The following is a 100,185-nucleotide window of genomic DNA, read 5'->3' as shown; positions in this document are numbered from 1 at the left end:
GCCCCGGCGTCGGCCGCCACGAGCTGCGGCTGCCGGGGCGCCGGGGGCAGCAGCGCCGGGTCGATGCCCGCCGCCGCCAGGCCCGCCGGGGCGGTCTCCGCCAGCGGGACGCCGTACCTCGCCAGCCTCAGCGGCATCAGCGACTCCACCGGGGCCTTGCGGCGCCAGGCCCGGCCGAAGCGGCTCTGCAGCCTCGCCTGGTAGACGAGACGTTCCTGCTCCATCTTGATGACCTGCTCGTAGGAGCGCAGCTCCCACAGCTTCATACGGCGCCACAGCAGGAACGTGGGGACCGGCGAGAGGAGCCAGCGGGTGAGGCGGACCCCCTCCATGTGCTTGTCGGCCGTGATGTCGGCTATCCGGCCGATCGCGTGGCGGGCCGCCTCCACCGCCACGACGAAGAGCACCGGGATCACCGCGTGCATGCCCACGCCCAGCGGGTCCGGCCAGGCGGCGGCGCCGTTGAAGGCGATCGTCGCCGCCGTCAGCAGCCACGCCGTCTGGCGCAGGAGCGGGAAGGGGATGCGGATCCAGGTCAGCAGCAGATCAAGTGCGAGAAGGACACAGATACCGGCGTCGATACCCACCGGGAACACATACGAGAAGTTCCCGAAGCCCTTCTTGATGGCCAGCTCTCGGACAGCCGCGTACGAACCGGCGAAGCCGATGCCGGCGATGATCAGCGCGCCGGACACGACCACGCCGATGAGCACGCGGTGCATCCGTGTCAGCTGCAGTGGCGCGGCCACTCGTACTCCCCTCCCATTGCGTGTTGTTGCGCGCAACAGGGTGGCACACGTGTGCGGCGAACGCGCTGCCGGTCAGCCGCACGGCCTTCCGGTCAGCTCTTGCGCACGGCCGACTTGGCCGGAGATGCGCCGGAGGAGCCCGACTTGGCCGGTGCCTTGGCGGCCGTCTTCGTCGCCGGCGTCGACGCCGGCCCGGAGGGCGACTTCGACGAGGACTTCGACGGGGACTTCGACGCGGAAGGGGAACCCTGCGACGGCGAAGTACCTCCGCCGTCCTGGCCGTTGGCCGACGAGACCGCCGCCACGGCCTCCTTCAGCGCCTTCTGCGCGTCCTTCGCCATGTCGTCGGCGTCGGGCGTCTCCTCGCCCGCGAGACCGGCGCCGTTGTAGTCCACGGTGACCACGACGTTCTCCACCCGGGCCACGACCGTCTGCTGCTTGAAGAGCCCTTCCTTCTTCTTCAGGTCGTAGCGCACCGTCGTCGCCTCCGAGCCCGTCCCGGACAGCGGCACGACCCTGGCGTTCTTGGCGCCCTCCACCGACTGGGCGTCCTTGACCTGCTGGGAGTAGTACGTGTGCGCCTGATCGTCGCCGGCGCCCCGGGCGGTGTCCGAGTCGAAGCGGAGCAGCGAGACGTTCAGCCAGCGGAACTGCGAACCCTTGACACCGTTGTTGTCCAGGCTGTTCCAGGCGCAGGAGGCGCGTGCCGACGGATCGTCCGAGCTGCCCTTCTTGCCCGACTTCGAACCCTCCGGGACCAGATCGTCCAGGGTCTTCTTCGTCAGTGCCGAGCACGGCTCGGGAAGCTTCCGGTAGGCGGCGGGCCGCACGGTCGGGGACGCGCTCGCCGAGGGCTGCGAAGTGCCGCTCGCGGACTGCTGCGTGCTCTCCTCGCCGGACGGGGCCTTGGAGTCGCCGGAGTCCGAGGAGCAGGCGGCGGTGATCAGGACGGCGGGAACGGCTGCCGCGCAGACAAGGGCGCGGCGCAGGCGCTTGACTCGCTGGGCATGGGCACGGTCGTCTCGCTGGGCTGCTCGCTGCATGGTTCCTTCACTCGTGACGCTCGGTGTTCGTGCGGGTTCCTGCGGGGCCACCGTACGCGGTGAAGGAGCTGTGCGGCTTCGGTTCGGGCGCTTCGCGGGCGGGGGCCGGCGCGGGCGGCGAGGCCGTCAGCCGCCCAGTGCGTCGGCCAGTTGAGAGGCCAGTTTGCGGGCCCTGTCCTGCATTTCCTCGCTGTCCGGGACCGTTCCGGTGGCCGTCGGCTGCTCCTCGTACTGGAGGGTGACGACGACGTTGGACGTGCGGAACACCACAGTCACCGTCCGCTGTTCGGCCGTCGAACCGGACGTGTCCAGCTGGTCGTCCAGGTACGCCTCGTCGCCGAGGTCGGCGAGCGTGCGGGGCTGGAGTTCGGCGGACGGCGCGCCGGAGCCGGTGTCGGCGGAGCCTGAGGCCCCCGAGGGCGCGCTGGATCCGGAAGGCGCCGAGGATCCGGAGGGCGACCCCGAAGGGTCCGCGGGAGCGGACGACTTCGACGACGGAGCCGACGCGGACGAGGCGGCGGCCCCGCCGCCGGAGCCCTTAGCGGACGACGTCGGCGTCGGGGACGGGGGCGGTGCCGAGGAGCCGCTCGGCGCCGGCAGGTCGGCGGCCGTCTGCTTCTCCAGGTACAGCTTCTGCGCCTGGTCGTCGTCGCTGACCGTGTTGTCGTACGACACCACGCGCTCGAAGTCGACGGACAGGTGGTCCGTGGCGTCCGCCGACTCGACCTTCCAGTGGCAGCCGACCTTGCGGTCCGTGTCGTAGGTGAGCGTGGCCTCGCCCTGGTAGGCGTGGTCCCGCTGGGCCGGGTCGGCGATCTGCTGGATGCCGGGCAGCAGCGAGTCCAGGGCGTTGTGGCCGACGGCGCCGCAGGGCTCGGGGAGTGTGCGGTACTTGCCGGGCTGGGCGGCGACCGTGGCCGTGCCGGCGCCGCCGGGGCCCGAGTCGTCCGGGTTGGCGCCGTCGTCCTGGGTGCCGCTCGTGCAGCCGGCCAGCAGCGCCGCGAGGAGGGCGGCGGTGCCGGTTACGTACGCCTTCCGCTGCACGGTCGGGCTCCTCTCGACGGTCTGTGCTCGCTCGGTGCTCCAGTGTCCCCGCCGGTTAATCGCTTGCCGCGGCGGGGCGCCCCCTGGAGACAATGTGTATCGCACGCACTGCCGTGGACGCCGGTCCCCTGTCCTTTTTCATCGACCTTGGCGTGGCTTTTGCGTTTTGCTGCCTATAAGCCTTTTGTTGTTGCTTTCGGGGGAACGAGGAAGACATGTCGTACGTGGAGATGCCGGGCGCCAAGGTCCCGATCCGTATGTGGGCGGACCCGGCGACGGTCGAGGACGTGGCTCTGCGCCAGCTCCAGAACGTGGCGACCCTGCCGTGGATCAAGGGTCTGGCCGTGATGCCGGACGTGCACTACGGCAAGGGCGCGACGGTCGGTTCGGTCATCGCCATGCAGGGCGCCGTGTGCCCGGCCGCGGTGGGCGTGGACATCGGCTGCGGAATGTCGGCGGTCAGGACGTCGCTGACCGCGAACGACCTCCCGGGGGACCTGTCCCGCCTGCGCTCGAAGATCGAGCAGGCCATTCCGGTGGGGCGGGGGATGCATGACGACCCCGTCGATCCGGGCGGCTTCCACGGGCTGGCCACCGCGGGGTGGGAGGACTTCCGGGGGCGGTTCGACGGCATCGCCGACGCGGTCAAGTTCCGTCAGGAACGCGCCTGGAAGCAGATGGGGACGCTCGGCAGCGGTAACCACTTCGTGGAGGTGTGCACCGACACGGACGGTTCCGTCTGGCTGATGCTCCACTCCGGTAGCCGGAACATCGGCAAGGAACTCGCCGAGCACCACATCGGTGTGGCGCAGAAGCTCCCGCACAACCAGGGACTGGTCGACCGCGACCTCGCCGTCTTCGTGTCGGACACCCCGCAGATGGCGGCGTACCGCAACGACCTGTTCTGGGCGCAGGAGTACGCCAGGTACAACCGCACGCTCATGATGGCGCTCCTGAAGGACGTGGTCCGTAAGGAGTTCAAGAAGGCGAAGCCCGTCTTCGAGCCGGAGATCTCCTGCCACCACAACTACGTGGCGGAGGAGCGGTACGAGGGGATGGACCTGCTCGTGACCCGCAAGGGCGCGATCCGGGCCGGCTCCGGGGACTACGGGATCATCCCGGGCTCGATGGGCACGGGTTCGTACATCGTGAAGGGCCTCGGCAACGAGCGGTCCTTCAACTCGGCCTCGCACGGCGCGGGCCGGCGGATGAGCCGGAACGCGGCCAAGCGGCGCTTCACGACCAAGGACCTGGAGGAGCAGACGCGGGGCGTGGAGTGCCGTAAGGACTCCGGCGTCGTGGACGAGATCCCGGGCGCCTACAAGTCGATCGACCAGGTCATCGACCAGCAGCGGGACCTGGTGCAGGTCGTGGCGAAGCTCAGGCAGGTCGTCTGCGTCAAGGGCTAGGCGCCGCCCGCTCCGGCTTCGCGGTCACCCGTCCGCGGGCTGGAGCGAGTCCAGCCAGTGCAGCAGGCGGGCGCCCTCACGGCTCATGACGTCCGGGTCGCGCAGGGCGTTGGCCAGCAGGGACATGCCCTGGTAGGCGGAGACCAGGGTGAGGGCGAGATCGTCGGGGGCGGGCAGGCGCAGCGCGCGGAACTGCTCGGCCGCCCAGTCCAGCAGGTGGCGGATCACCGCCCCCGCCTCCCCCTCCAGCGTGCCGTCCGCGCGCTTGCCGAGTTCGACGGCCAGGGTGCCGGTGGGGCAGCCGTGGCGGGCGGCGGTCTCACGCTGGGCGATCCATTCCTCGACCAGGCCCTTGAGGCGGGCACGCGGGCCGGGCAGCCGGTCGAGACGGCCGGTGAGCCCGTCCAGGTGGGCGCGGTGCTCCGTCAGCGCGGCCCGGACCAGCTCGTCCTTCGTCCTGAAGTGGTAGTAGACGTTCCCGACCGGGACGTCCGCCTCCCGCGCGATGTCGGCGAGCGTGGTCCGTTCCGTCCCCTGCGCGTGCAGGACCCGGGCCGCCGCGGCGGTGAGCCGGCGGCGCTTCTGGGACGCCCGCGCCCGCCGGTCCCCTGAGTTCGTCACCTGGCCGACTATAGAAGCGGCGCGGGGGCCGCCCGCTCCCCGGCCCGTGCGGTGATGCGCCCCCCGCAGCGCCGGCGCCGCCGCACCGGGACGCTACTTCGCGTGCCGTACCGCGTAGATCATGACGAACGCCAGGAAGTGGATGCCGAAGAGGAAGTAGGCGAGGAAGTACCAGACCTGCCGTTCGTCCTTCGTCTCCTGGGCCAGGCGGCGCTTCTCCCGGGAGCCCTCGTCGGCCGTCACGACTCGCGGTGCACCTTGGTGTTGGATGCCTGGGCGCGCGGGCGCAGGACCAGGAGGTCGACGTTGACGTGACTGGGGCGGGTCACCGCCCAGGTGATGGTCTCGGCGACGTCGTCCGCGGTGAGGGGCTCGGCGACGCCCTGGTACACCTTCTCGGCCTTCTCCGCGTCCCCGCCGAAGCGGTTCAGCGCGAACCCCTCGGTCTTGACCATGCCGGGGGCGATCTCGACGACCCGGACCGGCCGGCCCACGATCTCCAGGCGGAGGGTCTCGGCGAGGACGTGGGCGCCGTGCTTGGCGGCCACGTAGCCGGCGCCGCCCTCGTAGGTGGCGAGGCCGGCGGTGGAGGAGACGACCACGACCACGCCGTCACCGCTCGCCTCCAGCTTCGGGAGCAGGGCCTGCGTGAGGTTCAGGGTGCCGATGACGTTCGTCTCGTACATCGCGCGCCAGTCCGCCGGGTCGCCGGTGGCCACCGGGTCCGCGCCGAGGGCACCGCCCGCGTTGTTGACCAGGACACCGATCGTCTTGAAGGCCGAGGCGAACTCGTCGACGGCCGCGCGGTCGGTCACGTCCAGCTGGTAGGCGACCGCCGAGTGGCCGGCCTTGGTCAGCTCCTCGGCCAGGGCCTCGATGCGGTCCTTGCGGCGGGCGGTGAGGACGACGCGGTGACCGGCCGCGGCGAGCTGCCGGGCCGTGGCGGCGCCGATGCCGCTGCTCGCGCCGGTGACGACGGCGATGCGGGCGGCGGCGGACGGGACGGCGGTGGCCATGGCTGCTCCTGGGACTGCGACGGGACCGTTTCGTCCAGCGTAAGTGAGCCTCAGCCGCCGTTCCGTGGCGCCCACATGATCACGGCCATCCCGGCGAGGCAGATCAGCGCCCCGGTGATGTCCCAGCGGTCGGGCCGGTAGCCGTCGGCGACCGCGCCCCACAGGATCGAGCCGGCGACGAAGATCCCGCCGTAGGCGGCGAGGATGCGGCCGAAGTGGGCGTCCGGCTGGAAGGTGGCGACGAAGCCGTACGCCCCGAGGGCGAGGACGCCCCCGGTGATCCACAGCCAGCCCCGGTGGTCCCTGACGCCCTGCCACACCAGCCAGGCGCCGCCGATCTCGAACAGCGCGGCGACGACGAACAGGGCGGCGGAACGGAGGATCGGCATGGGGGCAGCTTCGCACGCGGCCGCGGGTCCGCCGGGCGGCGGCCGGCCCCGCGCTCTGTCACCTGTTGGAGGGCGCCTGCCGGGCGGCGCGCGTGGCATACATCGGTACGGCAGCGGGAGCGCGAGCGGGAAGTGGTGAGGGCCGTGCGGATGCGGACGTGGGTGTTGTCCGGGGTGTGTGCCGGTGCCGTGCTGGCGCCGGGGTCCGCGGTGGCCGTGCCGGCTCCGGAGGCCGACGTGACCCTGCACGGGACCGCCGTGCTGGACGGGGACCGGGTGCAGGTGCGGCTGACCCCGCGCAACGAGGGGCCCGCGGCCGTCGCGGACGCCACGGTCCGGCTGCGCTGGTCGGTGCCGCTGGCCGACGGGCAGGAGCTGCCCGCCCGGTGCGTCCGGGAGGACGAGCGGGCGGTGCTGTGCGGGACCGGGGCGCTGGCCGTGGACGCGGTGGGGGAGCAGCTGCGGCTGCCGGTACGGCTGCGGGAGCGGGCGCCGGAGGTGACGCTGGAGATCGACACGGTGTGGAGCGCGGGCGTGCTGGACAAGGACCGGTCGAACGACCGGATGGCGGTGCTCGTCCTGGCCACGGGCGACCCGTACGCCTTCTGACCGCGACCGCGGTGACCTGGGGCAGGGCGCGGCCCTCGGACGGCACACGGCTTCCGGGCGGGGCGTGACTGCGGGCGGGGCGCGGCTCCCGGGCAGGGCGGGACTCCGGGCAGGGTGGGGCGTGACTGCGGGCGGGGCGCGGCTCCCGGGCGGGGCGGGGCTCCGAAAAGGGCGTGACCCCGGGCGGGGTGCGGCCCCCGTGCGGGGTGCGGCGTCCGGGTACGGCGGGAGGCGTCAGTCGGTGGGGTGCGTGTCGTAGCGTTCGCGGGCCGCCCGGACCTCGTCGAAGTGCGTCTCCGCCCAGGTCTTCACGGCGGTGAGCTGGAGGGCGGGCTGCGGGGGCGGCTTGTGCCGCTGCCGTAGCCGGCCGGTGGGAGTGGCAGGGGCCGCCGTCGCGGGTGGCCGGGGGCGGCGGCGTGGGCGGCCGGAGTCGCTGCCGCAAGGGGCGGGAGGCGCTGTCACAAGGGGCGGGAAGCGGTGCTGCAAGGGGCGGGAAGCGGTGCTGCCAGGGGGTGGGAAGCCGTGCTGCCAGGGGGTGGGAAGCCGTGCTGCGGGGGTCGGGGCCGCTGCCGTGAGGGGCCGGAATACCTGAGGTGGGGTGACCGTTGGAGGGGTATAGTTGAACGGTCAACAACCTGGAGGGTGAGCGACCATGCAGTTCGGGATCTTCACGGTCGGCGACGTCACGCCGGACCCCACCACGGGGCGTACTCCGACCGAGCGCGAGCGGATCAAGGCCATGGTCGCCATCGCGCTCAAGGCCGAGGAGGTCGGCCTGGACGTCTTCGCGACCGGCGAGCACCACAACCCGCCGTTCGTGCCGTCGTCCCCGACCACCATGCTCGGCTACATAGCGGCGCGTACGGAGAACCTGGTCCTCTCCACCTCCACCACCCTGATCACCACCAACGACCCGGTGAAGATCGCGGAGGACTACGCGATGCTCCAGCACCTGGCCGACGGGCGCGTGGACCTGATGATGGGCCGCGGCAACACCGGGCCGGTCTACCCCTGGTTCGGCAAGGACATCCGGGACGGGATCGACCTCGCCATCGAGAACTACGCCCTGCTGCGCCGCCTGTGGCGCGAGGACGTCGTCGACTGGGAGGGCAAGTTCCGCACACCGCTGCAGGGGTTCACCTCGACGCCCCGCCCGCTGGACGGCGTAGCGCCGTTCGTCTGGCACGGCTCCATCCGCTCGCCGGAGATCGCCGAGCAGGCCGCCTACTACGGCGACGGGTTCTTCCACAACAACATCTTCTGGCCCGCCGACCACACCAGGCGGATGGTGGAGTTCTACCGGAAGCGGTACGCCCACTACGGGCACGGCACACCCGAGCAGGCGATCGTCGGACTCGGCGGCCAGGTGTTCATGCGGAAGAACTCGCAGGACGCGGTACGGGAGTTCCGGCCGTACTTCGACAACGCGCCGGTCTACGGCCACGGGCCCTCGCTGGAGGACTTCACCGAGCAGACCCCGCTGACCGTGGGATCCCCGCAGCAGGTGATCGAGCGGACGCTGTCCTTCCGTGAGTACGCCGGCGACTACCAGCGCCAGCTGTTCCTGATGGACCACGCGGGCCTGCCGCTGAAGACCGTGCTGGAGCAGCTCGACATGCTCGGCGAGGAGGTCGTGCCGGTGCTGCGCGAGGAGTTCGCGAAGGGGCGCCCGGCCGGGGTGCCGGAGGCGCCGACCCACCGGACGCTGCTCACCGCCGCAGAGAAGGAGACCGTCGCATGAAGCTCGTCGTCGTCTCGGCGGGACTGAGCGTCCCGTCCTCCACCCGGCTGCTGGCCGACCGGCTGGCCGCCGCCGTGGACCGGCACACGCCGGTGGCCGTGCAGGTGGTCGAGCTGCGCGACCTCGCCGTGGAGATCGCGCACACCTTCACCAACGGCTTCCCGGGCAAGGCCCTGGCCGCCGCGCAGGACGCGGTGGCGGGGGCCGACGGGCTGATCGTCGTCACGCCGGTGTTCAGTGCCTCGTACAGCGGGCTGTTCAAGTCCTTCTTCGACGTGCTGGACCGGGAGGCACTCGCGGGCAAGCCGGTGCTGATCGCCGCGACCGGCGGTACGGCGCGCCACTCGCTGGTGCTGGAGCACGCCCTGCGCCCGCTGTTCGCCCATCTCCGGGCCGTGGTCGTACCGACGGGCGTGTACGCGGCCTCCGAGGACTGGGGCGCCGAGGGGCTGCCCGAGCGGATCGAGCGGGCGGCGGGGGAACTGGCCCGGCTGATGACCGGGGTGTCCGCGGCGAAGGCGGACACCCCGGACGGCTTCCAGGTCGTACCGTTCGGGCGCCGGCTGGCGGAACTCAGCCCGTCCGGCGCCTGAGGCCGGGGCCCGGCGTCAGCCCGTCCGGCGCCTGAGGCCGGGGCCCCGGCGGACGGTGAGAGCCCGGTAAAAAGGGTGATCGCGGGGCCATCGGCCCGGCCGGACCGCCGGTGGCCTTGGCAGACTGGAGGCGTGCCCCAGACTGTGCTGCTCGCCGAAGACGACCGTGCCATCCGCCATGCCCTGGAGCGTGCCCTGTCGCTGGAGGGGTACGAGGTGACGGCGGTCGCGGACGGCGTGGAAGCACTGGCGCAGGCCCACCGCAACCCGCCGGACGTCCTCGTCCTGGACGTGATGATGCCGGGCATCGACGGCCTGCAGGTCTGCCGGGTCCTGCGCGCCGAGGGCGACCGCACCCCCATCCTCATGCTCACCGCCCTGGTGGAGACCGCCGACCGCATCGCGGGCCTGGACGCCGGTGCCGACGACTACGTGGTCAAGCCGTTCGACGTGGAGGAGGTCTTCGCCCGGCTGCGCGCGCTGCTGCGCCGCACCGGCACGGCCCCCCTCACCGGCGGCCCCGAGGAGCCCGTCCGGGAGGCGCAGGTCTCCGACCGGCAGCTGGAGGCCGCCGGCATCCGCATGGACCTCCAGGCCCGCCGGGCCTGGCGCCGCCGGCGCGAGCTGGAACTGACCCGTACCGAGTTCGAGCTGCTGGAACTGCTGGTGCGCAACGCGGGCATCGTGCTCGACCACTCCACCATCTACGACCGCATCTGGGGCTACGACTTCGGACCGGGCTCCAAGAACCTCGCCGTCTACGTCGGCTACCTGCGCCGCAAACTGGTCGAACCCGGCGCCCCGCAGCTGATCCACACCGTGCGGGGCGTGGGTTACGTGCTGCGGGAGGACTGAGTGGCCCGCCGCTGGTGGCTGCCGGACGGGCCCCGGCCGAAGCTGGTCTCCCTGCGCACCACCTTCGCGGTCTCGTTCGCCGCCGTCACCGCGGCCGTCACGATCCTCGTCGGCATCCTGTCGTACAACTCCGCCGCGCGGCTCGTCCGCGTCGACCAGCAGTCGGTGTTCACCCAGGTCGTGCAGGACGTACGGGACGAGGTACGGCAGCACGCCATGGGACCCGAGGACTTCTCCTCCTCCCGCCCCGGGCACGACCTGGTCCGCCCGGCCCGCACCGACGTCCAGGTGCTCGGCGCCCACGGCCAGATCGTGGACCACGGCAGCCCGGTGCTGCCCGTGACCGCCCAGGACAAGGGCGTGGCGGTCGCCCGCCCGGCCGGGCAGGTCGTCCAGCACAAGGACGTCCGGGTGGACGAGGACCTGTTCCGCATCGCCACCGTCTCGCTCGGCGAGGGGCGGGGCGCGGTCCAGGTGGCGCAGGAGTTCAGCGACACCGAGGACCTGCTGCGGGCGCTCCAGCAGCGGACACTGATCCTGATGGCGGCGGTCGTGGTGGCGGCCGGGCTGTTCGGCTGGTGGCTGGCCCGGCGGATCACCCGGCGCCTGGTGGTCCTCACCTCCGCCGCCGAGGACGTCGCCCGTACCCGGCGGCTGGGCATCCAGGTCCCGGTGGCCGGCCTCGACGAGGTGGGACGGCTCGGGCGCGCCTTCGACCGGATGCTGGGGCGGCTCGCGCAGTCGGAGGAGGACCAGCGCAGGCTGGTGCAGGACGCCGGCCATGAACTGCGCACACCGCTGACGTCCCTGCGCACCAACATCTCCCTGCTGCGCCGGATCGACGAACTGCCGCCCGCCACCCGGGAGGAACTGGTCGCCGACCTCTCCCAGGAAGCCCGGGAACTGACGGACCTGGTCAACGAGCTGGTCGACCTCGCCGCCGGGCAGTCCGACGCCGAGCCGCCGCAGCGGGTGGACCTCGCCGACCTCGCCGAGGACGTCGTCGGGCTGGCCCGGCGCCGTACCGGCCGGGACGTGGTGTTGCGCGCGAGCGGTGACACGACGACCGACGGACGGCCCGGGATGCTCCAGCGGGCCATCTCCAACCTGGTGGAGAACGCGGCCAAGTTCGACCCGGGCGGCACGGCGCCGATCGAGATCGACGTCACCGGGCCGGCCCGGCCGGGCGCGGTGCGGGTGGAGGTGCTGGACCGGGGGCCGGGGATCGCCGAGGGCGACCTCGTCCGTATCTTCGACCGCTTCTACCGCGCCGCCGACGCCCGCTCCCAGCCCGGCTCGGGCCTCGGGCTGTCCATCGTGCGCGAGGTCGCGATGGCCCACGGCGGAGCACCGTTCGCCTTCCGGCGCGAGGGCGGCGGGGCGGTCATCGGGTTCACGGTCGGGGGCGGTATGGCCGGAGCCGACACCTCCGGCTGACGGGTCGTACGGCGTGGGGGGCGGGAGGAGTGCGTCCTCCCGCCCGGGGCGCTGGGCGCGTTCGTCCGCCCGGCCCGCCGACCGCTCCCGGACCCCGGGACCTACGAGCGGCCGGGCAGCGTGAGGAAGCCCTCCGCGCGGGCGCTCGCCAGACCGATCCTCGGGATGTCGCTGCTCTTGGCGAACAGCAGGAACCGCGGCTCCCACACCGGGCGGTACTTGGCGTTGGCCCGGTACAGCGACTCGATCTGCCACCAGCGGGAGAAGAAGGTGAGGGTCGAGCGCCACACGCGCAGGACGGGCCCGGCGCCGAGACGGGCACCGCGTTCGAAGACCGAGCGGAACATCGCGAAGTTGAGGGAGACCCGCTCGATGCCCAGCCCCTCGGCCCGGAGCAGGAGTTCGACCACCATGTACTCCATCAGGCCGTTCTCGCAGGAGCGGTCGCGGCGCATCAGGTCCAGGGAGAGGCCGCGCTCGCCCCAGGGCACGAAGCTGAGCAGGGCGCGCGGCTCACCGTCGGCGTCCCGGCACTCCAGCATCACGCAGCGGCCGTCGGCGGGGTCGCCGAGGCGGCCGAGCGCCATGGAGAAACCGCGTTCGGCGGCGCCGTCGCGCCAGTGCTCCGCGCGGTCCACCAGGACGGCCATCTCCTCGGCGGGGATGTCCTCGTGGCGGCGGATGCGGACGGTGTAGCCGGCCCGCCGGACCCGGTTGTGGGCCTGGCGGACCACGCGCATGGCGCGGCCGTCGAGGGTGAAGTCGGCGAGGTCCACGATCGCCTCGTCACCGAGTTCGAGCGCGTCCAGGCCGTGCCGGGCGTAGACCGTGCCGGCTTCCTCGCCCGCCCCCATGACGGCCGGCGTCCAGGCGTGCCGGCGGGCCTCGGCGAGCCAGGCGTCGATGGCGCCGGGCCAGGCCTCGAGGTCGCCGAGCGGGTCACCGGAGGCGAGGCTGACCCCGCCGACGACCCGGTAGGCGATGGCCGCCTTGCCGCTCGGGGAGAAGATGACGGACTTGTCGCGGCGCAGGGCGAAGTAGCCGAGGGAGTCGCGTTCGCCGTGGCGGTCCAGCAGGGCCCGCAGCCGGGTCTCGTCCTCCGGCGCCAGCAGGCGCGCACCGCGCGGGGCGCGGAAGCAGGCGTACAGGACGAGCAGGAACGTGGCGGCCATCAGGACGTTGATGACCATGTCGGTCCAGCGGGGCGCCCGCACGGCGGCGACGTGGTCGGCGAGCGGGCCGACGCTGATGCCGCGCAGCAGGGTGTACGCGATCTCGTCCTTCAGGGCGGCGCCGGCCACCTGGTTCGTCGCGTGCGCCAGCAGGGTGCCGAGGCCGCCGCTGACGAGGGTGCCGCCCACACCGACGGCGAGCGCCAGGCGGGGGTTGGAGCGGTCGCCGATGGCGTCGAACTCGCGCCGGCCGATCAGCAGGGCGGCGACGAACAGTCCGGTCAGGGCGGCGGAGACCCAGTTGGAGGCGTGCCCGCGGTAGGCGGCGTGGGTCAGGGCGACGGCGTACAGGCCGAGGAGGGAACCGGCGAGGAGCAGGTTGAACAGCCAGGCGGCCCGCTTGCGGCGGCGCATCACCACCGCGAGGAACAGGGCGAGGGCCGCCGAGCCGAGGCCTGCGGTCGCCAGGTACGGGGTGAAGTACTCGCCCGCGTTGTGCTCGTGCACCTCCTCACGGAAGGGGAGGGACATGACCGCCGCGATGTTCAGCACGGCCAGCAGGCGCAGGTACCAGACGGTCGCCGTGGCGGCGCGGGCGCGCAGCCGGTCGCCGCCGGGGGAGCTGCGGAACGGGGCGGGAAGGAAGCGGACGGCACGGCGGGGACCGCGGGGAGCGGGGACCCGCGGCGAGGTCAGGGTCGTCTGTGGTGCGGGCATGAGGAGTGGTCACCCTCGGGGACGGGGACGGGGCAGCGCGGACCCTACGGTCTGTAGGGGAGCGGATGCGCGGGCGTACGGGGATTCGTACAGCCGGCGCACAGGGTCTCATTGTCGACGATCAGCGAAGTACCGGCCGCCACCTCCCGCCGTTCACACACCGCGGCAGCCACATCACGCCGTTCACACACACCACGGCCGCCACCGCCCGCCGCTCGCTGCACCGCGGCCGCCACCGCGCACCGCTCGCTGCACTGCGGCCGGTCGCCGTCGCCTCTCGCGCGCCGCGGCCGGTCGCCGTCGGCTCACGCGCGCCGCGGCCGGTCGCCGTCGCCTCTCGCGCGCCGTGCCCGGTCGCCGTCGCCCGTGCTCAGCCGCCTCCGGCGCCGGTGCGCCGGGCCGCCGCGAGCATCCAGGCCAGGTTGCCCAGGGCCGCTCCCGCGGCCACCGTGGCGACGATCACCCCGCCGGTCGCCAGGCCGTCGCTGAACAGGTGCGGGCGCCGGTCGAGGCTGTGCAGCCCGAAGCCGCACAGCTCGTACACGCCGACGGCGGCGATGACCGTGCTGACGACCAGGACGGTCAGCGTCGGCGCGAGACTGCGCGCACAGACCTCCATGCCCGGTTCCGTCTCCGTGATGTCCTGCATGCGTCCCCCGTTGAACAGGCTTGTGAACAGCCCGGTAGGGGCTGGCGGTTGGGAACCTACAATACGTAGGGTCGGCCGGGTTCCACGCCGTACGCGGCGCACCGGCGGCCGGTGTGGCCGGTGCGGCGGGCATCCCGGCCTCCTCGGGGCGCCCGTCATGGCCCTCACGGGTGACGACGTGGTGCGGGCGTTCGAGGAGGCGCGGCCGGCTCTCCCGCGGCGGGACCGGCCGGCCGGTCACCGGGTCCTTTCCCGCAGGAACACCGCGCCGCCCAGGGTGCCCAGGAGCACGAGGGCCGCGTTCAGCGCTATCGCGGTCTTCAGGCCGCCGAGGACGGCCAGGGTGCCCGTACCGCTCATGGCGGCGGTGGCGACGGCGCTCATCACCGGCGTGCCCAGGGTGATGCCGATCTGCTGGGTCATGGTCGCGAGACCGGTGGCCAGACCCTGTTCGCCGTCGGCGAGACCGGACGTGGCGGTCACCATGAAGCCGACGATGACCAGCATGTTGCCCACACCGCCCGCGAAGGTCGCGGCCAGCAGCAGCCAGAGCGAGGAACGGTCGGCGCCGAGCCCGAGCAGGGCCGCCGTGAACGCCGCCTGGACGAGCCCGCCCGCCGTCAGCGCCCGGGTGGCGCCGACCCGGCCGATCAGCCGCGGGGCGAGGGTGCCGCCGACGACGGTCCCCGCGCCCAGGACGCCGAACGACAGACCGGCGGCCAGCGGGGAGAAGCCGAGCACCTCCTGGAGGTAGAGGGTCAGCACGAAGACCAGGGACGTCTCGGTGAGGAACGCGATCAGACCGGCGGCGTTGCCCCAGGCCACCGACCGCCTGCCGAGCACGCTCGGCGGCACCAGCGGGGCGGCCGCCCGGCGCTCGACGGCCGCGAACAGCAGCAGCAGCGCCGCGCCGGCCGCCAGCGGCACCAGCGTGGCCGGCGCCCCCCAGCCGCGCTCACCCGCCCGGGTCAGGCCGAGGACGACGGCGAGCAGCCCGAGGGTGACGGTGACGGCTCCCGGCACGTCCGGCTTCGGCCGCTCCGCGGGGCGGGACTCGGCGATGACCGCCGGTGCGACGAGCAGCACGGCGAGTGCCACCGGGACGTTGACGAAGAAGGCCCAGCGCCAGGACAGCAGGTCCGTCAGCAGGCCGCCGAGGACCGCGCCCGTGGTGAAACCGGCCGACATCAGCGCCCCGTTGAGGCCGAGCGCCCGCTCCCGCGACGGGCCCTCCGGGAAGGACGTCGTCAGCAGTGACAGTCCGGCCGGGGTCACCGCGGCGGTGGCCAGCCCCTGGAACACCCGGGCCGCGACGAGCACCTCCGGACTCTGCGCCAGCCCGCCCGCGAGCGACGCCGCCCCGAGGACGGCGAGACCGCCGAGGAACAGCCGGCGGCGGCCGAAGAGATCGGCGATCCGCCCGAACAGCAGGGTGAAACCGGCCGCGCACAGGGCGAACGCCGTGCCGATCCACTGCAGACGGCCGAGCGGGAAGCCCAGCCCCGTGCCGATCACCGGCAGGGCCACGTTCAGGATGGAGAAGTCCACGGCCAGCATGAACTGGGCCGCGAGCAGCAGCACCAGTACCAGGCGCAGCCGGGGGGTCAGGGCGGCGGACGTGCCGGCCGGTTGTGACGCTACGACGGACATGACGAGGCGGTCCCCTCTGGGTGGACGGAGCGTGAGCGGCGAAGTCGCCGGTCACGACACTGGTCCGGCCGCGCCGCCCCGGCCAGCACCCCCGTGCGACCGGCCGGCGCGAGGGTGGTCATCGCACGACCACCTTCGGGGATCCCCTTCCCACGGCCCGGCGGGCAGGATGGACCACGACCGCGCTACCACCCGGAGGCAGACATGGACGCCCCGTCCGAGCTGGGACAGTTCCTGAAGTCCCGCCGTGCCGCGGTACGGCCGCAGGACGTCGGCCTCACGACCGCGCCGGAGCGTCGCCGGGTGGCCGGGCTGCGCCGGGAGGAACTGGCCCTGCTCGCGGGCGTCAGCATCACCCACTACACCCGTCTCGAACAGGGCCGCGCGGCCGGAGTCTCCGACTCCGTGCTGGACGCCGTCGCCCGGACCCTGCGGCTCACCGAGGACGAGACCGCACACCTCAAGGACCTGGCCCGCCCCGCCCTCCGGCGCCGCCCGGCCGCACCCCGCGCCGAGCACGCGAGCGCGTCGGCCCGTCAGCTGCTCGCGGCCATGACGGACGTGCCCGCGCTCATCCTCGACCGGCGGGGCGACGTCCTCGCCTGGAACCGGCTCGGCCACGCGCTGCTCGCCGGGCACCTGCCCCTGGAGGGGCCGCAGTCGCCCGCGGCGCGGCCCAACCTGGTCCGGATGCTGTTCCTGGACGAGCGGTACCGGGAGCGGTACGCCGACCGGGAGGAGGAGGCGCACCTCGCGGTCGCCTCGCTGCGGCTGGTCGCCGGCCGGCATCCGGAGGACCGGGCGCTGGCCGAGCTGATCGGCCTGCTGTGCATGCGGAGCGAGGAGTTCACCGCGCTCTGGGCCCGGCACCCTGTCCGCACCTGCGTATCGGGGCGCAAGTCCCTGCACCATCCGGCGGTCGGACCACTGGAGCTGAGCTTCGAGAACCTCACCCTGCCGGGTTCCGCGGGCCAGCGCCTCATCACCTACACGGCCGAGCCCGGCAGCCCGTCGGACGCGGCCCTGCGTCTGCTGGCGAGCACGGCCGCGCCCACCCTCCCGGACCGCCTGCCGCTCCCGCGTGGCTGACCTGACGGGTGGGGCCGTATGAGTCTTCCTCGGACGGCCTGCCGCTTCCGCGGCTGACCTGATCGGTGCGCCCGCATCGGCCTTCCCCGGACCGCCTGCCGCTCCCGCGTGGCCCTGTGGGGGAGGCATACCGGCTCGTCGGCGGGCGGCTACTCCCGCGGCCGTACCCCGAGGACGTCGAGCATGGCCCGGGTGGCGGGGCTGGGGTTGAAGCGGCTCCACGCCAGGTGTTCGACGCGGTGCGGGCCGTCCACCACCGGGACCAGCGCCAGCCCGGGATCCCCGGCGGCCAGCGGCCGGATGAACGCGCTGGGCAGCAGGGCGATGCCGAGGCCGCGGCCGACCAGCCGGGTGATCAGCTCGACCACTCCGGCCTCGTAGGCGACGTCACGGGCCAGCCCCGCCGCGGCGAACGCCTGGTCCGACTGGGCCCGGGCAGGCGTCCCGGCCACGAAGTCGACGAACGTCTCCCCGGCGATCTCCCGCAGCGTCACCCGGGAGGCTCCGGCCAGCCGGTGCCCGGCCGGCACGGCCAGCACATGCTCGTCGTGGTCGAGCGCCACACTTTCCACGCCGGAGGGCCGCTCGCCCTCCGGCAGCCCCAGGAAGGCGATGTCCAGGTCGCCGTCACGGATCGCCGCCGTCAGTTCGTCGCTGCGCCCGGACCGGAGCATCACGCGGACCTCCGGATGCCGGGCGTGGTACCGCTGCAACACCTCCGGCACGTCCACGGCCGCGGCGGTCACGATCACACCGACGGCGAGCCGGCCGCGCACCACCCCGGCCGCCGCGGACGCGTCGGCCACCGCACGGTCGGCGGCGGCCAGACACTCGCGCGCGGCCGCCACGAACGCCTCCCCGGCGCTGGTCGGTTCGACCCGACGGCTGGACCGCGCGAACAACCGCACCCCCAACTCCCGCTCCAGGGGCGCGATCCGATGACTGAGCGAGGACTGCACCACCGAACAGCGCTCGGCGGCACGGGTGAAGTTACGGGTCTCGGCGACGGCGACGACGTACCGCATCTGCTGAAGATCCACATATGCATGTTCTCTGTTCATAGCTGCGATGACAACCATGCTTTGGCTTCATGGCTTGCGCGGCCCGAGACTTCCCACATGCCTCCCGACGTCCCTCCCCTCCGGACCCGTCACGCACCGGCCCCGCCGCGGACCCCGTCCGCACGGCGGGCCGCCACGGTCGCGCTCACCGCGCTCGCCCCGGCCGCGTGGGGCACGACGTACGCCGTCACCACGGAACTCCTCCCGCCCGGCCACCCGCTGTTCGCCGCCCTCGTGCGCGCCCTGCCCGCCGGGCTGCTCGGCCTGGCGCTCACCCGCGTACTCCCGCACGGGCACTGGTGGTGGAAGACCGCGGTCCTCGGCGCGCTCAACATCGGCGCTCTGTTCCCGCTGCTGTTCCTGGCGGCCGAGCGGCTCCCCGGCGGTGTCGCGGCCACCCTGGGCGCCACCCAGCCGCTGCTGGTCGCGGCCCTGGCCATCCCGGTACTGCGGGACAAGCCGACCGCTCGGCGGTGGACGTGGGGTGTGCTCGGCGTGGCAGGCGTCGGTCTGGTCGTGCTCGGCCCGAGGGCCCGCCTGGACGCGGTCGGCGTCCTGGCCGGCCTCGGCGGTACGGCGGCCATGGCCGCCGGTGTCGTCCTCACCAAGCGCTGGGGCCGCCCGGCGGGCGCGGGCCCCCTGACCCTGGCCGCCTGGCAGCTCACGGCCGGCGGACTGCTGCTGCTCCCGACGGCCCTGGCCGTCGAGGGGCCGCCGCACCGGATCGACGCCGGCGCGGCGGGCGGGTACCTGTGGCTCGGCAGCATGGGCGGTCTGATCGCCTACACGCTCTGGTTCCGCGGCATCGCCGACCTACCGGTCGGCGCCTCGGCCCCCCTCGTACTCCTCTCCCCGCTGGTCGCCACCGTCATCGGCACGGCGATGGGCGAATCCCTCACCCTGCCCCAGGCGCTCGGCTTCGTCCTGGCGCTGGCGGCGATGCTGGCGGCGCAGGTGCAACCACCGAAGACCACGAAGAAGGAACGGACATGACACAGGCGAACGCGACACGGACACACCCGACCCAGCCGACCCCGCCCCAGCCGGACCCGCCCCAGCCGGACCCGGCACCCGCCGACGGGACGCGGACGGGCATGAACGGGTCGGGCGAGCAGGGGACGCGGACGGGAATGAACCGGTCGGGCCGGCAGGAGGCAGGCATGAGGATCGCGGTGCTCGGCGCCACCGGAATGGTCGGCAGCCGGGTGGTCACCGAGGCCGCGGCACGCGGACACCGGGTCGTGGCCATGTCCCGCAGGGCGCCGGGCGGGAACCCGGGCGTGACCGCGGTCCCGGTGGACGCGAGCGATTCCGAGGCCGTGCGCGAGGCGTTGTCGGCGGCCGCGGCGGAGGCGGTCGTACTCGCCGTGCGGACCGAGCCGGTGGACGAGGACTTCCTGCTCGGCGTCACCCGGGCCGTCCTGGACACCGCCGCCGGCCTCGGCATCCGCGTCCTGGTGGTGGGCGGGGCCGGTGCCCTGCGCAGCCCGGGCACGCCCGGCCTGCTGGTGGCGGACGACCCCGCCCACGTCCCCTCGTGGCTGCGGCCGGTCGCCGCGGCGGGAGTGGCACAGCTGCGGACCTGCCGGGACCATCCCCACCCCGACTGGGTCTACCTGAGCCCCCCGGCCCACCTCGAACCCGGCCCGCGCACCGCCCGCTACCGCCGCGGCACGGACACCCTGCTCACGGCGGCCGACGGCCGCTCATGGGTCAGCGCGGAGGACCTGGCGGTCGCGGCCCTGGACGAACTGGAGAACCCGGGCGACGACCGGCACATCACGGTGGTCCACACCGAAGGGGAGTGACCCGCGGCCCCGGCCACCCGCCCGACACACACACGGGCGGCCGGGCCGGCCATCGGCGGACACGGGGGTGGTGAGGTGGCGGTGAACCAGGCCGACACGGGGAACGCCGACGGGTCCCCCCTCAGAACCCCTGCCTCAGGGCCACACCAGGCAGTACGGCTGATGCCCCGCCTCATGCAGCCGGTGGCTGAAGTCCTGCCACTCGTGCGGCGAATGGGAGCGGCGGGGCGCTGACCTGGGCTTTCTTGGCTAAATGTGGTTCGGTGAAGTCGATACCGGGCAGTGAGGTCTCGCCACAGACCGCGCACTTCATCGCGCACGTGGTGGGCTCGGCGTCGGGCTCCCGGTCGGGCTGGAGGGTCCGCTCCTTGTGACAGCTGATCGCGCGGCTGGTCATCGAACCGTCTCCAGGGCGGTGGTGACGTATGGGTGCTGGAGTGCGGCACGGAGGGCGTGGGCGTCGGTAAGGGTGTCGTCGTCGGGCAGCTCGCACCAGCCGCCGAACCAGTCGTCGATCCGTTCCATTCCTGGCGCGACGAGCCATGAGTTGGTGGTGAGATGCCGGACTGGTAAGTCGCTCCAACTTCCGGCGGTACCGGTGTCGATGGCGTAGTAGAGGCGTTCGTTGGGCCCGTCGTACAGCACCGGGCCGATTGTCGTGCCCGTGGCCCGCAGGTGGGCCAGGGCCAGGAAGCCGACCGCTGCGGGGGTACGTACGAGGTCCCAGCCGTCACCGACCTGGAGCAGGCGGAGTCCGGGCACGTCGTTGACCATGGGTGCGCTGCGCAGCGCTTCACGGACGGACATCACGTATCTCCTTGGCGCCGGAGGCCGGGGCTCACACCGAACCGAGGCGCACGTTCCGGCGTCGGCCTGTCGGGGCGAATCATGATCAGACGGGTGTTTGTTGCTGTTATCTGACGCTGCCGCTCGGATACGACGCGCTTTGGGCCGAGGTGGCTGAGGGCAGGGACTACGGCGCCATACGTATCGGGCAATCCGAGCGCGTCCAGGAGGCCGGCGAAGGCGGGAGAGCGGACGGCCACGGTCGCCTCGCGGTCGGTGAACACGCCGCACAGAGTCAGCTCATGCAGTCGGCAGTACTCGGTGAGGCAGTCGACGAGCGCCGAGTGGCGGGCCGGCCCGCCGGTGACATGACGCAGGTAGCCGAAGACCTGGGGGCAGGCGACGGAGCGGCGTTCGGTGATGAGGTCGTCGTCCATGCCCACAGCGTCGGCCGTCGTGAACGGCTCCGAAATGACCTGCTGTTGTACTTCCGTTGCACTTCCCACCCCACGTCGTCACCGACAGTGCTTCCATACGTGACGGAGGGAGGTCATCCGTGGTCAGCGTGCAGCAATGGACAGGCCGGGAGGCGAGCGCCCTGCGCGCCGCGCTGCGTATGAGCACGCGCGCCTTCGCCGAGCACCTCGGTGTCGCGCTGCGCACGGTCGCCAAGTGGGAGAGCCTCGGCATCGCAACCCAGCCCCGCCCGGATACCCAGGCCATCCTCGACACGGCACTGGCCCGCGCGAACCCCGCTGCTCAGGCCAGGTTCGAGGCACTGGTCTCCCCCGACAGGAAGAGCGCGCGGCCGGCGGACCACGAGACCTGGACCGAGGACATCGAGCGGGCTGTGGTCTGTGTCAACCGCCAGAACTTCCCCTTCGCCACCTCGCTGTTGAACCGCTGGCTGACGCGACACGACCCGTATGACCTCGATGACAAGGGTCTCTATCTCTACGGCCGTTCTCTCGTGCTTCTCGGCGACCTGCAACGGGACCAGGGTGCGATCCTGGGCCCGCTCGCCGCCCGGCACTCCTACGTGACTGCTCGCGGCATGTTCACCGAGCTCGCCATCCCGCGCCGAGTGGCCCAGATCGAGCTCTCTCTCGCTGTTGTCCAGGAGATGTCCGGCGAGCTGGAAGCCTCCGCCCGCCAGTACGACCTCCTCGCCGGGGACGAGCGCTTGAGCCTCCGCGACCGAGCCAGGGCTCGGCTCTGGGTGGGCACGGCCCTGAGCAAGGAGGGCAACAACGAGTACGCCACCAATGTGATGACGGCTGCCACTCGTGCGTTCGAGGACCTGGGCGAGCCGGAGGACTGGTCGGTCGCCCACCAGAAGCTGGCCCTGGCCCATCGCGGCGCAGGCGACCTCAAGCAGGCCCTGCACTACATCGACATCGCGCGCACCACCGGCACGGTCGACTCCCCGATGCAGCGGGTGCGGCAGGACACCGCCTACGGGCACATCCTTCTGTCGGACGCGGCGACCCGGAATGATGGGCTGTTCGTCCTCGATCAGGCGGCGCAGGTGGCCCAGCAGTACGGGCTGAGCCACCAGCTGCGCAGCATCGAGGGCATCCGAAGAGGCCAGCAGGGATGAGTCAGGGAGTGCAAGTGCCGCAGCGCGAGCAGCGCCAGATCACCGACGAGCAGTTCCACGACGCGACGCTGATCTGGAACTACCACCAGATGGGCCACGAGCAGCGGCCCTGCTCGGCGGCGATCGGCCTGGGCAGCCACGACCTGGGCGTGGCCGCCACAGCCGCCGACCTCTACCGTGCGGGCCTCTTCCCGGTCGTGGTCTTCAGCGGCGGCAACAGCCCCACCACCCGCGCCCGCTTCCCGCGCGGCGAGGCCGTCCACTATCGCGAGCACGCCCTGAGCCTGGGTGTTCCGGACGAAGCGATCCTGGTCGAGTCGAAGGCGGCCAACACCGGCCAGAACATCACCTTCTCCCGTGAGCTGCTGGCCGAGGCCCGCATCGCGGTCGAGTCGCTGCTGCTGATCTCCAAGCCGTACATGGAGCGCCGTTCGTACGCGACCTGCCGCAAGCTGTGGCCCGAGACAGAGGTCGTCTGTGCCTCAGAGCCGCTGGAACTGGACGACTACATCAAGTCCATCGGCGACGAGAAGCTCGTCGTCGACATGCTTGTCGGCGACCTGCAACGGGTGATCGAGTACCCGAAGCTCGGTTTCGCCGTCGAGCAGCACGTACCGGGGGATGTGTATGACGCGTACGAGCGCCTCCTGGGTGCCGGCTTCGACAGCCGCCTCATCAGCGCCTGAGCCACCCCATGTCAGCTCGTCGGGCGGGGGTGTGTGCGATCCACCAGCCGAATCCGTCCCCACGGCTGTCCACGTTGGCGAGACTCTTCGCCGCCGACCGGGGGATCGTCCTGACCGACGTGCAGTTCGCCCGGCGCGATTTCCAGCACCGCGCCCGATTGGCCAGGCGTCGCGAAAACATCGACGATCGCCCTGCTCACTTTCCACACCCCTGTGGATGCGGATGACCCGCTCTGGCAGTGGAGCCGATGGACCAGCAGCCTCTGGGCCCTGAGCAAGATCGGGCCCGGGACGCTGGTGAACCGACTGGCCGCCCGACCAGGAGCCGCGTTTCCTTGAGTCGGCAGGAGGAGTCCAGGGCACGTCACCACCCCCAGCAAAACCAATGTGCCCTGGCCGCCTGACGGCCCCTCCCCGGCACGCAAAAGGGCGAGGCCCGAAGACCCCGCCCGCCCCTCACGAAACCCCAGCTCAGGGCCAAACCAAGCAATAAGGCTGGTGCCCCGCCTCATGCAGCCGGTGGCTGAAGTCCTGCCACTCGTGCAGCAGCTGGTACACGTTGAACGCGTCGCGTGGGCCGCCCCGGTCCGGGACCGTCGACCAGATGAACGCCGCCGCGCCGACCGCTTCCTCGCCGATGCCGCGCAGGGGGTCGACCACCGTCATGGGGAGCTTGACGACCGCGTAGTCGGGATGCAGGACGACCAGTTCGAGGGGCGGCACCTTGTGCAGGGGGACACCCTCGATGCCGGTCAGCACCATCGCGGCCATCGTCTCCGGCTTGATCTTGGTGAACATGCCGTTCATGCCCAGCTCGTCACCGCCGAGTTCCTCGGGGCGCATCGAGATGGGAACACGGGCCGCGGTCGCGCCGTCCGGCGCGCCGAAGTACTTGTACGTCACCCCCACCCGACCACCGTTCCCGCTCCCCGCCCGGAGGCGGTCGGCGCGCAGCCCCTGTGCCTCGCGTGCGTCAGCCTGATGCGTGTCTCTCTGCCGTGCTTCGGTCGTCTCCTCCGCGTCGCGCCGGTGCCTTCCCCGCCGGGCACGACGAGGACCCAGGTCATCGGTCCCCTCGCCCAGTCCGCCACCGCGATGCATATCTCCACCCGACTGCTTTTCTAGGACGCGTGGCCCCCGCCGCGCAACCCGATCATCGTGTCAGTGACCTCCCCCACGGCCGCCCGCCGAAACGTGCGGTGGAACAACAGTCCACGAGGATCTTCCGGCCCCTGATCATCCGGTCCTGATGATTACGTGCGTATGGGCTCTGTGTATCAGCTCTCAGTCTCGCAGATGCCCGGCGGATGCCGACGCTTCGATCTCGAGGTGGTCCGCGGTCCGCCCCGGGCGCGGCCTACCCTGAGGAGGTCACCCCGCAACCGGAGTCCGAGAAGCCGGAGAAGCCGCACGTCATGAGTGCCACGAGCGAAACGCCCTATCCCTACGACGCGCCCGTCTCACAGGCGCTCTTCGACCGCGCCTCCGTCGTCACGCCGGGCGGAGTGAACTCCCCGGTGCGCGCCTTCCGCGCCGTCGGCGGCACCCCCCGGTTCATGGTGTCCGGCAAGGGGGCCTACCTCACCGACGCCGACGGGCGCGAGTACGTCGACCTGGTCTGCTCCTGGGGGCCCATGATCCTCGGGCACTCCCACCCCGAGGTCATCGCCGCCGTCCAGGAGGCCGTCGCCCGCGGCACGTCCTTCGGCACGCCCGGCGAGGGCGAGGTGGAACTCGCCGAGGAGATCGTCGCCCGGTCGGGCCCGTGGAGCAGGTGCGGCTCGTCAGCAGCGGCACCGAGGCCACCATGTCCGCCATCCGCCTCGCCCGCGGGTTCACCCGGCGCTCCAAGGTGATCAAGTTCGCCGGGTGCTACCACGGCCATGTCGACTCGCTGCTCGCCTCGGCGGGCTCGGGCGTGGCCACGTTCGCGCTGCCCGACACCCCCGGTGTCACCGGCGCCCAGGCCGGCGACACCATCGTGCTGCCGTACAACGACCTCGAGGCGGTGCACGAGGCGTTCCACCGGCACCCCGGTGAGATCGCCTGCGTGATCACCGAGGCGTCGCCCGGCAACATGGGCGTCGTACCGCCGGACCCGGGGTTCAACCAGGGCCTGAAGGACGCCTGCGGCAAGAACGGCGCCCTCTTCATCTCCGACGAGGTCATGACCGGCTTCCGCACCAGCCGCGCCGGCTGGTACGGCGTGGACGGTGTCAGGCCCGACCTCATGACCTTCGGCAAGGTCATGGGCGGCGGCTTCCCCGCCGCCGCGTTCGGCGGGCGGGCCGACGTCATGGCCCACCTCGCCCCCGCCGGGCCGGTGTACCAGGCCGGCACCCTCTCCGGTAACCCGGTCGCCACCGCCGCGGGCCTCGCCCAGCTGCGCCTGCTCGACGACGCCGCCTACGACAAGGTCGACGCCGTCTCGGAGCAGATCCGGACGCTGGTCGGCGAGGCGCTGTCCAAGGAGGGCGTCGCGCACCGGCTGCAGACGGCGTCCAACATGTTCTCCGTGTTCTTCACGGACCGGCAGGTGCGCGACTACGAGGACGCCAAGCGGCAGGAGTCGTACCGCTTCACCGCGTTCTTCCACTCGCTGCTGGCGAACGGCGTCTACCTGCCGCCGTCGTCCTTCGAGTCCTGGTTCGTGTCCACGGCCCATGACGAACGGGCCATCCAGAAGATCGCCGACGCCCTTCCGGCGGCGGCCCGGGCGGCTGCGGAGGCCACTGCCTGATGAGCGACACCAAGGACATCACCGTCGTCCACCTCATGCGGCACGGCGAGGTCGAGAACCCGGACGGAGTGCTGTACGGGCGGCTGCCCGGCTACCACCTGTCGGACCTGGGCCGGCAGATGGCGGAGCGGGTCGCCGAGCACCTCGCCCCGCGGGACGTGACCTACGTCTGCGCCTCCCCGCTGGAGCGGGCACAGGAGACGGCCACCCCGATCGCCAAGGCGCACGGGCTGGACCTCGACACCGACGAGCGGCTGATCGAGGCCGAGAACGTCTTCCAGGGCAAGACGTTCGGCGTCGGGGACGGCGCGCTGCGCAACCCGGACAACTGGAAGCACCTCGTCAACCCGTTCCGGCCGTCCTGGGGCGAGCCGTACGTGGACCAGGTGGTGCGGATGATGGGCGCGCTGAACGCGGCCCGGGACCGGGCGCGCGGGCACGAGGCGGTGCTGGTCAGCCACCAGCTGCCGGTCTGGATCGTGCGGTCGTACGTCGAGCGGCGCCGGCTGTGGCACGACCCGCGCAAGCGGCAGTGCACCCTCGCCTCCCTGACGACTTTCACGTACCAGGGCGACAAGATCGTGTCCGTGGGCTACAGCGAGCCCGCCATCGACCTCGTCCCGGCCCATCTGCGCGCCGGTGCCAAGCCCCAGAAGGGCAAGGGCACGGCCCAGGGGAAGGCGTTCGGGGCCTGACCGGTCACCGGCGGTCCGTTTGAGGTGCTTGGCGCACTTCAACAGCATCCATCACGAAAATCACACAAATAAACGGAACCTCCCCGATCATCACACCCTCTGACTGGATGACCCAGCAGGCAGTGACGATCGGGGATTTCCATGCGCACCTTCTCCCGGAACCTCTCCCGGAGGGGAGTACTCGGCCTCGGCGCGGGCGCGGCGGCCGCCGCCTCGCTCGCCGGCTGCGGTGGTTCCACGTCCTCGGACGGCGCCGGGCACCCGGACGGTTCCGGCAAGGGGACCGAGCAGGGGAGCAAGGCGGGCACCCGTCCGGCGCGGCCCATCGGCGACGGCTCCACCTCCTTCACCGGCAAGCAGCCGCACCAGCCGGCCAGGCCCGAGCCGCTGGAGCCGGGACAGACCCCGCCCCAGTTCGTGGTCTTCTCCTGGGACGGCGCGGGTGAGGTCGGCAACGGGCTCTTCCCGCGCTTCCTCGACCTGGCCAAGGAGCACGGCGCGAGCATGACCTTCTTCCTCTCGGGGCTGTACCTGCTGCCCGAGGCGAAGAAGCGGCTGTACGAGCCCCCGAACAACCCGCGCGGCGCCTCCGACATCGGTTACCTCAGCGACGACCACATCAAGGCCACGCTGAAGAACGTCCGCCGGGCCTGGCTGGAGGGCCACGAGATCGGCACCCACTTCAACGGGCACTTCTGCGCCGGCTCGGGCACGGTCGGCAACTGGACCGCGCAGCAGTGGGGGAGCGAGATCCGGCAGGCCAAGGCGTTCGTGAAGGAGTGGCGGACCAACTCCGGCTGGACCGATCTGCCCTCGCTGCCGTTCGACTACGACAAGGAGCTGGTCGGCGGCCGTACGCCCTGTCTGCTCGGCCAGGACAACCTGCTGCCCAAGGCCCGCGAGCTGGGCTGGCGCTACGACGCCTCCTCCCCGGGCGGCCGTCAGGTGTGGCCGGAGAAGCGGATGGGGATATGGGACCTGCCCCTTCAGCAGATACCTTTCCCCGGACGTTCGTTCGAGGTCCTGTCCATGGACTACAACATGCTCGCCAACCAGTCGCTCAACTCGACCAAGGCGCCCTCGTACAACTACCCGGGCTGGCGCAAGCAGTCGGCGCAGGCGTACATCCAGGGGTTCCAGCGGGCGTACGAGTCGAACCGGGCGCCGTTCTTCGTCGGCAACCACTTCGAGCAGTGGAACGGCGGCATCTACATGGACGCCGTCGAGGAGGCCTTCAAGCACATCGCGCGTGAGAAGGAGAAGGGCGCCGACGTGCGGCTGGTCTCCTTCCGGCAGTTCGTGGACTGGATCGACGTGCAGAAGCCCGAGGTGCTCGCCAAGCTGCGCACGCTCGGCGTCGGGCAGCGGCCCACCGGAGGCTGGAAGGAGTTCCTGCGGGCCGGCGGCTCGGCCTCCTCCGACGCGGCCTGACCGGGCCGGCGGGTCGGCCTCCTCCGGCGCGGCCCGACCGGGGCGGCGGCTCGGCCTCCTCTTCGGCGGCCGGACCGCGGCGGCTCGGCCTCCTCCGGTGCCGCCCGACCGGGGAGGCTGTCCGAAATGCCCTGTGTAAGTACGCCCTGAAATGCGGTTTTCCGCCCGGCAGGGGGGTGCGCGAAATCCCCGGAACAGGCATGCGAAACTTTTCACATGAGTACCCGTAGCCGCGCCGTCCTGCTCACCGCCGCGGCCGCCGCAGCGGCCCTGACCCTGTCCGCGTGCGGCAAGGGCGGCATCTCCGGTGGCGGTGGCGACACCAACTTCGTCACCGGCGACAACGGCATCGACACCGTCCCGGCCGGCAAGCGAGCCGCGGCCCCGGACCTGTCCGGCAAGACCATCGACGGCAAGGCCCTCGACGTCGCCGACTACAAGGGCAAGGTCGTCGTCATCAACGTCTGGGGCTCGTGGTGCGGGCCGTGCCGGAACGAGGCGCGGTACTTCGCCAAGGTCTCCGAGGAGTACAAGGACAAGGGTGTCCAGTTCGTCGGCATCAACACGCGGGACACCAGCACCACCCCCGCGCTCGCCTTCGAACGGGATCACGGCGTCGAGTACCCGAGCCTGTACGACCCCACGGGCAAGCTGATGCTCCGCTTCAAGAAGGGCACCCTCAACCCGCAGCTCGTCCCCTCCACGCTCGTCATCGACCGCAAGGGCAAGGTCGCCGCGCGGGCCCTGGAGGCGCTCGACGACACGGGCCTGCTGGACATGCTCAAGCCGGTACTCGCGGAGAAGTGACGTGAGTGCTCTGCTGACGCTGGCCGCCGGGACGGGGCCGAACCAGACGGTGATGCACGGCGCCCTGCTGGTCTCCCTGCCGATCGCGCTGTTCGCCGGGCTCGTCTCCTTCTTCTCGCCCTGCGTGCTGCCGCTGGTCCCCGGCTACCTCTCCTACGTGACGGGTGTCGCGGGCACCGACCTGGCCGAGGCCAGGCGGGGGCGGATGATCGCCGGCGCCTCCCTGTTCGTCCTCGGCTTCAGCGCCGTGTTCGTCTCCAGCGGGGCGCTCTTCGGCTACTTCGGTGCCAATCTGGTCGAGTACCAGCAGACCCTGTCCCGGGTGCTCGGCCTGCTCATGATCGTCATGGGCGTGTTCTTCATGGGGCTGCTGCCCTGGTTCACCATGCGCGAGTTCCGCTTCCACCGGCGGCCGACGGGCGGCCTGCTGGGGGCGCCCGTCCTCGGTGCCCTCTTCGGCGTCGGCTGGACGCCCTGCATGGGCCCGACGCTCTCCTCGGTGAACGCCCTCTCCTTCCAGGAGTCGAGCGCCGCGCGGGGTTCCCTGCTGATGGTGGTCTACTGCCTGGGACTCGGCGTGCCCTTCGTCCTCACCGCGATCGGTTTCCGCAGGGCGCTCGGTGCCTTCGCCTGGGTCAAGCGCCACTATGTGTGGGTGATGCGCATCGGCGGCTCGATGATGATCGTGACCGGTGTGCTGCTGCTGACGGGCGCCTGGAGCGGCCTGATCCAGCAGATGCAGACCTGGTCCGACGGCTTCAATGTGGGGATCTGACCGATGAGCAAGACCGACGCCGGCCACGGCCGCGACCAGGACGACCTGAGGGCCGCGGGTTCCCAGCTGTCCACCGCGCCGCAGGAGGAACCGGCGACCGTGCCGGGCCTCGGCGTCATCGGCTGGGCGCGCTGGTTCTGGCGGCAGCTGACCTCCATGCGGGTCGCGCTGCTGCTGCTCCTGCTGCTGTCGCTCGGCGCGATCCCCGGCTCGCTGATCCCGCAGACCGGTGCCGACGCGGGCAAGGTCGAGGACTTCCGGGCCGCCCACCGGACCCTGGCGCCGGTCTACGACAAGCTCGGTCTGTTCCACGTCTACAGCTCGGTGTGGTTCTCCGCGATCTACATCCTGCTGTTCGTCTCCCTCATCGGCTGCATCATCCCCCGCACGTGGCAGTTCGTCGGCCAGCTGCGCGGCCGGCCGCCGGGCGCGCCCAAGCGGCTGACCCGGCTGCCGGCGTACACGACCTGGCGCACCGAGGCCGACCCGGAGCAGGTCCGCGAGGCCGCGCTCGCCCTGCTGAAGAAGCGCCGCTTCCGCGCCCATGTCGCCGGTGACGCCGTCGCCGCCGAGAAGGGCTATCTGCGCGAGGTGGGCAACCTGGTCTTCCACATCGCCCTGATCGTGCTGCTGGTCGCGTTCGCCTCCGGCCAGCTGTACAAGTCGGACGGCACCAAGCTGATGGTGGAGGGCGACGGCTTCTCCAATTCGCTGCTGATGTACGACGACTTCAAGTCCGGCAGTCTCTTCAGCGCCGACGACCTGGTCCCCTTCAGCTTCGACCTCAAGGACTTCAAGGGAACCTACGAGGTCAGCGGCCCGAACAAGGGCACCCCGCGCACCTACGAGGCGAAGATCAGGTACAGCCAGGGCGCGTACGGCAAGGAGAAGTCGACCACCGTCAAGGTCAACGAGCCGCTGAAGATCGACGACGCCAAGGTCTACCTCGTCAGCCACGGCTACGCGCCCGTCATCACCGTCCGGGACGGCAAGGGCAAGGTCGTCTACCACGACGCCGTGCCGCTGCTGCCGCTGGACGGCAACGTCACCTCGCAGGGCGTCGTCAAGGTCATGGACGACTACCGTGACGCGCGCGGCGCCAGGGACCAGCTCGGCATCAAGGCGTTCCTCCTGCCGACCTACGGCGGACCCGGCCACGAGATCGCCTCGGCCTTCCCCGCGCTGCTGAACCCGCTGCTGAACCTGGAGCCGTACCACGGTGACCTCGGTGTCGACTCCGGTCTCCCGCAGAGCGTGTACCAGCTCGACAAGACCCACATGAAGGACTTCAAGGACGCCAAGGGCGCGCAGCTGAGGGCGAACCTCACGCCCGGCGAGACGATGAAGCTGCCCGGCGGCGCCGGTTCCGTGACCTTCGAGAAGGACATCAAGGAGTGGGCCGGCTTCGAGATCGTCCAGGAGCGGGGCAGCGGCTGGGCGCTCGGCGGTGCCGTCGCCGCGATCTTCGGTCTCGCCGGCTCCCTGTTCATCCAGCGCCGCCGCGTGTGGGTGCGGGCGGTACGCGGTGCCGACGGCGTGACGGTGGTCGAGATGGCCGGCCTCGGCCGCAGCGAATCCGCCAAGGTGCCCGAGGAGCTGGGCGTCCTCGCCGGACACCTCTACGACCGGGCGCCGGGAGCCCCCGACCCCGGTGCCGCCTTCGACGCCGAACCCGCACAGACCCCCGACCCTCAAGCCGTACCTGCCGAAGGGGCTGAGAAGTGACTCTCGCCGCCGCCACCAACGAACATCTCGCGAGTCTCAGCAACACGCTGATCTACTCGTCGATGGCCGTCTACACCCTGGCCTTCTTCGCCCACATCGCCGAATGGCTGTTCGGCAGCCGCAGCAAGGTCGCCCGTACGGCCGCCGCGCTCACCGTCGGCGGCGCGCGGACCCCGGGCGCCCCCGCCGTCACCGTCCAGCGGGCGGGCGGCACCACCGTGCTGGAGCGGCCCAAGGTCGTCGTGCGCTCGGCGTCCGGCGCGCGGGACGTGCCGGACGGGCCCGGCGCGCACGGCGGTGACGAGCAGGGCGACCTCTACGGGCGGATCGCCATCTCGCTCACCGTGCTCGCGTTCCTGGTGGAGCTCGCCGGTGTCGTCACCCGCGCGGCCTCCGTGGAGCGGGCGCCGTGGGGCAACATGTACGAGTTCAACATCACCTTCTCCACGGTCGCCGTCGGCGTGTACCTGGGGCTGCTGGCGCTGAAGAAGAACGTGCGCTGGCTCGGGCTGTTCCTCGTCACGACCGTGCTGCTCGACCTGGGCCTCGCCGTCACCGTCCTGTACACGGCCAGCGACCAGCTGGTGCCGGCCCTGCACTCGTACTGGCTGTACATCCACGTCTCCACCGCGATCTTCTGCGGCGCGGTGTTCTACGTCGGCGCGGTCGCCACGATCCTGTACCTGTTCAAGGACTCGTACGAGAACAAGCTCCAGAGCGGCGGCAGGCCCGGCCGGTTCGCGACCTCGGTGCTGGAGCGGCTGCCCGCCTCCGCCTCCCTGGACAAGTTCGCCTACCGGGTGAACGCGGCCGTCTTCCCGCTGTGGACGTTCACGATCATCGCGGGCGCGATCTGGGCGGGCGACGCCTGGGGCCGGTACTGGAACTGGGACCCCAAGGAGACCTGGTCGTTCATCACCTGGATCGCCTACGCCTGCTACCTGCACGCGCGGGCCACGGCCGGCTGGAAGGGCCGCAAGGCCGCCTACCTGGCGATGATCGCGTTCGGGTGCTGGCTGTTCAACTACTACGGCGTCAACATCTTCGTCTCCGGCAAGCACTCGTACGCGGGCGTGTGACCACCGGGTCGGTGACACTGGTGTCATGAGCGGTTCCATCGAACAAGGCACCAGCCAGACCCACGGGAACACGCACATACTCCACTTCCTGGTGCGCGTCCCGCGGTCCGCGGAGGACGTCTGGGCGGCGGTGGCCACCCCCGAGGGGCTCGGGGGCTGGTTCACCGCCGCCGACGTTCTGGAACCCCGGCTCGACGGCGCGGTGACCCTGCGCGCTCTGGGCAGCGGTCATGTCAGCGCGTGGGACGTGGACCGGATCGCCGAGTACACCCTCGGCGCGGCCGGACGGCTCCGGTTCCATCTGGAACGGGACGGGGACCGGGGGTGCGCGCTGCGCTTCACCCACGAGTTCCAGGACGAGGGCGAGTCGGAGAAGGGCTGGCGGGCCCGCTTCGAACGCCTGATCGAGCAGCTGGGGTGCGCGCCGGGACGGCCGGGAGCCGGCCCCGCAGCGCCCCCCGCCGAACCCCGCGAGCCCCTGCCCGGACAGTTCACCTAGACCGCGCGGCCCACGAGGACCGGCGGCCCTGTAGAACCGGGCGGCCCACGAGGGCCGGCGGCCCCGTGGAACCGGGCGCCCACCAGGACCGGCGGCCCCGTGGGACCGGCGGCCCCGTGGGACCGGCGGCCCGGTCGCGCGGGGGCCCGCCCGGGGGCCGGGCGGGCCGCCACGACGGGGCGGTTCCTAGGACGGCGGCAGGCACTCCTTCCCCGGTGGCTTCCCCTCCGGCCAGGCGATCCGCACGAAGCGCGAGCTGCCCTCCGGGGTCAGCTCCACGACCGGCACCGCCTTGTCGTACGGGTTGCCGTGCACGTCCAGGCAGATCCAGCCGCTCGCCCCGTCCACCCGCAGCGAGCCCTTGACCTGCGGCCACTGCAGACCGACGTCCGCGAGCGCCGGGACGGTCCGGCCGGCCGGCACCGCCTCGCGGACACCGTGCACCACGAGCCGCAGGGCGTCGTAGCCGATGATCAGCTGGCCGTCGTCCAGGGCGACCGGGCCGATCGGGCCCATCGGCTCGCGCGTCGCGTCCGCCAGCAGCCGCCGCAGGGCGGCGAGGCCGGCCGCCGAGCCGCCCGTCCGCTCCGGCTCCTTCGTCCAGGCGTCGGGGTGCGCGAGGGAGGTGTAGCGCACGGAGAGGTTGTGCCGCAGCGCGCCGCGGTCCAGCTCCTTCTCATGGGTCAGGTACGACGCTTCGTCCCCGGTCAGCAGCGTGAACCTGCGGTCCTGGCAGCCCCGCCCGCCCAGGGCGTTGATGAACTGGCGCAGCTGGGTGTGCCGGCCCGCGAACAGGATCGTGTCCGTCTCCCGGGAGGTGTCGCACACCAGGTGGGTGATCTGCCGGAAGGTGTTCGCGGTCGTGCCCTCCTCGGTGCGGTCCCCGGGCGGTGTGAACGGCTGCGGCTCGTAGGGCGAGCCCTTGAGCAGCGCCGCGAACGACTGCTGCAGGGTCCGCGTGTACGGGTCACCGGGCTTGTCGTACACCAGCAGCGCCTTGCCCGCGCTCACCTTGGCGAACGAGGCCAGCGCGCGGGCCTCGTCGGTGTTGGTCGGCGCCACCCGGGCCAGCCCGGGGTAGGGGTCCTTGCCCCGCTGCCCGTTGGCGAGGTCGTCGGCCGTGATGGAGGAGCCGACCACCGGGACACCCCGCCGGGTCAGCTCCCCGACGGCCTGCTTGTTGGCGTAGGTGCTCTGCCCGATGCCCGCGACCGCCCGCAGCCGGTCCGCGCTCGTCGTCATCGCGACGAGCTGCCCGACCGTCTGCCGCCAGTGCGCGCCGGTGGCCCCCGGGTTGGCGAGCACCAGCCGGATCTGCGGACGCTCCCCGTTGGAGTCGTGGTTGGCCTGGTACTGCGCCAGGTAGGCGCCCTGCAGCTGGTGGCGGATGTCGTTCAGACTGGTCGGCGAGGTGGACGTGTACGGCAGCATCAGCGCCACCGTCACATAACTGCCGGGCCTGAGGCGGTCGTTCTCCCGGCCGATCGCCCGGACGGTGTCCCGCAGCCGGGGCTGCCCGAAGTCGTACGGGCCGGTCGCCACGCCCACGCACTCGTCGCTGCCCGCCGGCCGGGTCACCCCGGGCCCGCAGGACCGGTCCTCGTGCAGCAGGGACCGGACCGCGAACACCGCGCCGGCCACCAGGGCCACCGTCACCAGCAGGGCCGTGTAGCGGCGCAGCGGGATCTCCCACACGCCCTCGCGTATCCACGTGCCCGCACCCCTGCGTGCCATCACGCCACCCCGCTCCGGTCGTCCGGGCCGCCGCCCGCGTCGGCGTCGTCCGTGTCGTCCGCGTCGTCCGCGGCGCCGGCGTCGTCAGGGCCCGGGCCGTCCGCCGTGCCGGCCGCGGCACCGGGACCGTTCATCGGGCGCCCGGCGAGCGCCGCCGCCGGCCAGTCCCGGGATGCCCGCCACAGCAGTGCGTTGCCCGCCGGCCGCAGGTTGGACAGCTGCTCCAGCTCGAAACGGAGCCGGTCGCACACCTGCGGGTCGGGCAGCACCAGCGGATCCGCCAGCAGCCACACCGCGTGCAGCAGCCGTCGTACCCGAAGGTGCAGTACGGCGTCCACGCCCTCCGGCGCCGGGTGCTCGGCGTCCGTGCGGCCGAGCGCGACCGCGGACCGCAGGTCGCCGCGGCCGGTGAAGTCGTGGCCGTCGGGGTCGTGCGCGTGGAAGTAGGACGCGGACGCGATGAAGCGCAGGGTGCGCAGCCAGGTCCGGGGAGCCGCCGTGGGGAAGGTGTCCCGCAGATGGCCGACCGCCGCCTCCGTCCGCCCCAGCGCGAGTTCGTGGTGCAGCCGGTACCGGGCGTTCCCGGCACCGGGGTAGTGGGCGATCAGCGTCTCGTGCGCGGTACGCCACGACGCGTGGTCGGGGTCCCGCAGATGCAGCCGGAGCAGCAGCAGGGTGCGGACGAACGGGTCGCCGACGAACCGGCCCGGCACGACGGGCAGCCCCTCCTCGGCGAGCAGCGTCTGCAGTGCCCGCACACTCGCCGGACCGAAGGTGTCCGGCAGCAGCGCCGCGGCCAGCGCGCAGGCCGAGCCGTGGTCGTGGGCGGCGGCCAGCACGGTCAGCTCCTCCAGGTGCTCGGCCGGCACCAGCCGGGCCAGCAGCTCCTCGTGGGCGGGCACGGCCGGCCGGTCCTCGGCCGTCCGTAACCGCGAGGTCAGGAGCCCGCCCAGCGAGGAGACCCCGGGCGGGGACTGCGCGGCCGACTCGGCCAGCAGCACGATGCCGAGCGGGTTCCCGCCGGTCAGCCGGTGCGCGGCATGCGGCAGCCGGGACGGTACGACGGTGTCCGCGCAGACCGCGCCGACGATGTGCAGGGTGTCGTCCGCGCTCAGTGGCGGCAGCGCGAGCAGCAGCGCCCGCGAGGAGGGAGCCGCGTCCGGGGTCCAGTCACAGCGCCGCGCCACCTCCGCCAGTCCCCGCCGCACCGCGCCCGGCAGCTCCTCGCGGGCCTCGCCGCGCCGGGCAGCGACGAACGCCACCCGGTCCGCGATGCCCTCGGTACGGTCCCGCAGCACGGCCGCCACCAGCCCAGGGCCGGGCGCCGACTGGGCGTTGTCCAGCAGCACCAGCGGCCGGCCCAGCCGCTGCATCCGGGGCAGCACCCCCGCGTAGGACTCCGTCAGGTCGGCCAGCAGCGCCCGCACCAGGTACCGCTCGGCGTGCTCGCGGGAGCCGCCGCCGTCCCGGAAGTGCTGGGACAGCAGGATCAGCCCGCGCTGGGCGTTGCCGCCCGCGTTCGGATAGGTCCGGTACCACACCGATGCCTTCTGGTGGCGGCGGCTGGTGAATCCCTCGGCGACGGACTCCAGGGTCGCCTCGATCGCCCCCGACACCAGTGGACCGGTGCCGGTGGCCGCGGCGACCACCTTGGCCGCCACCTTCCCCGCCCAGCGCCCGGCCAGCCCGCCGATCCACGAGCCGCTCTCGTTCAGCAGCAGGATCCGCTCGACCTCCCGGCGGATCCGCTCCGAGTCGGCGTCGCCCCAGCCGCCGGCGGCCACCGCGACCAGGCCCGTCATCAGCCGTGGGAAGGTGATCCGCCCGGCTCCCGTCACCGGCGCGGCCAGCTGCTCGGCGATCACCAGCAGCGCCTGGCCGAGCGGCGACCAGGAGGCGGCGGGCCGGTCCGCGGGCGGGGCCCGGAACTGGTCCTCCGCGCAGTCGGCCAGCGCGACCGGCGTATGGCCCCGGTAGGCGTCCCGCAGCTCGGCGAGTACCGCGCTCTTACCGAGCCCGCGCGCTCCGGTGAGCACCACGAACGGCGGTTCGTCCGGATGCTCGTACGGATGTGCGCGGTGCTGGTGCGGGCGCAGGCCCACGAGCCGTGGCGCGAGCCCGGCCGGATCGACGTCGAACAGTGCTCCCCGCCCGTGCAACCGTCTGTGCACCGCATCTCCCCCTCAACGGCAGTGTAGAAAGGGAGAGTTGCTTCGGGCCAGGGTCCGTGATGACCGTTGGGTCACGAAACCGCCGGGAGGCTGCCGTGGGCCACCGAGGCGATCCGGTCCCGCAGCCGCTCGACGTACAGCCGCATGTTCTTCGCCGCGACGTCCGTGTCCGGATGCCGGCTCGCCAGCCACAGCCCCTCCGGCAGCCGGTTCACCCACACGCACACCTGGTCCCCGTACGACACCCGCAGCAGCCCGTACGCCTTCAGCCGCGCCCACTGCCCGGCGCCGGGCAGCGCGCGGGTGTCGAGGTAGGAGACGATCGAGTACAGGTCCGGCGAGGTGGGCCGGAAGTCCGCGTCCAGCAGGCTCAGCACCCGGGGCAGCGGCATCCGGGCCAGTGACCGGTTCGCCTGCAGTTCGGCGCGCACCGCCCGCAGGGCCTCCGGGAAGTTGCGCAGCCGGTCCACGGGGACCTCGATCGGGGCGCCCCCCACGTACCAGCCCACCGAGTCGCTCCACCGCGACTTCACCCGGGTGTGGAAGGGCACCACCGTCCGGTACACCGGCTGTCCGCCGAGTTCGTGCACGATGAGCCCGGTCGCGGCCAGCAGCCCGACCAGGCTGCCGCCGTAGGGCCGGCAGTACGCCTCGAACGCGGCCGCCTCCTCGGCGTCCGCCAGCGGCTCGCACAGCATGCGCTGCGGGGGCAGCGGGCCGCCCGGCACCACGCCCAGCTCCACGGGGAACCCCGGCAGGGTGCCGTCGCAGCGCCGGATGAACTCCCGCCAGCGGTCCACGACCGCGTGCCGGCCGTCGATGCCGTCCGCGTGGGCCCGCTCGATCTCGCAGAAGTCGACGTAACTGGCCGCCGGAGTGCTGTCGTCGGGCTCGGTCCCGGCCAGGAAGGCCGCGTACAGCTCGTGGATCTCGGCGGGGATGCGCTGCACGGAGTAGGCGTCGACGTTGCTGTGGTCGAAGGCCAGGTACACGCTCGCGCCGTCCTCCCGGACGACGGCCGTGTAGAGCAGGTTCGGCCAGCGCAGCGCGTCCGCGACGGTGTCGAAGCGGTCCTGGAGGTGCCGCACGAGGACGTCCGCGTCGGGGAAGTCGCCCACGTCCCGCCGGCACAGGGCGACGTCGGACGCGTCGAGCGTGAACCTGCGCAGTTCGTCACCGGCCCAGCGGAAGCCGCTGCGCAGCGTCTCGTGCCGTACGGTCCAGGCGCGCAGGGCCCGTTCCAGCACGTCCAGGTCGACCGGGCCGGGCAGGTCGAAGGCGGTGCCGAGCCAGGTCGGCACGAACATCCCGTCCTGCCGGACGGTCCGGGCCGTCCTGATGTGGGACTCCTGGATGTAGGCGGGGGGCCGGGAGTCGTCCGGGAGCGCCGCCGCCACCGCGACGGTCGCCGGGCTCAGCGTCCACTCGACGAGCCGTCCCGGCCGGACCTCGCAGCGCTGGATGTCAGTGATTCGCACGCGTCTCCCATCGAAGAAGGGGCCCCTGGATGCGGGCCCCCCTGCAAGGCAATGCCGTGGGACGCGGCCGGGACATGCCCGTCCGGTTCATTTCAACGGAACGGGTGGTGGGCCGAACGGGAAAGTGATTAACCGTCGGTGACCGGACCGTCGGCGAGGGATCAAGGCCGAAAGCGTCGGGAACCGGCTGACGGGGTGGCCGGCGACCGGCCGCCGGCCCGGGCGGCCCCGCGGCGGGACGGGGGTGGGCGCATGGACAAAGCGGTACGTCGGCGATACTTGGCGGCATGGCTTACGACGATCTTCGCTCCCTGCTGCGGGCACTGGAGCGCGAGGGAGACCTCAAGCGCATCAAGGCCGAGGTCGACCCGTACCTGGAGGTCGGGGAGATCGTCGACCGGGTGCAGAAGGCGGGTGGCCCGGCGCTGCTCTTCGAGAACGTGAAGGGCTCGGCGATGCCCCTCGCCATGAACGTCTTCGGCACCGACCGCCGCCTGCTGAAGGCGCTCGGCCTGAAGTCGTACGGCGAGATCTCCGAGAAGATCGGCGGCCTGCTGCGGCCCGAGCTGCCGCACGGCTTCGTCGGGGTGCGCGAGGCGTTCGGGAAGCTGGGCGCGATGGCCCACGTCCCGCCGAGGAAGGTGAAGTCCGACAACGCGCCGGTGCAGGAGGTCGTCCTGCACGGTGACGAGGTCGACCTCGACCGGCTCCCGGCGCTCTTCACCTGGCCCGAGGACGGCGGCTCCTTCTTCAACCTGGGCCTGACCCACACCAAGGACCCCGAGTCCGGCATCCGGAACCTGGGCCTGTACCGCCTGCAGCGCCACGACAAGCGCACGATCGGCATGCACTGGCAGATCCACAAGGACAGCCGCAACCACTACCAGGTCGCGGCCCGCAGGGGTGAGCGCCTCCCGGTCGCCATCGCCTTCGGCTGCCCGCCCGCCGTGACGTACGCCTCCACCGCCCCGCTCCCCGGCGACATCGACGAGTACCTGTTCGCCGGTTTCGTCGCGGGCAAGCGGATCGAGATGGTCGACTGCAAGACGGTCCCGCTCCAGGTCCCCGCGAACGCGGAGGTCGTCCTGGAGGGCTGGCTGGAGCCCGGCGAGATGCTGCCCGAGGGCCCCTTCGGCGACCACACCGGCTTCTACACCCCGCAGGAGCCGTTCCCCGCGCTGAAGATCGACTGCGTGACGATGCGCAGGCGCCCGCTGCTCCAGTCGATCGTGGTCGGCCGCCCGCCGACGGAGGACGGCCCGCTCGGCCGCGCCACGGAACGCTTCTTCCTGCCCCTGCTGAAGATCATCGTCCCGGACATCGTGGACTACCACCTGCCCGAGGCCGGCGGCTTCCACAACTGCGCGATCGTCTCGATCGACAAGAAGTACCCGAAGCACGCGCAGAAGGTGATGCACGCCGTCTGGGGGGCGCACATGATGTCCCTCACCAAGCTGATCGTGGTCGTGGACGCCGACTGTGACGTGCACGATCTGCACGAGGTCGCCTGGCGGGCCCTCGGCAACACCGACTACGCCCGCGACCTCACCGTCGTCGAAGGACCGGTCGACCACCTCGACCACGCCTCGTACCAGCAGTTCTGGGGCGGCAAGGCGGGCATCGACGCGACGCGGAAGTGGCCCGAGGAGGGGTACACGCGGGACGGAGGGTGGCCGGAGATGGTCCTGTCGGACCCGGATACGGCGGCCCTGGTGGACCGCCGCTGGAAGGAGTACGGACTGTGAGCAGCGCCTCCGCCGCCATCGCGCAGCCGGGACGGACCAGGGCCTTCCTGCGCCTGGTGATGATCGAGCACTCGGTCTTCGCGCTCCCCTTCGCCTACATCGCGGCCCTCACCGCCATGTACGAACGGGACGGGAACATCCACTGGGTCCGCCTGCTCCTGGTCACGGTGTGCATGGTCGGTCTGCGCACGTTCGCCATGGCGGTCAACCGGATCATCGACCGCGAGATCGACGCCCGTAACCCGCGCACGGCCCACCGCGAGCTGGTCACCGGCGCGATGTCGGTGAAACACGCCTGGACGGGCGCCCTGGTCGCCCTGGTGGTCTTCCTGGGCGCCGCGGCGCTGCTGAACCCGCTCTGCCTGGCCCTGGCCCCGGTCGCGGTGGTCCCGATGGTGGTCTACCCCTACGGGAAACGGTTCACCAACTTCCCGCAGGCCATCCTCGGCCTCGCCCAGGCCATGGGGCCGGTCGGCGGCTGGCTGGCGATCAGCGGCGAGTGGTCCTGGAACGCGGTGATCCTGGGTCTGGCGGTCGGCGTCTGGATCGGCGGCTTCGACCTGATCTACGCCTGCCAGGACGTCGAGACCGACCGGGAGATCGGCGTGATGTCGGTCCCCGCCCGCTTCGGCATCCCGGCCGCGATCTGGGGCGCGCGCGTCTGCCACACGGTCACCACGGCCCTGTTCGTCTGGTACGCCCTGGCCACGCACGCCGGCGCGTTCTTCTGGCTGGGCCTGCTGATCGTCGCGGGTGCCTTCCTCTACGAGCACCGCATCGTCCGCCCCCACGACCTGTCGCGCCTCAACAGGGCGTTCTTCTCGGTCAACGGCTTCATCGGCATCGCCCTGTTCGTGTGCGCGCTGCTCGATCTCCTCGTGCGCGGTCTGACCGTCTGAGCCGCTGGGCGCCACCCGGCCTGAGCACGGCCGGACCCGCCGGTACGCTCAAGGTGTGAACGCAGGAGAAACGCAGCGCGTGCCTTGGATCGTGGGGGTGTCCGGAGCTTCGGGTACGCCGTACGCGGCTGCCGTGCTGCGGGCGCTGCTGGCGGCCGGCGAGGCGGTCGACCTGGTGGTCAGCCGGGCCTCGCGGCTGACGCTGCTGGACGAGACGGGCATCTCGTTCCGGGACGCGCACTGGCAGGACGACCTGCGGGAATGGCTGGCCCGTGGCGCCGACGGCAAGCCCGGGACCTTCGAGGCGGACGTCAGCGGGGTGCGGTACTGGAGCGCGGGCGATCTCGCGGCCGGGCCGTCCTCGGGGTCGTACCCGGCGAAGGGGATGCTCATCGTGCCCGCCTCCACCGCCTGCGTGGCCGGCGTGGCGCTCGGACTGTCCAAGGACCTGCTCCAGCGCACGGCGAGCGTCACGCTGAAGGAGCGCCGGACGCTGGTCGTGGCCGTGCGGGAGACCCCCCTGAACGGCCAGACCCTGCGGCACCTCGTGGCGCTGGACGACGCCGGCGCCACGGTCGTGCCCGCCTCCCCGGCCTTCTACGCGGGAGCCACGCACATCCAGGACCTGGTGGACTTCGTCGCCGGACGGGTGCTGGACGCGGCGGGCGTCGGGCACGGCCTGTACCGGCGGTGGCGGGGCGAACTGGGCGGCGGCACGGCGGGCGGATAGCGGTACCTCAGCACCACACGCAGTACTTCAGGTCATCATCTCAGGTCATCACTTCAGGAACTTTCACCGGAAGGCTTCGATCGCATGGACGCGGTGGACAGGCAGCTCATCCAGGCCCTGCGGGAGAACGGCCGGGCCTCGTACGCGGAGCTGGGACGCCTTGTCGGCCTGTCGGGCCCCAGCGTCACCGACCGCATCAACCGGCTGGAGGCGGCGGGTGTCATCACCGGGTACCGCGCGACGGTGAACGCGGCCTCGCTCGGCCTCGGCGTCACCGCGCTGATCGGTATCTCGCTGTCCGACGCCGCCGACCACGAGGACGTCGCCCAGCGGCTGCGGGACCTGTCGGAGATCGAGGACTGCTGGTTCATCGCCGGTGACGACTCCTACATGCTCAAGGTGCGCTCGACGGACGTCGACGGCCTGGAGCGGACCATCCGCCGGCTCAGCGGGACCAGGGGCGTCTCCCGCACCCGTACCACGATCGTGCTGTCCACGAAGTGGGAGAACCGGGTCGGCGAGCTGCCCGAAGAGGTCTAGGGATACCGTTGGTCGGGCTGTCGTAGGAAAGGTGTTGGCATGGACGTCGGACTCAAGCGCGAGCTGGAGCAGAAGGTCCGCTCCGGTGAGCGGCTGACCCGCGAGGACGGCATCGCGCTGTACGAGTCGGACGACCTGGCCTGGCTGGGCGGACTCGCCCACGAGGTGCGCACCCGCAAGAACGGTGACGTCGTCCACTTCAACGTCAACCGTCACCTCAACATGACGAACGTGTGCACCGCGTCCTGCGCCTACTGCTCGTTCCAGCGCAAGCCGGGCGAGAAGGACGCGTACACGATGCGCATCGAGGAGGCCGTGAAGCTGGCCAAGGCGATGGAGTCGGACAACCTCACCGAACTGCACATCGTCAACGGCCTGCACCCGAATCTGCCGTGGCGTTACTACCCGCGTTCGCTCAGGGAGCTGAAGAAGGCCCTGCCGGACGTCTCCCTGAAGGCGTTCACGGCGACGGAGATCCACCACTTCGAGACGATCAGCGGACTGTCGGCCTCCGAGATCCTCGACGAGCTGATCGACGCGGGCCTGGAATCGCTGACCGGCGGCGGCGCGGAGATCTTCGACTGGGAGGTCCGGCAGCACATCGTGGACCACCGCACCCACTGGGAGGACTGGTCCCGGATCCACCGGCTGGCGCACGAGAAGGGTCTGAAGACCCCGTGCACCATGCTGTACGGCCACATCGAGGAGCCGCGGCACCGGGTCGACCACGTCCTGCGTCTGCGTGAGCTGCAGGACGAGACGAACGGCTTCCAGGTCTTCATCCCGCTGCGCTACCAGCACGACTTCGTGGACATGAAGGACGGCAAGGTCCGCAACACCCTCCAGGCCCGCACCCAGATGGCGACGGGCGCGGAGGCGCTGAAGACCTTCGCCGTCTCCCGTCTCCTCTTCGACAACGTCCCGCACGTCAAGGTCTTCTGGGTCATGCACGGCGTGCAGACCGCCCAGCTGGCCCTCCAGCACGGCGCGGACGACATGGACGGCTCGGTCGTCGAGTACAAGATCACGCACGACGCGGACAACTACGGCACGCCGAACAAGCTGACCCGCGAGGACCTGCTGGAACTGATCCGGGACGCCGGATTCCGCCCGGTGGAACGCAACACGCGCTACGAGATCATCCGCGACTACGAGGGCCCCGACCCGGCACGCCGGGAGTCCCCCCAGCCGATGCGCCTCTGACACCCCCGACCCGCGGAGCTGCACCGGCACGTCGGCTGTGCCGGCGGAGGGTGACTGGTCCCACCCGGGGGCGCGGGGAGCTGCGCGAGCGGCCACGACGCCCCCGGGGGCGCGGGGAGCTGCGTGAGCGGCCACGACGCCCCCGCGGCCGCCTGCCGGGCCGAGCGCCCCCTTCATCGGGCGCCCCCGACGCCACCCGGACCGTCTTCGGCGCCGGAGACACCCGCGCGCGCGTGATGCTCGTCGGCGAGCAGCCCGGCGCGCAGGACGGCCGACGGGTGCACGGTCGGTACCAGGCGCTGCGGGCGGTCGTGGACCTCCTCCTCCAGGAAGCAGGCGTACCAGGGCCTGGTGGCGGACCTGAGGGTGGGGGCCCGGGCTCTCACACGAACCACATCCATGTAATGGATACACTGGCTCGGTGCCTCTTACGTTCACCCTGGATCCCGCCGTCACCCCCGCCCTCCGCGACGACATCCTCGACCTGTGGACGGACGTCTCGAACGCGGGCGGCTCCGTCGGCTTCGTCCCCCCGGTGACCCGTGACGAGATACGGCCCGGGCTGGTGCGGCACTTCGTGCAGATGGCCGAGGGCCGCACCCGGCTGCTCGTCGGTCTGGACGAGTCCGGCCGCGTGGCCGCGACCGCCTTCCTCACCCTCAACAGCCACCGGCTGATGACCCACTGGATCTGGCTGTACACGGTGATGGTCCACCCCCGCCACCAGGGCCGCGGCTACGGCCGCGACCTGATGGCCGCCGCAGCGGACGCGGCCCGCGGGCTGGACGGCGTCGGGGCGATCCGGCTGACCTGCCGCGGCGGGAACGGCCTGGAACGGTTCTACGCCTCCTGCGGCTACAAGGAGGTCGGCCGTGTCCCGGACGCCATCCGGGTCGCGCCCGGCGACGACCGCGACGAGGTCGTCATGCTGCTGCCGCTCGGCTGACCCCCGTGCAAGATCACCCCGTAGCCGTGCTTCACTGGACGATGACCCCTTTTGGAATCGGACGAGTGGATTGAGATGCTCCGCTACACGCTGATGCGCCTCGGTATCTTCGCGGGCTGCCTCGTGATCGTCTGGGGAGCCGTCTACTCGGGCCTCTTCCCGCGCGGTTTCGGCGACTCCAACATCCTGTGGGTCCTGCTGCTCTCCCTCGTCCTGTCGGCGCCGATCAGCTGGGTGGTGCTGCGCAAGGAGCGGGACCGGGCCTCGGTGCAGATCGTGGGCAGGGTCGACCGGATGAAGGCGAACCTGGACGCCAACCGCAGCCAGGAGGACCTGGCCGACGACGCGTCGCGGACACAGGGCGGGGCCGCCGCGCCCAACTAGGCTTGCCCTCATGGGTGCCGTCAAGACCAAACGGATGCCGAGGGCGGTACGGGAGCAGCAGATGCTCGACGCCGCCGTACGGATCTTCGGACAGCGCGGGTACATGGCCGCGTCGATGGACGAGATCGCCGAACTCGCGGGCGTGTCCAAGCCGTTGGTCTACCTGTACCTGAACTCGAAGGAAGACCTCTTCACCGCCTGCATCCGCCGCGAGGCCACCGCGCTCACGACGGCCGTCCGCGCGGGTGTCCGGCAGGACCTCCCCGCCGACCGGCAACTCTGGGAGGGGCTGCAGGCGTTCTTCGCGCACACCGCCGAGCGCCCCGACGCCTGGGCGGTGCTGCATCTGCAGGCCCGCACGCACGGTGAGCCCTTCGCGGCCGAGGTCGCCGCGATGCGCGCGGAACTCGTCGCGTTCGTGACCCGGCTGGTCGCGATCGCGGCGCGGGCGGCACACCGGGATCCCGGCCTGCCCGAGCGCGAGGTGGCCGGCCTGGCCGAGGCGCTGGTCGGCGCCGCCGAGTCGCTCGCCGCCTGGGCCAACGCCACGCCCGGCGTCACCGCCCGCCAGGCCGCGGCCACGCTGATGAACTTCGCCTGGGCGGGCCTGGGCGATCTGCTGCGGGGCCATGTCTGGGCGCCGCCGGCCGAGCGGAACCGGCGGCCGCTTCCCCCTGGCGTCGGCCACACCGCTCCGTAGCCGGCGGCGACCTCCCTGGGCGTCGGCCGCACCCCTCCGTGGCCGGCGGCGACTTCCGTGGGCGTCGGCCGCTCTCCGTGGCCGGCGGCCACTTCCGTCGACCTCGGCCGCACCCCTCGGTGGTCGGCGGGCGCCGGCATCTCACGGCGGCACGGCCTCGGCCGCACCCGTCTCCGCGGCCCGGTGGACGTCGTCCTCACCGCGGCCGTACCTCCCCGGAGAGGTGGAGCCTGCCGTCCCGGTTCCGCAGCTCGAAGCGGCCGTCGCCGTCCGTCCCGTAACTGACCGTCCCCGGCAGCAGCACGGGGGCCCGGAACCCGGCCCGTACCAGGGCGGGGCCGCCCGTGCCGTGCGCGGCCAGGCAGCGGGCCACCGTCCACATGCCGTGCGCGATGGCCCGCGGGAAGCCGAAGAGGCGGGCGGTGAACGGGTGCAGGTGGATGGGGTTGCGGTCACCGGAGACGGCGCCGTAGCGCCGCCCCACGTCTTCGGCGATGCTCCACTCGGCGGTGACGGGCAGCGGACCGCCCCCGCCTCCGCCCCCGCCCCGCTCCGCGACGGCCGCGTCCGGGCCCGCGTCCGTCCGGTGCCGGGCCAGGTACGTGCTGCGCGACTCCCAGACCGCGTCACCACCGAGGCGCAGCCCGGTCACCACCGTCGCCTCGGTGCCGCGCCGGTGCGGGGCCAGGCCCGCGACGAACGCCGTCAGCTCGTACTCCCCGTCGGCCGGCAGCGCGCCCCGGCTGACGATCTCGATCGACGTGTGGACCAGGCCCAGCAGCGGCAGCGGGAAGTCCCGGCCGCTCATCAGCCGCATGGCCAGCGGGAAGCCCAGGACGTGCGGATAGGTGACGGGCAGGTCGGGTTCACCCGTCGGGAAACCGCACACCCGCTCGTAGGCGGCCAGCCTTGCCAGGTCGACGCGCACGCCGGGCAGCAGCAGCCGGGTGCGCGGGACGGCCGCGTCCGGGGCCGGCCGCTTGAACGGGGAGCACAGGGCGCCCCGCGCCAGCAGGGGGGCCAGCGCGGGCGTGGCGGTGAGGGTGACGGCGTTCATGCGACTCCCGCGCGGCTCGGGTCCGAATGGCTTACTCGGGAGTAAGGTTACCGGAGGTAAGCCCAGTGCCCACAAGGGGTGACGGAGATCCCGCAACTCCCCGGCCCGGCGCGGCTCAGGCAAAGCTGAACGTCCCTCACACAATCCCCGAGGCTGCACATCCCCGGCCCCGGACCATCCCGGAACCCGCACAACCCCCGCACAGCGGAGCCGTACGATCACCGCCTGACCGGCGGTAACCCCCTTCCCCCGGGGGCCGCCGCAGGTGCACGCACGCCAGAGGAGCCGCCCGTGTCCACTCCGTACCAGAACGCCACCGTCTCCTCCGGCGCCCCCGTCTCCGCCGTCGACTACGACGGCCACCCGGTCCTCGTCGCACCGGAGATACGCCGGCTGGACGGTGCGGTCCGGGAGGTGTCCGTGCCGCCGTTCGCGCCCCCGGTCACGCACGGCTCCCTCGCCGACCTGCCGTACGAGAACGCGGAGGCGGCCCCCGACACGGTCGTGATCAGCCGCAAGCTGTCCGGCGGACGCTGGACCGACGTGACGGCCGCCCGGTTCGCCGCCCAGGTGCAGGCGGTCGCCAAGGGCCTGATAGCCGAGGGCCTGATGCCCGGCGACCGGATCGCCGTCATGGCCCGCACGACCTACGACTGGACCCTGCTGGACTTCGCGGCCTGGGCCGCCGGCCTCGTCACGGTCCCCGTCTATCCGACGTCCTCCGTCTTCCAGACCCGCTGGATCCTGCACGACTCCGGCGCGGTCGCCCTGGTCACGGAGACCGCCGCCCAGGCCGCCGCGCTCGGCCCCGAGCTCCCGCACCTGCCCGACCTGCGGCACGTCTGGGTGATGGAGAAGGACCACGTGGCCCGGCTCGCCGACGCGGGCACGCAGGTGCCGGACGGGGAAGTGGGCGTACGCCGGGGCATGCTGGGCCCCGACACGCTCGCCACCCTGATCTACACCTCCGGCACCACCGGCCGCCCCAAGGGCTGCGCCCTCTCGCACGGCAACTTCTTCGCCGAGGTCGACAACGCCGTCGAACTCCTCCACCCGGTGTTCAAGGCGCAGGACGAGCAGCCGTCGGTCCTGCTCTTCCTCCCCATGTCCCACGTCTTCGGCCGGATGGTGGCCATCGCCTGCGTCCGCGCCCGGGTCCGCCTCGGCCACGCGCCGAGCCTGGCCCCGGACGACCTCCTCCCGGACCTTGCCGCGTTCCGCCCGACCGCGCTGCTGACCATCCCCTACATGCTGGAGAAGATCTACAACTCCGCGCGGGCCAAGGCGGAGGCGGGCGGCCGGGTGACGGTCTTCGACCGGGCGGCGGCCGTGGCCCAGCGGTACGGCGAGGCGCTGGAGGCCCGCCAGACCGGCACCGGCAGCGGCCCGAGCCGCGCCCTGAAGACACAGCGCGCCTGCTACGACCCCCTCGTCTACCGCCGTCTGCGTGCCGCCATGGGCGGCCGCGTCCGGTACGCGATCTGCGGCGGCTCCCCCCTCGGCCGGCGCCTCGCCGCGTTCTACGCGGGCGCCGGCATCGAGATCTTCGAGGGGTACGGCCTCACCGAGACCACCGGCGCGTCGACGGTCACCCCGCCCCTCAAGCCCCGCCTGGGCACGGTGGGCTGGCCGATGCCCGGCACCCGGGTACGGATCGCGGCGGACGGCGAGATCCTGCTCGCCGGCGAACATGTGCTGCGCGGCTACTGGGACCCGCAGGCGGGCGGTGTGGTCCCCGCGACCCGCGACGGCTGGCTCGCCACCGGCGACCTCGGCGAACTGGACGACGAGGGCTACCTGACCATCACCGGCCGCAAGAAGGAGCTGCTCATCACGGCGGGCGGCAAGTCGGTGGCTCCCGCGCCGCTGGAGAACTGGCTGCGTCAGCACCCGCTGATCTCCCAGGTCATGCTGGTCGGTGACGCCCGCCCCTACGTCGCGGCCCTCATCACCCTCGACCCCGACGGCATCACCCACTGGCGGCAGATGATCGGCAAGCACCCGGTGCCGCCGGAACTCCTCATCGGCGACGAGGAGCTGACGGCCGTCATCCAACGGGCCCTGGACGAGGCGAACAAGCTGGTCTCCCGCCCCGAGTCCATCCGCCGCTTCGCCGTACTGCCGGTGGACTTCACGGAGGAGGCCGGACATCTGACCCCCTCCATGAAGCTGCGGCGGGCACAGATCCTGGCCGACTTCGGCACAGAGGTGGAAGGGCTGTACGAGCAGCGCTGAGCGGCCGGGCCGCGCCTTACCGACAGGGCCTGCCCTCCTGCCCTCCTGCCTTCCCGGCACAAAGTCGCCGTACTTCTCGGCACGGAGCCGCCGTTCTTCTCGGCACGGAGCCGCCGTTCTTCTCGGCACGGAGCCGCCGTTCGACCGGGGTCCGCCGTTCGGCAGGGGTCGGCACCCGCTCCTCGCCGGTCCCGCCTCGTCCGGACTCGGCGGGGCGGGGAGCGGGTTGCCGCCTGGGTCGATTGCGGCCCGCCCACGATCGTCGTACGCCCCCAACCTCCAGTCAATCCTTGGGTTTTCTCCCTCAGCCCAAGTGCTAGCTTGGGTCGTCGTGACCCTGGACGACCTTCGTGTGTACGTGGCCGTGTGCCGTGCCGGCAACCTGAGTTCGGTCGCCCGCGACCTCGGCTGCACCCAGTCGGCCGTCAGCCAGCACGTCAAGCGGCTGGAGCGGGAGACAGGTGTGGCCCTGCTGGAACGCCAGCCGCGCGGGGTCGTGCCGACCCGGGCCGGACGGATACTGGAGGCCGCCGCCGCAGAAGGCATCTCCGGTCTCGACCTGGCCCTGCGGCAGCTGCGCGACCTCGTCGACGGCCACAGCGGCCACGTCCGGGTGGCCACCGGCGCGACCACCATCCGGCACTTCATGTCCGATGCGGTCGTCACCTTCCGCCGCCGCCACCCCAGCGTCAACCTGGAGTTCCGCACCGTCAGTTCGGGCCGCGGCAGCTTCGACGCCCTCACCGACGGCACGCTCGACCTCGCCTGGATCACCATCGGCCCTCCGGTGCGCGGCATCGAGCAGCGGACGGTCGCGGAACTACCGTGGCTGCTCGCCGTCCGCGCGGACGACCCCCTGGCCGCCCGCCCGCACCTGGACCCGGCCGAGCTCGCCGACGTCCGCCTCATCCGGCTCCCCCCGAACTCCACGTCCGCCGCGCATCTCGAGGCGGCGTGCGCCGCACGGGGCGTGCGGTTCGCCTACGAACCGAGCGTGGCCGACTGGGACACGGCCCTGCTGCTCGCCGAGCTGGGGGCCGGCCGGGCGGTCGTACCCGCCGTGCCCGGCCTGCCGGTACCGGGTGACGGCCCGCTGCGCCTGGTACCCCTGCCGGGTCTGCGCCCCCTTCCCGTCGGCTGGGCCGTCCGCCGCTGGGACGCGCTCAGTCCGCCGGCGCGGGCTTTCGCGGACACCGTCACCGCCTCCCGCTGAGGGCCGGTCCCCCCGGGACGCGCACCGTCACCGGCACCGCCTGTCGCCTGCCGCCCGGTCAGCCTTCCTTGCGGGCGAGCAGGAACGCCTGCGGGGCTGTCTCGGCGAGCGCTTCCTGACGCTCCCGCACGGTGCTGGAGCACAGCGCGAACCCGGTGCCGGAGAGCAGCTCGGCCATCAGCTCGGGCCGGCGCCGGTGGAAGTCGAGGACGACGGGCCGGTCCCAGGGCCGGTCGAGGCGGAGCGGGGCGTCACCGGTCTGGAAGGCGAGCAGGAGCCGGCCGCCGGGAGCCAGCACCCGGTGGAACTCGGCGAACAGGTGCGGGAGCCGGTGTGCGGGTGTGTGGATGCTGGAGTACCAGGAGACGGCTCCGGTCAGCGAACCGTCGTCGAAGGGCAGCTCCAGCATCGAACCCTGCTCGAACCGCAGCGCGGGGTGGGTACGCCGGGCTATGGCGACCATGGACGTGGAGAGGTCCAGGCCGATGACGGACAGGCCCAGCGAGGCGAGGTGAGCGGTGATCTCGCCGGGGCCGCAGCCGAGGTCGGCCACCGTGCCCCCCGGGCCGACCTGTTCCGCGTACGCGGCGAGCAGCGCCCGCTCCAGCGGCCTGTCCGCGAGCGGGTTGCGGAAGTGTTCGGCGTAGTCCTCGGCGACGGTGTCGTAGAAGGTGCGGGTGGCGGTCAGGAAGTCCTCGGGGCCGGTCATGGGGAGGGACCATAGCGGGCGGCACCGACACACCCTCCGGCCAGGCAGGGTCCGGCCGGGCCTCAGGGTGCGGGCTCCCCCGCCCACGTGCCGGTGACGGACGGCGCGGCACTCTGGCAGCCGAGGAAGCAGACCCAGAGCCGGAACAGCAGTCCCCGGTGCCGCACCTCGCCCAGGACCCGGCCGCTCGTGCCCAGCGGGCGGGCACAGAGGGCGCAGTCGATGGCCATCTGCTGGCGGGGCCGTAGCCGGGCGACGTCGGGGAGGAGCGTGTGCACCGTGACAGAGCTGTTCATTCACCACTTCCGGCGTGGGTTCCGGGCCGCGTCAAACCGGCCTCGTCCGGCCCGGAGGACGGCGCCGGAGCTGGTCTCGCCCGCCGCCCGCCGACGGCGTACCGTCCTGCGGCAGCCCGTCCTTCGTCTCGTCGGCGGGCGTCTCGGCGGGCTGCACCCGGTGCCGGGGCATTGCCCGGCGGGGCGGCCTGGTGAGGGTGATCTGGCGTACCACCTGCTGGAAGCAGGCCAGCGAGGCGAAACTCGGCAGCGCCGCGGCCGCGGTGTCCACGATGTTTTTCGGCGCCTGCGCGATGCACAGCGTCATGGCGATCGCCGAGAAGATCAGAAGCACGGTCCAGGAATGGAAGGCACGACGCTGGTGCAATGACGCCCGGAGAATGGACAGCGACGCGACCAGCCAGGGGCCGAACACCAGAATGGGCCACCAGGAGACCGTGCTGCTTTGCATACGCGATGCCGCCACGAATCGCAGCGGATCGTATGCGATCAGTCCGCCGAAAATACTCACGGCGGATGCGATGGCGGTCGCTGTCGCCGCGACCAAGTAGCTGGCGACGCGAATTGCGCTCATCTGCTGCCGTGGCCGGACCTTGCGATGCCCCCGAGGAGGCGGGGGAGCCTGCATCGGGGGCAACTCCGCGGTGAGTTCCACCAGCGCGTCGCGATGGTTCTTCGCGCTCGCACCCACGAGATCGTCCTCGGCGCGCGCGGCGGGGATCTTCGGCTCCTGCTCGATGGAGTCCCGCAGCATGTACGCCAGTTCTTCGGCGGGGTCCCAGGCGGGGTCCGGAGGGGCGAAGGGGGGAGCGAAGGCTTCGGCGGGCGCCCGGTGCCACTCCCCGCCGTTCAGGTAGCCGCCCGGATACTCGACGGCGGGATCCGGGTAGTACCCCATGTACTCAGGATGCATGACGGCTTTCTCATTCCGCCGGTGAGCTGCAGAACCACATTTCCGAACTGGCCCAGCGTTTCGAGATGTGTCTCTCCAGGGCGCTCATCGCGTCCATGAATTCCTGGAGGATCTCCTCGGTCGCCTCGAGTGTGACGAGGAGGCCACCCTTCGCCAGTGCCCCTTTGGCGGCACCGGCGCCGTCCGGAGCGGGCAGGTACGTGTGGGAGCCCAGCCGGGTGGACGGTCTTGCAGTCGAAAAGGATTGAGCTGAGAGAAACTCGGCTGCCGGTCCCCTCGTTTCCTTCGTCATGCTGCACCTAACGGCGCCGTTCGTTGATGGATGCGGGGGCGAACGGGTGAAGGATAAGCCGGACAGTACCTTGTTCAGGTATCGGTAGGACCTATATGTAGCTGTAGTAATAATGATGAGCGACGGTGTGTTCTGCCGGAGAAATGGTTTTTCTGGCGGACCCCGATGGCCCGTCTCCTCGTTGCGGGTCCCCGGCGGAGGCCGAGGGGTGTTCCGTGAGAGGGAAGTGACGGCCGGTCACTCGCTTGCGTGCCGGGGCCGGCCGGGGGAGGCCGACGTCGCCGCCGGCGTGGCGGGGAGAGGCGTGGAGCGGGAGGCGGTCCTGGGGCTGCGGCGATCGTTCGCACATCGAACGACAGTTCGAACTCGCTGTCTCCGCTCAAGCCGGTCCGGCTGCCTGACCGGCTGCCCTGACCTCACCGCTCCGCGCCCTGATCGTGCGGTACGGGCGAACCGGCAGCGGGCGGGAAAAGGCAGGAGCCCCGTTGCCTGACGGCTAGGGGCTCCTTGGGTACTGCACTCAGGTTCTGCGATCAGGCAGTGATCAGGCGGGGGAGACGTTCTCCGCCTGAGGACCCTTCGGGCCCTGGGTCACATCGAAGGTCACCTGCTGGTTCTCCTCGAGGGAGCGGAAGCCGGTGGCGTTGATCGCGGAGTAGTGAACGAAGACGTCGGGGCCGCCGCCCTCCTGGGCGATGAAGCCAAAGCCCTTTTCGGCGTTGAACCACTTAACGGTTCCGGTAGCCATAAGCCCTCCTTGGGCTCAAAAGGGTTGCCCTGCTCCAGAACCTGCACGTGCGAAACGGTGCTGCACAACTGCATTCGTCTGAAAACGACGAGAGCCCGCGGTCACATGCTCCGCAGGCTCTGTACTGCAAGGGAAACCAAACTGCAACTTGCGGCGAGCCTAGCATGTAGGCAGCCGAAAGCAAGAGGGATCAAGATCACGTCACCCGGATGTTTGAACCCTCGCTAGCCCGTTTGGTGGCGGGGTCGGTCCTCGCACCGTACAGGACGGGGTCTAGTCTCGCGATGTGGACAATTCTCGCACCCGGCCGCGCGTCGGCCACATCCAGTTCCTGAACTGCCTGCCCCTCTACTGGGGGCTCGCGAGAACCGGCACCCTCCTCGACTTCGAGCTGACCAAGGACACCCCGGAGAAGCTCAGCGAGCAGATCGTGCGCGGCGACCTCGACATGGGGCCCGTCACACTCGTCGAGTTCCTCCGCAACGCCGACGACCTCGTCGCCTTCCCGGACATCGCCGTGGGCTGCGACGGCCCGGTGATGTCCTGCGTGATCGTCTCCCAGGTCCCGCTGGAGCAGCTCGACGGCGCCCGGGTCGCCCTCGGCTCGACCTCCCGCACCTCGGTCCGGCTCGCCCAGCTGCTGCTCGCCGAGCGGTACGGCGTCCAGCCCGACTACTACACCTGCCCGCCCGACCTGAGCCTGATGATGCAGGAGGCGCAGGCCGCCGTCCTCATCGGTGACGCCGCCCTGCGCGCCAACCTCGTCGACGGCCCGCGCTACGGCCTGGAGGTCCACGACCTGGGCTCGCTGTGGAAGGAGTGGACCGGCCTGCCGTTCGTCTTCGCGGTCTGGGCGGCCCGCCGGGACTACGTGGAGCGCGAGCCGGTCATCACCCGCAAGGCCCACGAGTCCTTCCTCGCCTCCCGCAACCTCTCCCTGGAGGAGGTCGGCAAGGTCGCCGAGCAGGCGGCCCGCTGGGAGGCGTTCGACGAGGCGACCCTGGCGCAGTACTTCACCACCCTCGACTTCAGCTTCGGCGCCCCGCAGCTGGAGGCCGTCGCGGAGTTCGCCCGGCGGGTCGGCCCGACGACGGGCTTCCCGGCGGACGTCGAGGTGGAGCTGCTGCGGCCCTAACCCCTTGTCACTACGCTGCTGTGCATCGGGCGTCGGGGGGAGAAGGTGCGCCATGCAGCCGCTGGAAGTCGACGAGCCGGCCACCGTCGGGCCGTACCGGCTGCTCGGCCGGCTCGGCTCGGGTGGCATGGGCCGGGTCTACCTCGGCCGCAGTGCGGGCGGCCGTACGGTCGCCGTGAAGATCGTCCACCCGCACTTCGCGCTGGACGAGGAGTTCCGCGCCCGTTTCCGGCGTGAGGTGGAGGCGGCGCGGCGGGTCGGCGGCGCCTGGACCGCGCCCGTCCTCGACGCGGACCCCGAGGCCGCCGTGCCCTGGGTCGCCACGGCCTACGCGGCCGGTCCCTCCCTCGCGGCGGCCGTCACCGACGGCGGCCCGCTGCCCGCGCACACCGTACGGGCCCTCGGCGCCGGCCTCGCCGAGGCGTTGACGGCCGTCCACGAACTGGGCCTCGTCCACCGGGACGTGAAGCCGTCCAACGTCCTGCTGACCCTGGACGGGCCGCTGCTGATCGACTTCGGCATCGCGCGCGCCATGGCCGGCACGGCGTCACTGACCTCCACCGGCGTCTCGGTCGGCTCCCCGGGCTACATGGCGCCCGAGCAGATCCTCGGCGAGGGCGTCACCGGCGCCGCCGACGTCTTCTCCCTCGGCGCCGTCCTCGCTTACGCGGCCACCGGTGAGCCGCCCTTCCGCGGGGACTCCTCGGCCGCGCTGCTGTACAAGGTCGTCCACGAGGAACCGGAACTCGGTGCCCTCACCGGCGAGGCGCGGGAGGTGGCCCGGGCCTGCCTGGCCAAGGACCCGGCGGCCCGGCCCGGCCCCGCCGAGGTGAGCCGGCGGCTCGCCCCCGGGGGCGCCGCCCGCCTGGTCGCGGGCGGCTGGCTGCCGGGCACCCTGGTGGAACAGGTCAGCCGCAGCGCCGTACGCCTGCTCAACCTGGACACCGGGGAGACGGCACGCTCCGGACCGGTCCCGTTCAGCAGCCTTTCGGGGGGCGGGGCGCCGGGACCGGGTTCCGGCGTTCCCGGCGCCCACGACGGCGGAGCGGCCGTCGGGGCACACGGGGTTGCCGGTGGCCACGAAGGCGGGGCGGCCGTCGGGGCACACGGGGTTCCCGGCGGTGGTCCCGGCGGATGGACCGTCGGGGAGCACGGTGTGGTTCCCGGTGGGCCGGCCTTCGTGCCCGGGCCGCGGGACGTGCCGCCGCCCGGCCGGGTCTCCGTCAGCGTGGCGGCGGGCTCCGCACCGGCGGAGAACGGCCGGGGACGCCGCGTGAGCTGCACGGTCGTACTGGCGGTCGCCGGTGCGCTGGCCGTGGTGTCCGTGGGGCTCGGCGCCCTGATACGGCCCTGGGCCGGGGGCGGCGCGGACGACGAGGCGGGCGGCGCACCGGCCTGGTCCCCGGCACCCGGGGCGACCACCGGCAGCCCCGCAACGGGGGATCTCCCCGCCGACGGTGCCACCAGCGACGGCCCCGGAGCGAGCGGTTCCCCCTCGGGACGTCCCCCCACCGGAGCCGGGCCCGGCGCGATCCCGGACCGCTATCTCGGCACCTGGGAGGGCCGGGCCACCGGCCTCGACGGCACCCTGCCCATGGGCACCTTCCGCGTCACCGTCCGTCAGACCGCCGTGGGCGGGGAACTGGGACGGCTGCGGCAGACCGACCAGATCGGTGCCGTGTGCACCGACATCCTCACCTTGAAGAAGGTGACCGGTACCCGGCTCCTCGCGACCTCGGTCGGTGCCGCCGGAAACCACGCCGGCTGCGACCCGGCCCCGCACCAGGTGGAGTTGACGCCGGCCGGCGACGACCTGACGTACACCTCCGACAGCGCCGCGGAGGGCAACCCGACCTCCCGGATGTCACGAGTGCCCTAGGCCGCCCCCTACCGCCCCTGTTCACACACCCGGCCCCGCAGGCCCCGCCCCTTGTTCGCACACTCGGCCCCCCGCAGGGCTCCGCCCCCTGTTCGCACACTCGGCCCCTCGAGGGCCCCACCCCTTGTTCACACACCCGGCCCCCCAGGCTCCGCCCCTTGTTCGCACCCGGCCCCCCAGGCTCCGCCCCCTGTTCACACACCCGGCCCCCCAAAGGCCACGTCGTCACTACTGTGAGCGTCGGCGCACACGGATGGGGGTGGAGGGCGTGGGAGGGGTGACCACGGGACTGCTGGTGCTCGTCGGCACGGTGTGGGGCGCGCTGACGGGCACGCTGCTGCCGCGCGCCGCCTACCGCTTCACCGTCCCCTCCGGCCAGCCCTGGCGCGATCGCTGCCCCGACGGCCATCCGCTGCGCGGCTGGCTGGGCCGGTCGGTGTGCCGGGAGTGCGCGCGCGGCGGGGCACGGGCCGGCGGAACACCCGGCGGCAGGGCACCCGTCGGCGCGCCGTCCCGGCCGGGCGGCCCCGCGGTGCCGGACCCCGCGCCCCCCGTCTCCGCCCCCGCACCCGTCTCCTCCACCGCTCTCTGCGCCACCGTCACCGCGCTCGTCTGCGCCGCCCTCGCCGCCGCCACCGGCACCCGGCCCGAACTGGCGGTCTGGCTGCTGCTCGCGCCCGTCGGCGTGCTGCTCTCCGCCGTGGACCTCCGAGTGCAGCGGCTGCCCGACCCGCTGACCCTGCCGCTCGCCGCCACCGCCCTAGCCCTGCTCGGCTTCACCGCCCTGCTCCCCGAACACGCCGGCCACTGGCGCACCGCGCTCTACGGCGCCCTCGCGCTCGGCGCCGGTTACCACCTGCTGTACCGCATCAACCCGGGCGGCATGGGCTTCGGCGACGTGAAGCTGGCCGTGGGGGCCGGCGCCGTACTCGGCTGGTACGGCTGGCCCACCGTGCTGCTCGGCACCTTCGCCGCCTTCCTGCTCGGCGCCCTCTACGGCGGCGCGCTCGTGCTCGCGCGCCGGGCGGGCCGCAGGACGGCCGTACCCTTCGGCCCGTTCCTGCTGGCCGGCACCCTCGCCGGGCTGCTCGTCGGCGGGTACACGGCCTGACGTCTTCGGTGGGAAACGGCTGGCGTAGGCTGGTTCGGTCCGTCCACACCCTTGACGAAAGGGACGCCCTGGTGACAGAGCAGGCCGACCTCCAGTCTGTCCTCGACCGCGCCGCTGCCGGTGGGCGGATCACCCCGGAAGAGGCTCTCGACCTCTACCGCGACGCGCCCCTGCACGCCCTGGGCGCCGCCGCCGACGCCGTACGGCGCCGCATGTACGCGGGCACCGAGCACATCGCCACGTACATCATCGAGCGCAACATCAACTACACGAACGTGTGTGTCACGGCGTGCAAGTTCTGCGCCTTCTACGCGGCTCCCAAGGACACCGCGAAGGGATGGGCCCGCGATCTCGACGACATCCTGCGCCGCTGCGCGGAGACCGTCGAGCTGGGCGGCACCCAGATCATGTTCCAGGGCGGCCACCACCCGGACTACGGCGTCGAGTACTACGAGAAGCACTTCAAGGCCATCAAGGACGCCTTCCCGCAGCTGGTGATCCACTCGCTGGGCGCGTCCGAGGTCGAGCACATGGCCCGGATCAGCGGGGTCACGGTCGAGGAGGCCATCACCCGCATCCACGAGGCGGGCCTGGACTCCTTCGCCGGCGCCGGCGCGGAACTCCTGCCCGCGCGCCCCCGCAAGGCCATCGCGCCCCTCAAGGAGAGCGGTGAGCGCTGGCTGGAGATCATGGAGGCCGCGCACCGGCTGGGCGTGGAGTCCACCTCCACCATGCTCATGGGCACCGGCGAGACCAACGCCGAGCGCATCGAGCACCTGCGGATGATCCGGGACGTGCAGGACCGTACGGGCGGCTTCCGCGCCTTCATCCCGTACACCTACCAGCCCGAGAACAACCACCTGAAGGGCCGCACCCAGGCGACGCTCTTCGAGTACCTCCGCATGATCGCCATCGCCCGCCTCTTCCTGGACAACGTCCGGCACATCCAGGGCTCCTGGCTCACCACCGGCAAGGAGGTCGGCCAGCTCTCCCTGCACTACGGCGCCGACGACCTCGGCTCGATCATGCTGGAGGAGAACGTGGTCTCCTCGGCCGGTGCCAAGCACCGCTCCAACCGCCTGGAGATCATCGACCTGATCCGCAAGGCGGGCCGTGTCCCGGCGCAGCGCTCGACGACGTACGAGCACCTCGTCGTGCACGACGACCCGGCGAACGACCCCGCCGACGACCGCGTGGCCTCGCACATCTCCTCCACCGCCATCGCGGGCGGCACCGCCCACCCCGAGCTGAAGCTGCTCGCGTCGAACTAGAGCCGACCAGAGGTCCCGTGCTGACACTTCACGTCGCCGAACGGTCCCCCGGGACGGCGGTCCTGGCCGACGGGGCGACCGTCGCCGCCGTCGGCCCGTACGAGGAACTCGCCGGCGCACGTCCCGGTGCGCGGGTGCGGCGCTGGCCCGGCATCCTGACGCCGGGTCTGCTCAACCCGTACGGGCCGGAGCTGCTGGAGGGCACGTACCACCCCGACCCGCGCGAGGCCGACACCTTCGGCACCGAGCCCATCACCGGGGAACGGGCACGGGAGATCTTCCGCGGCGACCCGGCCCGCCTCGGCGCGAGCGCGCGGCGCGGGGTCCAACGGCTGCTGGCGCACGGCACGGTGGCGGTCGCCGGTGAACTGCGGTCGCGTGCCGCGATCGACGCGGTGCGCCGGGCCGGTCTGGCGGTGGGGCGGCGGCCGGACGGTCCGCCGGGCCCTGCGGCGCTGTCCCCGGTCCCGCTGATCCTGCTGCCGGGGCTGGTGCCGGGTGGTCCCGCCCGGTTCGCCGTGTTCGACGTCGCGGACCGCGCGGAACTGGTCCGGCTCGGTGCCGGGACCTGCGTGGCGACCGTGATCGGCGGACGGCTGGTGTTCCGCCGCCGGTGACCCTCCCTCCGGCGGGGAATCCGGGCTGCAAGAATGGGCGGGTGACCCGCGCCTCCCTGAACAAGCAGCCGCACGAAGTCGCCTCGATGTTCGACGACGTGGCGGAACGGTACGACCTGACGAACGACGTGCTGTCGCTCGGCCAGGACCGGCGCTGGCGCAAGGAGGTGGCGACGGCGGTCGACGCGCGCCCCGCGCAGAAGATCCTCGACCTCGCCGCCGGTACGGCCACCTCCTCACTGCCCTTCGCACGGACGGGCGCGTACGTCGTCCCCTGCGACTTCTCCCTCGGGATGCTCCAGGTCGGCAAGAAGAAGCACACCTGGCTGCCGTTCACCGCGGGCGACGCGACGAAGCTCCCCTTCAAGGACGACACCTTCGACGCGGTGACGATCTCCTTCGGGCTGCGCAACGTGCAGGACACGGACGCGGCCCTGCGGGAGATGCACCGCGTCACCCGGCCCGGCGGGCGCGTGGTGATCTGCGAGTTCTCCCACCCGACGTGGGCGCCGTTCCGCACCGTCTACACCGAGTACCTGATGCGGGCGCTGCCGCCGGTCGCGCGCGCGGTGTCCTCGAACCCGGACGCGTACGTCTACCTCGCCGAGTCCATCCGGGCCTGGCCCGACCAGCCCGCGCTCGCCGAACGGCTGCGCGGGGCGGGCTGGTCGAAGGTGGCCTGGCGCAACCTCACCGGCGGAGTGGTCGCGCTGCACCGCGGTTTCAAGGCGAGCTGAACCCGGCCACCGCGTACGGATCACCGGGCTGGTCCAGCTCCCGTTGCAGCCCCCCTCCGGGCGGTGCCGGGATGCGCGGTTCGCGCACGCCCCCGCCGCCCTCGCCCTCCCCGAAGTCGAACCACACGTACACCATCGATTCCCGCGGCACCTCGGCACCGGGCTGCGGGTACTGGCGTACGACGTGGTCGACGACGGCGAGAGCGAAGTCCGGGCGGTCCGGCGCGTTGACGAACAGGCCCTGCGCCCGGGCCGTTTCGCGCGCGTCCACGGCCATGAGGCCGACCAGACGAGGGACGCGCACTTCGGGTGTTTTGGGTGTTATACGCACAGATGTCACCCCCAGCGGTACTGGCAGGGTAACTCCCGGGCGGCGGGCCGGGGAAGGCGTCGGTGTCTTTCCGTGACAGACGACTACCGTGCGTCACCAAGGGTGAGCCGGAAGCAGAGCGCGGGCTCGTTCAGGGTGGGGTGGGTGTAGGTCTCCGCCCGTTCCATACCGAGCCGCCGGGTCACCGCGACCGACCGCTCGTTGCCCGCCGGCACCATCGCGACCACGCCCGGTACGCCGGCCGCCCGCACCCGCCTGAGGGTCTCCCGTGCCGCCGCGGTGGCGAACCCCCGGCCCCAGTGGGCCCGTCCGAGCCGCCAGCCGATCTCCGTCTCGCCCACGGGACCCCACTCCGGCCGCCACGGCTGCGCGCCGGTGAAGCCGACGACCTCGCCGGACTCGTCCAGCAGGGTCCACAGGCAGAACCCGTGCTCGGCGTCGTGCCGCCGCTGGCGCGCGGTGAGTTCCTCGTAGCACGACAGCGTCGCCGGCCTGCCGCCGAAGAACCGCATGACCTCCGAGTCGTCGAAGACCCGGTGCCAGGCGACGGCGTCCTCGTGGGTGGGGACGCGCAGCCGTACCGCGGGGAGAGGTCCGTTCACAGGGCAACCCTTCAGCCGGTTGATCAATTCTGCTGAATAGACTGCCCATGTCCAGTGCCGGTCGGCACGCAGATTCCGAACTCTGGGGAGATCCCGCCGTGACCGAGCCCCTCTCCGACCACACCGCCGATGTGATCGTCGTGGGCGCGGGGCCAGCCGGCTCCACGACCGCGTACCACCTCGCCAAGGCCGGCCTCGACGTCCTGCTCCTGGAGAAGACCGAGTTCCCGCGCGAGAAGGTCTGCGGCGACGGCCTCACCCCGCGCGCGGTCAAGCAGCTCGTCGCCATGGGCATCGACATCTCCGAGGAAGCCGGCTGGCTGCGCAACAAGGGCCTGCGCATCGTCGGCGGCGGCACCCGCCTCCAGCTCGACTGGCCGGATCTCGCCTCCTTCCCGAACTACGGACTCGTCCGCAAGCGCGACGACTTCGACGAGCAGCTCGCCCGAAACGCCCAGAAGGCCGGCGCCCGCCTCCACGAGCGCTGCAACGTCTCCGGCCCCGTCATCGACGACCGCACCGGCCGCATCACCGGCGTCACCGCCAAGCTCGGCGAGGAGAAGCGCGAGGTCACCTTCCACGCGCCGCTCGTCGTCGCCGCCGACGGCAACTCCACCCGGCTGTCCCTCGGCATGGGCCTGCACCGCCGCGAGGACCGCCCGATGGGCGTCGCGGTGCGCACCTACTTCACCTCCCCGCGCCACGAGGACGACTACCTGGAGTCCTGGCTGGAACTGTGGGACCGCCGCGGCGCCCAGGACCGTCTGCTGCCCGGCTACGGCTGGATCTTCGGCATGGGCGACGGCACGTCCAACGTGGGGCTCGGCGTGCTGAACACCTCCGCCTCCTTCAAGGAGCTGGACTGGCGCGAGATCCTCAAGGCGTGGTGCGCGTCCATGCCGGCGGACTGGGGCTACACCCCGGAGAACATGACCGGCCCGATCCGCGGCGCCGCCCTCCCCATGGCCTTCAACCGCCAGCCGCACTACACGCGCGGGCTGCTGCTCGTCGGCGACGCCGGCGGCCTGGTGAACCCCTTCAACGGCGAGGGCATCGCCTACGCCATGGAATCCGGCCAGATCGCCGCCGACGTCATCGTGCAGGCCCACGCGCGCGCGACGCCTGCCCAGCGCGAGACCGCCCTCCAGCGCTACCCGCAGGTCCTCAAGGACACCTACGGCGGCTACTACACGCTGGGCCGCGCCTTCGTGAAGCTCATCGGCAACCCGAAGGTCATGCAGATCGCCGCCCAGCGCGGCCTGACGCACCCGGTGCTGATGAAGTTCACCCTCAAGCTCCTCGCGAACCTCACCGACCCCACGGGCGGCGACGCGATGGACCGCATCATCAACGGTCTGAGCAAGGTGGCCCCGAAGGCGTGACCGGCCGCCGGGAGCCGGCCCTGACGGGACCGCCCAGGCACCGAAGAGCCGACCAGGTGCCGAAGGTCCGGCCGGGTGCTGAGGAGCCGACCAGGCGCCGAAGGTCCGGCCAGGCGCCGAAGGTCCGGCCGGGTGCTGAGGAGCCGACCAGGTGCCGAAGGTCCGGCCAGGCGCCGAAGGGCCGGTCAGGCGTTGCGGGTCCGGTCAGGCGTTGCAGGTCCGGTCAGGCGCTGAACGCGGTGGCCTTGGCGGTCCGGCGGGCGTGCACCTCGTCCCGTCGGACCGCCATCTGCCGCAACGCGTCCTTCCTGTCCCGCTTCGACAGCCGGTCCAGGTAGACGTGCCCGTCGGTGTGGTCGGTCTCGTGGGCCAGGCACCGCGCGAAGTATCCGGTGCCCTCGACGACGACGGAGTTACCGTCCCTGTCCTGCCCGCGCACCACGGCGCGGTCCGGCCGGGGGACGGCCAGCACGGCGCCCGGCACCGACAGGCAGCCCTCACCCTCCTCCAGCAGTCGTCGCTCAGTCGTGGGCGTTTCGAGCACCGGGTTGACGATGTGCCCGACATGTCGGACTCCGTCGTCATCGGGGCAGTCGTACACGAACAACCGCAGGTCGACCCCCACCTGATTGGCCGCCAGTCCCGCTCCGTCCGCGACGTACATGGTGCGGAACATGTCGTCGACGAGCGCGGCGAGGTCGGGCCCGAACTCCGTGACGTCCCGGCACGGCTTGTGCAGCACCGCCTCGCCGACCTCGGTGATACGGCGCACCGCACCGCGCCCGGCCTCGGGGGCGTACCGGGGGAAGTGGCCGACGGGACTGCCCTGCACGAACACGCGTGGCATCGCGTTGTCTCCTTCGCTCACGAACGGGCCGCCGTCCGGCGGCCCGGGCCCGAGCATGCCAGGGGGCGTGGCGCGTGCGCAGGGGAGCACGGGAGGCGCCGGGGCCGCGCCCGGACGGGCCGCGGTGCCGGCGTCGGTGAGCGGGCCTCAGACGCGGCGCAAGGGCCGCTGCCCCCGAGCGGCTGCGGCCCTTGCGTGTGTGCGGAGGTGCGGGGTGCGCTCAGAGCACCCGCACGGCGCCGGTGGGCGGGTCGTACGACAGCGGGCGCTCCACGACGCCCGTGGAGGGGTTCTGCGCGCCGACGAACATACCGTCACCGACGTACACAGCGACGTGGTACGCGCTGCCCGCGCTGCCCCAGTACAGGATGTCGCCCGGCTGCAGGTTGCTCAGCGAGACCTGGGTGCCGGCGGTCGACTGGTCCTGGGAGACGCGCGGCAGGCTGACGCCGATCTGCTTGAACGCCGTCTGCACCAGACCGGAGCAGTCGTAGGCGCTGGGACCGCTCGCGCCGGAGACGTACGCCTTGCCGACCTGGGCCCTGACGAAGCTGACGATCGCGGCGGCCGAGCCGGTCGCCGTGGACGAGTCGGTGGAGGTCGACGGGGACGTGGAGGTGGAGGTGGACCCGGAGGTGGAGTCACCGCCCGACATGGTGGAGAGCGTGGTCCTCTCCGCGTTGCGCGAGGCGCGGGCGGCGGCCTCCGTGCGGGCCTCCTCCGCGGCCTTCTTCCTGGCCTCGGCAGCCTTCCTCTTGGCCTCGGCGAGGTCCGCCTTCGCCTGCTTCGCGGCCTTTGCGGCAGCCGCGTCACGCTCGGCCTGCAGCTGGTAGTGCGCGGCGGCCTGCTCGGTGGCGTCCGCGGAGCGGGCCGCCTGAGTGGCCAGGTCGGCCGTCAGGGTGGGCAGTTCGAGGGTCTGCGTCACCGGCTCGGCCGCGTTCGCCGAGCCGGACGCCCCGGCGACGGCCAGGGTGCTGAGGACGCCACCGGCAACTCCGGCCCGCACGGCGAGGGTCGACGCGCTGCGGCGGGGCTTCCGGTGGCTGCGTATGTGAGCGGTGTGGGACATGGGAACAACCGGTACCAGGGGCTCCTTCATATCTTCAAGAAACGTGTGCTGCGCCACAGTTGTTCAACCGAGACCCGGAAAGCCGGGTGTGTCGCTCTTTATTGACGCCGTAACGGACATTGCGGGCGCCCGTGATCAAGCCCTTGATCACGGTCTTTGATCATTACGTCCGAATTGCCCCACGCCTACCACTGGTTGGGATGGTTGGCCAAGCCCGGCTCTCATGAGCCTCTCATGCGTGTGGTGGAGGTCACGGAACGGTCACCGGAATCCCGGCGTCCCGCGCGTGCGGAGTTCGTGAACGCGCGCACGCGCCCCGGCCGGCGTCCACATCCGCTCAGCGCCTCCCTCTGATGTGTGAATGAGGCCCACTACCAGCCGTCCGCGTCCAGCGCCAATTTGCATGCATCGGAAGTCTCTTGATATGGAGACGACCCCTCTGGCCTGCTACGACAAGTGAGAATGTCACTTCTGGTGATCAACTGAACGCTTCGGGTATGAAGATCACTCATCATCCGACTTCATGATCCTTCGTCAGGTGGTGGAGATCACAAAGCTTGTGTAATACCCCGTGTCGCAGATCACAGAGCGGCGGGCATAAGATGCGAGGCAGTTGGGCTTGTGACCTGCTTCACATGTTCTCGATCTTCGCCCGGGACGAGCGGGGCTCGTGGGACCGGTGAGGCAGGTGAGAGCCCGGCCCAAGCTCCCCCAAGGTCTCGGCTTCGCTCGACCAGGGGGGACCCGCATGCAGTCAGTGCCGACTGAGAGGAGCGAGGAGCGGTGAACGCGTATGCGCCCATCCTCGTACTGGGAGCCCTCGGGGCAGGCTTTGCGATCTTCTCCGTGGTCATGGCCACGCTGATCGGTCCGAAGCGGTACAACCGCGCCAAGCTCGAAGCCTACGAGTGCGGCATCGAGCCGACCCCCACGCCGGCCGGCGGCGGGCGCTTCCCCATCAAGTACTACCTGACGGCGATGCTCTTCATCGTCTTCGACATCGAGATCGTCTTCCTCTACCCCTGGGCCGTCACCTTCGACGCCCTGGGGATCTTCGGGCTCGTGGAGATGCTGCTCTTCGTGCTCACCGTCTTCGTCGCGTACGCGTACGTATGGCGGCGCGGCGGCCTGGAATGGGACTGAGGGGCCTTTAGACATGGGACTCGAAGAAAAACTGCCGAGCGGCTTCCTGCTCACCACCGTCGAGCAGGCCGCGGGGTGGGTGCGCAAGGCGTCCGTCTTCCCGGCCACCTTCGGCCTGGCCTGCTGCGCCATCGAGATGATGACCACCGGCGCCGGACGCTACGACCTCGCCCGCTTCGGCATGGAGGTCTTCCGCGGCTCGCCGCGCCAGGCCGACCTGATGATCGTCGCCGGCCGGGTCAGCCAGAAGATGGCACCCGTCCTGAGGCAGGTCTACGACCAGATGCCCAACCCCAAGTGGGTCATCTCCATGGGCGTGTGCGCCTCCTCGGGCGGCATGTTCAACAACTACGCGATCGTCCAGGGCGTCGACCACGTCGTCCCGGTCGACATCTACCTTCCCGGCTGCCCGCCCCGGCCCGAGATGCTCATGGACGCGATCCTCAAGCTCCACCAGAAGATCCAGTCCTCCAAGCTCGGCGTGAACGCCGAGGAAGCGGCCCGGGAGGCGGAGGAGGCGGCGCTCAAGGCCCTGCCCACGATCGAGATGAAGGGGCTGCTGCGGTGAGCGACGCGAACGGCACCAGCGGCGTGAACGGTTCCGCGAACGGCGCCGACGGCACCGACGGTGTGAACGGTTCCGGGAACGGCACCAACGGCGTGAACGGTTCCGGGAACGGCACCAGAGGCGTGAACGGTTCCGACGGCGTGAACGGTTCCGCGAACGGGGCGAACCCCGAGAAGGACCTCTCCGCCTCCAACCTCCCCGGCCAGCGGGGCCAGGGCGGGGAGGAGATCCGCGTCCAGCGCGGCATGTTCGGCGCCGAGAACGGCGGTGACACCTCCGGCTACGGCGGCCTGGTCCGCTCGGTCCGACTCCCGGGACCGGCGACCCGCCCCTACGGCGGCTGGTTCGACGAGGTCGCCGACGAACTGGAGGGCGCCCTGGAGGAGCAAGGGCTCGTCCCCGGCAACGCCATCGAGAGGACGGTCGTCGACCGCGACGAGCTGACCTTCCACATCGACCGCGAGCACCTCCTCCGCGTCGCCCGCACCCTGCGCGACGACCCGGCCCTGCGCTTCGAGCTGTGCACCGGCGTCAGCGGTGTCCACTACCCGCACGACAAGGGCCGCGAGCTGCACGCCGTCTACCACCTGCGCTCGATCACCCACAACCGGCTGATCCGCCTGGAGGTCAGTGCCCCCGACGGCGACCCGCGCATCCCGTCCCTGGTCCCCGTGTACCCGACCAACGACTGGCACGAGCGCGAGACCTACGACTTCTTCGGGATCGTCTTCGACGGTCACCCGGCCCTGACACGGATCATGATGCCGGACGACTGGCAGGGCCACCCGCAGCGCAAGGACTACTCCCTCGGCGGCATCCCCGTCGAGTACAAGGGCGCCCAGATCCCGGCTCCGGACCAGCGGAGGTCGTACTCGTGAACACGCAGTCAGCATCCGCCGCGTCGGCCGCGTCCGCACGCGAGACCACCGAGGGCACCGTGTACACGGTCACCGGCGGTGACTGGGACGAAGTCGTCCAGTCCGCGGCCCGCGCCGACGACGAACGCATCGTCGTCAACATGGGTCCCCAGCACCCGTCCACCCATGGAGTGCTCCGCCTGATCCTGGAGATCGAGGGCGAGACGGTCACCGAGGCCCGCTGCGGCATCGGCTACCTCCACACCGGCATCGAGAAGAACCTCGAGTACCGGACCTGGACGCAGGGCACCACGTTCGTCACGCGCATGGACTACCTGACGTCCTTCTTCAACGAGACCGCCTACTGCCTCGCCGTCGAGAAGCTCCTCGGCGTCGAGGACCAGATCACCGAGCGGGCCAAGATCATCCGGGTGCTCCTGATGGAGCTGAACCGGATGTCCTCCCACCTGGTGTGCATCGCCACCGGCGGCATGGAACTGGGCGCCACCACGATCATGATCTACGGCTTCCGTGATCGTGAAATGATTCTCGACCTCTACGAGCTCATCACGGGCCTGCGCATGAACCACGCGTACATCCGGCCCGGCGGACTCGCCCAGGACCTGCCGCCCGGCGCGGTGGACCAGATCCGCGAATTCGTGAAGAAGATGCAGAAGAACCTCCCGGAGTACGACAAGCTCGCCACCGGGAACCCCATCTTCAAGGCCCGTATGCAGGACATCGGCTACCTCGACCTCGCCGGCTGCATGGCCCTCGGCGCCACCGGCCCGATCCTGCGCTCCACCGGCCTGCCGCACGACCTGCGCAAGGCGCAGCCGTACTGCGACTACGAGACGTACGACTTCGACGTCCCGACCGCCGACACCTGCGACGCCTACGGCCGCTTCCTCATCCGCCTGGAGGAGATGCGCCAGTCGCTCCGGATCGTCGAGCAGTGCCTGGACCGGCTCCAGCCCGGCCCCGTCATGGTCGCCGACAAGAAGATCGCCTGGCCCGCCCAGCTCGCCCTGGGGCCGGACGGACTCGGCAACTCCCTCGACCACATCAAGAAGATCATGGGCACCTCCATGGAGGCCCTGATCCACCACTTCAAGCTGGTCACCGAGGGCTTCCGCGTCCCGCCGGGACAGGCGTACGCGGCCGTGGAGTCCCCCAAGGGCGAACTCGGCGTGCACGCCGTCTCCGACGGCGGCACCCGCCCCTACCGGGTCCACTTCCGTGACCCGTCCTTCACCAACCTGCAGGCCATGGCGGCGATGTGCGAGGGCGGCCAGGTCGCCGACGTCATCGTCGCCGTCGCGTCCATCGACCCCGTGATGGGAGGCGTCGACCGGTGACCACCTCTTCTTCGGAGCGGGGCGTCAGCCTGGGCATGCCCGAACTGCCCGCACCCGGCTACCCGGACGACGTCCGGGCCCGGCTGGAGGCGGACGCGCGCGAGGTGATCGCGCGCTACCCGGACTCCCGCTCCGCCCTGCTCCCGCTGCTCCACCTCGTGCAGTCGGAGGAAGGCCACGTCACGCGCACCGGAATGCGGTTCTGCGCGGACATGCTGGACCTGACCACCGCCGAGGTCACCGCGGTCGCCACCTTCTACACCATGTACCGGCGCAAGCCCTCCGGTGACTACCAGGTGGGCGTCTGCACCAACACGCTGTGCGCGGTGATGGGCGGCGACGCGATCTTCGAGACCCTCCAGGAGCACCTGGGCGTCGGCAACGGCGAGACCACCGACGACGGCAAGGTCACCCTGGAGCACATCGAGTGCAACGCGGCCTGCGACTACGCGCCGGTCGTGATGGTCAACTGGGAGTTCTTCGACAACCAGACCCCGGCCGGCGCCAAGCGCCTCGTCGACGACCTGCGCGCCGGCCGGCCCGTCGAGCCCACGCGCGGGGCCCGGCTGTGCACGTTCAAGGAGACCGCGCGGATCCTCGCCGGCTTCCCCGACGAGCGGCCCGGGGCCGTCGAGGAGAGCGGCGGTGCGGGACCCGCGTCACTGGTGGGCCTCCGCCTGGCAAGGGGAGAGGCCGCACCCGCGCGCGTGGTCCATCCGCGCGGAGGTCCGCATGAGGAACCGCAGGACAGGGTGCACGAGCCCTCGCCGGCCGAGCACCTCAGTTCCCACGACGCGCCGCAGGAGACATCGGCCTCCGACCCCGCCCACCCGGCAGGGCCTGCCGCCGAGGAGGGGGAGTGATGAGCGTGGTACCCGAGGTCAAGGACACCAGCCCGGAGAAGCTGCTCGCACCCGTGCTGTCGGCCTTCTGGGACGAGGACCGGTCCTGGACGCTGGACGTCTACCGAAGGCACGAAGGGTACGAGGGGCTCCGCAAGGCGCTCGCCATGTCACCGGACGACCTGATCGCCTACGTCAAGGACTCCGGGCTCCGCGGCCGCGGCGGCGCGGGGTTCCCGACCGGGATGAAGTGGCAGTTCATCCCGCAGGGTGACGGAAAACCGCACTATCTAGTTGTCAACGCCGACGAGTCGGAGCCGGGCACCTGCAAGGACATCCCGCTCCTCTTCGCGAACCCGCACAGCCTCATCGAGGGCATGGTGATCGCGTGCTATGCCATCAGGTCGTCGCACGCCTTCATCTACCTGCGTGGCGAGGTCGTTCCCGTGCTGCGGCGGTTGCACGAGGCCGTGCGCGAGGCCTACGCGGCGGGCTACCTCGGCGAGAACATCCTGGGCAGCGGACTCGACCTCCAGCTCACCGTGCACGCGGGTGCGGGCGCGTACATCTGCGGTGAGGAGACCGCACTGCTCGACTCGCTCGAAGGCCGCCGTGGTCAACCGCGGCTCCGTCCCCCCTTCCCTGCGGTGGAAGGCCTCTACGCCTGTCCCACTGTGGTGAACAACGTCGAGTCGATCGCGTCGGTTCCCGCCATCCTGAAAAACGGCAAAGACTGGTTCAGGTCGATGGGCAGCGAGAAGTCCCCGGGCTTCACGCTGTACTCACTCAGCGGCCACGTCGCCAGCCCCGGCCAGTACGAGGCCCCGCTCGGCATCACCCTGCGCCAGCTGCTCGACATGAGCGGCGGCATGCGACCGGGCCACCGGCTGAAGTTCTGGACACCGGGCGGCTCCTCCACGCCGATGTTCACCGACGAGCACCTCGACGTCCCCCTCGACTACGAGGGCGTCGGCGCCGCCGGCTCCATGCTCGGCACCAAGGCCCTGCAGTGCTTCGACGAGACGACCTGCGTGGTGCGGGCCGTCACCCGCTGGACCGAGTTCTACGCCCACGAGTCCTGCGGCAAGTGCACCCCGTGCCGCGAAGGGACGTACTGGCTGGTGCAGCTGCTGCGGGACATCGAGGCCGGCAAGGGCACCATGTCCGACCTCGACAAGCTCCACGACATCGCCGACAACATCAACGGCAAGTCCTTCTGTGCCCTCGGTGACGGCGCCGCATCCCCCATCTTCTCCTCGCTGAAGTACTTCCGCGAGGAGTACGAGCAGCACATCACGGGCCGGGGCTGCCCCTTCGACCCGGCCAAGTCGACGGCCTGGGCGGACCGCCCGGAGGTGAACGCATGACCGTGACCACCAGTGCTCCCTCCGGAGGGGGAGAGGCGGCGGTCCCGCCGGAGGACCTCGTCACGCTGACGATCGACGGCGCCGAGATCAGCGTGCCCAAGGGCACCCTGGTCATCCGGGCCGCCGAACAGCTCGGCATCGAGATCCCGCGGTTCTGCGACCACCCCCTCCTGGACCCGGCCGGCGCCTGCCGGCAGTGCATCGTCGAGGTCGAGGGCCAGCGCAAGCCGATGGCGTCCTGCACGATCACGTGCACGGACGGCATGGTCGTGAAGACCCAGCTCACCTCGCAGGCCGCCGAGAAGGCCCAGCACGGCGTGATGGAGCTGCTGCTCATCAACCACCCGCTGGACTGCCCGGTCTGCGACAAGGGCGGCGAGTGCCCGCTGCAGAACCAGGCGATGTCGCACGGCAACGCCGAATCCCGCTTCGAAGGCAAGAAGCGGACCTACGAGAAGCCCGTACCGATCTCCACCCAGGTACTGCTCGACCGCGAACGCTGCGTGCTGTGCGCCCGCTGCACCCGCTTCTCCAACCAGATCGCCGGCGACCCGATGATCGAACTGGTGGAGCGGGGCGCGCTCCAGCAGGTCGGCACCGGTGAGGGCGACCCGTTCGAGTCGTACTTCTCCGGCAACACCATCCAGATCTGCCCTGTCGGCGCGCTCACCTCGGCCGCCTACCGGTTCCGCTCCCGCCCCTTCGACCTCGTCTCCTCGCCGTCGGTGTGCGAGCACTGCTCCGGCGGCTGCGCCACCCGCACCGACCACCGGCGTGGAAAGGTCATGCGGCGGCTCGCCGCGAACGACCCCGAGGTCAACGAGGAGTGGATCTGCGACAAGGGACGCTTCGCGTTCCGGTACGCGCAGCAGAGGGACCGCCTCGAGACCCCCCTCGTCCGCAACGCCGACGGCGTCCTCGAACCCGCCTCCTGGCCCGAGGCGCTCCAGGCGGCCGCCCAGGGCCTGACCGCCGCCCGCTCCCGGGCCGGTGTCCTCACCGGCGGCCGGCTCACCGTCGAGGACGCCTACGCGTACAGCAAGTTCGCGCGCGTGGCACTCGACACCAACGACATCGACTTCCGCGCGCGCGTGCACAGCGGCGAGGAAGCCGACTTCCTGGCGGCCCGGGTGGCCGGCCACGGCCGTGACCTCGACGGTACGGGCGTCACCTACACCTCCTTGGAGAAGGCGCCCGCCGTACTGCTGGCCGGCTTCGAGTCGGAGGAGGAGGCACCCGGCGTCTTCCTGCGACTGCGCAAGGCATGGCGCAAGCACAAGCAGCAGGTGTTCGCGCTGGCCACGCACGCCACCCGCGGCCTGCAGAAGACCGGCGGCATCCTGCTGCCGGCCGCCCCCGGCACCGAGACGGAGTGGCTCGACGCCCTCGCCAGCGGCGTCGGCCTGGAGGAACCCGGCACCCGGGCCGCCGAGGCCCTGCGCGCCGACGGCGCGGTGATCGTCGTCGGCGAGCGGCTCGCCTCGGTCGCCGGCGGACTCACCGCCGCCGTACGCGCCGCCGTCGCCACCGGCGCGCAACTGGTGTGGATCCCCCGCCGGGCCGGGGAGCGCGGCGCCGTCGAGGCGGGCGCGCTGCCCACGCTGCTGCCGGGCGGCCGCCCGGCGACCGACCCGCGCGCGCGGGAGGAGGTCGCCGCCGCCTGGGGGATCGCCGAACTGCCTCTGCGCTACGGCCGCGACACCCACCAGATCGTCGAGGCCGCCGCCAGCGGCGAACTCTCCGCGCTCCTCGTCGCCGGTGTGGAGGTCGCCGACCTGCCCGACCCGGCACGCGCGCGTGAGGCGCTGGAGAGCGTCGGGTTCCTGGTGTCCCTGGAGCTGCGGCCCAGCGAGGTCACCGAACACGCCGATGTCGTCCTCCCGGTCGCGGCGGTCGCCGAGAAGGCGGGCACCTTCCTCAACTGGGAGGGCCGCGTGCGCTTCTTCGAGGCCGCGCTCAAGCCCGACCAGATGACCCGGCGGCTCGCGCCGACCGACGCGCGCGTACTGCAGATGCTCGCCGACGCCATGGACGTCCACCTGGGCCTGCCGGACCTGCGCACCACGCGCGCGGAGATCGACCGGCTCGGCCCCTGGGACGGTGCTCGCGCCTCCGACCCCGTGGAGGCCGCGGGCGCCCTGCCCCGCCCGGCCGCCGGCGAGGCCGTGCTCGCCGGGCACCGGCTCCTGCTCGACCAGGGCGTCCTCCAGCAGGGCGACGAGGCGCTCGCCGGAACCCGGCACGCCGCACGCGCGCGCGTGTCCGCCGCGACGGCCGCCGAGGCGGGCGTCACGGACGGCGACCTGCTGACCGTCACCGGCACCGTCGGCACGGTCGAACTGCCGGTGCTCGTCACCGAGATGCCCGACCGGGTGGTCTGGCTCCCGCTGAACTCCGCGGGCACCGGCGTCGCCTCCGACGCCGGTGCACGGCCCGGGTCACTCGTCCGTATCGGCCCGGCGGCAGTCGCCGAAGAGGCCCCCAAGGAGGTGGAGGCATGAGCGCGTATCTCGCCGCTGAAGACCTCTCGATGTTCGGCCGCGACCCCTGGTGGCTGGTCGTCGTCAAGGCGGTGTTCTGCTTCGCCTTCCTGATGGTGACGGTGCTGTTCTCCATCGTCTGGGAGCGCAAGGTCGTCGCCTGGATGCAGCTGCGCATCGGCCCCAACCGCCATGGGCCCTGGGGCATGCTCCAGTCGCTCGCCGACGGCGTGAAACTGATGCTCAAGGAAGACCTCATCGTCAAGCGCGCGGACAAGGTGGTCTACGTCCTCGCGCCGATCGTCGCGGCCATCCCGGCCTTCATGGCGATCGCGGTGATCCCGTTCGGACCGGCCGGCAACGAGATCTCGATCTTCGGCCACCGCACCACGATGCAGCTCACCGACCTGCCGATCGCGATGCTCTACGTCCTCGCGGTCGCCTCGGTCGGCATCTACGGCATCGTCCTGGCGGGTTGGAGTTCCGGATCCACCTACCCGCTCCTCGGCGGCCTGCGGTCCTGCGCGCAGATGATCTCCTACGAGATCGCCATGGGCGCCGCGTTCGCCTCCGTGTTCCTCTACTCCGGGTCGATGTCGACCTCCACGATCGTCGAGCAGCAGCACGACCGCTGGTACATCCTGCTGCTGCCGGTCTCCTTCATCCTCTACATCGTCACGATGGTCGGCGAGACCAACCGCGCCCCCTTCGACATGCCGGAGTCCGAGGGCGACCTGGTCGGCGGCTTCAACACCGAGTACTCGTCGATCAAGTTCGCGATGTTCATGCTCGCCGAGTACGTCAACATGGTGACGGTCTCGGCCGTCTCGACCACCCTGTTCCTCGGCGGCTGGCGCGCCCCCTGGCCCGTCAGCAGCTTCTGGGAGGGCGCGAACCACGGCTGGTGGCCGTTGCTCTGGTTCGTCGTCAAGGTCCAGCTGCTGCTGTTCTTCTTCATCTGGCTGCGCGGCACGCTCCCGCGCGTCCGCTACGACCAGCTCATGAAGCTCGGCTGGAAGGTCCTCATCCCGGTCTCCGTGACCTGGCTGATGCTGGTCGCCACCGTCCGCGCCCTGCGCAACGAGAACTACGACTTCGCCGACATCGCCCTCTACGTCGGCGGCGGCGTCCTCGCCCTGCTGCTGATCTCCTTCGTCGCCGACATGTTCCGCGAGAAGGCGAAGACGGCCGAGCGGCCCGCCGAGGAGCAGCAGGCGTTCGACCCGATGGCGGGCGGGTTCCCCGTCCCGCCGCTGCCCGGACAGGAGCTGCCCCCCGTGCCCAGGCGCCGCCCGCGCACCGAGCGGGAACTGATTGTCAGTGGCGGACCCGACACTGTCAGTGACGGAACGACGGATGGAAAGGAGGCGTCCGATGGCTGAGGAGCCTCAGGAGTCCGGGCAGACCAAGCCCGGCTTCCAGAACCCCGTGGCCGGCTTCGGCGTGACCTTCAAGGCCATGTTCAAGAAGCGGCTGACCGAGCAGTACCCGGAGCAGAAGAAGACCACGGCTCCGCGGTTCCACGGCCGGCACCAGCTCAACCGCCATCCGGACGGTCTGGAGAAGTGCGTCGGCTGCGAACTGTGCGCCTGGGCCTGTCCCGCCGACGCCATCTACGTGGAGGGCGCCGACAACACCGACGAGGAGCGCTACTCGCCGGGCGAGCGGTACGGCCGCGTCTACCAGATCAACTACGCCCGCTGCATCCTGTGCGGACTGTGCATCGAGGCGTGCCCCACGCGCGCGCTGACGATGACGAACGAGTTCGAGCTGGCCGACTCCAGCCGCGCCGACCTCATCTACACCAAGGAGCAGCTGCTCGCCGGTCTCGAAGAGGGCATGGTCGACTCCCCGCACTCGATCTTCCCGGGGACGGACGAGCAGGACTACTACCGCGGCCTCGTCACCCAGGCCGCGCCCGGCACCGTCCGGCAGGTCGCCGTCTCCAAGGGCGAGGTGCCGCAGGAGGCCGCCTCCACCTTCGGCGAGGACGAGCCGGCCTCGAAGAAGGTGATCGGCCGATGACGACGCACGACCTCGCCGCCTACACCACCTCCACCGGTGAGGCCTTCCAGTTCTGGGTGCTCGGCACGATCGCGGTGATCGGCGCCCTGTGCACCGTCTTCATGAAGAAGTCCGTGCACAGCGCGCTCTGCCTCGCCGGGACCATGATCGTCCTGGCGGTGTTCTACCTCGCCAACGGCGCCTACTTCCTCGGGATCGTGCAGATCGTCGTCTACACCGGCGCGATCATGATGCTGTTCCTGTTCGTGGTGATGCTCGTCGGCGTCACGGCCGCGGACTCCCTGAAGGAGACCATCAAGGGCCAGCGCTGGCTCGCCCTCCTGTGCGGCGTCGGCTTCGGTGTCCTGCTCTTCACCGGCATCGCCAACGCCTCCCTGAAGGACTTCGACGGCATCGGCCGGGCGAACGCGAACGGCAACGTGGAGGGCCTCGCGGCCCTCATCTTCACCAAGTACGTCTTCGCCTTCGAGATCACCGGCGCGCTGCTCATCACGGCCGCGGTCGGCGCCATGGTGCTCACCCACCGCGAGCGCACGGAGCGCGCCAAGACCCAGCGCGAGCTGTCCGAACAGCGCATCCGCGAGGGCGCCCACATCCCGCCGCTGCCCGCCCCCGGTGTCTACGCCCGGCACAACGCCGTGGACATCGCGGGCCTGCTGCCCGACGGCACCCCCTCCGACCTGACCGTCAGCAAGACGCTGCGTGAACGCGGCCAGATCCGGGACGTGTCCACGGAGGCGCTGAACGACCTGCGGGCGCTGGAGCAGCGTGCGGAGGAGCGCCTGGAACGCAGGGCGATCCAGCCGGAGACGTTCAAGCGGCCCGAGGAGGCGTCGAAGTGAACCCGGTCAACTACCTCTACCTCGCCGCCCTGCTGTTCACGATCGGCGCGACCGGCGTCCTCGTCCGGCGCAACGCCATCGTGGTCTTCATGTGCGTCGAACTGATGCTGAACGCCTGCAATCTCGCGTTCGTCACCTTCTCCCGGATGCACGGCAACCTCGACGGGCAGATCATCGCCTTCTTCACGATGGTCGTCGCCGCCGCGGAGGTCGTGGTGGGCCTAGCGATCATCGTGTCGCTGTTCCGTACCCGCCACTCGGCCTCGGTCGACGACGCCAGCCTGATGAAGCTGTAAGGGGTCGGAAGAATCGTGGAGAACCTGATCGCGCTGCTCATCGCGGCGCCCCTGCTCGGAGCGGCCGTCCTGTTGACCGGCGGCCGGCGCCTGGACCGCGTCGGCCACTGGATCGGCACGCTCCTGTCGACCGCCTCCTTCGCGTTCGGCCTGATCCTCTTCGCCGACCTGCTCGGCAAGGGCGCCGAACACCGCACGCTCGTCAAGCACCTCTTCAGCTGGGTGCCGGTGGCCGGCTTCCAGGCGGACGTCACCTTCCGCCTGGACCAGCTGTCGATGACGTTCGTCCTGCTCATCACGGGCGTCGGCTCGCTGATCCACCTGTACTCGGTCGGGTACATGGAGCACGACGAGCGGCGCCGCCGCTTCTTCGGCTACCTGAACCTGTTCCTCGCGGCGATGCTGCTGCTCGTCCTCGCCGACAACTACCTGCTGCTATACGTCGGCTGGGAGGGTGTCGGCCTCGCCTCGTACCTGCTGATCGGCTTCTGGCAGCACAAGCCCAGCGCCGCCACGGCCGCGAAGAAGGCATTCCTGGTCAACCGCGTCGGCGACATGGGCCTGTCGATCGCGATCATGCTGATGTTCACCACCTTCGGCGGCTTCGCCTTCGGCCCGGTCCTCAGCCACACCGGTGACGCCTCCGAGGGCAAGCTCACCGCGATCGGCCTGATGCTGCTGCTGGCCGCCTGCGGCAAGTCCGCCCAGGTGCCGCTGCAGTCCTGGCTCGGGGACGCCATGGAGGGCCCGACCCCGGTCTCGGCCCTGATCCACGCCGCGACGATGGTGACCGCGGGCGTCTACCTGATCGTCCGCTCCGGCGCCATCTTCAACGCCGCCCCCGACGCCCAGCTGGTCGTCACCGTCGTCGGCGCGGTCACGCTCCTGTTCGGTGCGATCGTCGGTTGCGCCAAGGACGACATCAAGAAGGCGCTGGCCGGATCGACCATGTCGCAGATCGGCTACATGGTCCTCGCGGCCGGTCTCGGCCCCATCGGCTACGTCTTCGCGATCATGCACCTGGTGACGCACGGCTTCTTCAAGGCCGGGCTGTTCCTCGGTGCCGGTTCCGTGATGCACGGCATGAACGACGAGGTCGACATGCGCCGCTACGGCGGCCTGCGCAAGTACATGCCGGTCACGTTCATCACGTTCGGCCTCGGCTACCTCGCCATCATCGGCTTCCCGGGCCTGTCCGGCTTCTTCTCCAAGGACAAGATCATCGAGGCGGCGTTCGCCAAGGGCGGCACCGAGGGCTGGATCCTCGGCGGCACGGCCCTGCTGGGCGCGGCCATCACCGCCTTCTACATGACGCGCGTGATGCTGATGACGTTCTTCGGGGAGGAGCGTTGGAGGAACCAACCCACCCGCTCGCCGCAGGCGCCGAGCGCCGAGCCCGCCGCCGAGACGCGCGGTGAGCACGGCGAGCCGCACCCGCACGAGTCCCCGAAGGTCATGACGATCCCCATGATCGTGCTGGCCGTCGGTTCCGTCTTCGGCGGTGCCTTCTTCAGCATCGGCGACCGCTTCCTGCACTGGCTGGAGCCGGTCACCGGGCACAGCGAGGGCGACTCCCCGCTGAGCGCGGCGGCGGTCACCGCGGCGACCATGGTCTGCCTGGTCGTCGGCGTCGGCATCGCCTGGGCCCAGTACGGCCGCAAGCCCGTCCCGGCCGTCGCCCCGCGCGGCTCGCTGCTGACCCGCGCGGCCCGCCGCGACCTGCTCCAGGACGACTTCAACCACGTGGTCCTGGTACGCGGCGGCGAGCACCTGACGCGCTCGCTGGTGTACGTCGACCACACCCTGGTCGACGGCGTCGTCAACGGCACGGCGGCCGGCTTCGGCGGTCTCTCCGGGCGGCTGCGCCGGCTCCAGAACGGCTTCGCCCGCTCCTACGCGGTCTCGATGTTCGGCGGCGCGGCACTGCTGGTCGCCGCGACCCTGCTGATGAGGGCGGTCTGATACCGATGTCCTTTCCTCTGCTGACAGCGACGGCGGCGCTCCCGGCCCTGGGGGCCGTCGCCACGGCCGCCGTACCGGCCAAACAGCGCACCGCCGCCAAGTGGCTGGCACTGCTCGTCTCCCTCGCCACGCTCGCCCTCGCGATCGTCGTCCTCGTCCGCTTCGACCCGGACGGCGCCCGCTACCAGCTCGCCGAGAACCACGCCTGGATCAAGGACTTCGGGGTCAGGTACGAGCTGGGCGTCGACGGCATCGCGGTGGCGCTGATCGCGCTCACCGCCCTGCTGATCCCGTTCATCATCCTCGCGGGCTGGCACGACGCGGACCCGCTGGAGACCGGCAGCCGGCGCTGGCGGCCCACCCAGGGCTTCTTCGCGCTGATCCTGGCGGTCGAGGCGATGGTGGTGATCTCCTTCGAGGCCACCGACGTCTTCGTCTTCTACATCTTCTTCGAAGCCATGCTCATCCCGATGTACTTCCTCATCGGCGGCTTCGGGGACCGTGCCCACGAGCACGGCGAGGAGACGGCCGCCACCCAGCGGTCGTACGCCGCGGTGAAGTTCCTCCTGTACAACCTGGTCGGCGGTCTGATCATGCTGGCCGCGGTGATCGGCCTCTACGTGGTCGCCGGAAACTTCAGCCTCCAGCAGATCGCCGAAGCCCGCGCGAACGGCTCGCTGCACATGGCGACCGGCACCGAACGCTGGCTGTTCCTCGGTTTCTTCTTCGCCTTCGCGGTCAAGGCGCCGCTGTGGCCGCTGCACACCTGGCTGCCCAACGCCATGCAGGAGTCCACCGCGCCGGTCGCCGTCCTCATCACCGCGGTCGTCGACAAGGTGGGCACGTTCGCGATGCTCCGCTTCTGCCTCCAGCTGTTCCCCGAGGCCAGCAAGTGGGCAACGCCCGTGATCCTCGTACTGGCGCTCATCAGCATCGTCTACGGCGCGCTGCTCGCCGTCGGCCAGCGGGACATCAAACGGCTGGTCGCCTACGCGTCGATCTCGCACTTCGGCTTCATCGTCATGGGCATCTTCGCGATGACCAGCCAGGGCCAGTCCGGTGCCACGCTCTACATGGTCAACCACGGCATCTCCACGGCCGCGCTGATGCTGGTCGCCGGCTTCCTGATCTCCCGGCGCGGCTCGCGGCTCATCACCGACTACGGAGGGGTGCAGAAAGTCGCCCCGGTGCTCGCCGGTACCTTCCTGATCGGCGGCCTGGCCACCCTCTCGCTGCCCGGACTCGCGCCGTTCGTGAGCGAGTTCCTGGTCCTGGTCGGCACGTTCACGCGCTACCCGGTGATCGGCATCATCGCCACGTTCGGCATCGTGCTCGCCGCGCTGTACGTCCTCGTCCTGTACCAGCGGACGATGACGGGCCCGGTGAAACCGGAGGTCTCCGCGATGCCCGACCTCCGCGCGCGCGAGCTGGTGGTCGTCGCCCCGCTGATCGTCCTGCTGATCTTCCTGGGCGTCTACCCGAAGCCCGTCACGGACATCGTCAACCCGGCGGTCAAGCAGACCATGTCCGACGTACACAAGAAGGACCCCAAGCCCGAGGTGGAGGCGGCCAAGTGAGCGCATCAGCCGTCCACAGCCTGTGGACAACAGCGGCCGACCCGATCTCCAAGATCGACGCGCCGAAGATCGAATACGGACAATTGTCGCCGACGCTGATCGTCATCGGCGCCGCGCTGGTCGGGGTCCTCATCGAGGCGTTCGTACCGCGCAGGTCCCGCTACTACGCGCAGGTGTTCGTGTCCGCCGTAGCCCTGTGCGCCGCGTTCGCCGCGGTCGTCGCGCTGGCGGCCGACGGATTCGGCACCACCAAGGCACACATCGCGGCCATGGGCGCGATCGCCGTCGACGGCCCGGCCCTCTTCCTGCAGGGCACCATCCTGCTGGCCGGCCTCGTCGGCCTGTTCACCTTCGCCGAACGGCGCCTGGACCCGGCGGCGCACGGCAACCGCGTCGACTCCTTCGCCGCCCAGGCCGCCTCCGTACCCGGCAGCGACAGCGAGAAGGCGGCGGTGAAGGCCGGCTTCACCACCACCGAGGTCTTCCCGCTCCTGCTCTTCGCGATCGGCGGCATGCTCGTCTTCCCCGCCGCCAACGACCTGCTGACCCTGTTCGTGGCCCTGGAGGTGCTCTCCCTCCCGCTGTACCTGCTGTGCGCGCTGGCCCGCCGCAAGCGGCTCATGTCGCAGGAGGCCGCGGTCAAGTACTTCCTGCTCGGCGCGTTCGCCTCGGCGTTCACGCTGTTCGGCATCGCCCTGCTCTACGGCTACGCGGGCTCGGTGTCCTACGCGCGCATCGCCCAGGTCGTCGACGGCACGGCCACCGACATCGACCCGGCACTCGCCGGCACCATGGGCAACGACGCCCTGCTGCTGATCGGCGCCGCCATGCTCGTCATGGGCCTGCTGTTCAAGGTCGGCGCGGTGCCGTTCCACATGTGGACCCCCGACGTCTACCAGGGCGCGCCCACCCCCGTCACCGGCTTCATGGCGGCGGCGACGAAGGTGGCCGCCTTCGGCGCGCTGCTCCGCCTGCTCTACGTCGTCCTGCCCGGGCTGCGCTGGGACTGGCGGCCGGTCATGTGGGCCGTGGCGATCATCACCATGCTGGGCGGTGCGATCGTCGCCATCACACAGACCGACATCAAGCGGCTGCTGGCGTACTCGTCCATCGCGCACGCCGGCTTCATCCTCGCGGGTGTCATCGCCACGTCGAAGGACGGCGTGTCGTCGGTCCTCTTCTACCTGGCGGGCTACTCCTTCGTGACGATCGGCGCCTTCGCGGTGGTCACGCTGGTGCGGGACGCGGGCGGCGAGGCCACCCACCTGTCCAAGTGGGCCGGCCTCGGCCGCCGCTCGCCGCTGGTGGCGGCCGTGTTCGCGGTGTTCCTGCTGGCCTTCGCCGGCATCCCGCTGACCTCCGGGTTCGCGGGCAAGTTCGCCGTCTTCAAGGCGGCGGCGGACGGCGGCGCCGTCCCACTGGTCGTGGTCGGTGTGATCTCCTCGGCCATCGCCGCGTTCTTCTACATCCGGGTGATCGTGCTGATGTTCTTCAGCGAGCCCAGGCCGGAAGGACCGACCGTCGCCGTGCCGTCCCCGCTGACCATGACGACGATCGGCGTGGGCGTGGCGGCGACGCTGGTCCTCGGCGTGGCGCCCCAGTACTTCCTGGACCTCGCGAGCCAGGCGGGCGTCTTCGTGCGCTGACCGCACCGCGGACCCACCGCTGCCCGGCACCCCCGCTTCCGGAGGGTGCCGGGCAGCGGCGCGTCACGGCACCCCACGGGTCCGGCGAGCCTGTGGACAACTCCGGGGGCTGTCGGTCCGGACCCCTATGGTGGAGGCAGCGGTCGAGAGACGACACACGGGGGACCGACGGGGGACAGGACGATGGGCGTGACGGGCGGGATCAGGGAGATGCCACAGGTGACCGAGGTACCGGACGCGACCGACAGCGAGGCGCTGGCCACACTGCACCGGGTCTTCGGATACGACGCCTTCCGGGGCGAACAGCAGGAGATCATCGAGCACGTGGTGGCGGGCGGCGACGCCCTCGTCCTCATGCCGACCGGCGGCGGCAAGTCGCTGTGCTACCAGATCCCCGCCCTGGTCAGACCAGGTACCGGCGTGGTGATCTCGCCGCTGATCGCCCTCATGCAGGACCAGGTGGACGCCCTGCGCGCCCTCGGCGTCCGGGCCGGCTTCATGAACTCCACCCAGGACTTCGACGAGCGGCGCACGGTGGAGGCCGAGTACCTGGCCGGCGAGCTGGACCTGCTCTACCTGGCCCCGGAGCGCCTCCGCCTGGACTCCACACGGGACCTGCTCGCCCGCGGCAAGATCTCCGTCTTCGCGATCGACGAGGCGCACTGCGTCTCCCAGTGGGGCCACGACTTCCGCCCCGACTACCTCGCCCTGTCCCTGCTCGGCGAGCGCTGGCCGGACGTCCCGCGGATCGCCCTCACCGCCACCGCCACCCGCGCCACCCACGAAGAGATCACCCAGCGGCTGAACCTGCCGACGGCCCGCCACTTCGTCGCCAGCTTCGACCGGCCCAACATCCAGTACCGGATCGTGCCCAAGGCCGACCCCAAGAAGCAGCTGCTCGCCTTCCTCCGCGAGGAGCACGCGGGCGACGCCGGCATCGTGTACTGCCTCTCGCGCAACTCGGTCGAGCGAACGGCGGAGTTCCTGACCGCCAACGGCATCGACGCGGTGCCGTACCACGCGGGCCTGGAAGCGGCCACGCGCGCGGCACACCAGTCCCGGTTCCTGCGCGAGGACGGCCTGGTCGTCGTGGCCACCATCGCCTTCGGCATGGGCATCGACAAGCCCGACGTACGCTTCGTCGCCCACCTGGACCTGCCCAAATCGATCGAGGGCTACTACCAGGAGACCGGCCGTGCGGGCCGCGACGGCCTGCCGTCCACGGCCTGGATGGCGTACGGCCTCAACGACGTCATACAGCAGCGCAAGCTGATCCAGTCCGGCGAGGGTGACGAGGCGTTCCGCCGCCGGGCCGCCTCCCACCTCGACGCCATGCTCGCGCTCTGCGAGACCGCCCAGTGCCGACGCGGCCAGCTCCTCGCCTACTTCGGCCAGGACCCCGACACCAAGGGCTGCGGCAACTGCGACACCTGCCTCACCCCGCCGGAGACCTGGGACGGCACGGTCGCCGCGCAGAAGGCGCTGTCCACGGTGGTGCGGCTGCAGCGGGAACGCGGACAGAAGTTCGGCGCCACGCAGATCATCGACATCCTGCTCGGCAAGCGCACCGGCAAGGTGATCCAGTTCGACCACGACCAGCTGTCCGTCTTCGGTATCGGCCAGGACCTCACCGAGACCGAATGGCGAGGCGTCGTCCGGCAACTGCTGGCACAGGGACTCCTCGCGGTCGAAGGGGAGTACGGCACGCTGGTGCTCACGGAGGCGAGCGGCTCGGTGCTGCGGCGCGAACGCGAGGTACCGCTGCGTAAGGAGCCGAAGAAGCCGGCCGCGTCCCGGTCCCGCTCCACCGGTGCCTCCGCGGGCGCCGGCAAGACCAAGGCCGCCGCGGCCGAACTGCCCGACACGCTGCTCCCCGCCTTCGAGGCCCTGCGGGCCTGGCGCGCCGAGCAGGCCCGGGAACAGGGCGTCCCGGCGTACGTCATCTTCCACGACGCCACCCTGCGGGAGATCGTCACCCGGTGGCCCGGTTCGGTGCGGGAACTGGGCACGGTGGGCGGCGTCGGCGAGAAGAAGCTGGCGACGTACGGGGAAGGCGTGCTCGAGGTGCTGGCCTCCCTGGACGGGGGAGCCCCGGCCCCCGCCGGCGACGCTCCGGACGCCGACTGGCCCGAGCCGGCCGACGAGCCGGAGCCGGACGACTGGATATAGCCCGGCCCGGCCGCCCGGTGAGGTGCGGGGCTCACAGCCCCCGTGCCGCGTAGGCCCGGACGTCCGCGTCCGAGTCGGCCGTGGCCGTGGCGAGGGCCGCGCGCGCCTCGGTCGTGGCGCGGTGCCGGCTCAGGGCCAGGACCGCCGCCTTGCGGACATCGGCGTTCGGGTCGGCGAGGGCCTTGGCGAGAGCGGGGACGGCCGTGCCGGCGGGTGCGGCCGACAGCCCGGTCGCGGCGCCGGACCGGACCTGCCAGGCCGGATCCGACAGCGCGGACACGGCACGGGCGGCGAGCGGAGGCGGGCAGCCGGTGGCCGCCAGCGCGCCGAGTGCCGCGCCGCGCACCAGCGGGTCACCGTCCTCGGTGAGCCGGTCCAGGGCGGCGGCCAGCAGCTCCCGGTCGGAGGCGCCCGCCGCCCCCGAGCCGACGGTGGCCAGGGACTTGGCCACGGTGACCCGGACCTCCCGGGAGGGATCGTCCGCCGCGCCCGCCAGTGCCCGGACCGCGTCGACCGAGACGAGCGCCCGTACGGCCTCCGTCCGGACGGCGATGTCGGGATCGTCCAGCGCCGCCGCGAACACCGCGGTCTCGCCGAGCCGCAGGGCGCGCAGCACATCGAGGGCGGCTGCGCGGACCACCGGGTCGGACTGGGCCAGCGCCGCGGTGAGGGCGGCACCCAGGGCGGGTTCGGCAGGCAGTGTCTCGACGAGCTCGCGCAGTGAGGCCGCGGCGGTCGCCCGTACCTCGGCATCGGGGTCGGTGAGCGCACCGGCGAGGGCCTGCCCGGTGCCGGGGGGCAGGGTCTCCGTGAGCACCGAGACGGCCGTACGCCGGACCGCGGGATCGGAGTCGCCCAGGTAGGACTCGATCTCGGCGAGTTCGGGCTCCGCCTCGGCCAGCTCCAGCAGCTCCAGCAGCCGGGGCGAAGCGGAACCGCCGCCGCCCGCCCGGTCCACGGAACCGGCGGCCCGCGCGGGCGCGGGCACCGAGGCCACCGGCGCCACCTCACGAGGCCCGGCCGTGTCCACATGCTCGGGACGGACCTCGCCCAGATACCGGGAGGGACCGCCGACAGGCGTGAACTCCTCCACCGCGACCAGATAAGGAGCCACGGGCCGGGCCGTGAACTCCATCGCACCAGAGGGGGACTTGTGCAGATCGAGATGATGGAACCAGGAGGCGTCGTCACGCCCTGGGTGGTCGAGACGTTCGTGGTAGAGGCCCCAGCGGGACTCCGTACGGGCCAGCGACGCGCGGGCGGCCATCTCCGCGCAGTCGCGTATGAAGGTGACCTCGGCGCAGCGCATCAGCTCGTGCGGGGTGCGGGCACCCATCGCGCCGATGTCGGCGTGCATCCGCTCGAACGCCTCCAGCGCCAGGGAGAGCCGCGCACCGGACTTCGGCGGTGCCACGTAGTCGTTCACGAAGCGGCGCAGCTTGTACTCGACCTGGGGCTGCGGCGGACCGTCCGGGTTGCGCAGCGGACGGTAGATCAACTCGTGCGCCTCACGCACCTGGTCCGCGGGAAGCTCACCGGTGTACGCCGTGCAGCGTGCGGCGTCCGCGCCGGCGAGGTCGCCGAAGACGAAGGCGCCGATCATGTAGTTGTGCGGGACGCAGGCGAGGTCGCCGGCCGCGTACAGGCCGGGCACGGTCGTACGCGCGTGGTCGTCGACGCGGACGCCGGAGGCGGAGTGGCCGCCGCACAGACCGATCTCGGAGATGTGCATCTCGACGTCATGGGTGCGGTAGTCGTGCCCGCGTCCGGCGTGGAAGGTACCGCGGGTGGGCCGCTCGGTGGAGTGCAGGATCGACTCCAGCGCGGAGACCGACTCCTCGGGCAGGTGACTGAGCTTGAGGTAGACCGGGCCGCGGTCGCTGGCGACCTCGGCAGCGAACTCGGCCATCATCTGCCCGGACCAGTAGTCGGAGTCGACGAAGCGCTCGCCGTGCCGGTTGACCTGGTAGCCACCGAAGGGGTTGGCGACGTAGGCGCAGGCCGGACCGTTGTAGTCCTTGATCAACGGGTTGATCTGGAAGCACTCGATACCGGTCAGCTCGGCGCCCGCGTGGTAGGCCATGGCGTACCCGTCACCGGCGTTGGTGGGGTTCTCGTAGGTGCCGTAGAGGTAACCGGAGGCGGGCAGGCCCAGCCGGCCGCAGGCACCGGTCGCGAGGATCACCGCCCCCGCCCGGACGGTGACGAACGCACCGGTACGGGTGTTGAACCCGACGGCCCCCACGGCGCGCCCCGCCGCGGTGAGCACCCGGACCGGCATCACCCGGTTCTCGATCCGGATCCGCTCCCGCATCTCGCGCCGCCGCAGCTGCCGGTACAGGACCTTCTTGACATCCTTGCCCTCTGGCATCGGCAGTACGTACGAGCCGGAGCGATGGACCTGGCGGACCGCGTACTCGCCGTGCTCGTCCTTCTCGAACTTGACCCCGTACGACTCCAGCCGCTGCACCATCGCGAAGCCACGCGTAGCGGTCTGGCGGACGGTGGACTGGTCGACGATGCCGTCGTTGGCGCGGGTGATCTCGGCGACGTAGTCGTCGGGCTCGGCGCGGCCGGGGATGACCGCGTTGTTGACGCCGTCCATGCCCATGGCGAGCGCCCCGGAGTGCCGCACGTGGGCCTTCTCCAGCAGCAGGACGTTCGCGCCGCGCTCGGCGGCGGTCAGGGCGGCCATGGTGCCGGCGGTGCCGCCGCCGATGACCAGGACGTCGCAGATCAGCTCCTCGGCGTCGGTGACGGCGGGGATCTCCAGGGAGGTGGGCGCGGGGATGGTCACCGGCATGCCTTTCAGGAACCGAGCGAGGTCAGGATGTCGCGGCGCAGCGCCGCACGAGCCGGTTCGTCACAGGCCGCACGGTCACGGGGACGCGGCACCTCGCGCACGGCACACACGCGCCCCGAGCCGAGCAGGGCCACGCGGTCACCGAGGAAGAGGGCCTCGTCCACGTCGTGCGTGACGAAGACGACGGTCGCACCCGTGCCGCGCAACACCTCGACCAGCAGGTCCTGCATGCCGGAGCGGGTCTGGGCGTCGAGGGCGCCGAAGGGCTCGTCCATGAGGACGGCGCGCGGGCTGTCGGCCAGCGCCCGGGCCAACTGGGCCCGCTGGCGCTGCCCGCCGGACACCCGGTGCGGCAACTGCGCCGCCTGCGCGGTGAGCCCGACCCGCGCGAGCCACGCCTCGGCCCGCGAACGCCGCTCCGCGCGGGACACGCCCCTGATGGCGAGCGGCAGTTCGACGTTTCCGCGCAAGGTCCGCCACGGCAGCAGTGCGTCCTCCTGGAAGACCAGCGCGCGGTCGGCCGACGGCCCGGTCAGCGGGCTGCCGTCCGCCTCGGCCGCACCGCCCAAGGGCGGCAGCAGCCCGGCGAGCGTGCGCAGGAGCGTGGATTTGCCGCAGCCGGAGGGGCCGACGACGGTGAGGATCTCGCCGGGGGAGACCTCCAGGTCGACGCCGTCGAGGACCGGAGCGTCCGGGTGGCCGAGGACGGCGGACCGGAAGGCGAGCCGGGTGCCACGCGCGGCCCCGGGCGCCGGTGCGGCGGGAGCGGTGACGGTCTCAGACGAGGTGCTCATCGCGGGCCTCCTCGGTGCGGTCGTGGCCCTGCTGCTCGGACTGGGCCTGCTGCTCGGGATCGCCGTCGCGGCGAGCGGGAGTGGTGAGCGGCCGGGCGGCGCGGGTGCGGCCCGGGGACACGTACGAGGTGCGGGGCAGCCAGCGGGTCAGCCGGCGGCCGAGGAGTTCCACGGCCGTCGAGGTGATCCAGCCGAGCACGCCGATCGTGACCATGCCGACGAAGACACCCGGGTAGTCGACCACGGTGTAGTCCTGCCAGGTGCGGTAACCGACCCCGTACTGGCCGGAGATCATCTCGGCGGAGATCACGCAGATCCAGGACACGCCGATGCCCACCGACAGCCCGCCGAAGATGCCGGGCAGCGCGCCCGGCAGCACGACCGAGCCGAGGATCCGGAGCCGGCCGCCGCCCATGGTGCGCACCGCCTCCTCCCAGACGGGGGTCAGCGCACGGACCGCGTGCCGGGTGGAGACCATCACCGGGAAGAAGGCGGCGGTGCAGGTGATGAAGACGATGCCCTGTTCGTTCGAGGGGAACAGGAGGATCGCGACCGGGACGAGAGCGATCGCCGGGATCGGGCGGACGACCTCCAGGACGGGGCCGAGGAGATCCTCGGCCAGGCGGGAGCGGGCCACGAGCACCCCGGCCGCCACGCCGAGAACGGCGGCGAGCGCGAAGCCGGTCAGGATGCGGGTGAGGCTGTCGGTGAGGTCGGTCCAGTAGTCGTCGCCGGAGAGCCGGTCGCTGAAGGCGCGGGCTACGTCGGTGACCGTCGGGAACTGCGAGAACCGCAGCCACAGGTCTACGTCCAGGCTGGTCAGCAGCTGCCACAGGCCGAGGGCGGCGGCCAGCGAGAGGGTGCGCAGCACATACCGGAACAGGGGCCGCCGGGTCATGAGGCCCGCTCCAGTGCCTCGCGGTACGACACGGTGCGCGCGCCGGCGTGGGCGGTGACGTAGTTTCGCGCCGTGGCCGGGGTGACGAAGGGCAGCAGCCGGCCGCCGTCGGCCACCCAGACCGCCCTGTCGGCGAACCAGAGGGTGCCGGTGGTGGCGTCGGGCACGTAGGCGGCGCGGATGCCGTCCCGGTGCGCGGCCACGTAGGCCAGCAGTTGTCCGGGCGACTTGAAGGAGATGGTCTTCCCGCTGCCCTTGGCCCACACCTCGCTCGCGGCTGTCGGGGGAGGCGTGGAGAGACGCTTGGTGTACGAGGCGCCGAGAGCCTTCTTCACGTACCGGTCATCGACGAAGGAGTCCACGTCGATGTCACCGGTCAGTTTGGCCGCCTTCAGCACGGACACGTCCTGCTTCAGCGCGGAGACGAGGCGTGGTGTGAGCGCCGGGTTGAACGTGGCGATGCCGTGCGCGCCGTTGTAGAGGTAGACGACCTCGGCGGGCAGGCCGGTCGTGTCGGCGACCTTCTCGGCGGCGGCGACGGGATGGTGATCGAGGTATTCCGTCGCCTGGTCCTGGGCCTTCAGGAAGGCGTCCAGGACGGCAGGGTGTTTCCGGGTGAAGTCCTCGCGTGCGGTGACGCCGTGGAAGGTGGGCAGGTCCAGCTGGGCGCCGTCGTACACGGCCTTCGCCTTGCCCTGGTAGGCGAGCAGGCCGGGCCAGGCCACGAACTGCGACAGCGCGTCCACGCTGCCGGCGGACAGGGCGGACGCGCCCACCGCGGGTTGCTGGTTGAGTTTGGAGATCCCCTTGTCCGGGTCTATCCCGGCGCGTTGCAGGGCGCGTACGAGCGTGCCGTCGGCGGCCGAGCCGATGCTCGTGGAGACCTTCTTGCCCTTCAGGTCTTCGAGAGACGTGATGGCGGAGCCGGGTGCGGTGACGACGGTGTTGAGGCCGCCGCGGAGGTTGTAGCCGGTGACGGAGACCAGGTGGGTCGGGCTGCCGAGCTGTTTCCCGCGGGCCGCGTTGAGCAGCAGCGGGAAGTCACCCATCGAACCGATGTCGATCTTCCCGGCGGTCATCTGGGCGGTGATCGGGGCGCCGGTGGCGAAGTCCTGCCAGTCGACCTTGTAGGTGTGGCCGTCGTGCAGGGAGTCGAGCTGCTTCTCGAAGTACCCGAGGGAGCGGAGCAGGGTCCCTGCGGTGACGGTGTTGATGGTCTTCGACTGGTAGCCGACGGTCACGGTGACCGTGGAGCCGTCGCCGGCCTCCGCGCTGCCGGCGCAGGCGGACAGGGGCAGCAGGAGTGCGGCGGTGGACAGGGCGACTGCCGTGCGTTTCATGGTGGTGGTCCCTCTCACCGCAACAGGTAGGGCATGTTGACCGTGACGGCCCCGGTGGGGCAGCGAGCCGCGCACGGGCCGCAGTACCAGCACTCGTCGACGTGCATGTACGCCTTGCCGTTGCTCTCGTCGATGGCGAGGGAGTCCAGCGGGCACATGTCCACGCAGAGGGTGCAGCCGTCGATGCACTTCGACTCGTCGATGGTCACGGGCACGTCGGCCCGCTGGGGCGCCAAGGGCATGGCTGTCTCCAGGAAAAGTGCAGGGAGGGTGGTTACGACCGGTGCAGCAGGCCGCTCATGGTGATGCGGTCGCCGCGGAAGCGGATGAACTCCAGGTCGACGGGGCGGCCGTCGGCGAGGTGAGTGAGACGCTCCAGCATCAGCACGGCCGCGCCGCGCGGAGCCTGGAGCACGGCCGCGGAATGGGCGTCGGCGTTGACCGCCTCCAGAGTGATCTCGGCGTGGCCGAGGCGTTGGCCGGTGATGGCTTCCAGGAGCCGGAAGACATCGGTGTGCTCCAGATCGGCGCCGAGCAGGGCTGCGCCGATGTCGAGCGGGATGTAGGTGAGGTCGAGGGAGAGCGGGAGGCCGTTCAGGCGGCGCAGGCGTTCGATGTAGAGGACGTCGGCGCCGGCCGGTACGCCGAGGCGTTCGGCCACGGGGACGGGCGCGGGGGCGGGGCCCATGGTGCGGACCTCGTTGGTGACCTGGCCGTGTTCGCGGAGGGTTTCCGCGAGGCCCATCAGACGGTCGAGCCCGTGGGGGTACTTCCGGGCGACGACGACGGTGCCGACGCCGGGCAGCCGGTCCACCAGGCCCTCGGCGCGGAGCAGGTCCAGTGCCTGACGGACGGTGTTGCGGGAGGCCCGGTAGTCGGTGGCGAGGACCGACTCGTGGGGGAGGGTGCCGTCCTGGAAGGCGCCGGTGAGGATCTGGCGGCGCAGCAGGTCGGCGAGCTGCCGGGCCTGGTCCGCACGCAACCGGCGCCGTGCGCGGTGGGCGGCGACGGTGGTCGCGGCGCCCTGCCCGGCATGGTCTCGGGTGCGGTCGGTGGCTGGCATGGCTGGAACCATACCTACAAGGTAGGGAATGCCGTGTTGCTGAAGTGTTGCGCCAGGTGACGGACCTTTGAGTAAGCCTCTGACCTGGTCTTTTTGATTCGGGCGGGGCAAGATCTGCCACCCGGCGGTTCGCTCAGGACAGTGCTGTCAGGCCCGGCGCGAACGTGATCAGCAGCGGCAGCAGGGGTACCAGCGCGGCCACCGTCGTCGTCAGTGCCCGGTGCCGGCGCAGCAGCCGTGGCGGCGGCTCCAGCAGACGGTCGACGCGTTCGCCGAGGAGGCGGCGGCTCGAGTCGCAGGAGAGGACACCCCGGTGCTGGTTCAGCTCGATCAGGGCGAGAGCGGTGGTGAGGTGCCCGCAGCGCCGGGACGCGGTGTCGTCGGCCGCCAGCTCCACCAGGCGGTGCGTCTGGTCGCAGAAGTGGGCGAAGAGCGGTACGCGCGGGAAGCCCGTGGCGAGGGCGGTGGACAGGTGCAGCAGCCAGTCGTGGTGGGCGCGGGCGTGTCCGCGCTCGTGGGTGAGGACGGCGTCCAGTTGCAGATCGGTGAGGCGGTGCAGCGCCCCTGTGGTGACGACCAGTTGCGGTGGGTGGCCTGGCATCCACCAGGCGTCCGGGTACTCGTCCTCCAGCACCAGCATCGGGCCCCGCGCCGCCGGCAGCCCCGCCGGGAGCTCCGGGGCGCGCTCGCGCAGCTGCGCCCGGGCCCGGCCCCGGCTGCGGCGGGCCTCGACGAGTTCCCGGGCCAGCATCGCGGTCGTCCAGGCGGCCCCGCAGGCCAGCAGCACGGTGAGTACGGCGGCCCACACCGGTGCCGTGGACAGGTCGTAGGCGGCGGTGACGGAGGGCGGCGCGGGAGCGAAGACGCGGTCGCGGACGGTGTGGAAGACGGCCGCGGCGCCCAGGACCAGCGCGGTCAGGCAGCACAGCAGGACGGTGGCGACCATGCACTGCCATGCCCATAGCGCGACCACGGGTTCCCGCTCGGGCCATGCCGCCCGGGTCAGCGCGCGCGGCGCCGGCACGGCGGCCGTCAGAGCGACGACGCTCAGCAGGAGCAGGCAGACGGTCATGCCGGGGCTCCGGTTCCTGGTCGGAGAGGCGTGCGGGGCGGTGGTGCCGGGCACGCGGCGCACCTTCGTGCGCCGCGCCTGGTGCGTGTCCTTGCCAGTATGGCGAAGACGACCGCGCGAGTCAGGTGTCGGCGACGATCCGCTGCGAACGACGATCCGCTGCGAACGGGGCACGCGCGCGTGAGCGGCCCGCTGGACCGGCGGCGCTGCCGCTGCCGGTCGTTCCGCGCGTACGCGCACGTGCCCCCGCCTCGCCGGAGCAGGGCAGTGCAAGGCGGGAAGGTCGCCTCAGCGAGCCGGGGCGAGGCCGGGCCGGTGGCCCGGCGACGCCCGCCACGGCGAGCAGCGCCTACGCGCTGACCGTCGCGCCGGCGATGCCGCCGCTCAGTTCGTCACGATCCGTCCGCTGACCTCGCCGAGTCCGACCCGGCGGCCGTCCGCGCCCGGTGCCCAGGCCGACAGTGTCACCACGTCCCCGTCCTCCAGGAACGTGCGCTTGCCGTCGGGCAGTTCGAGCGGCCGGCTGCCGTTCCAGGTCAGTTCCAGCAGCGAGCCGCGCTGCTGTTCGGCCGGCCCGCTCACGGTGCCCGAGCCGTACAGGTCGCCCGTGCGCAGCGAGGCGCCGTTCACCGTCATGTGGGCGAGCTGCTGGGCAGCGGTCCAGTACATGGTGGAAAAAGGCGGTTCGGACACCACATGGCCGTTGATCGCGACGGAGATGCGCAGGTCGTATCCGCCGGGTTCCACGTCGGGCGCGGAGTCGTCCAGGTAGGGCAGCAGCGGGTACGTGCGCTCCGGGGCCGCCACGCGCGCGTGCTCCAGTGCTTCCAGCGGGGTGATCCACGCCGACACCGAGGTCGCGAAGGACTTGCCGAGGAACGGACCGAGGGGGACGTACTCCCATGCCTGGATGTCCCGTGCGGACCAGTCGTTCAGCAGGCACAGCCCGAAGACGTGCTCGCGGAAGTCGCCGAGCGCGACCGGGCGGCCCAGCTCCGACGGCACTCCCACGACGAAGCCGACCTCGGCCTCGATGTCCAGCCGGATCGACGGCCCGAAGACGGGCGTGGGGTCGGCGGGGCCCTTGCGCTGGCCGGAAGGCCGTACGACATCCGTGCCGGAGACGACCACCGTGCCGGCGCGGCCGTGGTAACCGATCGGGAGGTGCTTCCAGTTGGGGGTGAGGGAGTCCGCGGCGTCCGGGCGGAAGATCTGGCCGACGTTGCGGGCGTGGTTCTCCGAGGCGTAGAAGTCCACGTAGTCCGCCACCTCGAAGGGCAGGTGCAGGGTCACCTCGGACAGGGGGTGGAGAAGTGGTTCGACCGTCTCGCGGTGTGCCGGGTCGGTGAGCCAGGAGATGAGGGCGCGGCGTACCTCCGACCAGGTGGTGCGGCCGGCGGCGAGCAGCTGGTTGAGGGTGGGCCGGGCGAGCAGGGCCTGATGGGGCGAGCCGAGCGCGGCGGCCGTAGCGGCCGCGTCGAGGACGTGGTCCCCGAGCCGTACACCGATCCTCCGGTCCGTGCTGCCGGACGGCGAGAACACGCCATAGGGGAGGTTGTGCGGGCCGAAGGGGTCACCCTCGGGGACGTCGAAGGGGGGCATGGGGTACTGCCTCACTCTCATCCGGGCCGTGCATGGCGATCCGTTCCATGTGGTCGCGCCACACGTTACGGCCGTCGTGCGTGTCTTGGGCAGTGCTTCACGACGCGCTCGAATGGTTGCTCGCACAGTGTCTAAAGAGTTCGTAATGTCCGGATAAGCCTTGTGGGAGGCGGCAATTCCGGCTTAGCGTCCTTTGGGACACGGACGGGGTGGGGCCGTTCCATTGGGGGGACACGTGGGGGGACCCGTGGCCAAGAACGCCGTCAGCTTGCCCGTGCGCGCCGACCGTGAGGTGCCGGGACTGATCGTCAAGTTCGGTCACTACCCGCTGCACCACGGAGGAGTCGGCGCGATCCGCAGCCTGGGCCGTGTGGGCGTGCCCATGTACGCCATCACCGAGGACGCCTACACGCCCGCGGCGTCCTCGCGCTATCTGAAGAAGGCGTTCGTGTGGCCGACGACCGGCGCGGAGGACCCGGGCCGCCTGGTCGAGGGACTGCTGCGCATCGGCCGCCGGATCGGCCGCCCGGCCGTGCTGATCCCGACCGACGAGGAGGCCGCCGTCCTGATCGCCGAGCACCAGGACGACCTGGCCGGCCCCTTTCTCTTCCCGCGCGTGGACCCCGGGCTGCCCCGCCGCCTGGCCAGCAAGCAGGGGCTGCACGAACTGTGCGCGGAACACGGCATCGCGAGCCCGGCGGCCGCGTTCCCGAGGTCGTACGACGAGATCGTCGACTTCGCCGGCACGGCCCGTTTCCCGGTGGTGGCCAAGAACCGTGAGGCGTTCGTCCGGCGCCGGCGGCCCGCCGTGAACGGCACCACCCGGATCGGCACGCGCGCGGGACTGCTCGCCCTGGCCCGTGACTGGGGTGAGGAGCCCGGCGTGATCCTGCAGGAGTACCTGCCGCGCGAGGAGGCGGAGGACTGGATCGTGCACGCCTGCTTCGACCAGGACTCCGGTCCCCTGGCGATGTTCACCGGTGTCAAGGTGCGCTCCTGGCCGCCGCACGCCGGCATGACGGCGCACGCCTACGTCGTCGACAACCCGGAACTCGCCGACCTCGCCGCACGCTTCGTCAAGCGGATCGGCTTCAGCGGCATCATCGACCTCGACCTGCGCTTCGACCGGCGCGACGGGCAGTACAAGCTCCTCGACTTCAACCCGCGCGTGGGCGCCCAGTTCCGGCTCTTCGAGAACGAGTCGGGCGTGGACGTCGTCCGCGCGATGCACCTGCACCTGACCGGCCGCCCTGTACCGGAGGGGGAACAGCGCGCCGGACACCGCTACGTCGTGGAGAACATCGACCTGCCCGCCCTCCTCGCCTACCGCCGCAGCGGCTACACGACGCCGCACGCACCGGCCAGGGCGAGCGGGACGGAACTGGCCTGGTACGCGGGTGACGACCCGCTGCCGTTCCTCACGATGCTCGCCCGCTTCGTGCGCCCGGGCGCGAAGCACCTCTATCAGCTGTGGCGGACCGGCCGCCGCGGCGGCAGCACCACCACGAAGTAGGCAAGGCCACGACAGCGTGGCGCACCGCGTCCAGGGGAGGGACTTCGTGATCCGACCGGTTGCAGTCATCGGGGCCGGGCCGTTCGGCCTGTCCACCGCCGCCCATCTGCGGGCGCGCGGCATCCCCGTGCGCGTCTTCGGCGACCCCATGGTGAGCTGGCGTGACCACATGCCCGGGGGCATGCTCCTCAAGTCCACTCCCGCCGCCTCCAGCCTCGACTGCCCCCAGCCGGGTCACACGCTCGCCGACTACTGCGACGCGGCCGGGATCCGCCGCCTGGTGACCGACGAGGACGTCATCCCGGTGGAGACCTTCGTCGCCTACGGGGAGTGGTTCCAGGAGAAGCTGGTCCCCGGGCTGGAACAGGTGCGGGTCGTCTCCGTCGACCGCGGCCCGGGCGACGGCTTCGAACTCAAGCTGGACTCCGGTGAACTGTTCACCGCGCGCGCGGTCGTCGTCGCCACCGGCCTGTCCGGCTTCGCCCACCTGCCGGCCGAGCTGGCCCCGGCCGCGGCGGACGGACCCGCGCCGGCCGCCCCGGTCTCGCACAGCTCCCAGCACCACGACCTCGGCCGGTTCGCCGGGAAGGAACTGATCGTCATCGGCGCCGGGCAGTCCGCGCTGGAGACCGCCGCGCTCGCGGCGGAGGCGGGCGCACGCGTGCGCGTGGTCGCGCGCGGGCGCGGCCGGGTCGCCTTCGGTGCCCCGCCCTGGAAGCAGCCCAGGTTCCGTCCGGAGTCACCGTTCGGCCGTGCCTGGTCGCTGTGGGCGCTCACCTACTACCCGCACCCGTACCGCTTCCTGCCCGAGGCCACCCGCCACTACCTGGTCCGCCGGGTCCTCGGCCCGCTCGGTGCCTGGTGGCTGCGCGAGCGTTTCGAGAACGGTGTGCGGGTGCGGGACGTCGAACGGGTGGTGGGCGCCGAGGTCCGGGACGGCAGCCCCGTACTCACCGTACGCACCCATGCCGGCGGCACCGAGCGGCTCACCGCCGATCACGTCATCGCCGCCACCGGCTACCGCGTGGACGTCGCGGCCCTGGACTTCCTCGGTCCCGAACTGCGCGCCGGGCTCCAGGTCAGCCGTGGCGCGCCCCGCCTCGGCCCCGGCTACGTCTCCTCCGAACCCGGCCTGTACTTCACCGGCCTGCCGGCGGCGGCCTCGTACGGCCCGGTGATGCGCTTCGTCTGCGGTACGGAGTTCGCCTCCCCGCGCCTGGCGGCCCACCTGGCCGCGGCCCACGGCTGAGCATGCCCACCCGGCCCCGGCCCACGGCTGAGCATGCCCGCCGTGCCGGCCCCCCCGCCGCCTCACGACCGTCCCGCACAGGGCCCCCGCGCGCGGAGAACCGGGCCCCGCGCAGAGAACCGGGCCCCGGCGTGCGAAAACTGGGCCCCCGCGCGCGGAGAGCCGGGCCCCCGCGCGATGAACCGGCCCCGCGCGGAAACCGGGCCCCGGCGTGCGGAAAACCGGGCCCCCGCGCGCGGAACCCGCGGCCGGGACGGCACGTAAGTGCGCTGATCCACGGATGAGTCGGCGGGGGGTGGCGTCCGTATTCTCTGATCATGGACCCCACCCCCCTGGCATATGCACTGATCGCCACCGACCTGGACGGGACGCTGCTGCGCGGCGACGACACCGTCTCCGACCGGTCGCTCGCCGCGCTCGCGCGTGCGACGCGGGCCGGTGCCCGGCATCTGGTGGTGACGGGCCGTCCGGCCCCACGGGTCCGGTCCCTGCTCGCGGACCTGGGCTGCACGGGGCTGGCGGTGTGCGGACAGGGAGCACAGGTCTACGACGCCGGGGCGGACCGGCTGCTGTGGTCGGTCCGGCTGGACCGGGAGCTGGCGGAGACCGCGCTCGGCAAGATCGAGGCGGAGGTGGGGCAGGTGTACGCGGCGGTCGACCAGGACGGCGTGGACGGGCTCACGCTCATCGAGCCCGGCTACCGGATGCCCCACCCGACGCTGCCCGCGGTACGGGTCGGCAGGCGCGACGACCTGTGGTGTGAGCCCATCAGCAAGGTTCTGCTGCGGCATGCCACGCTGTCCGACGACGAGTTGGCGGCCGTGGCGCGCTCGGTGGTGGGCTCGCTGGCCACGGTCACCATGTCGGGACCGGGTACCGTCGAGCTCCAGCCGAGCGGGGTGACGAAGGCGACCGGTCTCGCGCTGGCCGCCGAGTGGCTCGGGATCGACGCCGGACGGGCTCTCGCCTTCGGTGACATGCCCAACGACATCCCGATGTTCGACTGGGCCGGGCACGGTGTCGCCATGGCCGACGCACATCCCGAACTCAAGGCGGTGGCCGACGAGGTCACCTTGTCGAACGAGGACGACGGCGTCGCCGTCGTCCTCGAAAGACTGTTCCCGACCGGCTTACCGGCCCGGCGCTAGGACCCGGCCGCCGGACCACGGACCGCTCGGCGGCGGCCCGGCGAGCCCCGGCCGCCGCGCACCGGCCGGGCGCCGCCCGTCACCTCGTGGGCCGTCAGTACGCGCCGAACACGTTGTCGATCGAGCCGTACCGCGCTGCCGCGTAGTTGCAGGCGGCGGTGATGTTCGCGACCGGGTCGTAGATGTCGAACGAGGTTCCGGCGACGTGGTACGCGTTGAACGTCGGGTCGATGACCTGGAGGAGCCCCTTGGACGGGATGCCCTTGGCGGCGTTGGAGTCCCAGAGGTTGATGGCGGACGGGTTGCCCGAGGACTCCCGGATGACGTTGCGGTAGATGCCGTTGTAGGTACCCGGGATCTTCTTCTCGGCCATGATCGCGAGCGACTCGCGGATCCAGCCGTCGAGGTTGTTCGGGTAACCGGCGGGGGTGGTGGCGGCGGTGGTGGCCGCGGCGGGCGCCGCGACGGCGTCGGCCGCGCCGACGAGCGGCAGGGCGAGGACGGCGACGCCGGTACCGGCGGCGGCGAGGGCACGGACGAGGCGGCTGTTCCGGGTACGGAGGTGCTGAGCGGCAGCGGACATGGGGGAGTTCCTCTCCGGCGCCTGCGAGGTGAGCTGTCGGGTTCGGGCGGGGAGGTGCCCGGCCGTGCCCTGGAAGAGGCACGGCTTCACCCCGAGCCGTCCCGGTGCGGCATATGCCGTCCGGACCGGCGACTTACCTGGGTCCCCCGCTCCTGCCCTACGAATGAGTTCGTGGATGGGTATGCGGGCGGTGGCAGGATTCGGCGTCCGCCCGACGGCCCGGAACGTATGCGAGAGCACATGCCGGGAACAAGTACTGAATTCATACAACGTGCGGTTTGACCTTGATCGACGTCGTATGGGGTGCTCGATCCTTTGCGTTCGCCAAGTCTCAACTCGCCGACGGGGCAAGGGGTCGCGGGGGTCCCGGGGGGCGGGTCGGTCCGGGTGGGTGCGTGACCCAACTCACGAAATAGCAAAATACTTTAAATCAGACATGGGGGATTAGGGGGATTCAGCCCTGAAGTCTGACTGGTGGTGGAACCTGAGGCCCGGTTCCCGTCGTTGTCGTAGTGCCGGTGAGGGGGAAGTGTGGGGAAAGGGGCGCGGAGAGGTCGCGACACAGTGCCCGGATTACTGTTAAGTCAGCAAATGTCCCTTCTTACCGTGTGATCAAAACCATGCCGGTCGTGATCCGATACCGCCCAAGCTGGACCGGTGGGCGCTATCGGTGATCGAAACAGGACCGGATACGCTGACTTGAGTGATGGCAGCGACCTATCGACAAACCGTGTAATCGCCAGCAGACACCAGCAGACAGGAGACCCCTCGTGACCGTCGTCGGGCCGTTCGGGCTGAGCGTGCGGGACCAGGCTCTGGAAGCCGATGTCCAGGCCGGATTGGCGGCTGTCGAGGAAGGCTTGCTCGATGCCACCAAGAGCGAGGTCCCGTTCATCACGGAAGCCGCCCAGCACCTCGTCCGGGCCGGCGGGAAGCGGTTCCGGCCACTGCTCGTGATGCTCGCGGCGCAGTTCGGCGACCCGTACGCGCCGGGCATCGTGCCGTCGGCCGTGGTGGTGGAGCTGACCCACCTGGCCACCCTGTACCACGACGACGTCATGGACGAGGCGGCCGTCCGCCGCGGCGTGGACAGCGCCAACACCCGCTGGGGCAACTCCGTCGCGGTCCTCACCGGCGACTTCCTCTTCGCCCGCGCCTCCCAGATCCTCGCCGACCTCGGCCCGGAGGCGGTCCGGGTGCAGGCCCTGGCGTTCGAACGGCTGGTCACCGGTCAGATCCTGGAGACCGCGGGGCCCTCGGACGGCCGCGACCCGGTCGAGCACTACCTGGACGTGCTCGCCGGCAAGACGGGCTCCCTGGTGGCGGTGTCGTGCCGGTTCGGCGCGATGATGTCCGGCGCCGACGAGACGGTCGTCGACGTGCTCACCCAGTACGGCGAACGGCTCGGGGTCGCCTTCCAGCTCGCCGACGACGTCCTGGACATCGCCTCCGACTCCCACGAGTCCGGCAAGACCCCGGGCACCGACCTGCGCGAGGGCATCCCGACGCTGCCGGTGCTCCGGCTGCGCGAGCGGGCCTCCAAGCTCGGGCTGGCCGAGGACATCGCCCTGTGCGAGCTGCTGGCCTCCGACCTCAGCGACGACGCCCGGCACGCCGAGGCGCTGGCCGCCCTGCGCGCGCACCCCGCGCTGGAGCAGGCCCGCCGGGACACGGTCCGGTACGCGGAGGAGGCACGAGCCGCGCTGGCCCCGCTGCGTGAGTGCGACGCCAAGGCCGCGCTGCTGGAGCTGTGCGACGCGGTGGTGCACCGCGCCGGCTGACCCCGGTCCACCGCGCGCCCTGCCGCGCGCTCACCCGGTCCACCGCGCGCCCTGCCGCGCGCTCACCCGGTGCACCGCGCGCCCTGCCGCGCGCTCACCCGGTGCACCGCCTCGGTCGGCCCGGCCGGGGGCGGTCGGGGGGTTCCCCAGGGTCGCGGACCGGTCACTGGCCGTCCACCCGTACGGCGGCGTCGTCCCGGCCGACCCCTACGGGTCGGGGGAGACACCGCCGTCGCGTGTCATACCGCAGGCGTACTCGCAGTTGCCTCCGAGGGCTGACGCTTCTTCACGGCTGATTTGGTCATATGGGAACCACGGAAATCACCACTCCTCACCGATTCGGGTGAGAATGGCGGCTCAGGTGGACCAGCGTGAGGACAGCCGCCGCCGACGACGGAGGTAAGGCACACATGGCACCGTACGAATCCGACGACGCAGTGGACGCCGCGCGGGACGAGGATCCGCGCCCCAACCGGCGCAAGGCCGCCCGGTACGCCGTCCCGGTCGCGGTGGTGGGGGTGGCGGCGGCCACGATCGGGCTCGTCCCGGCCCTCGCCGACTCCGGCGACCCCGACCTGCCCAGGATCACCGCGCAGCAGCTCATCGAGAAGATGGCCAAGTCGGACGTGCAGCAGCTGTCCGGCACGGTGAAGATCAGCACCGACCTCGGCCTGCCCGACCTCGGCGGCCTGGAGAACGGCATGCTCTCCGGGGCGGCCCAGGGCTCCGGCGACGGCTCCTCCGCCGACCCGCAGGCCAAGCTCACCGAGCTGGTGACCGGCACGCACACCCTGCGCGTCGCCGCCGACGGCCCGGACCGGCAGAAGCTGTCGCTGCTGGAGCGCGGCGCCGAGTACAGCCTCGTTCACGACGGCAAGGACGTCTGGGGCTACGACAGCAAGACCAACGAGGTCTACCACTCCACCGCGGCCGACTCCGGCAAGCACCGCGGGGCCCGGCCGTCGGCGACGCCCAAGGACTTCGCCGACGAGGCTCTGAAGGCGGTGGACGACACCACGTCCGTCACCGTCGACGGCACCGCGCACGTCGCCGGACGCGACGCCTACAAGCTGCTGATCCAGCCCAAGCAGGCCGGCAGCACGGTCGGTGCGATCAGCATCGCCGTGGACGCGAAGACGGGCCTGCCGCTGAAGTTCACCCTCACCCCGAAGAGCGGCGGCGCCGCCGTGGTCGACGCGGGCTTCACCCAGGTCTCCTTCGGCCGGCCGGCCGCGTCCACCTTCGACTTCACCCCGCCCAAGGGCGCGAAGGTCACCGAGGACGAGGAGGCGGGGAAGGCGCCGGAGCACACCCCCCGGCACGGTGAGGGACTCGCCGGGGGTCTGGACGGGATGAACGTCATCGGTGAGGGGTGGACGTCCGTCGCCGCCTTCGACACCGATGCGAAGGGCGGCATGCCCTCCGGCTCCCAGGGCGGTGACCTCGGCGGCTTCCTCGGCTCGCTCGGCGACCCGGTCTCCGGGAAGTTCGGCAAGGGCACGGTCTTCTCCACCCGCCTGGTCAACGCCCTGATCACCGACGACGGCAAGGTGTATGCCGGCGCCGTGACCAAGGACGCCCTGGTGAAGGCGGCCGACACGGGGAAGTGACCCGACCGGGTACAACGAATCGAGGGGGAGCCGATGGACGGACCGTCCGCCGCGGAGCGTGACCCGGCCGGTGCGCCGGAGCCTGGGCCCCCGGCGGGCGGGCGCGTAGCCGGCGACACGCGCGCGGGGCGTGACGCCCCCGGCGCGT

92 protein-coding genes, 2 pseudogenes and 1 riboswitch are annotated in these 100,185 nt (G+C 71.6%); of the genes and pseudogenes, 56 read left to right on the top strand and 38 right to left on the bottom strand.

Annotated elements, in window-relative coordinates; genetic code table 11:
• The 3 genes from GT045_RS33865 to GT045_RS33855 form a co-directional block, all read right to left on the bottom strand.
• Nucleotides 1-749, bottom strand: a 749-nt coding sequence (locus tag GT045_RS33865; protein WP_161336523.1) for a DUF2637 domain-containing protein, incomplete at its 3' end; no start/stop codon positions are given.
• A 92-nt stretch (nucleotides 750-841) separates the two neighbouring features.
• Nucleotides 842-1,792 (bottom strand): DUF3558 domain-containing protein, encoded by a 951-nt coding sequence (locus tag GT045_RS33860; protein WP_202515275.1) that lies wholly within the window; start codon nucleotides 1,790-1,792, stop codon nucleotides 842-844.
• A 126-nt stretch (nucleotides 1,793-1,918) separates the two neighbouring features.
• Nucleotides 1,919-2,836, bottom strand: a complete 918-nt coding sequence (locus GT045_RS33855) for a DUF3558 domain-containing protein (RefSeq protein WP_161336522.1) — start codon at nucleotides 2,834-2,836, stop codon at nucleotides 1,919-1,921.
• A 215-nt stretch (nucleotides 2,837-3,051) separates the two neighbouring features.
• On the opposite strand from GT045_RS33855, the gene GT045_RS33850 reads away from it, so the two are divergent.
• Complete coding sequence (locus GT045_RS33850) at nucleotides 3,052-4,245, top strand: RtcB family protein (RefSeq protein ID WP_161336521.1); 1,194 nt, start codon at nucleotides 3,052-3,054, stop codon at nucleotides 4,243-4,245.
• A gap of 24 nt (nucleotides 4,246-4,269) precedes the next feature.
• Here the strand turns inward: GT045_RS33850 and GT045_RS33845 are convergent, their stop codons facing one another.
• The 4 genes from GT045_RS33845 to GT045_RS33835 all read right to left on the bottom strand — a co-directional run bounded on the left by GT045_RS33845 (nucleotide 4,270) and on the right by GT045_RS33835 (nucleotide 6,271).
• The gene (locus tag GT045_RS33845; RefSeq protein WP_161288553.1) at nucleotides 4,270-4,866 is read right to left on the bottom strand and encodes a TetR/AcrR family transcriptional regulator; all 597 of its coding nucleotides are present in this window, start codon (nucleotides 4,864-4,866) and stop codon (nucleotides 4,270-4,272) included.
• A gap of 93 nt (nucleotides 4,867-4,959) precedes the next feature.
• The gene (locus GT045_RS39220; RefSeq protein ID WP_202515282.1) at nucleotides 4,960-5,109 is read right to left on the bottom strand and encodes a hypothetical protein; all 150 of its coding nucleotides are present in this window, start codon (nucleotides 5,107-5,109) and stop codon (nucleotides 4,960-4,962) included.
• Complete coding sequence (locus tag GT045_RS33840; protein ID WP_161288555.1) at nucleotides 5,106-5,882, bottom strand: SDR family NAD(P)-dependent oxidoreductase; 777 nt, start codon at nucleotides 5,880-5,882, stop codon at nucleotides 5,106-5,108. Before GT045_RS33840 ends, GT045_RS39220 begins: the two co-directional genes overlap by 4 nt.
• 50 nt (nucleotides 5,883-5,932) lie before the next feature.
• On the bottom strand, nucleotides 5,933-6,271 hold the full coding sequence (locus GT045_RS33835; protein ID WP_161336520.1) for a YnfA family protein: 339 nt from the start codon (nucleotides 6,269-6,271) through the stop codon (nucleotides 5,933-5,935).
• Between the two features lie 237 nt (nucleotides 6,272-6,508).
• On the opposite strand from GT045_RS33835, the gene GT045_RS33830 reads away from it, so the two are divergent.
• Nucleotides 6,509-6,880: a hypothetical protein gene (locus tag GT045_RS33830; protein ID WP_345942834.1), complete on the top strand. Its 372-nt coding sequence runs from the start codon at nucleotides 6,509-6,511 to the stop codon at nucleotides 6,878-6,880.
• A 234-nt stretch (nucleotides 6,881-7,114) separates the two neighbouring features.
• Here the strand turns inward: GT045_RS33830 and GT045_RS40215 are convergent, their stop codons facing one another.
• The gene (locus GT045_RS40215; RefSeq protein ID WP_237539077.1) at nucleotides 7,115-7,342 is read right to left on the bottom strand and encodes a hypothetical protein; all 228 of its coding nucleotides are present in this window, start codon (nucleotides 7,340-7,342) and stop codon (nucleotides 7,115-7,117) included.
• A gap of 190 nt (nucleotides 7,343-7,532) precedes the next feature.
• Here GT045_RS40215 and GT045_RS33820 point away from each other — a divergent pair, with 190 nt between their 5' ends.
• The 4 genes from GT045_RS33820 (at nucleotide 7,533) to GT045_RS33805 (ending at nucleotide 11,506) form a co-directional block, all read left to right on the top strand.
• Nucleotides 7,533-8,621 (top strand): LLM class flavin-dependent oxidoreductase, encoded by a 1,089-nt coding sequence (locus GT045_RS33820; RefSeq protein ID WP_161288559.1) that lies wholly within the window; start codon nucleotides 7,533-7,535, stop codon nucleotides 8,619-8,621.
• On the top strand, nucleotides 8,618-9,214 hold the full coding sequence (locus GT045_RS33815; RefSeq protein ID WP_161336519.1) for an FMN reductase: 597 nt from the start codon (nucleotides 8,618-8,620) through the stop codon (nucleotides 9,212-9,214). Before GT045_RS33820 ends, GT045_RS33815 begins: the two co-directional genes overlap by 4 nt.
• A gap of 132 nt (nucleotides 9,215-9,346) precedes the next feature.
• The gene (locus GT045_RS33810; protein WP_161288563.1) at nucleotides 9,347-10,069 is read left to right on the top strand and encodes a response regulator transcription factor; all 723 of its coding nucleotides are present in this window, start codon (nucleotides 9,347-9,349) and stop codon (nucleotides 10,067-10,069) included.
• Complete coding sequence (locus GT045_RS33805) at nucleotides 10,070-11,506, top strand: ATP-binding protein (RefSeq protein ID WP_161288565.1); 1,437 nt, start codon at nucleotides 10,070-10,072, stop codon at nucleotides 11,504-11,506.
• A 101-nt stretch (nucleotides 11,507-11,607) separates the two neighbouring features.
• Here GT045_RS33805 and GT045_RS33800 read toward each other — a convergent pair whose 3' ends face one another.
• The 3 genes from GT045_RS33800 to GT045_RS33790 all read right to left on the bottom strand — a co-directional run bounded on the left by GT045_RS33800 (nucleotide 11,608) and on the right by GT045_RS33790 (nucleotide 15,694).
• Nucleotides 11,608-13,395 carry a phosphatidylglycerol lysyltransferase domain-containing protein gene (locus tag GT045_RS33800; RefSeq protein WP_237539076.1) on the bottom strand — a complete coding sequence of 596 codons (1,788 nt, stop codon included), beginning with the start codon at nucleotides 13,393-13,395 and terminating at the stop codon, nucleotides 11,608-11,610.
• 370 nt (nucleotides 13,396-13,765) lie between these two features.
• Nucleotides 13,766-14,044, bottom strand: a complete 279-nt coding sequence (locus GT045_RS33795; RefSeq protein ID WP_161288569.1) for a hypothetical protein — start codon at nucleotides 14,042-14,044, stop codon at nucleotides 13,766-13,768.
• Nucleotides 14,045-14,281: 237 nt separating this feature from the next.
• Nucleotides 14,282-15,694, bottom strand: coding sequence for an MFS transporter (locus tag GT045_RS33790; protein WP_161336518.1), 1,413 nt, complete (start codon nucleotides 15,692-15,694; stop codon nucleotides 14,282-14,284).
• Between the two features lie 204 nt (nucleotides 15,695-15,898).
• On the opposite strand from GT045_RS33790, the gene GT045_RS33785 reads away from it, so the two are divergent.
• On the top strand, nucleotides 15,899-16,783 hold the full coding sequence (locus tag GT045_RS33785) for a helix-turn-helix transcriptional regulator (protein WP_161336517.1): 885 nt from the start codon (nucleotides 15,899-15,901) through the stop codon (nucleotides 16,781-16,783).
• Nucleotides 16,784-16,932: 149 nt separating this feature from the next.
• On the opposite strand, the gene GT045_RS33780 is transcribed toward GT045_RS33785, so the two are convergent.
• Nucleotides 16,933-17,823 carry a LysR family transcriptional regulator gene (locus GT045_RS33780; protein ID WP_161336516.1) on the bottom strand — a complete coding sequence of 297 codons (891 nt, stop codon included), beginning with the start codon at nucleotides 17,821-17,823 and terminating at the stop codon, nucleotides 16,933-16,935.
• Nucleotides 17,824-17,901: 78 nt separating this feature from the next.
• Between GT045_RS33780 and GT045_RS33775 the strand changes: the two genes are divergently transcribed.
• Nucleotides 17,902-18,837 (top strand): EamA family transporter, encoded by a 936-nt coding sequence (locus GT045_RS33775; protein WP_161336515.1) that lies wholly within the window; start codon nucleotides 17,902-17,904, stop codon nucleotides 18,835-18,837.
• A 167-nt stretch (nucleotides 18,838-19,004) separates the two neighbouring features.
• Nucleotides 19,005-19,652: an NAD(P)H-binding protein gene (locus GT045_RS33770; protein ID WP_161336514.1), complete on the top strand. Its 648-nt coding sequence runs from the start codon at nucleotides 19,005-19,007 to the stop codon at nucleotides 19,650-19,652.
• Nucleotides 19,653-20,045: 393 nt separating this feature from the next.
• On the opposite strand, the gene GT045_RS33765 is transcribed toward GT045_RS33770, so the two are convergent.
• Both GT045_RS33765 and GT045_RS33760 read right to left on the bottom strand, forming a co-directional pair.
• Nucleotides 20,046-20,459, bottom strand: coding sequence for a hypothetical protein (locus tag GT045_RS33765; RefSeq protein WP_161295802.1), 414 nt, complete (start codon nucleotides 20,457-20,459; stop codon nucleotides 20,046-20,048).
• The gene (locus tag GT045_RS33760) at nucleotides 20,459-20,875 is read right to left on the bottom strand and encodes a hypothetical protein (protein ID WP_202529260.1); all 417 of its coding nucleotides are present in this window, start codon (nucleotides 20,873-20,875) and stop codon (nucleotides 20,459-20,461) included. Before GT045_RS33760 ends, GT045_RS33765 begins: the two co-directional genes overlap by 1 nt.
• 119 nt (nucleotides 20,876-20,994) lie before the next feature.
• On the opposite strand from GT045_RS33760, the gene GT045_RS33755 reads away from it, so the two are divergent.
• The gene (locus GT045_RS33755) at nucleotides 20,995-22,038 is read left to right on the top strand and encodes a hypothetical protein (protein ID WP_161336513.1); all 1,044 of its coding nucleotides are present in this window, start codon (nucleotides 20,995-20,997) and stop codon (nucleotides 22,036-22,038) included.
• Nucleotides 22,035-22,724 carry a YdcF family protein gene (locus tag GT045_RS33750; protein WP_161295798.1) on the top strand — a complete coding sequence of 230 codons (690 nt, stop codon included), beginning with the start codon at nucleotides 22,035-22,037 and terminating at the stop codon, nucleotides 22,722-22,724. The genes GT045_RS33755 and GT045_RS33750 overlap by 4 nt, the downstream gene beginning before the upstream one ends.
• Nucleotides 22,725-23,195: 471 nt before the next feature.
• Here the strand turns inward: GT045_RS33750 and GT045_RS33745 are convergent, their stop codons facing one another.
• Entirely contained in the window at nucleotides 23,196-23,633 is a 438-nt protein-coding gene (locus GT045_RS33745) for a hypothetical protein (RefSeq protein WP_003974483.1), read from the bottom strand.
• Nucleotides 23,634-24,139: 506 nt separating this feature from the next.
• Between GT045_RS33745 and hemL the strand changes: the two are divergent.
• From hemL to GT045_RS33705, 8 genes and pseudogenes are all read left to right on the top strand, one after another.
• Nucleotides 24,140-25,464, top strand: a pseudogene (hemL, locus tag GT045_RS33740) (glutamate-1-semialdehyde 2,1-aminomutase).
• Entirely contained in the window at nucleotides 25,464-26,159 is a 696-nt protein-coding gene (locus GT045_RS33735) for a histidine phosphatase family protein (protein WP_161336512.1), read from the top strand. Before hemL ends, GT045_RS33735 begins: the two are co-directional and overlap by 1 nt.
• Nucleotides 26,160-26,300: 141 nt before the next feature.
• Entirely contained in the window at nucleotides 26,301-27,590 is a 1,290-nt protein-coding gene (locus tag GT045_RS33730; RefSeq protein ID WP_161336511.1) for a hypothetical protein, read from the top strand.
• Between the two features lie 216 nt (nucleotides 27,591-27,806).
• Nucleotides 27,807-28,397, top strand: coding sequence for a TlpA disulfide reductase family protein (locus GT045_RS33725; protein ID WP_161292248.1), 591 nt, complete (start codon nucleotides 27,807-27,809; stop codon nucleotides 28,395-28,397).
• A 1-nt stretch (nucleotide 28,398) separates the two neighbouring features.
• Complete coding sequence (locus tag GT045_RS33720) at nucleotides 28,399-29,172, top strand: cytochrome c biogenesis protein CcdA (RefSeq protein WP_161336510.1); 774 nt, start codon at nucleotides 28,399-28,401, stop codon at nucleotides 29,170-29,172.
• Nucleotides 29,173-29,175: 3 nt separating this feature from the next.
• A complete protein-coding gene (locus GT045_RS33715) occupies nucleotides 29,176-30,897 on the top strand; it encodes a cytochrome c biogenesis protein ResB (RefSeq protein WP_161292246.1) in 1,722 nt (573 codons plus the stop codon).
• On the top strand, nucleotides 30,894-31,976 hold the full coding sequence (gene ccsB, locus GT045_RS33710) for a c-type cytochrome biogenesis protein CcsB (RefSeq protein WP_161292244.1): 1,083 nt from the start codon (nucleotides 30,894-30,896) through the stop codon (nucleotides 31,974-31,976). The genes GT045_RS33715 and ccsB overlap by 4 nt, the downstream gene beginning before the upstream one ends.
• Nucleotides 31,977-32,001: 25 nt before the next feature.
• Complete coding sequence (locus GT045_RS33705; protein WP_161292242.1) at nucleotides 32,002-32,475, top strand: SRPBCC domain-containing protein; 474 nt, start codon at nucleotides 32,002-32,004, stop codon at nucleotides 32,473-32,475.
• Nucleotides 32,476-32,661: 186 nt separating this feature from the next.
• Here the strand turns inward: GT045_RS33705 and GT045_RS33700 are convergent, their stop codons facing one another.
• The 3 genes from GT045_RS33700 to GT045_RS33690 all read right to left on the bottom strand — a co-directional run bounded on the left by GT045_RS33700 (nucleotide 32,662) and on the right by GT045_RS33690 (nucleotide 37,858).
• Nucleotides 32,662-34,209, bottom strand: a complete 1,548-nt coding sequence (locus tag GT045_RS33700) for a hypothetical protein (RefSeq protein WP_161292240.1) — start codon at nucleotides 34,207-34,209, stop codon at nucleotides 32,662-32,664.
• Entirely contained in the window at nucleotides 34,209-36,380 is a 2,172-nt protein-coding gene (locus GT045_RS33695) for a hypothetical protein (RefSeq protein ID WP_345942833.1), read from the bottom strand. Before GT045_RS33695 ends, GT045_RS33700 begins: the two co-directional genes overlap by 1 nt.
• Nucleotides 36,381-36,451: 71 nt before the next feature.
• A complete protein-coding gene (locus GT045_RS33690; protein WP_161292236.1) occupies nucleotides 36,452-37,858 on the bottom strand; it encodes a condensation domain-containing protein in 1,407 nt (468 codons plus the stop codon).
• A gap of 287 nt (nucleotides 37,859-38,145) precedes the next feature.
• On the opposite strand from GT045_RS33690, the gene GT045_RS33685 reads away from it, so the two are divergent.
• The 5 genes from GT045_RS33685 to mqnE all read left to right on the top strand — a co-directional run bounded on the left by GT045_RS33685 (nucleotide 38,146) and on the right by mqnE (nucleotide 42,975).
• Nucleotides 38,146-39,603, top strand: coding sequence for a menaquinone biosynthesis decarboxylase (locus GT045_RS33685; protein ID WP_161292234.1), 1,458 nt, complete (start codon nucleotides 38,146-38,148; stop codon nucleotides 39,601-39,603).
• On the top strand, nucleotides 39,600-40,502 hold the full coding sequence (mqnP, locus tag GT045_RS33680; RefSeq protein WP_161292232.1) for a menaquinone biosynthesis prenyltransferase MqnP: 903 nt from the start codon (nucleotides 39,600-39,602) through the stop codon (nucleotides 40,500-40,502). The genes GT045_RS33685 and mqnP overlap by 4 nt, the downstream gene beginning before the upstream one ends.
• A 79-nt stretch (nucleotides 40,503-40,581) precedes the next feature.
• Nucleotides 40,582-41,232: a UbiX family flavin prenyltransferase gene (locus GT045_RS33675; protein WP_161292257.1), complete on the top strand. Its 651-nt coding sequence runs from the start codon at nucleotides 40,582-40,584 to the stop codon at nucleotides 41,230-41,232.
• An 84-nt stretch (nucleotides 41,233-41,316) separates the two neighbouring features.
• Nucleotides 41,317-41,772 (top strand): Lrp/AsnC family transcriptional regulator, encoded by a 456-nt coding sequence (locus GT045_RS33670; protein WP_161292231.1) that lies wholly within the window; start codon nucleotides 41,317-41,319, stop codon nucleotides 41,770-41,772.
• Between the two features lie 39 nt (nucleotides 41,773-41,811).
• Entirely contained in the window at nucleotides 41,812-42,975 is a 1,164-nt protein-coding gene (gene mqnE / locus GT045_RS33665; RefSeq protein ID WP_161292230.1) for an aminofutalosine synthase MqnE, read from the top strand.
• 257 nt (nucleotides 42,976-43,232) lie between these two features.
• Here the strand turns inward: mqnE and GT045_RS40805 are convergent.
• Nucleotides 43,233-43,304, bottom strand: a pseudogene (locus GT045_RS40805) (uracil-DNA glycosylase); the annotation flags it as partial.
• Nucleotides 43,305-43,396: 92 nt separating this feature from the next.
• Between GT045_RS40805 and GT045_RS33655 the strand changes: the two are divergent.
• From GT045_RS33655 to GT045_RS33645, 3 genes are all read left to right on the top strand, one after another.
• The gene (locus tag GT045_RS33655) at nucleotides 43,397-43,921 is read left to right on the top strand and encodes a GNAT family N-acetyltransferase (RefSeq protein WP_161336509.1); all 525 of its coding nucleotides are present in this window, start codon (nucleotides 43,397-43,399) and stop codon (nucleotides 43,919-43,921) included.
• Nucleotides 43,922-43,996: 75 nt separating this feature from the next.
• Nucleotides 43,997-44,305 carry a DUF4229 domain-containing protein gene (locus tag GT045_RS33650; RefSeq protein WP_161292226.1) on the top strand — a complete coding sequence of 103 codons (309 nt, stop codon included), beginning with the start codon at nucleotides 43,997-43,999 and terminating at the stop codon, nucleotides 44,303-44,305.
• A 10-nt stretch (nucleotides 44,306-44,315) separates the two neighbouring features.
• The gene (locus tag GT045_RS33645) at nucleotides 44,316-45,005 is read left to right on the top strand and encodes a TetR/AcrR family transcriptional regulator (RefSeq protein WP_161336508.1); all 690 of its coding nucleotides are present in this window, start codon (nucleotides 44,316-44,318) and stop codon (nucleotides 45,003-45,005) included.
• A 196-nt stretch (nucleotides 45,006-45,201) separates the two neighbouring features.
• Here GT045_RS33645 and GT045_RS33640 read toward each other — a convergent pair whose 3' ends face one another.
• Nucleotides 45,202-46,062, bottom strand: a complete 861-nt coding sequence (locus tag GT045_RS33640; RefSeq protein ID WP_161336507.1) for a MaoC/PaaZ C-terminal domain-containing protein — start codon at nucleotides 46,060-46,062, stop codon at nucleotides 45,202-45,204.
• 291 nt (nucleotides 46,063-46,353) lie between these two features.
• Between GT045_RS33640 and GT045_RS33635 the strand changes: the two genes are divergently transcribed.
• The gene (locus GT045_RS33635) at nucleotides 46,354-48,297 is read left to right on the top strand and encodes an AMP-dependent synthetase/ligase (protein ID WP_161336506.1); all 1,944 of its coding nucleotides are present in this window, start codon (nucleotides 46,354-46,356) and stop codon (nucleotides 48,295-48,297) included.
• 331 nt (nucleotides 48,298-48,628) lie between these two features.
• Nucleotides 48,629-49,510 (top strand): LysR family transcriptional regulator, encoded by an 882-nt coding sequence (locus GT045_RS33630; RefSeq protein ID WP_345942832.1) that lies wholly within the window; start codon nucleotides 48,629-48,631, stop codon nucleotides 49,508-49,510.
• 58 nt (nucleotides 49,511-49,568) lie between these two features.
• On the opposite strand, the gene GT045_RS33625 is transcribed toward GT045_RS33630, so the two are convergent.
• From GT045_RS33625 to GT045_RS33605, 5 genes are all read right to left on the bottom strand, one after another.
• Nucleotides 49,569-50,219 carry a class I SAM-dependent methyltransferase gene (locus GT045_RS33625; protein WP_202529259.1) on the bottom strand — a complete coding sequence of 217 codons (651 nt, stop codon included), beginning with the start codon at nucleotides 50,217-50,219 and terminating at the stop codon, nucleotides 49,569-49,571.
• 62 nt (nucleotides 50,220-50,281) lie between these two features.
• A complete protein-coding gene (locus GT045_RS33620; protein WP_161292218.1) occupies nucleotides 50,282-50,515 on the bottom strand; it encodes a hypothetical protein in 234 nt (77 codons plus the stop codon).
• A 31-nt stretch (nucleotides 50,516-50,546) separates the two neighbouring features.
• Complete coding sequence (locus GT045_RS33615) at nucleotides 50,547-51,428, bottom strand: DUF2637 domain-containing protein (RefSeq protein ID WP_237539074.1); 882 nt, start codon at nucleotides 51,426-51,428, stop codon at nucleotides 50,547-50,549.
• Between the two features lie 10 nt (nucleotides 51,429-51,438).
• Nucleotides 51,439-51,720, bottom strand: coding sequence for a hypothetical protein (locus GT045_RS33610; RefSeq protein ID WP_237539073.1), 282 nt, complete (start codon nucleotides 51,718-51,720; stop codon nucleotides 51,439-51,441).
• A 544-nt stretch (nucleotides 51,721-52,264) separates the two neighbouring features.
• A complete protein-coding gene (locus GT045_RS33605) occupies nucleotides 52,265-52,468 on the bottom strand; it encodes a cold-shock protein (RefSeq protein WP_161292216.1) in 204 nt (67 codons plus the stop codon).
• A gap of 286 nt (nucleotides 52,469-52,754) precedes the next feature.
• On the opposite strand from GT045_RS33605, the gene GT045_RS33600 reads away from it, so the two are divergent.
• The 6 genes from GT045_RS33600 (at nucleotide 52,755) to GT045_RS33575 (ending at nucleotide 59,218) form a co-directional block, all read left to right on the top strand.
• A complete protein-coding gene (locus GT045_RS33600) occupies nucleotides 52,755-53,603 on the top strand; it encodes a menaquinone biosynthesis protein (protein WP_161292214.1) in 849 nt (282 codons plus the stop codon).
• A gap of 52 nt (nucleotides 53,604-53,655) precedes the next feature.
• On the top strand, nucleotides 53,656-55,482 hold the full coding sequence (locus GT045_RS33595) for a serine/threonine-protein kinase (protein WP_161336505.1): 1,827 nt from the start codon (nucleotides 53,656-53,658) through the stop codon (nucleotides 55,480-55,482).
• Nucleotides 55,483-55,759: 277 nt separating this feature from the next.
• A complete protein-coding gene (locus tag GT045_RS33590; protein WP_161336504.1) occupies nucleotides 55,760-56,593 on the top strand; it encodes an A24 family peptidase in 834 nt (277 codons plus the stop codon).
• A gap of 71 nt (nucleotides 56,594-56,664) precedes the next feature.
• Nucleotides 56,665-57,864, top strand: coding sequence for a cyclic dehypoxanthinyl futalosine synthase (mqnC, locus tag GT045_RS33585; RefSeq protein WP_161336503.1), 1,200 nt, complete (start codon nucleotides 56,665-56,667; stop codon nucleotides 57,862-57,864).
• A gap of 17 nt (nucleotides 57,865-57,881) precedes the next feature.
• Entirely contained in the window at nucleotides 57,882-58,481 is a 600-nt protein-coding gene (locus GT045_RS33580) for a hypothetical protein (RefSeq protein ID WP_161288717.1), read from the top strand.
• Nucleotides 58,482-58,522: 41 nt separating this feature from the next.
• Nucleotides 58,523-59,218 (top strand): demethylmenaquinone methyltransferase, encoded by a 696-nt coding sequence (locus GT045_RS33575; protein WP_161288719.1) that lies wholly within the window; start codon nucleotides 58,523-58,525, stop codon nucleotides 59,216-59,218.
• On the opposite strand, the gene GT045_RS33570 is transcribed toward GT045_RS33575, so the two are convergent.
• A complete protein-coding gene (locus GT045_RS33570; protein WP_161288721.1) occupies nucleotides 59,205-59,522 on the bottom strand; it encodes a PASTA domain-containing protein in 318 nt (105 codons plus the stop codon). The two genes, GT045_RS33575 and GT045_RS33570, sit on opposite strands and share 14 nt — an antisense overlap.
• 110 nt (nucleotides 59,523-59,632) lie before the next feature.
• Complete coding sequence (locus tag GT045_RS33565) at nucleotides 59,633-60,151, bottom strand: GNAT family N-acetyltransferase (RefSeq protein WP_161336502.1); 519 nt, start codon at nucleotides 60,149-60,151, stop codon at nucleotides 59,633-59,635.
• Between the two features lie 47 nt (nucleotides 60,152-60,198).
• Between GT045_RS33565 and GT045_RS33560 the strand changes: the two genes are divergently transcribed.
• Entirely contained in the window at nucleotides 60,199-61,533 is a 1,335-nt protein-coding gene (locus GT045_RS33560) for a geranylgeranyl reductase family protein (RefSeq protein ID WP_161288725.1), read from the top strand.
• Nucleotides 61,534-61,756: 223 nt separating this feature from the next.
• Here GT045_RS33560 and def read toward each other — a convergent pair whose 3' ends face one another.
• Together def and GT045_RS33550 are read right to left on the bottom strand one after the other, a co-directional pair.
• Nucleotides 61,757-62,380 (bottom strand): peptide deformylase, encoded by a 624-nt coding sequence (gene def / locus GT045_RS33555; protein WP_161288727.1) that lies wholly within the window; start codon nucleotides 62,378-62,380, stop codon nucleotides 61,757-61,759.
• A 220-nt stretch (nucleotides 62,381-62,600) separates the two neighbouring features.
• A complete protein-coding gene (locus tag GT045_RS33550; protein WP_202529256.1) occupies nucleotides 62,601-63,449 on the bottom strand; it encodes a C40 family peptidase in 849 nt (282 codons plus the stop codon).
• Between the two features lie 783 nt (nucleotides 63,450-64,232).
• Here GT045_RS33550 and GT045_RS33545 point away from each other — a divergent pair.
• The 15 genes from GT045_RS33545 to recQ all read left to right on the top strand — a co-directional run bounded on the left by GT045_RS33545 (nucleotide 64,233) and on the right by recQ (nucleotide 82,581).
• Entirely contained in the window at nucleotides 64,233-64,592 is a 360-nt protein-coding gene (locus tag GT045_RS33545) for an NADH-quinone oxidoreductase subunit A (protein WP_003992243.1), read from the top strand.
• A 13-nt stretch (nucleotides 64,593-64,605) separates the two neighbouring features.
• Entirely contained in the window at nucleotides 64,606-65,160 is a 555-nt protein-coding gene (locus GT045_RS33540; protein WP_030174336.1) for an NADH-quinone oxidoreductase subunit B, read from the top strand.
• A gap of 140 nt (nucleotides 65,161-65,300) precedes the next feature.
• A complete protein-coding gene (locus tag GT045_RS33535) occupies nucleotides 65,301-66,038 on the top strand; it encodes an NADH-quinone oxidoreductase subunit C (RefSeq protein ID WP_345942835.1) in 738 nt (245 codons plus the stop codon).
• A complete protein-coding gene (locus tag GT045_RS33530; protein WP_161336501.1) occupies nucleotides 66,035-67,375 on the top strand; it encodes an NADH-quinone oxidoreductase subunit D in 1,341 nt (446 codons plus the stop codon). The genes GT045_RS33535 and GT045_RS33530 overlap by 4 nt, the downstream gene beginning before the upstream one ends.
• The gene (nuoE, locus tag GT045_RS33525; RefSeq protein WP_161288898.1) at nucleotides 67,372-68,238 is read left to right on the top strand and encodes an NADH-quinone oxidoreductase subunit NuoE; all 867 of its coding nucleotides are present in this window, start codon (nucleotides 67,372-67,374) and stop codon (nucleotides 68,236-68,238) included. The genes GT045_RS33530 and nuoE overlap by 4 nt, the downstream gene beginning before the upstream one ends.
• Nucleotides 68,235-69,584, top strand: a complete 1,350-nt coding sequence (gene nuoF / locus GT045_RS33520; protein WP_345942831.1) for an NADH-quinone oxidoreductase subunit NuoF — start codon at nucleotides 68,235-68,237, stop codon at nucleotides 69,582-69,584. Before nuoE ends, nuoF begins: the two co-directional genes overlap by 4 nt.
• Nucleotides 69,581-72,085 (top strand): NADH-quinone oxidoreductase subunit G, encoded by a 2,505-nt coding sequence (locus GT045_RS33515; protein ID WP_161336499.1) that lies wholly within the window; start codon nucleotides 69,581-69,583, stop codon nucleotides 72,083-72,085. Before nuoF ends, GT045_RS33515 begins: the two co-directional genes overlap by 4 nt.
• Nucleotides 72,082-73,446, top strand: a complete 1,365-nt coding sequence (gene nuoH / locus GT045_RS33510) for an NADH-quinone oxidoreductase subunit NuoH (RefSeq protein WP_161288982.1) — start codon at nucleotides 72,082-72,084, stop codon at nucleotides 73,444-73,446. The genes GT045_RS33515 and nuoH overlap by 4 nt, the downstream gene beginning before the upstream one ends.
• Nucleotides 73,439-74,089, top strand: a complete 651-nt coding sequence (nuoI, locus tag GT045_RS33505; protein WP_161288980.1) for an NADH-quinone oxidoreductase subunit NuoI — start codon at nucleotides 73,439-73,441, stop codon at nucleotides 74,087-74,089. The genes nuoH and nuoI overlap by 8 nt, the downstream gene beginning before the upstream one ends.
• Complete coding sequence (locus tag GT045_RS33500; RefSeq protein ID WP_161288978.1) at nucleotides 74,086-74,931, top strand: NADH-quinone oxidoreductase subunit J; 846 nt, start codon at nucleotides 74,086-74,088, stop codon at nucleotides 74,929-74,931. Before nuoI ends, GT045_RS33500 begins: the two co-directional genes overlap by 4 nt.
• Nucleotides 74,928-75,227 carry an NADH-quinone oxidoreductase subunit NuoK gene (gene nuoK, locus GT045_RS33495; protein ID WP_030601478.1) on the top strand — a complete coding sequence of 100 codons (300 nt, stop codon included), beginning with the start codon at nucleotides 74,928-74,930 and terminating at the stop codon, nucleotides 75,225-75,227. The genes GT045_RS33500 and nuoK overlap by 4 nt, the downstream gene beginning before the upstream one ends.
• A 15-nt stretch (nucleotides 75,228-75,242) precedes the next feature.
• Nucleotides 75,243-77,189 (top strand): NADH-quinone oxidoreductase subunit L, encoded by a 1,947-nt coding sequence (nuoL, locus tag GT045_RS33490; protein ID WP_161336498.1) that lies wholly within the window; start codon nucleotides 75,243-75,245, stop codon nucleotides 77,187-77,189.
• A 5-nt stretch (nucleotides 77,190-77,194) separates the two neighbouring features.
• Nucleotides 77,195-78,766, top strand: a complete 1,572-nt coding sequence (locus GT045_RS33485) for an NADH-quinone oxidoreductase subunit M (RefSeq protein WP_161336497.1) — start codon at nucleotides 77,195-77,197, stop codon at nucleotides 78,764-78,766.
• On the top strand, nucleotides 78,763-80,412 hold the full coding sequence (gene nuoN / locus GT045_RS33480; RefSeq protein WP_161336496.1) for an NADH-quinone oxidoreductase subunit NuoN: 1,650 nt from the start codon (nucleotides 78,763-78,765) through the stop codon (nucleotides 80,410-80,412). The genes GT045_RS33485 and nuoN overlap by 4 nt, the downstream gene beginning before the upstream one ends.
• Before the next feature lie 210 nt (nucleotides 80,413-80,622).
• Entirely contained in the window at nucleotides 80,623-82,581 is a 1,959-nt protein-coding gene (recQ, locus tag GT045_RS33475) for a DNA helicase RecQ (protein ID WP_237539072.1), read from the top strand.
• A 31-nt stretch (nucleotides 82,582-82,612) separates the two neighbouring features.
• Here the strand turns inward: recQ and GT045_RS33470 are convergent, their stop codons facing one another.
• The 8 genes from GT045_RS33470 to fahA form a co-directional block, all read right to left on the bottom strand.
• Entirely contained in the window at nucleotides 82,613-85,384 is a 2,772-nt protein-coding gene (locus GT045_RS33470) for a fumarate reductase/succinate dehydrogenase flavoprotein subunit (RefSeq protein WP_161336494.1), read from the bottom strand.
• 5 nt (nucleotides 85,385-85,389) lie between these two features.
• A complete protein-coding gene (locus GT045_RS33465) occupies nucleotides 85,390-86,178 on the bottom strand; it encodes an ABC transporter ATP-binding protein (RefSeq protein WP_161336493.1) in 789 nt (262 codons plus the stop codon).
• Nucleotides 86,162-87,076, bottom strand: coding sequence for an ABC transporter permease (locus GT045_RS33460; protein ID WP_237539070.1), 915 nt, complete (start codon nucleotides 87,074-87,076; stop codon nucleotides 86,162-86,164). Before GT045_RS33460 ends, GT045_RS33465 begins: the two co-directional genes overlap by 17 nt.
• Nucleotides 87,073-88,416, bottom strand: coding sequence for an ABC transporter substrate-binding protein (locus GT045_RS33455; protein ID WP_161336492.1), 1,344 nt, complete (start codon nucleotides 88,414-88,416; stop codon nucleotides 87,073-87,075). Before GT045_RS33455 ends, GT045_RS33460 begins: the two co-directional genes overlap by 4 nt.
• A 14-nt stretch (nucleotides 88,417-88,430) precedes the next feature.
• The gene (locus tag GT045_RS33450) at nucleotides 88,431-88,658 is read right to left on the bottom strand and encodes a ferredoxin family protein (protein ID WP_010986276.1); all 228 of its coding nucleotides are present in this window, start codon (nucleotides 88,656-88,658) and stop codon (nucleotides 88,431-88,433) included.
• Nucleotides 88,659-88,690: 32 nt separating this feature from the next.
• Complete coding sequence (locus GT045_RS33445; RefSeq protein WP_161336491.1) at nucleotides 88,691-89,479, bottom strand: GntR family transcriptional regulator; 789 nt, start codon at nucleotides 89,477-89,479, stop codon at nucleotides 88,691-88,693.
• A 133-nt stretch (nucleotides 89,480-89,612) separates the two neighbouring features.
• Nucleotides 89,613-90,551: a M56 family metallopeptidase gene (locus GT045_RS33440; protein WP_161336525.1), complete on the bottom strand. Its 939-nt coding sequence runs from the start codon at nucleotides 90,549-90,551 to the stop codon at nucleotides 89,613-89,615.
• Between the two features lie 384 nt (nucleotides 90,552-90,935).
• A complete protein-coding gene (gene fahA / locus GT045_RS33435) occupies nucleotides 90,936-92,153 on the bottom strand; it encodes a fumarylacetoacetase (protein ID WP_161336490.1) in 1,218 nt (405 codons plus the stop codon).
• A 247-nt stretch (nucleotides 92,154-92,400) separates the two neighbouring features.
• On the opposite strand from fahA, the gene GT045_RS33430 reads away from it, so the two are divergent.
• The 3 genes from GT045_RS33430 (at nucleotide 92,401) to GT045_RS33420 (ending at nucleotide 96,063) form a co-directional block, all read left to right on the top strand.
• Complete coding sequence (locus GT045_RS33430; RefSeq protein WP_345942830.1) at nucleotides 92,401-93,666, top strand: ATP-grasp domain-containing protein; 1,266 nt, start codon at nucleotides 92,401-92,403, stop codon at nucleotides 93,664-93,666.
• A gap of 46 nt (nucleotides 93,667-93,712) precedes the next feature.
• Nucleotides 93,713-94,915: an FAD-dependent oxidoreductase gene (locus GT045_RS33425; RefSeq protein ID WP_161336489.1), complete on the top strand. Its 1,203-nt coding sequence runs from the start codon at nucleotides 93,713-93,715 to the stop codon at nucleotides 94,913-94,915.
• A gap of 317 nt (nucleotides 94,916-95,232) precedes the next feature.
• Nucleotides 95,233-96,063, top strand: coding sequence for an HAD family hydrolase (locus GT045_RS33420; RefSeq protein WP_161336488.1), 831 nt, complete (start codon nucleotides 95,233-95,235; stop codon nucleotides 96,061-96,063).
• Between the two features lie 94 nt (nucleotides 96,064-96,157).
• On the opposite strand, the gene GT045_RS33415 is transcribed toward GT045_RS33420, so the two are convergent.
• Nucleotides 96,158-96,646 (bottom strand): transglycosylase SLT domain-containing protein, encoded by a 489-nt coding sequence (locus GT045_RS33415; protein WP_161336487.1) that lies wholly within the window; start codon nucleotides 96,644-96,646, stop codon nucleotides 96,158-96,160.
• 5 nt (nucleotides 96,647-96,651) lie between these two features.
• Nucleotides 96,652-96,862: riboswitch (cyclic di-AMP (ydaO/yuaA leader) on the bottom strand.
• Nucleotides 96,863-97,416: 554 nt separating this feature from the next.
• Here GT045_RS33415 and GT045_RS33410 point away from each other — a divergent pair.
• Both GT045_RS33410 and GT045_RS33405 read left to right on the top strand, forming a co-directional pair.
• A complete protein-coding gene (locus tag GT045_RS33410) occupies nucleotides 97,417-98,427 on the top strand; it encodes a polyprenyl synthetase family protein (protein ID WP_161298290.1) in 1,011 nt (336 codons plus the stop codon).
• Between the two features lie 410 nt (nucleotides 98,428-98,837).
• A complete protein-coding gene (locus GT045_RS33405; RefSeq protein ID WP_161336486.1) occupies nucleotides 98,838-100,037 on the top strand; it encodes an outer membrane lipoprotein carrier protein LolA in 1,200 nt (399 codons plus the stop codon).
• Nucleotides 100,038-100,185 lie beyond the last annotated feature (148 nt).

It is taken from the genome of Streptomyces sp. SID486 (assembly GCF_009865385.1).
Classification (GTDB): Bacteria; Actinomycetota; Actinomycetes; order Streptomycetales; family Streptomycetaceae; genus Streptomyces.
This window is presented reverse-complemented; position numbering and strand designations above follow the sequence as displayed.

Excerpts from the sequence above, each read along its gene's own strand:
- GT045_RS33860 (WP_202515275.1), bottom strand. The coding sequence starts at position 1,792 with ATGCAGCGAGCAGCCCAGCGAGACGACCGTGCCCATGCCCAGCGAGTC.
- GT045_RS33850 (WP_161336521.1), top strand. The coding sequence starts at position 3,052 with ATGTCGTACGTGGAGATGCCGGGCGCCAAGGTCCCGATCCGTATGTGG.
- GT045_RS33840 (WP_161288555.1), bottom strand. The coding sequence starts at position 5,882 with ATGGCCACCGCCGTCCCGTCCGCCGCCGCCCGCATCGCCGTCGTCACC.
- GT045_RS33835 (WP_161336520.1), bottom strand. The coding sequence starts at position 6,271 with ATGCCGATCCTCCGTTCCGCCGCCCTGTTCGTCGTCGCCGCGCTGTTC.
- GT045_RS33820 (WP_161288559.1), top strand. The coding sequence starts at position 7,533 with ATGCAGTTCGGGATCTTCACGGTCGGCGACGTCACGCCGGACCCCACC.
- GT045_RS33815 (WP_161336519.1), top strand. The coding sequence starts at position 8,618 with ATGAAGCTCGTCGTCGTCTCGGCGGGACTGAGCGTCCCGTCCTCCACC.
- GT045_RS33800 (WP_237539076.1), bottom strand. The coding sequence starts at position 13,395 with ATGCCCGCACCACAGACGACCCTGACCTCGCCGCGGGTCCCCGCTCCC.
- GT045_RS33795 (WP_161288569.1), bottom strand. The coding sequence starts at position 14,044 with ATGCAGGACATCACGGAGACGGAACCGGGCATGGAGGTCTGTGCGCGC.
- GT045_RS33790 (WP_161336518.1), bottom strand. The coding sequence starts at position 15,694 with ATGTCCGTCGTAGCGTCACAACCGGCCGGCACGTCCGCCGCCCTGACC.
- GT045_RS33785 (WP_161336517.1), top strand. The coding sequence starts at position 15,899 with ATGGACGCCCCGTCCGAGCTGGGACAGTTCCTGAAGTCCCGCCGTGCC.
- GT045_RS33775 (WP_161336515.1), top strand. The coding sequence starts at position 17,902 with ATGCCTCCCGACGTCCCTCCCCTCCGGACCCGTCACGCACCGGCCCCG.
- GT045_RS33770 (WP_161336514.1), top strand. The coding sequence starts at position 19,005 with ATGAGGATCGCGGTGCTCGGCGCCACCGGAATGGTCGGCAGCCGGGTG.
- GT045_RS33765 (WP_161295802.1), bottom strand. The coding sequence starts at position 20,459 with ATGTCCGTCCGTGAAGCGCTGCGCAGCGCACCCATGGTCAACGACGTG.
- GT045_RS33760 (WP_202529260.1), bottom strand. The coding sequence starts at position 20,875 with ATGGACGACGACCTCATCACCGAACGCCGCTCCGTCGCCTGCCCCCAG.
- GT045_RS33750 (WP_161295798.1), top strand. The coding sequence starts at position 22,035 with ATGAGTCAGGGAGTGCAAGTGCCGCAGCGCGAGCAGCGCCAGATCACC.
- GT045_RS33735 (WP_161336512.1), top strand. The coding sequence starts at position 25,464 with ATGAGCGACACCAAGGACATCACCGTCGTCCACCTCATGCGGCACGGC.
- GT045_RS33730 (WP_161336511.1), top strand. The coding sequence starts at position 26,301 with ATGCGCACCTTCTCCCGGAACCTCTCCCGGAGGGGAGTACTCGGCCTC.
- GT045_RS33725 (WP_161292248.1), top strand. The coding sequence starts at position 27,807 with ATGAGTACCCGTAGCCGCGCCGTCCTGCTCACCGCCGCGGCCGCCGCA.
- GT045_RS33715 (WP_161292246.1), top strand. The coding sequence starts at position 29,176 with ATGAGCAAGACCGACGCCGGCCACGGCCGCGACCAGGACGACCTGAGG.
- GT045_RS33705 (WP_161292242.1), top strand. The coding sequence starts at position 32,002 with ATGAGCGGTTCCATCGAACAAGGCACCAGCCAGACCCACGGGAACACG.
- GT045_RS33700 (WP_161292240.1), bottom strand. The coding sequence starts at position 34,209 with ATGGCACGCAGGGGTGCGGGCACGTGGATACGCGAGGGCGTGTGGGAG.
- GT045_RS33685 (WP_161292234.1), top strand. The coding sequence starts at position 38,146 with ATGGCTTACGACGATCTTCGCTCCCTGCTGCGGGCACTGGAGCGCGAG.
- GT045_RS33670 (WP_161292231.1), top strand. The coding sequence starts at position 41,317 with ATGGACGCGGTGGACAGGCAGCTCATCCAGGCCCTGCGGGAGAACGGC.
- mqnE (WP_161292230.1), top strand. The coding sequence starts at position 41,812 with ATGGACGTCGGACTCAAGCGCGAGCTGGAGCAGAAGGTCCGCTCCGGT.
- GT045_RS33650 (WP_161292226.1), top strand. The coding sequence starts at position 43,997 with ATGCTCCGCTACACGCTGATGCGCCTCGGTATCTTCGCGGGCTGCCTC.
- GT045_RS33645 (WP_161336508.1), top strand. The coding sequence starts at position 44,316 with ATGGGTGCCGTCAAGACCAAACGGATGCCGAGGGCGGTACGGGAGCAG.
- GT045_RS33640 (WP_161336507.1), bottom strand. The coding sequence starts at position 46,062 with ATGAACGCCGTCACCCTCACCGCCACGCCCGCGCTGGCCCCCCTGCTG.
- GT045_RS33625 (WP_202529259.1), bottom strand. The coding sequence starts at position 50,219 with ATGACCGGCCCCGAGGACTTCCTGACCGCCACCCGCACCTTCTACGAC.
- GT045_RS33620 (WP_161292218.1), bottom strand. The coding sequence starts at position 50,515 with ATGAACAGCTCTGTCACGGTGCACACGCTCCTCCCCGACGTCGCCCGG.
- GT045_RS33615 (WP_237539074.1), bottom strand. The coding sequence starts at position 51,428 with ATGCATCCTGAGTACATGGGGTACTACCCGGATCCCGCCGTCGAGTAT.
- GT045_RS33610 (WP_237539073.1), bottom strand. The coding sequence starts at position 51,720 with ATGACGAAGGAAACGAGGGGACCGGCAGCCGAGTTTCTCTCAGCTCAA.
- GT045_RS33605 (WP_161292216.1), bottom strand. The coding sequence starts at position 52,468 with ATGGCTACCGGAACCGTTAAGTGGTTCAACGCCGAAAAGGGCTTTGGC.
- GT045_RS33595 (WP_161336505.1), top strand. The coding sequence starts at position 53,656 with ATGCAGCCGCTGGAAGTCGACGAGCCGGCCACCGTCGGGCCGTACCGG.
- GT045_RS33560 (WP_161288725.1), top strand. The coding sequence starts at position 60,199 with ATGTCCAGTGCCGGTCGGCACGCAGATTCCGAACTCTGGGGAGATCCC.
- def (WP_161288727.1), bottom strand. The coding sequence starts at position 62,380 with ATGCCACGCGTGTTCGTGCAGGGCAGTCCCGTCGGCCACTTCCCCCGG.
- GT045_RS33550 (WP_202529256.1), bottom strand. The coding sequence starts at position 63,449 with ATGTCCCACACCGCTCACATACGCAGCCACCGGAAGCCCCGCCGCAGC.
- GT045_RS33540 (WP_030174336.1), top strand. The coding sequence starts at position 64,606 with ATGGGACTCGAAGAAAAACTGCCGAGCGGCTTCCTGCTCACCACCGTC.
- GT045_RS33515 (WP_161336499.1), top strand. The coding sequence starts at position 69,581 with ATGACCGTGACCACCAGTGCTCCCTCCGGAGGGGGAGAGGCGGCGGTC.
- nuoH (WP_161288982.1), top strand. The coding sequence starts at position 72,082 with ATGAGCGCGTATCTCGCCGCTGAAGACCTCTCGATGTTCGGCCGCGAC.
- nuoI (WP_161288980.1), top strand. The coding sequence starts at position 73,439 with ATGGCTGAGGAGCCTCAGGAGTCCGGGCAGACCAAGCCCGGCTTCCAG.
- GT045_RS33500 (WP_161288978.1), top strand. The coding sequence starts at position 74,086 with ATGACGACGCACGACCTCGCCGCCTACACCACCTCCACCGGTGAGGCC.
- GT045_RS33485 (WP_161336497.1), top strand. The coding sequence starts at position 77,195 with ATGTCCTTTCCTCTGCTGACAGCGACGGCGGCGCTCCCGGCCCTGGGG.
- recQ (WP_237539072.1), top strand. The coding sequence starts at position 80,623 with ATGCCACAGGTGACCGAGGTACCGGACGCGACCGACAGCGAGGCGCTG.
- GT045_RS33470 (WP_161336494.1), bottom strand. The coding sequence starts at position 85,384 with ATGCCGGTGACCATCCCCGCGCCCACCTCCCTGGAGATCCCCGCCGTC.
- GT045_RS33465 (WP_161336493.1), bottom strand. The coding sequence starts at position 86,178 with ATGAGCACCTCGTCTGAGACCGTCACCGCTCCCGCCGCACCGGCGCCC.
- GT045_RS33460 (WP_237539070.1), bottom strand. The coding sequence starts at position 87,076 with ATGACCCGGCGGCCCCTGTTCCGGTATGTGCTGCGCACCCTCTCGCTG.
- GT045_RS33455 (WP_161336492.1), bottom strand. The coding sequence starts at position 88,416 with ATGAAACGCACGGCAGTCGCCCTGTCCACCGCCGCACTCCTGCTGCCC.
- GT045_RS33450 (WP_010986276.1), bottom strand. The coding sequence starts at position 88,658 with ATGCCCTTGGCGCCCCAGCGGGCCGACGTGCCCGTGACCATCGACGAG.
- GT045_RS33445 (WP_161336491.1), bottom strand. The coding sequence starts at position 89,479 with ATGCCAGCCACCGACCGCACCCGAGACCATGCCGGGCAGGGCGCCGCG.
- GT045_RS33440 (WP_161336525.1), bottom strand. The coding sequence starts at position 90,551 with ATGACCGTCTGCCTGCTCCTGCTGAGCGTCGTCGCTCTGACGGCCGCC.
- fahA (WP_161336490.1), bottom strand. The coding sequence starts at position 92,153 with ATGCCCCCCTTCGACGTCCCCGAGGGTGACCCCTTCGGCCCGCACAAC.
- GT045_RS33420 (WP_161336488.1), top strand. The coding sequence starts at position 95,233 with ATGGACCCCACCCCCCTGGCATATGCACTGATCGCCACCGACCTGGAC.
- GT045_RS33415 (WP_161336487.1), bottom strand. The coding sequence starts at position 96,646 with ATGTCCGCTGCCGCTCAGCACCTCCGTACCCGGAACAGCCGCCTCGTC.
- GT045_RS33405 (WP_161336486.1), top strand. The coding sequence starts at position 98,838 with ATGGCACCGTACGAATCCGACGACGCAGTGGACGCCGCGCGGGACGAG.